The sequence below is a fragment of the Microbacterium arborescens genome, assembly GCF_030369635.1.
Lineage (GTDB): Bacteria > Actinomycetota > Actinomycetes > Actinomycetales > Microbacteriaceae > Microbacterium.
This window is the reverse complement of the sequence record NZ_CP128474.1, coordinates 2,394,554-2,506,369: the sequence shown is the minus strand read 5'-3', so window position 1 is coordinate 2,506,369 and position 111,816 is coordinate 2,394,554. Positions and strand designations below refer to the sequence as shown.

General features: G+C 69.5%; 113 protein-coding genes, 1 tRNA gene and 1 riboswitch (2 of these 115 only partly in view). Of the genes, 59 read left to right on the top strand and 55 right to left on the bottom strand.

From position 1 onward, the window contains the following. The 5 genes in view from QUC20_RS11940 to QUC20_RS11920 are tightly spaced (at most 44 nt apart) and all read right to left on the bottom strand, a layout consistent with a single transcriptional unit that may run on beyond the window. On the bottom strand, window positions 1-1,141 hold the 5' portion of the coding sequence (locus tag QUC20_RS11940; RefSeq protein ID WP_289330005.1) for a DUF58 domain-containing protein. The gene continues 161 nt to the left of window position 1, outside the view; the window shows 1,141 of its 1,302 coding nt (coding positions 1-1,141); the start codon lies at window positions 1,139-1,141; its stop codon lies off the left edge, out of view. Window positions 1,142-1,147: 6 nt separating this feature from the next. Continuing rightward, complete coding sequence (locus tag QUC20_RS11935) at window positions 1,148-2,113, bottom strand: AAA family ATPase (protein ID WP_120264724.1); 966 nt, start codon at window positions 2,111-2,113, stop codon at window positions 1,148-1,150. Further along, the gene (locus tag QUC20_RS11930; RefSeq protein ID WP_289330004.1) at window positions 2,110-3,252 is read right to left on the bottom strand and encodes a DUF4350 domain-containing protein; all 1,143 of its coding nucleotides are present in this window, start codon (window positions 3,250-3,252) and stop codon (window positions 2,110-2,112) included. Before QUC20_RS11930 ends, QUC20_RS11935 begins: the two co-directional genes overlap by 4 nt. Before the next feature lie 44 nt (window positions 3,253-3,296). Further along, the gene (locus QUC20_RS11925) at window positions 3,297-3,929 is read right to left on the bottom strand and encodes a DUF4129 domain-containing protein (protein ID WP_289330003.1); all 633 of its coding nucleotides are present in this window, start codon (window positions 3,927-3,929) and stop codon (window positions 3,297-3,299) included. Then, window positions 3,926-5,224: a DUF7847 domain-containing protein gene (locus tag QUC20_RS11920; RefSeq protein ID WP_289330002.1), complete on the bottom strand. Its 1,299-nt coding sequence runs from the start codon at window positions 5,222-5,224 to the stop codon at window positions 3,926-3,928. The genes QUC20_RS11925 and QUC20_RS11920 overlap by 4 nt, the downstream gene beginning before the upstream one ends. Window positions 5,225-5,366: 142 nt before the next feature. On the opposite strand from QUC20_RS11920, the gene mtrA reads away from it, so the two are divergent. The 5 genes from mtrA (at window position 5,367) to hpf (ending at window position 10,908) form a co-directional block, all read left to right on the top strand. After that, window positions 5,367-6,047 carry an MtrAB system response regulator MtrA gene (gene mtrA, locus QUC20_RS11915; RefSeq protein ID WP_120264728.1) on the top strand — a complete coding sequence of 227 codons (681 nt, stop codon included), beginning with the start codon at window positions 5,367-5,369 and terminating at the stop codon, window positions 6,045-6,047. Between the two features lie 7 nt (window positions 6,048-6,054). Then, window positions 6,055-7,725, top strand: a complete 1,671-nt coding sequence (gene mtrB, locus QUC20_RS11910; RefSeq protein WP_120264729.1) for an MtrAB system histidine kinase MtrB — start codon at window positions 6,055-6,057, stop codon at window positions 7,723-7,725. After that, the gene (locus tag QUC20_RS11905) at window positions 7,722-9,398 is read left to right on the top strand and encodes an LpqB family beta-propeller domain-containing protein (protein ID WP_289330001.1); all 1,677 of its coding nucleotides are present in this window, start codon (window positions 7,722-7,724) and stop codon (window positions 9,396-9,398) included. The genes mtrB and QUC20_RS11905 overlap by 4 nt, the downstream gene beginning before the upstream one ends. Before the next feature lie 88 nt (window positions 9,399-9,486). Next, window positions 9,487-10,152: a ComF family protein gene (locus QUC20_RS11900; protein ID WP_289330000.1), complete on the top strand. Its 666-nt coding sequence runs from the start codon at window positions 9,487-9,489 to the stop codon at window positions 10,150-10,152. Window positions 10,153-10,245: 93 nt separating this feature from the next. Next, window positions 10,246-10,908, top strand: a complete 663-nt coding sequence (gene hpf, locus QUC20_RS11895) for a ribosome hibernation-promoting factor, HPF/YfiA family (RefSeq protein WP_120264732.1) — start codon at window positions 10,246-10,248, stop codon at window positions 10,906-10,908. Window positions 10,909-10,997: 89 nt separating this feature from the next. Here hpf and QUC20_RS11890 read toward each other — a convergent pair whose 3' ends face one another. After that, a complete protein-coding gene (locus QUC20_RS11890; protein WP_120264733.1) occupies window positions 10,998-12,323 on the bottom strand; it encodes a hypothetical protein in 1,326 nt (441 codons plus the stop codon). Between the two features lie 160 nt (window positions 12,324-12,483). On the opposite strand from QUC20_RS11890, the gene secA reads away from it, so the two are divergent. After that, complete coding sequence (gene secA / locus QUC20_RS11885) at window positions 12,484-15,273, top strand: preprotein translocase subunit SecA (RefSeq protein ID WP_120264734.1); 2,790 nt, start codon at window positions 12,484-12,486, stop codon at window positions 15,271-15,273. Window positions 15,274-15,333: 60 nt separating this feature from the next. Further along, window positions 15,334-16,557, top strand: a complete 1,224-nt coding sequence (locus tag QUC20_RS11880) for a pyridoxal phosphate-dependent aminotransferase (protein WP_120264735.1) — start codon at window positions 15,334-15,336, stop codon at window positions 16,555-16,557. Between the two features lie 25 nt (window positions 16,558-16,582). Here the strand turns inward: QUC20_RS11880 and QUC20_RS11875 are convergent, their stop codons facing one another. Further along, window positions 16,583-17,023 (bottom strand): Rv3235 family protein, encoded by a 441-nt coding sequence (locus QUC20_RS11875; RefSeq protein ID WP_120264736.1) that lies wholly within the window; start codon window positions 17,021-17,023, stop codon window positions 16,583-16,585. Window positions 17,024-17,154: 131 nt separating this feature from the next. Between QUC20_RS11875 and QUC20_RS11870 the strand changes: the two genes are divergently transcribed. Then, window positions 17,155-17,736, top strand: coding sequence for a hypothetical protein (locus QUC20_RS11870; RefSeq protein ID WP_289329999.1), 582 nt, complete (start codon window positions 17,155-17,157; stop codon window positions 17,734-17,736). A 4-nt stretch (window positions 17,737-17,740) separates the two neighbouring features. Here the strand turns inward: QUC20_RS11870 and QUC20_RS11865 are convergent, their stop codons facing one another. After that, window positions 17,741-18,013 carry a helix-turn-helix domain-containing protein gene (locus tag QUC20_RS11865; protein ID WP_289329998.1) on the bottom strand — a complete coding sequence of 91 codons (273 nt, stop codon included), beginning with the start codon at window positions 18,011-18,013 and terminating at the stop codon, window positions 17,741-17,743. Window positions 18,014-18,111: 98 nt separating this feature from the next. Here QUC20_RS11865 and QUC20_RS11860 point away from each other — a divergent pair, with 98 nt between their 5' ends. From QUC20_RS11860 to QUC20_RS11850, 3 genes are read left to right on the top strand one after another with little or no spacing between them, the layout of a single operon-like run. Then, window positions 18,112-18,738 carry an SAF domain-containing protein gene (locus QUC20_RS11860; protein WP_289329997.1) on the top strand — a complete coding sequence of 209 codons (627 nt, stop codon included), beginning with the start codon at window positions 18,112-18,114 and terminating at the stop codon, window positions 18,736-18,738. Beyond that, window positions 18,738-19,964, top strand: coding sequence for a CpaE/TadZ family protein (locus tag QUC20_RS11855; RefSeq protein WP_289329996.1), 1,227 nt, complete (start codon window positions 18,738-18,740; stop codon window positions 19,962-19,964). The genes QUC20_RS11860 and QUC20_RS11855 overlap by 1 nt, the downstream gene beginning before the upstream one ends. A 9-nt stretch (window positions 19,965-19,973) precedes the next feature. Then, complete coding sequence (locus tag QUC20_RS11850; protein ID WP_120265160.1) at window positions 19,974-21,467, top strand: sensor histidine kinase; 1,494 nt, start codon at window positions 19,974-19,976, stop codon at window positions 21,465-21,467. Between the two features lie 43 nt (window positions 21,468-21,510). On the opposite strand, the gene QUC20_RS11845 is transcribed toward QUC20_RS11850, so the two are convergent. Then, complete coding sequence (locus QUC20_RS11845; protein ID WP_023955350.1) at window positions 21,511-21,759, bottom strand: WhiB family transcriptional regulator; 249 nt, start codon at window positions 21,757-21,759, stop codon at window positions 21,511-21,513. A gap of 221 nt (window positions 21,760-21,980) precedes the next feature. On the opposite strand from QUC20_RS11845, the gene QUC20_RS11840 reads away from it, so the two are divergent. Continuing rightward, the gene (locus QUC20_RS11840) at window positions 21,981-22,367 is read left to right on the top strand and encodes a histidine kinase (RefSeq protein ID WP_289329995.1); all 387 of its coding nucleotides are present in this window, start codon (window positions 21,981-21,983) and stop codon (window positions 22,365-22,367) included. Window positions 22,368-22,422: 55 nt separating this feature from the next. On the opposite strand, the gene bcp is transcribed toward QUC20_RS11840, so the two are convergent. The 3 genes from bcp to aroA are packed head-to-tail and all read right to left on the bottom strand — an operon-like array spanning window position 22,423 to window position 25,306. Next, window positions 22,423-22,890, bottom strand: coding sequence for a thioredoxin-dependent thiol peroxidase (bcp, locus tag QUC20_RS11835; protein ID WP_120264742.1), 468 nt, complete (start codon window positions 22,888-22,890; stop codon window positions 22,423-22,425). Then, window positions 22,887-23,966, bottom strand: coding sequence for a ribosome small subunit-dependent GTPase A (gene rsgA / locus QUC20_RS11830; RefSeq protein ID WP_120264743.1), 1,080 nt, complete (start codon window positions 23,964-23,966; stop codon window positions 22,887-22,889). The genes bcp and rsgA overlap by 4 nt, the downstream gene beginning before the upstream one ends. Then, window positions 23,963-25,306, bottom strand: a complete 1,344-nt coding sequence (gene aroA, locus QUC20_RS11825; RefSeq protein ID WP_289329994.1) for a 3-phosphoshikimate 1-carboxyvinyltransferase — start codon at window positions 25,304-25,306, stop codon at window positions 23,963-23,965. The genes rsgA and aroA overlap by 4 nt, the downstream gene beginning before the upstream one ends. A 67-nt stretch (window positions 25,307-25,373) precedes the next feature. Between aroA and QUC20_RS11820 the strand changes: the two genes are divergently transcribed. Both QUC20_RS11820 and QUC20_RS11815 read left to right on the top strand, forming a co-directional pair. Then, complete coding sequence (locus tag QUC20_RS11820) at window positions 25,374-26,027, top strand: sigma-70 family RNA polymerase sigma factor (protein WP_120264745.1); 654 nt, start codon at window positions 25,374-25,376, stop codon at window positions 26,025-26,027. Beyond that, window positions 26,024-26,272 carry a zf-HC2 domain-containing protein gene (locus tag QUC20_RS11815; RefSeq protein ID WP_120264746.1) on the top strand — a complete coding sequence of 83 codons (249 nt, stop codon included), beginning with the start codon at window positions 26,024-26,026 and terminating at the stop codon, window positions 26,270-26,272. The genes QUC20_RS11820 and QUC20_RS11815 overlap by 4 nt, the downstream gene beginning before the upstream one ends. Before the next feature lie 112 nt (window positions 26,273-26,384). Here the strand turns inward: QUC20_RS11815 and QUC20_RS11810 are convergent, their stop codons facing one another. After that, a complete protein-coding gene (locus tag QUC20_RS11810) occupies window positions 26,385-30,080 on the bottom strand; it encodes a multifunctional oxoglutarate decarboxylase/oxoglutarate dehydrogenase thiamine pyrophosphate-binding subunit/dihydrolipoyllysine-residue succinyltransferase subunit (protein ID WP_289329993.1) in 3,696 nt (1,231 codons plus the stop codon). Window positions 30,081-30,258: 178 nt separating this feature from the next. On the opposite strand from QUC20_RS11810, the gene guaB1 reads away from it, so the two are divergent. Next, the gene (gene guaB1 / locus QUC20_RS11805; RefSeq protein WP_120264747.1) at window positions 30,259-31,716 is read left to right on the top strand and encodes a GMP reductase; all 1,458 of its coding nucleotides are present in this window, start codon (window positions 30,259-30,261) and stop codon (window positions 31,714-31,716) included. Between the two features lie 99 nt (window positions 31,717-31,815). Here the strand turns inward: guaB1 and QUC20_RS11800 are convergent, their stop codons facing one another. Then, window positions 31,816-32,769 carry a hypothetical protein gene (locus tag QUC20_RS11800; protein ID WP_289329992.1) on the bottom strand — a complete coding sequence of 318 codons (954 nt, stop codon included), beginning with the start codon at window positions 32,767-32,769 and terminating at the stop codon, window positions 31,816-31,818. A 295-nt stretch (window positions 32,770-33,064) separates the two neighbouring features. On the opposite strand from QUC20_RS11800, the gene QUC20_RS11795 reads away from it, so the two are divergent. Both QUC20_RS11795 and QUC20_RS11790 read left to right on the top strand, forming a co-directional pair. After that, window positions 33,065-34,432, top strand: coding sequence for a hemolysin family protein (locus QUC20_RS11795; RefSeq protein WP_120264749.1), 1,368 nt, complete (start codon window positions 33,065-33,067; stop codon window positions 34,430-34,432). Further along, the gene (locus QUC20_RS11790) at window positions 34,429-35,487 is read left to right on the top strand and encodes a hemolysin family protein (RefSeq protein ID WP_289329991.1); all 1,059 of its coding nucleotides are present in this window, start codon (window positions 34,429-34,431) and stop codon (window positions 35,485-35,487) included. The genes QUC20_RS11795 and QUC20_RS11790 overlap by 4 nt, the downstream gene beginning before the upstream one ends. 39 nt (window positions 35,488-35,526) lie before the next feature. Here the strand turns inward: QUC20_RS11790 and QUC20_RS11785 are convergent, their stop codons facing one another. Continuing rightward, the gene (locus QUC20_RS11785; protein ID WP_120264751.1) at window positions 35,527-36,594 is read right to left on the bottom strand and encodes an NADH:flavin oxidoreductase/NADH oxidase; all 1,068 of its coding nucleotides are present in this window, start codon (window positions 36,592-36,594) and stop codon (window positions 35,527-35,529) included. A 35-nt stretch (window positions 36,595-36,629) separates the two neighbouring features. On the opposite strand from QUC20_RS11785, the gene QUC20_RS11780 reads away from it, so the two are divergent. Genes QUC20_RS11780 through QUC20_RS11770 form a run of 3 tightly spaced genes read left to right on the top strand, consistent with a single transcriptional unit; the run spans window position 36,630 to window position 39,053 of the window. Then, window positions 36,630-37,481 (top strand): ADP-dependent NAD(P)H-hydrate dehydratase, encoded by an 852-nt coding sequence (locus QUC20_RS11780; protein WP_289329990.1) that lies wholly within the window; start codon window positions 36,630-36,632, stop codon window positions 37,479-37,481. 41 nt (window positions 37,482-37,522) lie between these two features. Then, window positions 37,523-38,728 (top strand): glycosyltransferase family 87 protein, encoded by a 1,206-nt coding sequence (locus QUC20_RS11775; RefSeq protein WP_259455371.1) that lies wholly within the window; start codon window positions 37,523-37,525, stop codon window positions 38,726-38,728. Between the two features lie 13 nt (window positions 38,729-38,741). Beyond that, the gene (locus QUC20_RS11770) at window positions 38,742-39,053 is read left to right on the top strand and encodes a thiamine-binding protein (protein ID WP_289329989.1); all 312 of its coding nucleotides are present in this window, start codon (window positions 38,742-38,744) and stop codon (window positions 39,051-39,053) included. 141 nt (window positions 39,054-39,194) lie between these two features. On the opposite strand, the gene QUC20_RS11765 is transcribed toward QUC20_RS11770, so the two are convergent. After that, window positions 39,195-40,292 (bottom strand): HigA family addiction module antitoxin, encoded by a 1,098-nt coding sequence (locus QUC20_RS11765; RefSeq protein WP_289329988.1) that lies wholly within the window; start codon window positions 40,290-40,292, stop codon window positions 39,195-39,197. A 13-nt stretch (window positions 40,293-40,305) separates the two neighbouring features. Then, window positions 40,306-40,551, bottom strand: a complete 246-nt coding sequence (locus tag QUC20_RS11760) for a type II toxin-antitoxin system RelE/ParE family toxin (RefSeq protein ID WP_289329987.1) — start codon at window positions 40,549-40,551, stop codon at window positions 40,306-40,308. Window positions 40,552-40,901: 350 nt separating this feature from the next. Here QUC20_RS11760 and QUC20_RS11755 point away from each other — a divergent pair, with 350 nt between their 5' ends. After that, window positions 40,902-42,080: an MFS transporter gene (locus tag QUC20_RS11755; RefSeq protein ID WP_289331518.1), complete on the top strand. Its 1,179-nt coding sequence runs from the start codon at window positions 40,902-40,904 to the stop codon at window positions 42,078-42,080. 4 nt (window positions 42,081-42,084) lie between these two features. On the opposite strand, the gene metX is transcribed toward QUC20_RS11755, so the two are convergent. Both metX and QUC20_RS11745 read right to left on the bottom strand, forming a co-directional pair. Then, window positions 42,085-43,287, bottom strand: a complete 1,203-nt coding sequence (gene metX, locus QUC20_RS11750; protein ID WP_289329986.1) for a homoserine O-acetyltransferase MetX — start codon at window positions 43,285-43,287, stop codon at window positions 42,085-42,087. A 46-nt stretch (window positions 43,288-43,333) separates the two neighbouring features. Further along, window positions 43,334-44,350: a DUF2332 domain-containing protein gene (locus QUC20_RS11745; RefSeq protein WP_289329985.1), complete on the bottom strand. Its 1,017-nt coding sequence runs from the start codon at window positions 44,348-44,350 to the stop codon at window positions 43,334-43,336. Between the two features lie 180 nt (window positions 44,351-44,530). Between QUC20_RS11745 and QUC20_RS11740 the strand changes: the two genes are divergently transcribed. Then, the gene (locus QUC20_RS11740; RefSeq protein WP_289329984.1) at window positions 44,531-45,562 is read left to right on the top strand and encodes a TerC family protein; all 1,032 of its coding nucleotides are present in this window, start codon (window positions 44,531-44,533) and stop codon (window positions 45,560-45,562) included. A 78-nt stretch (window positions 45,563-45,640) separates the two neighbouring features. Here the strand turns inward: QUC20_RS11740 and QUC20_RS11735 are convergent, their stop codons facing one another. Next, a complete protein-coding gene (locus QUC20_RS11735) occupies window positions 45,641-46,963 on the bottom strand; it encodes a bifunctional o-acetylhomoserine/o-acetylserine sulfhydrylase (protein WP_289329983.1) in 1,323 nt (440 codons plus the stop codon). A gap of 120 nt (window positions 46,964-47,083) precedes the next feature. Between QUC20_RS11735 and QUC20_RS11730 the strand changes: the two genes are divergently transcribed. Then, complete coding sequence (locus QUC20_RS11730; RefSeq protein WP_289329982.1) at window positions 47,084-47,869, top strand: SDR family oxidoreductase; 786 nt, start codon at window positions 47,084-47,086, stop codon at window positions 47,867-47,869. A 40-nt stretch (window positions 47,870-47,909) separates the two neighbouring features. Here QUC20_RS11730 and QUC20_RS11725 read toward each other — a convergent pair whose 3' ends face one another. After that, complete coding sequence (locus QUC20_RS11725; protein ID WP_289329981.1) at window positions 47,910-49,406, bottom strand: MFS transporter; 1,497 nt, start codon at window positions 49,404-49,406, stop codon at window positions 47,910-47,912. A gap of 81 nt (window positions 49,407-49,487) precedes the next feature. Here QUC20_RS11725 and QUC20_RS11720 point away from each other — a divergent pair, with 81 nt between their 5' ends. Next, window positions 49,488-50,144, top strand: a complete 657-nt coding sequence (locus QUC20_RS11720; RefSeq protein WP_289331517.1) for a uracil-DNA glycosylase — start codon at window positions 49,488-49,490, stop codon at window positions 50,142-50,144. Between the two features lie 47 nt (window positions 50,145-50,191). After that, the gene (locus QUC20_RS11715; protein WP_289329980.1) at window positions 50,192-50,818 is read left to right on the top strand and encodes a GNAT family N-acetyltransferase; all 627 of its coding nucleotides are present in this window, start codon (window positions 50,192-50,194) and stop codon (window positions 50,816-50,818) included. 4 nt (window positions 50,819-50,822) lie between these two features. Here QUC20_RS11715 and QUC20_RS11710 read toward each other — a convergent pair whose 3' ends face one another. The 8 genes from QUC20_RS11710 to QUC20_RS11675 all read right to left on the bottom strand — a co-directional run bounded on the left by QUC20_RS11710 (window position 50,823) and on the right by QUC20_RS11675 (window position 58,693). Continuing rightward, entirely contained in the window at window positions 50,823-51,167 is a 345-nt protein-coding gene (locus QUC20_RS11710) for a protealysin inhibitor emfourin (RefSeq protein WP_289329979.1), read from the bottom strand. Continuing rightward, window positions 51,160-52,212 (bottom strand): M4 family metallopeptidase, encoded by a 1,053-nt coding sequence (locus QUC20_RS11705; protein ID WP_289329978.1) that lies wholly within the window; start codon window positions 52,210-52,212, stop codon window positions 51,160-51,162. The genes QUC20_RS11710 and QUC20_RS11705 overlap by 8 nt, the downstream gene beginning before the upstream one ends. A 53-nt stretch (window positions 52,213-52,265) precedes the next feature. After that, window positions 52,266-53,075, bottom strand: a complete 810-nt coding sequence (locus tag QUC20_RS11700) for an ABC transporter ATP-binding protein (RefSeq protein ID WP_289329977.1) — start codon at window positions 53,073-53,075, stop codon at window positions 52,266-52,268. Further along, window positions 53,072-53,854 (bottom strand): ATP-binding cassette domain-containing protein, encoded by a 783-nt coding sequence (locus QUC20_RS11695; protein WP_289329976.1) that lies wholly within the window; start codon window positions 53,852-53,854, stop codon window positions 53,072-53,074. The genes QUC20_RS11700 and QUC20_RS11695 overlap by 4 nt, the downstream gene beginning before the upstream one ends. Further along, entirely contained in the window at window positions 53,851-54,720 is an 870-nt protein-coding gene (locus QUC20_RS11690) for an ABC transporter permease (RefSeq protein WP_183045401.1), read from the bottom strand. The genes QUC20_RS11695 and QUC20_RS11690 overlap by 4 nt, the downstream gene beginning before the upstream one ends. 8 nt (window positions 54,721-54,728) lie before the next feature. Next, window positions 54,729-55,679 (bottom strand): ABC transporter permease, encoded by a 951-nt coding sequence (locus tag QUC20_RS11685; protein ID WP_289329975.1) that lies wholly within the window; start codon window positions 55,677-55,679, stop codon window positions 54,729-54,731. Next, window positions 55,676-57,187, bottom strand: a complete 1,512-nt coding sequence (locus QUC20_RS11680) for an ABC transporter substrate-binding protein (protein ID WP_289329974.1) — start codon at window positions 57,185-57,187, stop codon at window positions 55,676-55,678. Before QUC20_RS11680 ends, QUC20_RS11685 begins: the two co-directional genes overlap by 4 nt. A 558-nt stretch (window positions 57,188-57,745) precedes the next feature. Beyond that, window positions 57,746-58,693 (bottom strand): alpha/beta fold hydrolase, encoded by a 948-nt coding sequence (locus QUC20_RS11675; protein ID WP_434543637.1) that lies wholly within the window; start codon window positions 58,691-58,693, stop codon window positions 57,746-57,748. 54 nt (window positions 58,694-58,747) lie between these two features. Here QUC20_RS11675 and QUC20_RS11670 point away from each other — a divergent pair, with 54 nt between their 5' ends. From QUC20_RS11670 to QUC20_RS11660, 3 genes are all read left to right on the top strand, one after another. Further along, on the top strand, window positions 58,748-59,224 hold the full coding sequence (locus QUC20_RS11670; protein WP_289329972.1) for a carboxymuconolactone decarboxylase family protein: 477 nt from the start codon (window positions 58,748-58,750) through the stop codon (window positions 59,222-59,224). Continuing rightward, window positions 59,221-59,943 carry a tyrosine-protein phosphatase gene (locus tag QUC20_RS11665; protein ID WP_289329971.1) on the top strand — a complete coding sequence of 241 codons (723 nt, stop codon included), beginning with the start codon at window positions 59,221-59,223 and terminating at the stop codon, window positions 59,941-59,943. Before QUC20_RS11670 ends, QUC20_RS11665 begins: the two co-directional genes overlap by 4 nt. A 73-nt stretch (window positions 59,944-60,016) precedes the next feature. After that, the gene (locus QUC20_RS11660) at window positions 60,017-60,478 is read left to right on the top strand and encodes an SIP domain-containing protein (RefSeq protein ID WP_289329970.1); all 462 of its coding nucleotides are present in this window, start codon (window positions 60,017-60,019) and stop codon (window positions 60,476-60,478) included. Between the two features lie 6 nt (window positions 60,479-60,484). Here QUC20_RS11660 and QUC20_RS11655 read toward each other — a convergent pair whose 3' ends face one another. The 4 genes from QUC20_RS11655 to QUC20_RS11640 form a co-directional block, all read right to left on the bottom strand. After that, the gene (locus QUC20_RS11655; RefSeq protein WP_289329969.1) at window positions 60,485-60,949 is read right to left on the bottom strand and encodes a Fe-S oxidoreductase; all 465 of its coding nucleotides are present in this window, start codon (window positions 60,947-60,949) and stop codon (window positions 60,485-60,487) included. Next, complete coding sequence (locus QUC20_RS11650; protein WP_289329968.1) at window positions 60,946-61,794, bottom strand: arginase family protein; 849 nt, start codon at window positions 61,792-61,794, stop codon at window positions 60,946-60,948. The genes QUC20_RS11655 and QUC20_RS11650 overlap by 4 nt, the downstream gene beginning before the upstream one ends. Window positions 61,795-61,875: 81 nt before the next feature. Continuing rightward, window positions 61,876-62,610: a PspA/IM30 family protein gene (locus QUC20_RS11645; protein ID WP_120264772.1), complete on the bottom strand. Its 735-nt coding sequence runs from the start codon at window positions 62,608-62,610 to the stop codon at window positions 61,876-61,878. A gap of 41 nt (window positions 62,611-62,651) precedes the next feature. Then, entirely contained in the window at window positions 62,652-64,685 is a 2,034-nt protein-coding gene (locus tag QUC20_RS11640; RefSeq protein ID WP_289329967.1) for a TPM domain-containing protein, read from the bottom strand. A 179-nt stretch (window positions 64,686-64,864) separates the two neighbouring features. On the opposite strand from QUC20_RS11640, the gene QUC20_RS11635 reads away from it, so the two are divergent. From QUC20_RS11635 to QUC20_RS11605, 7 genes are all read left to right on the top strand, one after another. After that, window positions 64,865-65,698 (top strand): DUF3097 domain-containing protein, encoded by an 834-nt coding sequence (locus QUC20_RS11635; RefSeq protein WP_120264774.1) that lies wholly within the window; start codon window positions 64,865-64,867, stop codon window positions 65,696-65,698. Window positions 65,699-65,747: 49 nt separating this feature from the next. Continuing rightward, window positions 65,748-66,497: a tRNA (guanosine(46)-N7)-methyltransferase TrmB gene (gene trmB, locus QUC20_RS11630; protein ID WP_289329966.1), complete on the top strand. Its 750-nt coding sequence runs from the start codon at window positions 65,748-65,750 to the stop codon at window positions 66,495-66,497. Window positions 66,498-66,512: 15 nt separating this feature from the next. Beyond that, a complete protein-coding gene (locus QUC20_RS11625; RefSeq protein WP_289329965.1) occupies window positions 66,513-67,370 on the top strand; it encodes a CPBP family intramembrane glutamic endopeptidase in 858 nt (285 codons plus the stop codon). A gap of 20 nt (window positions 67,371-67,390) precedes the next feature. Then, window positions 67,391-67,456, top strand: a riboswitch (guanidine-III (ykkC-III) riboswitch). A 10-nt stretch (window positions 67,457-67,466) separates the two neighbouring features. Then, window positions 67,467-67,781 carry a DMT family transporter gene (locus QUC20_RS11620; protein WP_289329964.1) on the top strand — a complete coding sequence of 105 codons (315 nt, stop codon included), beginning with the start codon at window positions 67,467-67,469 and terminating at the stop codon, window positions 67,779-67,781. Between the two features lies 1 nt (window position 67,782). Further along, a complete protein-coding gene (locus QUC20_RS11615; protein WP_120264777.1) occupies window positions 67,783-68,190 on the top strand; it encodes a DMT family transporter in 408 nt (135 codons plus the stop codon). Window positions 68,191-68,460: 270 nt separating this feature from the next. Then, a complete protein-coding gene (locus QUC20_RS11610; RefSeq protein ID WP_289329963.1) occupies window positions 68,461-68,646 on the top strand; it encodes a hypothetical protein in 186 nt (61 codons plus the stop codon). Window positions 68,647-68,756: 110 nt separating this feature from the next. Then, window positions 68,757-69,239: a pyridoxamine 5'-phosphate oxidase family protein gene (locus QUC20_RS11605; RefSeq protein ID WP_289329962.1), complete on the top strand. Its 483-nt coding sequence runs from the start codon at window positions 68,757-68,759 to the stop codon at window positions 69,237-69,239. Between the two features lie 80 nt (window positions 69,240-69,319). On the opposite strand, the gene QUC20_RS11600 is transcribed toward QUC20_RS11605, so the two are convergent. Beyond that, window positions 69,320-70,156, bottom strand: a complete 837-nt coding sequence (locus tag QUC20_RS11600) for an alpha/beta fold hydrolase (protein WP_289329961.1) — start codon at window positions 70,154-70,156, stop codon at window positions 69,320-69,322. A 116-nt stretch (window positions 70,157-70,272) separates the two neighbouring features. Between QUC20_RS11600 and QUC20_RS11595 the strand changes: the two genes are divergently transcribed. Then, window positions 70,273-71,073, top strand: coding sequence for a DNA-formamidopyrimidine glycosylase family protein (locus QUC20_RS11595; RefSeq protein WP_289329960.1), 801 nt, complete (start codon window positions 70,273-70,275; stop codon window positions 71,071-71,073). Window positions 71,074-71,077: 4 nt separating this feature from the next. Here QUC20_RS11595 and QUC20_RS11590 read toward each other — a convergent pair whose 3' ends face one another. Further along, the gene (locus QUC20_RS11590; RefSeq protein ID WP_289329959.1) at window positions 71,078-71,590 is read right to left on the bottom strand and encodes a MarR family winged helix-turn-helix transcriptional regulator; all 513 of its coding nucleotides are present in this window, start codon (window positions 71,588-71,590) and stop codon (window positions 71,078-71,080) included. A 119-nt stretch (window positions 71,591-71,709) separates the two neighbouring features. Between QUC20_RS11590 and QUC20_RS11585 the strand changes: the two genes are divergently transcribed. Genes QUC20_RS11585 through QUC20_RS11575 form a run of 3 tightly spaced genes read left to right on the top strand, consistent with a single transcriptional unit; the run spans window position 71,710 to window position 72,695 of the window. Then, on the top strand, window positions 71,710-72,093 hold the full coding sequence (locus QUC20_RS11585) for a DUF7882 family protein (RefSeq protein WP_259455376.1): 384 nt from the start codon (window positions 71,710-71,712) through the stop codon (window positions 72,091-72,093). Then, window positions 72,090-72,440 carry a peptide ABC transporter permease gene (locus tag QUC20_RS11580; RefSeq protein WP_147374417.1) on the top strand — a complete coding sequence of 117 codons (351 nt, stop codon included), beginning with the start codon at window positions 72,090-72,092 and terminating at the stop codon, window positions 72,438-72,440. The genes QUC20_RS11585 and QUC20_RS11580 overlap by 4 nt, the downstream gene beginning before the upstream one ends. 42 nt (window positions 72,441-72,482) lie before the next feature. Beyond that, window positions 72,483-72,695 (top strand): hypothetical protein, encoded by a 213-nt coding sequence (locus QUC20_RS11575; RefSeq protein WP_120264785.1) that lies wholly within the window; start codon window positions 72,483-72,485, stop codon window positions 72,693-72,695. Between the two features lie 91 nt (window positions 72,696-72,786). Here QUC20_RS11575 and QUC20_RS11570 read toward each other — a convergent pair whose 3' ends face one another. After that, on the bottom strand, window positions 72,787-73,311 hold the full coding sequence (locus QUC20_RS11570) for a hypothetical protein (protein ID WP_289329958.1): 525 nt from the start codon (window positions 73,309-73,311) through the stop codon (window positions 72,787-72,789). Between the two features lie 15 nt (window positions 73,312-73,326). Beyond that, window positions 73,327-74,406, bottom strand: a complete 1,080-nt coding sequence (locus QUC20_RS11565; protein WP_289329957.1) for a peptidoglycan DD-metalloendopeptidase family protein — start codon at window positions 74,404-74,406, stop codon at window positions 73,327-73,329. Between the two features lie 107 nt (window positions 74,407-74,513). Between QUC20_RS11565 and QUC20_RS11560 the strand changes: the two genes are divergently transcribed. Beyond that, on the top strand, window positions 74,514-75,668 hold the full coding sequence (locus QUC20_RS11560; protein WP_289329956.1) for a hypothetical protein: 1,155 nt from the start codon (window positions 74,514-74,516) through the stop codon (window positions 75,666-75,668). On the opposite strand, the gene QUC20_RS11555 is transcribed toward QUC20_RS11560, so the two are convergent. Continuing rightward, window positions 75,655-76,284 (bottom strand): TetR/AcrR family transcriptional regulator, encoded by a 630-nt coding sequence (locus tag QUC20_RS11555; RefSeq protein WP_120264790.1) that lies wholly within the window; start codon window positions 76,282-76,284, stop codon window positions 75,655-75,657. The genes QUC20_RS11560 and QUC20_RS11555 overlap by 14 nt on opposite strands. A 244-nt stretch (window positions 76,285-76,528) precedes the next feature. Here QUC20_RS11555 and QUC20_RS11550 point away from each other — a divergent pair, with 244 nt between their 5' ends. The 4 genes from QUC20_RS11550 (at window position 76,529) to QUC20_RS11535 (ending at window position 80,544) form a co-directional block, all read left to right on the top strand. Further along, entirely contained in the window at window positions 76,529-77,959 is a 1,431-nt protein-coding gene (locus QUC20_RS11550) for a hemolysin family protein (RefSeq protein WP_289329955.1), read from the top strand. After that, window positions 77,956-78,984 (top strand): CNNM domain-containing protein, encoded by a 1,029-nt coding sequence (locus QUC20_RS11545; protein ID WP_289329954.1) that lies wholly within the window; start codon window positions 77,956-77,958, stop codon window positions 78,982-78,984. The genes QUC20_RS11550 and QUC20_RS11545 overlap by 4 nt, the downstream gene beginning before the upstream one ends. 136 nt (window positions 78,985-79,120) lie before the next feature. After that, a complete protein-coding gene (locus QUC20_RS11540) occupies window positions 79,121-79,720 on the top strand; it encodes a TetR/AcrR family transcriptional regulator (protein WP_289329953.1) in 600 nt (199 codons plus the stop codon). Next, window positions 79,717-80,544: an NAD(P)H-dependent oxidoreductase gene (locus tag QUC20_RS11535; RefSeq protein ID WP_289329952.1), complete on the top strand. Its 828-nt coding sequence runs from the start codon at window positions 79,717-79,719 to the stop codon at window positions 80,542-80,544. Before QUC20_RS11540 ends, QUC20_RS11535 begins: the two co-directional genes overlap by 4 nt. 8 nt (window positions 80,545-80,552) lie before the next feature. On the opposite strand, the gene QUC20_RS11530 is transcribed toward QUC20_RS11535, so the two are convergent. The 14 genes from QUC20_RS11530 to QUC20_RS11465 form a co-directional block, all read right to left on the bottom strand. After that, window positions 80,553-81,098 carry a hypothetical protein gene (locus QUC20_RS11530; protein ID WP_289329951.1) on the bottom strand — a complete coding sequence of 182 codons (546 nt, stop codon included), beginning with the start codon at window positions 81,096-81,098 and terminating at the stop codon, window positions 80,553-80,555. A gap of 23 nt (window positions 81,099-81,121) precedes the next feature. After that, window positions 81,122-81,628 (bottom strand): hypothetical protein, encoded by a 507-nt coding sequence (locus tag QUC20_RS11525; protein ID WP_289329950.1) that lies wholly within the window; start codon window positions 81,626-81,628, stop codon window positions 81,122-81,124. 398 nt (window positions 81,629-82,026) lie between these two features. Continuing rightward, window positions 82,027-82,611 (bottom strand): hypothetical protein, encoded by a 585-nt coding sequence (locus QUC20_RS11520; protein ID WP_289329949.1) that lies wholly within the window; start codon window positions 82,609-82,611, stop codon window positions 82,027-82,029. Between the two features lie 242 nt (window positions 82,612-82,853). After that, a complete protein-coding gene (locus tag QUC20_RS11515) occupies window positions 82,854-83,270 on the bottom strand; it encodes a hypothetical protein (RefSeq protein WP_289329948.1) in 417 nt (138 codons plus the stop codon). A gap of 68 nt (window positions 83,271-83,338) precedes the next feature. Next, complete coding sequence (locus QUC20_RS11510; RefSeq protein ID WP_289329947.1) at window positions 83,339-85,129, bottom strand: alpha/beta hydrolase; 1,791 nt, start codon at window positions 85,127-85,129, stop codon at window positions 83,339-83,341. Then, on the bottom strand, window positions 85,126-85,404 hold the full coding sequence (locus QUC20_RS11505; protein WP_289329946.1) for a hypothetical protein: 279 nt from the start codon (window positions 85,402-85,404) through the stop codon (window positions 85,126-85,128). The genes QUC20_RS11510 and QUC20_RS11505 overlap by 4 nt, the downstream gene beginning before the upstream one ends. A gap of 23 nt (window positions 85,405-85,427) precedes the next feature. Further along, a complete protein-coding gene (locus tag QUC20_RS11500) occupies window positions 85,428-85,715 on the bottom strand; it encodes a WXG100 family type VII secretion target (protein WP_289329945.1) in 288 nt (95 codons plus the stop codon). A 231-nt stretch (window positions 85,716-85,946) separates the two neighbouring features. Then, window positions 85,947-86,465, bottom strand: coding sequence for a hypothetical protein (locus tag QUC20_RS11495; RefSeq protein WP_289329944.1), 519 nt, complete (start codon window positions 86,463-86,465; stop codon window positions 85,947-85,949). Continuing rightward, a complete protein-coding gene (locus QUC20_RS11490) occupies window positions 86,462-86,947 on the bottom strand; it encodes a hypothetical protein (protein ID WP_289329943.1) in 486 nt (161 codons plus the stop codon). The genes QUC20_RS11495 and QUC20_RS11490 overlap by 4 nt, the downstream gene beginning before the upstream one ends. 248 nt (window positions 86,948-87,195) lie before the next feature. Further along, the gene (locus QUC20_RS11485; RefSeq protein WP_289329942.1) at window positions 87,196-87,594 is read right to left on the bottom strand and encodes a hypothetical protein; all 399 of its coding nucleotides are present in this window, start codon (window positions 87,592-87,594) and stop codon (window positions 87,196-87,198) included. A 91-nt stretch (window positions 87,595-87,685) separates the two neighbouring features. Then, on the bottom strand, window positions 87,686-89,479 hold the full coding sequence (locus tag QUC20_RS11480) for an alpha/beta hydrolase (protein ID WP_289329941.1): 1,794 nt from the start codon (window positions 89,477-89,479) through the stop codon (window positions 87,686-87,688). A gap of 295 nt (window positions 89,480-89,774) precedes the next feature. Beyond that, window positions 89,775-90,062: a WXG100 family type VII secretion target gene (locus tag QUC20_RS11475; RefSeq protein WP_289329940.1), complete on the bottom strand. Its 288-nt coding sequence runs from the start codon at window positions 90,060-90,062 to the stop codon at window positions 89,775-89,777. 115 nt (window positions 90,063-90,177) lie between these two features. Then, the gene (locus tag QUC20_RS11470; protein WP_289329939.1) at window positions 90,178-94,557 is read right to left on the bottom strand and encodes a type VII secretion EssC family protein; all 4,380 of its coding nucleotides are present in this window, start codon (window positions 94,555-94,557) and stop codon (window positions 90,178-90,180) included. Between the two features lie 299 nt (window positions 94,558-94,856). Continuing rightward, a tRNA-Arg gene (locus QUC20_RS11465) sits at window positions 94,857-94,932 on the bottom strand. Window positions 94,933-95,020: 88 nt separating this feature from the next. Between QUC20_RS11465 and QUC20_RS11460 the strand changes: the two genes are divergently transcribed. The 5 genes from QUC20_RS11460 to QUC20_RS11440 all read left to right on the top strand — a co-directional run bounded on the left by QUC20_RS11460 (window position 95,021) and on the right by QUC20_RS11440 (window position 97,863). After that, complete coding sequence (locus tag QUC20_RS11460; protein ID WP_289329938.1) at window positions 95,021-95,446, top strand: hypothetical protein; 426 nt, start codon at window positions 95,021-95,023, stop codon at window positions 95,444-95,446. Then, window positions 95,443-95,799 (top strand): transcriptional regulator, encoded by a 357-nt coding sequence (locus tag QUC20_RS11455; protein WP_289329937.1) that lies wholly within the window; start codon window positions 95,443-95,445, stop codon window positions 95,797-95,799. The genes QUC20_RS11460 and QUC20_RS11455 overlap by 4 nt, the downstream gene beginning before the upstream one ends. Next, window positions 95,796-96,395 (top strand): GNAT family N-acetyltransferase, encoded by a 600-nt coding sequence (locus tag QUC20_RS11450; RefSeq protein ID WP_289329936.1) that lies wholly within the window; start codon window positions 95,796-95,798, stop codon window positions 96,393-96,395. Before QUC20_RS11455 ends, QUC20_RS11450 begins: the two co-directional genes overlap by 4 nt. After that, complete coding sequence (locus QUC20_RS11445; protein WP_289329935.1) at window positions 96,392-96,811, top strand: YybH family protein; 420 nt, start codon at window positions 96,392-96,394, stop codon at window positions 96,809-96,811. The genes QUC20_RS11450 and QUC20_RS11445 overlap by 4 nt, the downstream gene beginning before the upstream one ends. A 92-nt stretch (window positions 96,812-96,903) precedes the next feature. Beyond that, the gene (locus QUC20_RS11440; RefSeq protein ID WP_289329934.1) at window positions 96,904-97,863 is read left to right on the top strand and encodes an alpha/beta fold hydrolase; all 960 of its coding nucleotides are present in this window, start codon (window positions 96,904-96,906) and stop codon (window positions 97,861-97,863) included. Between the two features lie 9 nt (window positions 97,864-97,872). Here QUC20_RS11440 and QUC20_RS11435 read toward each other — a convergent pair whose 3' ends face one another. Then, window positions 97,873-98,679: an SGNH/GDSL hydrolase family protein gene (locus tag QUC20_RS11435; protein WP_289329933.1), complete on the bottom strand. Its 807-nt coding sequence runs from the start codon at window positions 98,677-98,679 to the stop codon at window positions 97,873-97,875. Window positions 98,680-98,754: 75 nt separating this feature from the next. Further along, on the bottom strand, window positions 98,755-99,162 hold the full coding sequence (locus QUC20_RS11430; RefSeq protein ID WP_120264801.1) for a RidA family protein: 408 nt from the start codon (window positions 99,160-99,162) through the stop codon (window positions 98,755-98,757). A 104-nt stretch (window positions 99,163-99,266) separates the two neighbouring features. Here QUC20_RS11430 and QUC20_RS11425 point away from each other — a divergent pair, with 104 nt between their 5' ends. Genes QUC20_RS11425 through QUC20_RS11415 form a run of 3 tightly spaced genes read left to right on the top strand, consistent with a single transcriptional unit; the run spans window position 99,267 to window position 102,640 of the window. Beyond that, the gene (locus QUC20_RS11425) at window positions 99,267-100,094 is read left to right on the top strand and encodes a transglutaminase-like domain-containing protein (protein WP_120264802.1); all 828 of its coding nucleotides are present in this window, start codon (window positions 99,267-99,269) and stop codon (window positions 100,092-100,094) included. 57 nt (window positions 100,095-100,151) lie between these two features. Further along, a complete protein-coding gene (gene argS / locus QUC20_RS11420; RefSeq protein WP_120264803.1) occupies window positions 100,152-101,819 on the top strand; it encodes an arginine--tRNA ligase in 1,668 nt (555 codons plus the stop codon). A 5-nt stretch (window positions 101,820-101,824) separates the two neighbouring features. Then, complete coding sequence (locus QUC20_RS11415; protein ID WP_289329932.1) at window positions 101,825-102,640, top strand: LmeA family phospholipid-binding protein; 816 nt, start codon at window positions 101,825-101,827, stop codon at window positions 102,638-102,640. Between the two features lie 17 nt (window positions 102,641-102,657). Here QUC20_RS11415 and QUC20_RS11410 read toward each other — a convergent pair whose 3' ends face one another. Further along, the gene (locus tag QUC20_RS11410) at window positions 102,658-103,170 is read right to left on the bottom strand and encodes a hypothetical protein (protein ID WP_120264804.1); all 513 of its coding nucleotides are present in this window, start codon (window positions 103,168-103,170) and stop codon (window positions 102,658-102,660) included. A gap of 38 nt (window positions 103,171-103,208) precedes the next feature. Here QUC20_RS11410 and QUC20_RS11405 point away from each other — a divergent pair, with 38 nt between their 5' ends. The 7 genes from QUC20_RS11405 to prfA all read left to right on the top strand — a co-directional run. Beyond that, window positions 103,209-103,802 (top strand): YdeI/OmpD-associated family protein, encoded by a 594-nt coding sequence (locus tag QUC20_RS11405; RefSeq protein ID WP_120265170.1) that lies wholly within the window; start codon window positions 103,209-103,211, stop codon window positions 103,800-103,802. A gap of 129 nt (window positions 103,803-103,931) precedes the next feature. Then, complete coding sequence (gene lysA, locus QUC20_RS11400; RefSeq protein ID WP_289329931.1) at window positions 103,932-105,341, top strand: diaminopimelate decarboxylase; 1,410 nt, start codon at window positions 103,932-103,934, stop codon at window positions 105,339-105,341. After that, a complete protein-coding gene (locus tag QUC20_RS11395) occupies window positions 105,338-106,657 on the top strand; it encodes a homoserine dehydrogenase (protein ID WP_289329930.1) in 1,320 nt (439 codons plus the stop codon). The genes lysA and QUC20_RS11395 overlap by 4 nt, the downstream gene beginning before the upstream one ends. Window position 106,658: 1 nt before the next feature. Further along, window positions 106,659-107,744 carry a threonine synthase gene (thrC, locus tag QUC20_RS11390; protein WP_289329929.1) on the top strand — a complete coding sequence of 362 codons (1,086 nt, stop codon included), beginning with the start codon at window positions 106,659-106,661 and terminating at the stop codon, window positions 107,742-107,744. After that, window positions 107,741-108,670, top strand: a complete 930-nt coding sequence (thrB, locus tag QUC20_RS11385; protein WP_120264808.1) for a homoserine kinase — start codon at window positions 107,741-107,743, stop codon at window positions 108,668-108,670. The genes thrC and thrB overlap by 4 nt, the downstream gene beginning before the upstream one ends. 152 nt (window positions 108,671-108,822) lie before the next feature. Further along, the gene (gene rho / locus QUC20_RS11380) at window positions 108,823-110,910 is read left to right on the top strand and encodes a transcription termination factor Rho (RefSeq protein WP_289329928.1); all 2,088 of its coding nucleotides are present in this window, start codon (window positions 108,823-108,825) and stop codon (window positions 110,908-110,910) included. Window positions 110,911-110,912: 2 nt separating this feature from the next. Further along, a protein-coding gene (gene prfA, locus QUC20_RS11375) for a peptide chain release factor 1 (RefSeq protein ID WP_120264810.1) crosses the window boundary here: on the top strand, window positions 110,913-111,816 show its 5' portion. It continues 173 nt past the right edge of the window; only the first 904 of its 1,077 coding nucleotides appear in the window; its start codon is at window positions 110,913-110,915; the stop codon falls past the right edge of the window.

Here is a 111,816-nt window from a genome sequence, read left to right as displayed (position 1 = left end):
CGTCTTCGGCGAGGCGCTCGGCCGGTGCCGGCTCCGGGGCGTCCTGCGCCGAGCCGACGAGCACGGTCGTGCGCTCGGTCAACGACGGCAGAGCTCCGAGGAAGCCCCGGGCGGCGTCGGGGGCGTCTTGCGCGGTCAGCAGCACCACGAGCGAGGGGCGCGACGTCAGCGCGCGCACCTCCGTGAGTACGGCGTTCCAGTCGGTGTCGATGAGTGTCGGCTCGACCGGCGCCATCGCGTCCACGAGGGCGGGCAGCAGCCGTGGACCGTCGATGCCCGTGACCCGCGCGCGCCGAGCTCGGTCGAACATGAGCAGGTGGACGTGGTCGCCCGCACGTGCGGCGAGAGCGCTCAGCAGCAGCGCCGACTCCATCGCTGCATCCAGACGGACACCGTCGCCCACGCGTGACGCGCTCGTGCGGCCGGTGTCGATGACGATCACGACGTGACGATCGCGTTCCGGGCGCCAGGTGCGCAGCATGGTCGTCCCCGCTCGGGCGGTCGCACGCCAATCGATGGAGCGGACGTCGTCACCCCGCACGTACTCGCGGAGGCTGTCGAATTCGGTTCCGCGCCCGCGTACCTGAACGCTCGTGTTGCCGTCGAGCTCCCGTAGGCGGGCGAGGCGCGACGGCAGGTGCCGGCGCGAGGCGAACGGCGGCAGCACCCGCAACGCCCCCGGCGCGGCGATCACGCGTTGCCGTCCCGCGAGCCCCATCGGACCGCGACTGCGCACCGCGATGAACGCCGAGCGCAGCTCACCGCGACGTCGGGGCAGCAGTGGCATCGCGACGGCTCGACGCTCGCCGGCGGGGATGTCGATGGTCGCACGGGCCTCGCCTGCGCCGGCGGTCGGCTGCCAGCCGTCGCGCAGATCGCCGCGGATGCGGCGGGGTCCGCGGTTGCGCAGCAGGAGGCTCGTCTCGACGCGTTCGCCCGCCCGCGCCCGGGAGGGGATGCGCCGCTCGATCTCGATGTCGCGCAGCGGGCCGGCCAGCACGGTATCGACCACCGCGAGGATGATGCAGAGCCCCGCCCATGCGAGCGCCGTCCACGCCGCGTCAATCCCCGCCGCGGGGGCGAGGACGACGGGCACGACGCCGAGGGCGACGAGCAGCACGAACAGGCCGGAGAGGAACACGGCGACTCAGATCGGGACGCGTGTCTGCTGCAGCACGGAGGTGAGGATCGTGTCGGGGGAGACCCCTTCGATCTCGGCATCCGGCCGAAGCTGCAGCCGATGGCGCCAGGCCGGCACGAGCATGGTCTGGACATGGTCGGGGGTGATCGCCGGGTACCCGCCGAGCCACGCCCACGCCTTGGCGGCGGCGAGCAGCGCGGTCGCGGCGCGCGGGCTCGCCCCGAGCTGCACCGAGGGGGACTGCCGGGTCGCCCGGGCGAGGTCCACGACGTACCCGAGGACGTCGTCGGAAACCTCCACCGCGGCGGCGGCCTGTTGAGCGGCGCGGATCTCGGCTGCCGTGACGACGGCCGAAACGCCCGCGGTCTCGAGCGACCCGGGCCGGAAGCCGTCGGCGTGGCGGCGCAGCACCGAGATCTCGTCGTCGCGCGCGGGGAGGTCGATGACGAGCTTGAGCAGGAAGCGGTCGAGCTGCGCCTCGGGAAGGGTGTAGGTGCCTTCGTGCTCGACGGGGTTCTGCGTCGCGGCGACGAGGAACGGGTCGGGGAGGGGGCGGGAGACGCCGTCGGCCGAGACCTGACGCTCCTCCATCGCCTCCAGGAGGGCGGCCTGCGTCTTCGGCGGCGTCCGGTTGATCTCATCCGCGAGCAGCACGTTGGTGAAGACCGGTCCGGAACGGAACTCGAACTCGCCGGTACGCGCGTCGTAGACCAGTGACCCGGTGACGTCGCCCGGCATGAGGTCGGGAGTGAACTGGATGCGGGTGGTGTCGAGGCCGACGGCTCGGCTGAAGGTACGCACGAGCAGCGTCTTCGCGACGCCGGGCACGCCTTCGAGCAGCACGTGCCCGCGGCCGAGGAGCGCGATGAGGAGGCCGGTGACGGCTCCGTCCTGCCCGACGACGGCCTTGCCGACTTCGAGCCGGACGCGGTTCATCGCTTCGCGGAGGTCGCCGGGTGCGGTCTCGCTCATGGGGTGTTCCTTTCGGGGCGGACGGATCGGAGGACTGCTGCTTCGACGTCGCGCAGACGGTCGGCGGCGTCGACGAGTTCGCGGTCGTTTCGGGGGAGGTCGTCGAGAAGGATGCCGCGGACGCGCGTGCGGTCGTCACCGATGCGGCTCGCGGCGGCATCGGCGATGGCGCTGGCGTCGGCTGAGCCGAGCCCCAGCGACCGGGCGATGCGGCGGAGCGCCTCGCGCCGCAGCTGGTCGAGCGCGTGCACGGGGTCGGCTGATGCCGCGTACAGGCGCGCTCGGCCCTCGGTGGTCTCCGACGCGCGGACGGTCACCGGCAGGTTCTCCGCCACGAGCGGGCCGAAGCGGCGGCCGCGCCAGACGGCTGCGGCGACGACCGAACCGAGCAGGAGCAGGATCGCCGGAGTCACCCACGCGGGCGTGAGCTCGCCCAGCGACGGGGCCGCGGTGATGGAGCCGTCGCCGATCGACGGCAGGTACCAGACGACGGCGCCGGTCGCGCCCAACAGGTTCAGCCCGAGCGCGGCGTTGCCCTCGTCCGCCAGTCGCTGGTTGACCAGCAGAGCCGTGGCGTCCACAGCGACGACGCTCGCCGCGTCATCGACGGAGGCGACGAGCCCGTAGCCCGATGCGGCGGGGTAGCAGGCGTGGTCCACCCCCTCGCCGGTGAACACCTCGCCCGGGCTGACGGGGCCGCTGATGTCGGCGGCGGGCAGGTCGCAGTCGGGCTCGACGGTCGAGCCGTCCGTGAACCCGGCGCTGCGTGCATCTCCCAGCAACAGGCGCAGATCGCGCGTTCGCGGCTCGAGCAGGACGACACCGGCGGCGGCATCGCGCAGCTCCAGGATGTCGTCGTCGTCGAGGGGTGCGGTGTCGGCGATCGCGAGCGTCGCGCCGTTGCCCTCGAGAGCCTGCAGAGCCGCCGCTCGATCGCGTGCGACCGTGACCTCGACGCCGCGGTCGCGCAGCAGCGCGGTCAGGGCGCGCGATCCTTCGGGGCCGGCTGCATCCGGGTCGAGGAGCCCCTGTGCGGGCATCGTGTTGATACCCGCGACGGCTGCGACCGCGATGCCCGCGACGAGGAGGCCGGCTGCCACACCCGCCCAGCCGAGCACGGCCCGGGACCGCCGTCGCACAGACCCAGCCCCAGGCGCAGGCGCCACCGTCGCCGCTGTGACGCTCATACCGGCACCTGCGCTCGTGCCGTCGCGAGACGCTCGTCGAGAGCGCGCACGGAGGCGTATGCCGCGGCGGTTCCGGGCCGCCGCAAGTACCGCACGTCGTCGAAGACCCGGGCTGCCCGGTCGAGATCGTCGCTCTCCGCCGGGAAGATGCGTCCTGCGTCGGCGGCGAAGCGGTGCACCGTCGTACCGGGAGCCGGGTCGACGATCGTGCGCTCCGCGAGCCCGCGCGCGAGGGCCCGCACACGCAGGACGATCGCCTCGTCCCACGCGCCGCGGCTCGCGGCATCCTCTGCGTCGGCACGCAGCTGGGCGGCGCTGCGCGTCTCGTCCTCGCCGAAGAGGAACACGCTCGCGCGCGAACGCACGACCGTCCGTGGCCGCCCCCAGATCAGGATCGCCACGCCGACGAGCAGCAGAAGGACCACGATCGCCCCGACGGCGAGCCACGGCCCGAGCGTCGCGGGGACCTGCCCGCTGAACAGGGCGCCGAGGAACTCGACGACGCCGCGTGCGAAACGGTCGATGGGCGTCGGCTCCGCCTCTTGGTAGGCGGCCTTCGACAGCTCCGCCTCCGCCCACCGACGGGCTTCGTCGGGGTCGGGGGCGACCGGTGTGCCGATGAATCTCATGCGCGGTCAGCGCCCGGAGCGGTCCAGTCGGTCGATGACGGGCGATCAGCGGATGCGGCGGGCGTCTCCGCGCCCGGGCCCGGTTGCGCTGAGGGGGGCGACTCGGGGGATGCGGGCGGCGCGGGCTGAACCGGCTGATATCCGGGCTGCGACGCCGGCGGCGGGGGATAGCCGGGCTGCGGCGCATATCCGGGCACCGGTGCATAGCCGTAGCCCGGCTGCGCACCGGCGTACGTCGGCTGCTGCCAGCGGCCGTCCAGCGTGCGACCGACGTTGCGGCGATAAGGGTCGGGGGCGGCGACGCCGGCATCGCGCTGGTCGACGTACGACGACAGGTCGAGGTCGAGTCCTTCGCGCCGCATACGGCAGTCGATGTACACGAGCGCTCCCGCGGTCGACTGCACGATCACGGCGATGGTCTGGATGAGGGTCACGAAGGCCTGCGCCAGGAGCGTGCCGACCAGCAGCGCGATGATCTGGCCGGGCTCGGGGTCGCCGGTGGGGGTGATGACCGAGGTGAGCCCCATCGTGACGAACGAGAACGGCACGCTGACGACCTGGGCCAGGACCCCGAAACTCATCGAGATGATGACGATGATGCCGAGCGTCGGCCAGAACCGACCCCGGGTGAGTCGCCACGATCGAGCGATGGCGCCGAAGACGGTCGCCTGCTCGAGGACGATGACCGAGGGCACCAGCAGAAGCTTCGTGCTCAGCCAGAGGCTCAGCGGGATCGCCGACAGGCCCAGGACGACGGCCAGGATGATTGCGGCGGGGCCGACGCTCACCGCGAGCCCCACGATCCCGGCGGCGAGGATGCCGACGACGACCGCGACGATGAGGAAGACCAGGGCGGAGTATCCGATCAGCCGCCACGCCACGGGCTTCACGCGACGCCACAGTGCCCCGAGGGTGTGCTTCTCGGCGACGACAGCGTGCGCGACCTCGCTGACCACGACGCCTTGGACGAGGACGCCGAGCGCCCCCGAGGCCAGAGACAGCACGAGCGCCGTCGCCCCGCTGATCGCGATCGAGCCGGCCAGGACGGTCTCGAACTCCTCGGTACCGGGCCGCATCGACGCGAGCCTGCCGAAGGTCGCGAAACCGACCGCGACGATCCCCGCGGTCGCCACCAGGATCGCGACGGTCTGCACGACCAGGGCGAAGCCCAGCAGGACCTTCGGATTCTGGCGCAATGCCGAGAACGAGCGTCCCAGGATCACCCCGAACGAGAGCGGCTGAAGCGGGATGATGCCGGGACGCGGCGCCGGCGTCCACGCGGGGTATGACGTCACGATGCACTCCTGGAACAGTCGGCTCGGTCGAACCCATCGTGTCACACGAGCGCGCAGCATCCGGAGTCGACGGCGCGCGGGTCGGGTACGGTGAGTACGCGCACGTCGCGCGCGAGCCCGAGCCGAAAGACGAACGCCGCCCATGACTTCTCGCATCCTGGTGGTCGATGACGACACCGCCCTGGCGGAGATGATCGGCATCGTGCTGCGCACCGAGGGGTTCGACACCGTGTTCTGCGCCGATGGCGCGGCGGCCGTCGAGACCTGGCGCACCGAGAAGCCCGATCTGATCCTGCTCGACCTCATGCTCCCCGGTGTGGACGGCATAGAGATCTGCACCCAGGTGCGGGCCGAGTCCGGCGTGCCGATCATCATGCTGACCGCGCGCACCGACACCGCGGACGTCGTGCGCGGCCTCGAGTCGGGAGCCGACGACTACATCGTCAAGCCGTTCAACCCCAAAGAACTGGTCGCCCGTATCCGGACGCGGTTGCGTCCCGCGGTAGCGTCGGCGTCGGAATCGCTGCGCATCGGCGACCTCGTCGTCGACGTCGAGGGCCACGAAGTCCGGCGCGGCACCGACGTGATCGCGTTGACGCCCCTCGAGTTCGAGCTGCTCGTCGCGCTCGCCTCGAAGCCGCAGCAGGTGTTCTCGCGCGAGATGCTGCTCGAGCAGGTCTGGGGCTATCACTACAAGGCCGACACGCGTCTGGTGAACGTGCACGTGCAGCGGCTGCGGGCGAAGGTCGAGATCGATCCCGACAACCCGCGCATCGTGACGACCGTCCGCGGCGTCGGCTATCGCGCCGGCGCCGTCATCTGACGATCCGATGCCTATCCGCACCGTCACGACGGCGACGGTGGCGACGCACGGCTGGCGGTCGTGGGGGCGTCGACTCGCCCGCACGTGGCGGCGATCGCTGCGATTCCGCACCGTCGCGATCACGCTCGGCGCCACCGCGCTGACGATCACCGTGGCGCTGGTGTGGATGTCGCTGGCGATCCAGAACGACCTCTTCGAGTCGCGCACCTCGCAGCTGCTCGCCGAGGCTCAGCGCGCGACGCAGTCGGCCCAGGCGACGCTGGATGCCGCTGAGGTCGGGGGCGACGTCGTGGCCGTCGACAACCTCATGGAAAGTGTGCGCACCTCCATCCAGCGGCAGTCGTCGACCGACCGCATCGCGGCGTTCCGGATCTCATCGGAGCCGTCGGCCATCGCGCCCCAGGATTTCGACTCGGCCGGCCTTCCCGCCGACCGCATCAGCGACGAGCTGCGCGCGCAGGTGCAGAGCGACGACGAGCTGCAGTGGTGGCAGCCCGTCGGCTTCGCCGCATCCGGGGGCGGTCAGGTGCCCGGCATCGTGGTGGGGCAGCAGATCGTCCTACCCGAGGTGGGGGCGTACGAGCTGTACCTCGGCTACGACCTGGCGGGCGAGGCGCAGACCCTCGGGTTCGTCCAGATCACCCTGTGGATCGTCGGCGTCGGACTGGTCGTCCTCATCGGCGCGATCTCGTGGATCGTGCTGCGCTCGGTCACCGAGCCGATCGCGCAGGCCGCCGAGAGCAGTTCGCGGCTCGCGGCGGGAGATCTCGCCGTACGACTGCAGGTGCGCGGCGAGGACGAGTTCGCGACCCTCGGACGGTCGTTCAACGCGATGGCCGACAGCATCGAGGCGCAGATCAAGGAGCTCGCCGAGCTGTCGCAGGTGCAGCAGCGATTCGTGTCGGATGTCTCGCACGAGCTGCGAACCCCGCTGACCACGATCCGTCTCGCCTCCGACATGCTCAACGATCGACGCGAGGACTTCGATCCGGTGGCGGCCCGCGCGGCCGAGCTGCTGCACGACCAGGTGCACCGGTTCGAGGTGCTGCTGACCGATCTGCTCGAGATCAGTCGCTACGACGCGGGCTCGGTTCAGCTGGAGAGCGAGCCGACGAGCATGACGCAGCTCGCCGAAGACGTCATCGCCTCGATGGCTCAGCTCGCCGAGCAGCACGGGAGCGATGTGCGCCTCGTCGCCCCGGGCGGATACTCGCCCGTGGAGATGGACCCGCGACGCGTGCGCCGGATCGTCCGCAACCTGCTCGGCAACGCGATCGAGCACGGCGAGGGCAGACCGATCGTGGTGAGCGTGGACAGCGATGCCCGCGCGGTGGCGATCGGGGTGCGCGACTACGGCCTCGGGATGCGGCCGGCCGACACCGAGCGCGTGTTCGATCGCTTCTGGCGCGCCGATCCCTCCCGCAAACGCACCATCGGCGGCACCGGCCTCGGACTGTCGATCGCCCTCGGCGACGCCCGGTTGCACGGCGGCACCCTCGCGGTGTGGTCCGAACTGGGTCGGGGGACGAACTTCGTGCTCACGATTCCGCGACGCAGCGAGCCCCTCGACGGTCACTCGCCGCTCCCGGTCGATCCCGGGGAGGATGGCGTACCCTTCGACGATCTGGGGCTGACCCAGCCGATCTCCCTGCCCCGTCCCGCGAAAGGCTCGTCGTGAAGCGTCTTCGCCCGGTCGTCGCCGTCGTCGGGATGCTGTTCGCCGTCCTGCTGACCGCCTGCACGGGGCTGCCGACCTCGGGCCCCGTCGTCGCGGGGGCTCCGATCGATCAGGAGGCCGGCGCGGTCGACTTCTCCTTCCTTCCCGACGATCCGCCGCCGGGAGCGACGCCGCAGCAGATCGTGGCGGGATTCCTCGCGGCAGGGTCTGGGCCCCGCGACGACTGGGGGACGGCTCGGCAGTTCCTCGCCCCCGAATTCCGGTCATCGTGGCAGCCGACCGCCCGCGCCACGATCGACCTTCCCGGCGAGCGGGTGTTCACCGTCGCCGGTGACGGGACGGTCACCGTCTCGATCACACCCGAGGCCGCCGTCGATGCCACCGGGGCGCTGTCGGTGACCGATGGCGGGTCTATGCCGCTGGACTTCTCCCTCGTCGAGGTGGACGGCGAATGGCGGATCTCGGACGCCCCCGACGGCGTCGTGCTCGACCGGGCACGGTTCCAGGCGGTCTTCCGCGAGTACTCCGTGATGTACTTCGACCGGTCGTGGTCCTACCTCGTGCCCGACCGTCGCTGGTTCCCCGCGACGAACGCGGCGACGCACATCGCGGAGGCACTGATCGACGGCGACCCGAGCCCCTGGCTGTCCGGCGCGGTCTACTCGGCGTTCCCCGAGAGCCTCGAGCTCGCGACGCGCGCGGTTCCGCTCGAGGGGGGAGTGGCCCAGGTGCCGCTGTCGCAGTCGGCGCTGGCGATCGTGCCCGAGACCCGCAACCGGATGCAGGCGCAGCTCGACGCGAGCCTGCAGTCGGCCGGCATCCGCGGTGCCCAGATGTCTGTCGATGGCGAGCCGGTCGCCGCTCAGGCCGTGGACGTCCGGCCCATCCGGGTCGATGTGCGGCCCGCCGTGCTGACCGAGGACGCCTTCGGCTTCCTCTCCGGCTCCGAGATCGAGCCGCTGCCGGGCTTGTCCGACGTCATCCCCGACCTCGATCCGGAATCGATCCAGGTGGGGGCGGATCGCAGCGCGGCCGCCGTCCGCACATCCTCCGGCGCCGTCGTGCGGGTGCGCGATGACGCGACCTTCGAAGTCGTCGACGAACGAGCAGGGCTCATCGATCCCACGATCGATCCGCAGGGCTTCATCTGGAGCGTGCCTGCCGGCGCTCCCTCGGGTCTGACGGCGACGGGTGCGGACGGCACGGTCGTCTCGATCGCGAACGCATGGCCGGGTGCGTCGCAGATCTCGAGCATCGAGGTGTCGCGAGACGGCACCCGCATCGCCGCGCTCGTGCGCGACGGCTCGCGCCCGGCCCTGTGGATCGCCGGCATCCTCCGCGACGACGACGGCGCTCCCGCCGGTCTCGGTGACCGTGAGACGGTGGCGCAGCTCCCGGGCACCGGAATCGACGCGAGCTGGGTCGACGGGTCGACGATCGCGGTCCTCGCCGAGGACGGCGACGCCGACGTCGTCATCTCGCAGTCGGTCGGCGGGTTCGGGGAGGAGCTCACGGCACCGCTCGGCCCCGTCGCGATCGCGGCGACGAACCAGCTGCGAGCCGTGCGTCTCCTCGACGGGGAGGGCGTGCTCTATGCGCAGAAGGGGCAGGCCTGGCCGACGGTGGCGGGCGGCATCCGAGTCCTCGCGTCGCAGCAGGGCTCGCCCCGCTGACTTCTCCCCGGCGACGACGCAGGCGTTCTCCTCCCCCGCTGCGGGACTCGCGGCGGTCTCGGCCGGAGTCCGGCGAGACCATGGGCTCGTGTCGTCCACCGCCCCCCGCCGTGAGCGCTGGCGAGAACACCTCGCCGACGCGCTCGACCTCATCCTTCCCGTCTGGTGCGCCGGATGCGATGCACCCGGCCGCCCCCTCTGCGCGACGTGCGTCTCGGAGTTCCCGCGCCCGCGCCGATGCGACACCGACGGCCTCGAAGTCTGGAGCGTCGCGCGGTACGAGGGCGTGGCCGCCCGCGTCATCCGCGCCCTCAAGGAGGATGGCCGCACCGGCCTCGGCCGCCCGCTCGGCCGGCTGATGGCAGGGCTCGTCCGAGAGGCGGGGTGGGGCGATGCCGTGCTCGTGCCGGTCCCGCCGTCGCGGCCGGCGCTGCGGCGCAGAGGGTACGCAGTGCCGGAGCTGCTCGCTCGGCGGTGCGACGCGCGCGTTGCGCGGTGGCTCCGTGCGCGCGGCAGCGTCGCCGACCAGCGTCTGCTCGGCCGCGCGGAGCGGCAGCGCAACGTCGCCGGAGCGTTCGTCGCGCGGCCGGGTACCGGCCCCGTCGTCATCGTCGACGACGTCATGACCACGGGGGCCACCCTGCGCGCGGCGCAGAACGCGCTCGGCGGTGCCGGTCTGCGGGTCGTCGGTGCCATCGTCCTGGCCGACACGCCGCTTCGGGTGGCCGCTGAAGATATTCCCGGCGGTTCATGAGTGACAACGCGCCCTCGCCGCACTAGCGTGGGGGAGACCAAGGCGAACGAAGGTCCGCCCTTGAACCGGGCGGACCGGAGCAAGGAGGTCAGGATGGAAACCAGCATCGTCGGCGTGGGAGTCGGGATCACGGATCGCTTCCGCACGGTGGCTGAAGAGAAGTCCAGTCGCATCGAGACGCTCGCACCTCGTGCGCAGCGCCTCGACATCAAGGTCACTCATCACGCGTACCGCAACGGGCGCATGGATGACGAAACCGTCGAACTGACCCTCACCGGAAAAGGACCGATCGTCCGGGCTGAGGCCACGGACGGCGACAAGTTCGTCGCGCTCGACCTCGCGGTCGACAAGCTCGTCGAGCAGGTGCGCCGCGCGAAGGACAAGCGCGTCGACGCGCGCAACCACCCGCGGGGAGCCAAGCTCGACAAGGGCACGGGTGCTCTCGAGGGCATCGACGTGGAGCCCGCGTCGGTCGAGGTCCTTCGAGCTGTCGCGACCGGCGAGGTCCCCGTCATCGGAGACTCCGCCGAAGAAGACGACTACACGCCCGTCGTCATCCGCACCAAGGAGTTCGGTGCTGAATGGATGACCGTCGAAGAGGCCGTCGACCGGATGGAGCTGGTCGGGCACGACTTCTTCCTGTTCATCAACGCCCGCACCGACCACCCGAGCGTGGTGTACCGCCGAAAGGGGTGGGATTACGGCGTCATCTCGCTGACCGCCGCAGCTCCGCCCGAGGCCGAGCTGGCGTCCTGACCTGAGGACGACGACGGGGCGGGTGCCATCGCGGCATCCGCCCCCGTCGTATGTCGCCCGAAGCCGCCGGTGCTCGGTCCCGCCGGCGTTCAGTCGAACATGCCGTCGAGCATGCTGCCGATCACGAGACCGCCCAGGATGCCGCCGACCATGTTGCCGCCGTTGCCGCGGCCGCCCCAGCCGCCGCCGTAGCCGCCCGGGCCGCCCCAACCGTCGTTGGGGCGCGAGCCGTCGATGTCGCGCTGGGCCAGGTGGAGGGCTTCACCCGCGAGAGCGGCGCATCGCCGAGCATCGGCGAGGGCTTTCTCGCGGTCGTCCTCGGCGATGGGGCCGACAGGTGCGAGGCCGAGGCGCAGACTCTCGGCCTCGGCGAGCCGGGTGCGCGCGTCCGCGCCGATCCAGCCGCGGTGACCGGCGATGACGCTTCGCGCGACCGAGAGCTGCCGGTCGGCGTCGTCGATGGCATGCCGCACGTGGCTCTCGGGCGGCACCGGTCGGGCGGCGCGCTCTCGAGCGGTGTCCACGGCGACATCGAGGGCGGCGTTCTTCTCGCGGAGCATCGAGAGCTCGGCGAACGGATCGCCCTTCGATCCGGCGGGGCTGATGCGGGTCAACGCCTGCTGGAGCTCTGCCATCGCGGTCGTGACCGCGGGGGTCTGCGGCGCGGTCCGTGCCGTCACGAGGTCGTCACGCGAGTCGGCCACGACATCGGCGAGCGTCGACTGGGCGCGCAGCGCTTCGACCTCGAAGTCGTCGACGGCATCGAGGAGGGTGCGGGCGCGGCGCACGGCCTCGGTCGCCGTCTCGAGCGCGATGTTCGCGGGTCCGCGCTCGCCCGCGGAACGGCGGCGCTCGGCGACATCCGCTCCGTGCTCGGCGAACTCGAGCAGCCCCGCCGCCTCGTCGGCGTTGCCGCTGATGCGGTTGAGCGCGTCGGGGTGGTAGCGCCCCGAGACGCGCTCGATGACGGCGCGTGCGGGCTCGATTCGCTCGCGCAGCGTCGTGACATCGGCCCGGATGCCGGCGAGGATCTCCGGCGCGCGCCGCGCCCGCTCGATCGCCTCCGATAATGTCGACGTGCGGTCGTCGAGCAGATCCTGCGCCCATTCGCACAGCTGCACGATGCGCGCGTTACGCGTGCGCACCTCTTCGGGGGTGTCGGGGATCTCGTCGTGATTGAGCTGCTTGAGGTGGAACGCCTCGCCCAGGTGATGACGCACGGCGGTGATCGCCTCGCGCAAGGGAGCGGTCGCTTCCTCGCCCAGCTCGGCCTCGGCGAAAACCATCTCATCGCTCGTGACGCGCAGACGCTCGTCCGCCCCGACGAGGGCGATGTCGGCCTCGCGCGCGAGGCTCGCATCCGCGTCGGAGACCTTCTGCTGTTCTTGCTTGCGTCTGCCCCAGAATCCGGCCATGTTCTGATCCTAGGTCTCGCCGGTCCGCACGGGAGGGGATGTCGTCGTCTCTCGCAGGCGACGCCAAGGTCACGGCCCGATAACATGGCTCCATATGCCCGTGCGTACGCGCGGGCGCGGCCGACGTGGCGTCGGCGCACCCGACAGATGGAGATCCGCTGTGGCCAACCCTCTCGAGAAACTGCTCCGCGCCGGTGAGGGCCGTGTGCTGCGCCGCCTGCAGCAGATCGTCAAGGCCGTGGGCGCGCTCGAAGAGGACTACGCCCGCCTCACCGACGAGGAGCTGCGGAACGAGACCGCCGAGCTCCGTGCGCGCCACGAAGCCGGCGAGACCCTCGACCGTCTGATGCCCGAGGCGTTCGCAGCCGTGCGCGAAGCTGCCAAGCGCACGCTCGGTCAGCGTCCCTACGACGTTCAGGTCATGGGTGGCGCGGCGCTCCACCTGGGCAACATCGCCGAGATGAAGACCGGTGAGGGAAAGACGCTGACGGCGACCTTCGCGGCTTACCTGAACGCGATCGCTGGCCAGGGCGTGCACGTCATCACGGTCAACGACTACCTCGCCTCGTACCAGTCCGAGCTCATGGGGCGCGTGTACCGGGCGCTGGGCATGACGACCGGCACGATCGTCTCCGGGCAGACCCCCGACGTCCGCCGCGAGCAGTACGCGGCCGACATCACGTACGGCACCAACAACGAGTTCGGCTTCGACTACCTGCGCGACAACATGGCGTGGCGCCGTGAAGACCTGGTTCAGCGCGGTCACTTCTTCGCCGTCGTCGACGAGGTCGACTCGATCCTCATCGACGAGGCACGCACCCCGCTCATCATCTCGGGCCCGTCGTCGGGCGAGGCCAACCGGTGGTTCGTGGAGTTCGCCCGCGTCGCCACGACGCTCGAGCCCGGTGTCGACTACGAGGTCGACGAGAAGAAGCGCACCGTCGGCGTTCTCGAGCCCGGTATCGAGAAGGTCGAGGACTACCTCGGCATCGACAACCTCTACGAATCGGCGAACACCCCGCTCATCTCGTTCCTCAACAACTCGATCAAGGCGCGCGCCCTGTTCAAGCGCGACACCGATTACGTCGTGATGAACGACGAGGTCATGATCGTCGACGAGCACACCGGCCGCATCCTCGTCGGGCGCCGCTACAACGAGGGCATCCACCAGGCCATCGAGGCGAAGGAGGGCGTTCCGGTCAAGGCCGAGAACCAGACCCTCGCCACCGTCACGCTTCAGAACTACTTCCGCTTGTACGACAAGCTGTCGGGTATGACCGGTACCGCCGAGACCGAGGCGGCCGAGTTCATGTCGACCTACAAGCTCGGTGTCGTGCCGATCCCCACGAACAAGCCGATGATCCGCAAGGACCAGCCCGACCTCGTCTACAAGAACGAGACGGCGAAGTTCGCGCAGGTCGTCGAGGACATCGTCGAGCGGCACGCCAGCGGTCAGCCCGTGCTCGTGGGAACGACGAGCGTCGAGAAGAGCGAGTACCTGTCGCGGCTGCTGGCCAAGAAGGGCGTCAAGCACGAGGTCCTCAACGCCAAGAACCACGCGCGTGAGGCCGAGGTCGTCGCCCGGGCCGGTCGTCTGGGGGCGGTGACGGTCGCGACGAACATGGCCGGCCGTGGCACCGACGTCATGCTCGGCGGCAACGCCGAGTTCCTCGCCGTGCAGGAGATGAAGTCGCGCGGTCTCGATCCGGTCGAGACGCCGGAGGAGTACGAGGCGGCGTGGGACGAGGTCTTCACGTCGGTGCGGGCTACCGTCGCCGAGGAGGCCGAGAAGGTCGTCGCGGCCGGCGGCCTGTACGTGCTCGGCACCGAGCGTCACGAGTCGCGCCGCATCGACAATCAGCTGCGCGGTCGTTCGGGCCGCCAGGGCGACCCCGGTGAGAGCCGCTTCTACCTGTCGCTGACCGACGACCTCATGCGCCTGTTCCAGTCGGGCGCGGCCGAGGCGATCCTCGCTCGCACGAACTTCCCCGAAGACGTCGCGATCGAGTCGTCGATGGTCTCGCGCGCGATCAAGAGCGCGCAGGCTCAGGTCGAGGCGCGCAACGCCGAGATCCGCAAGAACGTCCTCAAGTACGACGACGTGCTCAACCGCCAGCGCGAGGCGATCTACACCGACCGCCGCCAGGTGCTCCACGGCGACGACCTCTCCGAGCGTGTGCAGCACTTCATCGAAGACGCCATCAGCGCGGTGATCGACGACCACACCTCGTCCGGTCACACCGAGAGCTGGGACTTCGACGCCCTCTGGACCGAGCTGAAGACGCTCTACCCCGTGGGCGTCACGATCGACGAGGTCGTGGCGGAGGCGGGGAACAAGGGCCGCATCACGCCCGAGGTGCTCAAGCGCGAGCTGCTCTCCGACGCCAAGATCGCGTACCAGAACCGCGAGGAGGCGCTCGGTGAGCCCGCGATGCGCGAGCTCGAGCGTCGCGTGGTGCTGCAGGTGCTCGACCGCCGCTGGCGTGACCACCTCTACGAGATGGACTACCTCAAGGACGGCATCGGCCTGCGTGCGATGGCTCAGCGCGACCCGCTCATCGAGTACCAGCGCGAGGGGTACGAGATGTTCCAGTCGATGATGAGCCAGATCAAGGAGGAGTCGGTCGGCTTCCTCTACAACCTCGAGGTCGAGGTGCGCTCGGCCGAGAGCGGCGATGTCGACGCCAAGGGGCTCGCCCCGACGCCCGTCGAGACGCAGAAGCTCGAGTACTCGGCGCCGAGTGACACCGGATCGGGCGAGGTCGAGGTGCGCAACGACCGCGGCCAGGTGCAGAAGACGGCGACGGCGAAGGCGCGTCAGCACGCGGCCGAGCAGGATGCGCCCGCCGATGGCCCGCGCGGCGCGTTCGGGCAGAAGACGGCCGCGAGCGAGGATGCCGCCGATGCGGGCAACCGCGCGGCGCGCCGCGCCGCAGGCAAGAAGAAGTGATCCGGCGAGCGGGCCACGCTTCGTCGATCGGCCCGCTCGACCCCCGGATATCCTGATCGGATGAACCGCCGTACCCTCGATCAGTCATCGAAGCTCAAGGACGTCCTCTACGAGATCCGTGGCAGCGCCCTGGCCGAGGCCGACCGACTCGAGGCCGACGGGCACCGGGTGCTCAAGCTGAACACCGGCAACCCCGCGATCTTCGGGTTCGAGGCGCCCTTCCAGATCGTGCGAGACATGATCGAGTCGGTGCCCAACGCGCACGGATACAGCGACAGTCGCGGCATCCTGTCCGCGAGGCGCGCCGTCGTGTCGCGCTATGAGGAGGTTCCGGGGTTCCCTCACGTCGACCCCGATGACGTCTACCTCGGCAACGGCGTTTCCGAGTTGATCACGATGACGATGCAGGCGCTGCTCGATGAGGGCGACGAAGTGCTCATCCCCGCGCCGGACTATCCACTGTGGACGGCGATGACGAGCCTCGGGGGAGGTAAGCCCGTTCACTACCTGTGCGATGCGAGCCAGGGCTGGGAGCCCGACCTCGAGGACATCCGCTCGAAGGTGACTCCGCAGACGAAGGCCATCGTCGTCATCAACCCGAACAACCCCACCGGTGCCGTGTACAGCCGGGAGGTGCTCGAGGGCATCGTCCAGATCGCGCGCGAGCACTCGCTGCTGCTGCTCTCGGATGAGATCTACGACCGGATCCTCTACGACGAGGCGAGCCACATCCCGCTGGCGACGCTCGCTCCCGATCTGCTCTGCCTGACCTTCAATGGGCTCTCCAAGACGTACCGCGTGGCCGGATACCGGTCGGGCTGGCTCGTCATCACCGGCCCGAAGGCGCACGCGAAGGGCTTCCTCGAAGGCATCCAGTTGCTCGCCTCGACGCGTCTGTGCCCGAACGTGCCGGCACAGTTCGCGGTGCAGGCGGCGCTGTCGGGTGTGCAGTCGATCGAGGCGCTCATCGCACCGACGGGGAGGTTGCACGAGCAGCGGGATGCCGCGTGGCAGGGCCTGGAGAGCATTCCGGGCGTCACGTGCCACAAGCCCGAGGGAGCGCTGTACGCCTTCCCCCGCCTCGACCCCGAGGTGTATGACATCCACGACGACGGCAAGCTCGTCTACGACTTCCTCGTCGCGGAGCATGTGCTGCTCGTGCAGGGCACCGGCTTCAACTGGCCGGACCCCGATCACCTGCGCATCGTCACGCTGCCCGAGGCGCGGGTCCTGACCGAGGCGATCGAGCGGCTGGGCAACTTCCTCTCGTCCTACAAGCAGTGATGCGGGGAGGGCACGCGGGCGCCGATCACAGCAGGGCGAGCGACGTCGCACGCCACCGGCCGTCGAGCCCCTCGAGTCGGAGTGCGACGGCGCGCGTCCGGTGCGGGGTGGTGACGACCACCGTGCCCTCGACGACCCCGTCCGCCGGCTCGCACGTCCGCACCGAGACGATCGAGTAGACCGGCCGCGCCGGCGTCACCTGCCGTGCGCTGCGCGCCCGCGCCGCGAGGTTCGCGCGCGTCACGAGCACGCGGAAGGCGTCCTCGCTCAGCCACCGCGCGAGCTGCTCGACCTCGCGTACTCCGGCGAGCACCTCGAGCACACCCCGGGTCAGGTTGCGTGCCAACGGCTCGGGATCGGGGAGATCCGACGTCGGCGTCGGCTGCGCCGCGAAGAACTCGGCGATGTCGAGCGACGACCCGATACGCGGGTATCGACGCGGCTCGTCGGCGTTCACGGACGTCATCGTGCGCACCTCCTTCCCTCGGCTCTGCCAACGCCGACGAGTACAACACACTGCCGAATCTGGCCGGATGAGAATCCTCCAACCTGTGGACAACTCACCCCGGCCCGCTATGCCGCCGATAGCCTCGTCGCGTGCGATGGCAGCGCTTCTTCGAGGATCTCGAACACCAGCTGGACTCCGAATGGGAGGCCGAGCGGGCGGCGCTCGACACCGAGGCCGAGCGGTTGCGCCTCTCTCGGCTCACGCTGCGTGAACGCGTCGCCGAACTGGTCGACACCGAGGTCGCGATCGATGTCGTCGCCGCCGATGCTGTGCGCGGACGTGTGACGGGAGCCGGTGCCGACTGGCTCGGCATCGAGAGCGCCGCCGGGCTGCGCGCCGCAGTCGTGCCGCTCGCGGCAGTGGCCTCGGTCGCCGCTGCGGAATCCGACCTGCTCCGCAGCGCCCGTCCGTCCGGACGCCGCCCGGCGCTCGCGGAACGCATGACACTCGGCTTCGTCCTGCGCGACCTCGCGCGTCGTCGCGTCGGCGTCCGCATCGCGGTTGCGGGGAACACGACCTGGACGGGCACCATCGACCGCGCCGGCGCGGACCACCTCGATCTCGCGCTCCACGGCGCGGGGGAGCACCGGCGGACGAGCGCCATCACGGGTCATCGCATGATCGCGTATCCGGCGCTGCAGACCGTGCATCTCGACGGCGGAAACGGGTAAAGGATCAATCGTTTCGGCGCCGCCGACCCCACAGCTCGGGAAAGCTCGCGATCTGCGATTGCTGCCACAGTGCCGCGCGACGAGCATCTTCGACCTGGGCGTCGAGGTAGTCTTCGACGCTCTCCGACTCGATCCGCCACCGAGACGGAGTTCCCACCTTCGCTCCGACCAGCCGGCCCTCGTGGACGAGCGCGATCACCTCGTCGACCTCGATCTGCAGCATCTCTGCGACCTGGGACGGGGTGAGGAAGCGCGCACTGTCGGGCGTGGCGGGCATGCGTCCATTATCGGCACGCTCACGCCGCCGCGTCGTGCCCTTGACACCCCTGTGGAGAACCGAGAACGTCCGCGCGTCGGTTCGCCCACGATGGTGGCATGGTCGTACGCACGTCACTCCGCAGACGCCTCCGCCGCGCCGACGCACGCGTCATCGTCGGCATCGTGCTGGTGCTGATCTCCATCGCCGGCGTGTGGTCGGTCGTGTCGGCTGCCCGCCAGACCTCGACCGTTCTCAGCGCAGCACGCACGATCGTCGTCGGCGAGCCCATCGAGGCGGCCGATCTGCGCGTCGTGGAGGTGGCACTCGGGGCGGCCGACGAGATCTACGCGGCTCCGGGCACGCTCGCGCCCGGAGCCGTCGCCGCCCGGACGATACCCGCGGGCGAGCTGGTGCCGCGCGGCGCTGTGGCGTCGCCCGATCAGCTGGCTGCGACGACGATCGTCGTGCAGACGACGAACGCCGTGCCGGGCTCGGTCTCGGCGGGAACCCGGGTGGAGGTGTGGAGCGCAGCTGAGCGCGAGCGCGGTGTGTTCGCCGACCCCCGCATCCTCGTCGCGGACGCGACGGTGCGAGCCCTGCAGAGCAGTGACGGCCTCGTCGCGCAGCAGCGCTCCGCCGCCGTCGAGTTGGTCGTGCCCCGGGCGGATGTCGGCGCCCTGCTTGCCGCGATCGGCGCGGGAGACGCCCTCTCCGTGATTCCCGCTGCGGGCGGGGACCGCTGATGCGCGTCGTGGTCGCGATCCCGGATGCCGGGCCTTTCGTCGAACGACTGCGTGCCGGCGGCCATACGGAGGTCGCGGTGCTCGCCCCCGACGTGATGGTCGGCGTAGCGCTCGAGGGCTCAGGTGCGACCGAGGCCCTGGCCGAGGCGGATGTCGTGGTGCTCGCTGCATCCCGGGCCTGGCTCACCCGCGAGGTCGTCGAGCTGTGCGATCGCGCGGCGACGCGGATCGTCGCCTGGGCTCGGGATCCTTCCGAGCGCCGGTTCGCGGAGGTCCTCGGTGTCGCGGTCGTCGATGCCGACGTGGATGCCCTGGATGCCGTGACCGCCCTCCCGTCTCCGCGACCGCGCGGCCGATCGCGAGGCCGGGTGATCGTCGTGTGGGGCGCGGCCGGTGCGCCGGGGCGCACGACGCTCGCGATCGAGCTCGCCCGGGAGACGGCTCGGGATGGGCGCCGCGTCGCGCTCGCCGACGCGGACACCCATGCTCCGTCGGTCGCCATCGCACTGGGCATCGCCGATGAGGGGCCAGGGCTCGCGGCGGCCTGCCGGCGGGCATCTCGGGGCGAGCTGACCCCGGCCGAGCTGACCCGTATCGCCGAGCCGGCCGGTGCCGTCGAGGTCCTGACGGGGATCAATCGCACGACACGCTGGCCCGAGCTCGGGGTCGACCGCGTCATGCGCGCCCTCGACACCTGTCGTGAGTGGGTCGACGAGGTGTACGTCGATGTCTCGGCCTCTCTCGAACGCGACGAAGAGATCGTCAGTGATCTCGACGGCCCGCGACGCAACGGGGCGACGCTCGCGGCGCTCGAATCGGCCGATCTGGTCGTCGCCGTCGCGGCTGCCGACCCCGTCGGACTCTCTCGGTTCCTGCGCACGTATCCCGACCTGCGGGCGACGGTCGGGGCCGTACCGGTGCATGTCGTGGTCAACAAACTGCGCGGCGGGCCACTCGGGATCGATCCACGAGGTCAGATCCGCCGCAGCTTCGAGCGATACGCGGGCATCGAGCGATGCTGGTTCGTTCCCTGGGACCCGCGTGCCGCGGACGCCGCACTCCTCGCGGCGCGCCCCATCGGAGAAGGCAACGGGCGGGGGCCGCTCCCCGCGGCAGTTCGCCGGTTCGTCGGCGAGGCGATCGCCCCGCCGACGCCGTCCACCCCCGCCCAGCTCCGGCGGCAGCGTGTGACGGGGCGGGCGGCGCCAGTGAGGTCGGCCCCCTAGTCTGGAATGGTGTCGACCCTCAGCGATCTCGTCCATGCTCAAGGACTCTCCACCGACGCCGACGTCGAGTGGCTCCACCGCCTCGCGGGCGATGGGCAGCTGTTGGCCGACCTCGCGTTCGCCGACATCGTCATCTGGGTGCCCACGGCCGACGACTCGTTCATCGCCGTGGCGCACACGCGGCCCGGGGGAGCGGCGACGTTGTTCTATCGAGACATCGTCGGCGACCGGGTGCGGCCGCAGTGGCGCACGCAGGTGAAGGATGCCTTCACCCAGGCGCGCATCGTCGATTCCGCGTCGCCCGACTGGTTCGAGGAGACCCCCACGCGCGTGCGCGCGGTCCCCATCGTGCGGGAGCGGGCCGCGGAGGGGCGACCGGCGCACGTCGTCGGAGTGCTCACGCGGCACACGAATCTCGGTGAGGCGCGCACACCGTCGCGCCAGCAGATAACGTTCAACGACTGCGCGGACGACCTGTTCGGGATGGTCGCGTCGTCGGACTTCCCCGACCTCAACGCCCCGACCGCCCCGCGGCGCGGCGCGCCGCGCGCATCCGACGGACTCATCCGGCTCGACGTCGATGGCATGACGACCTTCGCTAGCCCGAACGCGCTGTCGGCCTTCAATCGGCTGGGCTTCGAGGATGAGCTCGAGGGTGAGCCACTCATCGAGGTCGCGACCGCGATCCTCCCCAGCAAGCGCGAGTTCGACGAGTCGCTGCCTATCGTGATGGCCGGGCGTGCCCCGTGGCGGGCCGACATCGAGGCACGCGGGGTGACGGTGTCGTTGCGGACCATTCCGCTGCGCGACCACGGTACGCGCATCGGTGCCATCGTGCTGTGCCGCGACGTCAGCGAGATTCGGCACCAGGAGCAGGAGCTCATCACCAAGGATGCGACGATCCGCGAGATCCACCACCGCGTGAAGAACAACCTGCAGACGGTCGCGTCGCTGCTGCGGATCCAGGCGCGTCGCACGCATTCCGAGGAAGCCCGCGATGCTCTCACCCAGGCGATGCGGCGTGTGTCGGCCATCGCCGTCGTCCACGACACCCTCTCGGAGGGGCTCGCGCAGAACGTCGATTTCGACGAGGTCTTCGCGCGCGTCCTCAAGCTCGTCGCCGAGGTGGCGGCGGCGCCCAACACGCGCGCCCGGACGCGATCGACCGGCCGTTTCGGAACGCTGCCGAGCGAGTACGCCACGCCACTCGCGCTCGCTCTCACCGAGCTCGTGACGAACGCGGTCGAGCACGGTCTCGCCGGCACGGAGGGTGACGTCGAGATCGTCGCCGAGCGTTCGGCGGAGCGCCTCGAGGTCAAGGTCCGCGATTCGGGCAGCGGGTTGCCGGAGGGTCAGGTCGGGCGCGGCCTCGGCACGCAGATCGTCCGGACGCTCATCCAGGGCGAACTCAGCGGGACGATCGACTGGCACACGCTCGTCGGGAGCGGCACCGAGGTGACCATCGACATCCCGCTGCGTTACATCGAGCGCGACGCGGGCTGAGTGCGACGAGCGCGTCCGGCGGTCAGGAGGCCTGCGGCGCGGCTCAGGAGGCGCGACGTGCGCGCGCAGCGCGGCGCTTCAGCGCACGGCGCTCATCCTCGGAGAGGCCTCCCCAGACGCCCGAGTCCTGGCCGGTCTCGAGGGCGTACTGCAGGCAGATCTCAGTGACGGTGCAACGGGCGCAGACCGCCTTCGCCTTCTCGATCTGGTCGACGGCGGGGCCGGTGTTGCCCACGGGGAAGAAGAGTTCGGGGTCGACGGTCAGGCAGGCAGACTTGTCGCGCCAATCCATGTGGTGCTCCTTGGGGTGGTGATTCTGTCGGGCCGGACTCGGGTAGTCCGTTACCCTGGATAAGTGTGCGAGCGGATGCTCGCCCCACTTCGCTGTGGGAGCACACGGCTTGATCTATCGTCCCATAGCCCGGACAGATGAATCAAGGGTGAACTGTGGATTTGCTCGCCGCCGGGCCGTGAATACCGGCATTGCGCGGCCTGGATCGAAGGTCGGATGCCATGGCTTCCTCTGCTGTCGAACGCCTCGCGGGAGCCGTGCTCGCGGCCGAGGCCCTGGCGCTCCTCGCGGTCGTCGGGTGGGAGATGGTCGCTCTCGTGAGCGGCGACACGATCGACGTGCCGAGCTCCGTGGCGCTGATCGTGCTGACGGCGGTCGGGGCGGTGGCGCTCGCCGCATTCGCGGTCTCGGTGTGGCGACGGATCTCCTGGGGCCGCTCGGGAGGCATCGTCGCGCAGCTGCTGATCCTGGCCGTCGCGCTCGGTGCGGCCACGGGCCAGTACGCCGACCCGGGAACGGCGGTGCTCATCGCGGTGCCGGGCATCGTCGGTTTCGTGATGCTCGTGGCCGCTACGCGGCGCGCAGCGCGCGATCGCGGCGAATCCTGACACCGCGAGTCCTGCCACCGCGAGTCCTGCCACCGCGACGGGCGACGAGAGCGCTTCAGTCCAGACCGAGCAGGGCGCGCACGCGCGCGACGTGGCCGGTGGCCTTGACGTTGTAGAGCGCGTGCTCGATGCGACCGTCCGCGTCGATGACGAAGGTCGATCGGATGACGCCCTCGACGGTCTTGCCGTAGTTCTTCTTCTCGCCCCACGCGCCGTACGCCTCGTGCACGGCGTGGTCGGGATCGCTCAGCAGCGGGTAGGTCAGCTGCTCCTGCTCACGGAAGCGGCGGAGCTTGGCCTCGTCGTCGCGCGAGATCCCGATCACCTCGATCCCTGCGGCGCGCAAGGAGTCGACGCTGTCGCGGAAGTCGCATGCCTCGCGCGTGCACCCGGGTGTCATGGCGGCGGGATAGAAGAAGACGACCGTGCGCCGTCCGCGCAGGTCCGACAGCGAGAGCGTCGAGCCGTCCTGGTCGTCGAGGGTGAATTCGGGGGCGGGATCGCCCGGTTCCAGACGCGTCATGATTCCAGCCTAGAACGCCGCACGGCCGGGTCGACGCCGGCAGAGAACGTGCCGAGCAGGCGCTGCAGCGAGTCGAGACGTGCCGGTCCGCGTTCGCCGAGTCGGCCCGCCGCGACAGCCTCGATGATCGCGCAGTCGGGTGCGTCGGGAAGATGCGTGCATCCACGCGGGCATTCTTCGGCGACGGCGGCGAGGTCGGTGAAAGCGGCGAGGATGTTGGCGGGATCGACGTGCCCGAGTCCGAACGACCGCACGCCGGGCGTGTCGATGACCCAACCGCGGCCCTCAGGTCCGCGGTAGCGCAGCGAGACGGTGGAGCTCGATGTGTGGCGACCGCGTCCGGTGACCTCGTTGACGTGCCCGGTCGCCCGGGCAGCCGTCGGCACCAGCGCGTTCACGAGGGTGGACTTGCCGACACCCGAGTGGCCGACGAACACCGTCGCATGACCCACGAGCTTCGCGCCGAGTTCGTCGACCGGCATCCGTCCGCGTCCGCTCGTGAGGACTTCGAGGCCGTCGACCCCCTCGAAGTGAGCGAGGAACGTCGAGGGGTCAGCGAGGTCGGTCTTGGTGACGACGAGCATCGGATGGATGCCGGCGTCGAGGGCCGCGATGAGGTAGCGGTCGACCAGCCGCGGGCGCGGCTCGGGGTCGGCCGCCGCCACGACGATGACCATCTGGTCGGCGTTCGCCACGACGATCCGTTCGACCTGATCGGTGTCGTCGGCGCTGCGGCGCAGCAGCGTCGTGCGCGGTTCGATGCCGACGATGCGTCCGAGAGTGCCCTCGTCGCCCGACACGTCTCCGACCACGCGTGCTCGGTCACCGCTGACGATCGGCTGCTTCCGCAGCTCCCGAGCCCGCACCGCCAGGGTCGTGTGCTCGTCGTCGCCGTCCTCGTCGATGAGCACCGTGTACCGACCGCGGTCGACACCCACGACGCGCGCCACCTGCGCATCGCTGTGCGCGGGGCGGCGCTTCGTGCGGGGCCGATTCGCTTTGGGGTTCGGACGCATCCGGATGTCGGACTCGTCGTACTCCTCGTCGAGGTCGTCGTCGCCGCCGAGCCAGCTCACCCGTCGACCCGCGCATTGTCTGCGAGCATCTCGGCCCACAGCTCGGGGAACTCCGGCATCGTCTTGGCGGTGGTGCCGATGTCGTCGACCTCGACCCCCGGCACGCGAAGACCGATGATCGCGCCCGCGGTCGCCATGCGGTGGTCGTGGTGGGCTCGCCAGAGCCCGCCACGCAGCGGCGCGGGTGTGATCCGGATGCCGTCCTCGAGCTCCTCCGCCGAACCTCCGAGTGCTCGCAGGTTGCCGACCAGAGCAGCGATCCGGTCGGTCTCATGCCCACGGATGTGGCCGATCCCGTGCAGCGTGCTCGGCGAGTCAGCGAAGGCCGCGAGCGCGAAGAGCGACGGTGTCAGCTCGCTCGCGGCAGAGAGGTCGAGGTCGACTCCGCGGATCTCACCGGTTCCGGTGACGGCGAGGACGCCGCTGCGGCGCGTCACCCGAGCGCCCATCTCCGTCAGGATGTCGACGAGCAGGGCACCGGGCTGAGTCGAGTGCACGGGCCAGTGGGGCACGGTCACACGGCCGCCGGTGAGGACGGCCGCGGCGAGGAACGGAGCCGCGTTGGAGAGGTCGGGCTCGATCGTGAGCTCTTTGCCGCGCAACGGACCGGCCGGCACGAGCCACTCGCGTTCGTTCGGGCGTTCGACGACGACGCCGCGGTGGCCGAGTGACTCGACCGTCATGTCGATGTGGGGCAGGCTCGGCAGGCGGTGGCCGTCGTGCACGAGTCGGAGGCCCACATCGAAGCGAGGCGCGGCCAGCAGCAGGCCCGAGACGAACTGGCTGGACCCGCTCGCATCGATCGTGACCTCGCCGCCGCGCACGTGCCCATGCCCGTGCACGAGGAACGGCAGGGTCCAACGGCCGCCGTCGTCGATGTCGACACCGAGCTCGCGGAGGCTACGGATCATCTCCGCCATGGGCCGGTGCAGGGCGCTCTCGTGCGCCGTCACGGTGACCTCCCCGCGGGCGAGGCCCGCCAGGGGCGTGACGAAGCGCATCACGGTGCCTGCCTGGCCGCAGTCGACGACGGCGTCGACGGGGCTTTCGCCGAACGGGGTCACGATGAGGTCGGGACCGAACCGTCCGTCGCCGGGGACCGCTTCGATGTGAGCACCGAGCGCGCGCAGCGCATCGATCATGCGCGCGGAGTCGTCGGAGTGCAGCGGCGCAACCAGCCGTGAAGGGGTCTCGGCGAGGGCAGACAGCACCAGCTCACGATTGGTGATCGACTTCGATCCGGGGACGGCGACCTCGGCTCGGACAGGGGCATCGGCGACGGGAGCGCGCCACGGCGCGCCGATGTCGGCGGGACGGGGGGAATACGCGGCTGTGCTCATGGGTTTCCACAGTATCGAACGCCCTCGTTCTGTCGAGGTCGTTGGTCCTACCGAGGGAAGGGAGTCCATGATCGCACTCGCCGATCCCACCGTCGTGCCGTGGGACGCCCACGTAGACTGGCCGCTGATGGAAGAGCAAGCGGTCACCGATCCGAGCGTGCAGTTCGAGGAGCAGGCGCTCCCGTTCATGGACCAGCTTTACGCCGCGGCCATGCGGATGACGCGCAATCCCGCCGACGCGGCGGATCTCGTGCAGGAGACGTTCGTCAAGGCGTTCGCCTCGTGGTCGTCGTTCACGCAGGGCACGAACCTCAAAGCGTGGCTGTACCGGATCCTGACGAACACGTACATCAACACCTACCGCAAGAAGCAGCGGGAGCCCTACCAGGGCACCATCGACGACCTCGAGGACTGGCAGCTGGGCGGAGCGGAATCGACCACCGCATCCAGCAGCCGCTCGGCCGAGGCCGAAGCGATCGACCACATGCCGGCATCCGCGGTGAAGGATGCCCTGCAGTCGATCCCCGAGGATTTCCGGCTGGCGGTGTACCTCGCCGACGTCGAGGGATTCGCCTACCAGGAGATCGCCGACATCATGAAAACCCCCATCGGCACGGTCATGAGTCGTCTGCACCGTGGCAGACGACTGCTGCGTGACCTGCTGGCCGACTACGCGAAAGAGCGGGGCATCGCGACGCCCCCCACGAGGAGCAAGAAATGAGTGACTGCGGCTGCGAGAAGGCGCGACGCGATCTGGAAGAGTACCTGCGCAACGAGGTCTGCAAGACCGAGCATTCCGACATCCGCGAGCACCTGGAATCGTGCCCGGCATGTCGTGACGAGGCCCTGGTCTCGCGCACGCTCACCGAGGTGGTGGCCCGCGCCTGCCGGGAGTCTGCTCCCGAGGAGCTCCGCGACCAGGTGCTGGCGCGGCTGCGGCAGGCCCAGGAGGCCGCGCACGCCTGAGTCCGCCCGTGTGGCTCTACCGCTGACCGGCTGAGACGGCACGAGAGCACGGGGCGAAAAGCTGGAAGGGGCAGACGTTCGTCACGTCTGCCCCTTCTGCGCTGTCACCGTCTCAGAGCGTGAGCGCCTGCTCGATGAGCTTCGCCTGCTCGACCGCATGCACCTTCGGTGAGCCGGTGGCCGTCGATGCGGCGGCGGGTCGGGTGATGCCGCGAACGGCGCGTCCGTCGAGCTTGGCGGAGGCCTCGAGCGCGATGAACGGCCACGCACCCTGGTTCTCGGGCTCGTCCTGAACCCAGACGACCTCGGCGTTCGGGTAGCCCGCGAGGACAGCCTTGAGCTCGTCGACCGGCGCGGGATAGAACTGCTCGAGACGCACGAGCGCGATGGCCGGGTTCGGCTTCTTGTCGAGCTCGGACTTCAGATCCCAGTGGATCTTGCCCGAGTGCAGCAGCACCCGCTTGACGGCGCTCTTGTCGGTGATCGCGATGTCGTCGATGACGGGCTCGAACTTGCCGTTCTGGAAGTCCTCGACCGGGCTCGTCGCGCCGCGCAGGCGCAGCATCGCCTTCGGGGTGAACACGACGAGCGGACGGCGCGGGCGTGCGTACGCCTGGCGACGGAGCAGGTGGAAGTACGACGCGGGCGTCGACGGGCGAGCGACCGTCATGTTGTCCTGGGCGCACATCTGCAGGTAGCGCTCGATGCGGGCCGACGAGTGGTCCGGCCCCTGGCCCTCGTAGCCGTGGGGGAGCAGCAGGACGACACCCGACTGCTGCGCCCACTTCTGCTCGGCCGACGAGATGAACTCGTCGATGACCGACTGTGCGCCGTTGGCGAAGTCGCCGAACTGCGCCTCCCACAGGACGAGCGAATCGGCGCGCTCGACCGAGTATCCGTACTCGAAGGCCATCGCCGCATACTCGCTCAGCAGGGAGTCGTAGACGTAGAAGCGGCCCTGATTCTCGGAGAGGTTCGCGAGCGGCAGCCACTCCTGGCCGTTCGAGCGGTCGTGGAGGACCGCGTGGCGCTGCACGAACGTGCCGCGGCGGGCGTCCTGACCGGCGAGGCGGACGTTCGTGCCCTCCATCAGCAGCGACCCGAAGGCGAAGAGCTCACCCATCGCCCAGTCGATGTTGCCGTTGCGGCTCATGTCGTGGCGCTTGTCGAGCAGCTGCTTGAGCTTGCCGTGCACCGTGAAGCCTTCCGGGGCGTTGACGAACGCGTCGCCGATCTGGCGGATGACGTCTTCGCCGACACCCGTCGTCTCGGGCGCGCCGACGGCCTGATCGATCGGCCCCGACAGACCCACCGGGCCGGAGGCGCCGGTCTCGGCGGCGTGCGTCTCGGCGAACGCGACCTCGAGGCGGTCCTGGAAGTCGCGCTTGGCCTGCTCGTACTCTTCCTCGGTGATGTCGCCGCGTCCGACCAGCGACTCGGTGTAGAGCCGGCGGACCGAGCGCTTCGCCTCGATGAGGTTCGTCATGAGGGGCTGGGTCATCGAGGGGTCATCGCCCTCGTTGTGGCCACGGCGGCGGTAGCAGACGAGGTCGATGACGACGTCGCGCTTGAACTCCTGGCGGTAGCGGAAGGCGAGCTGCGCGACGTGCACGACGGCCTCGGGGTCGTCGCCGTTGACGTGGAAGATCGGCGCCTGGATGGTCTTGGCGACGTCGGTCGCGTACACCGAGCTGCGGGCGTCGAGCGGGAGCGTGGTGAATCCCACCTGGTTGTTCACCACGACGTGGACGGTGCCGCCCGTGCGGTATCCGCGCAACTGCGACATCTGCAGGGTCTCGACCACGACGCCCTGGCCGGCGAAGGCCGCATCGCCGTGCACGAGGATCGGGAGCCACGAGAACGACGCGATCGGGCCGCGGTCCTGCTTGGCGCGGACGATGCCCTCGAGCACGCCGTCGACGGTCTCGAGGTGCGAGGGGTTGGCCGCGAGGTAGACCGGAAGCTCATCGCCCTCGTCACCGACGAAGGTGCCCTCGGTGCCGAGGTGGTACTTCACGTCGCCCGAGCCGCTCTTCGAGCCGATCGCGACGGAACCCTCGAACTCGCGGAAGACCTGGCCGTACGTCTTGCCGGCGATGTTCGTCAGCACGTTGAGGCGGCCGCGGTGAGCCATGCCGATCGCGGCCCCCTCGAGCCCGGTGCGAGCGGCACCCTGGAGGATCTCGTCGAGCAGCGGGATCAGCGACTCGCCGCCCTCGAGGCTGAAGCGCTTCTGACCCACGAACTTCGTCTGCAGGAAGGTCTCGAACGCCTCGGCCTGGTTCAGCTTGCCGAGGATGCGCAGCTGCTCGGCGTGGCCGGGCTTCTGGTACTTCACCTCGACGTTGTCCTGGAACCACTTGCGCTGATCGGGGTCCTGGATGTGCATGTACTCGATGCCGATCGTGCGGCAGTACGAGTCGCGCAGGACGCCGAGGATCTCGCGCAGCTTCATGACGCGCTTGCTGCCGAAACCGCCGGTGACGAACTCACGATCGAGGTCCCAGAACGTCAGGCCGTGCTGCTCGATCTCGAGGTCGGGGTGCGTGCGCTGGCGGTACTCGAGCGGGTCGATGTCGGCCATGAGATGGCCGCGCACCCGGTAGGAGTTGATGAGCTCCTGAACACGGGCGGTCTTGTCGACGCGCTCGGCGAGGTCGACGTTGATGTCGGTCGACCACTGGATGGGCGCGTAGGGGATGCGCAGTGCGGCGAAGATCTCGTCGTAGAAGCCGTTCTTGCCGATCAGCAGCTCGTGCACCGTCTTCAGGAACTCGCCCGAGCCGGCACCCTGGATGACGCGGTGGTCGTACGTGCTCGTCAACGTGATGGTCTTGCCGATGCCGAGGTTGACCAGCGTCTTCTCGCTCGAGCCCTGGAACTCGGCCGGGTAGTCGAGGGCGCCGGCGCCGATGATGCTGCCCTGGCCGCGCATGAGGCGCGGGACGGAGTGCACCGTTCCGATGCCGCCGGGGTTCGTCAGCGAGATCGTCGTGCCCTGGAAGTCCGCTGCCGTCAGCTTGTTCTTGCGAGCGCGGGTGACCAGGTCCTCATAGGCCGAGAGGTACTCGGTGAAACTGAGCGACTCGGCGCGCTTGATGCTCGGCACCATGAGCGCGCGGGTGCCGTCGGGCTTGGGGAGGTCGATCGCGATGCCGAGACCGACGTGCGCGTGCGCGATGACCGAGGGCTTGCCGTCGACCTCGGCGTACGAGACGTTCTGGCTCGGGAAGGCCTTGAGAGCCTGGATGAGCGCCCAGCCGATGAGGTGGGTGAAGCTGATCTTGCCGCCGCGCGTACGCGACATGTGGTTGTTGATGACGATGCGGTTGTCGATCATCAGCTTCGCGGGGATCGTGCGCACGCTCGTCGCGGTGGGCACCGTGAGCGAGTCGTCCATGTTCGCCGCGAGGGTCTTGGGCATCCCGCGAAGCGGGGTCACGACGTCTTCACGTTGCTCGACCTCGGCGGCGGGCGTCGTCGGGGCCTGCGCGGGCACGGGCTGAGCGGCCGCGGGCCGCGCCGTCGTGCGGGCGACCGGCTGCGAGCCGACAGTAGGCACGGGCGCCGTCACCGGGTGGGATGTCGTGGCGGGCTGAGCGGCCGCGGGCTGCGACGGAGCGGATGCGGCGGGCTTCGCGCTGGCGCCGCTCACGTGAGCGGCGTAGGCCTCGAGCGTCGGCCACCACTCCTTGTCCACCGAGTTCTTGTCGTCGCGGAACTGTTCGTACAGTTCCGCGACGAGCCATTCGTTCGCCCCGAACTCGCCGTCGTTCGAGGTTCCGATTCCGGTCGCCTGGCTGGACACGGCAGATCGCCTGCTTTCATCGGTGAAGATCAGTTCTCACGGCGGTGGTCCGCCGCCGCGCACAGTCTCCTAGGGTAGCCCAGATCAACGGACCGGATGCCGCCACAGCATCCGTGGTATCGCATCGTGATCGAGGCGCTCCGGCCGCCTGTCGGGTCGGCGGCGTAGCGTATGGGCCATGCGTTTCTCCGGTGCAGATCCCACGGTCGACTTGACGTACTCCGATGTCTTCCTCGTGCCGCGCCGATCGGCCATCACGAGCCGGCTCGACGTCGATCTCGCCCCCGGCGACGGCACCGCTGCCACACTGCCGATCGTCTCGGCCAACATGAACTCCGTCACCGGTCCGCGCCTCGCCGCCACCCTGGCGCGGCGCGGCGGTCTGGGCGTCCTGCCGCAGGACATGCCTCTCCAGGATCTCGACGCCGCCATCCGATGGGTCAAGGACCAGCCGGTCGCGTGGGACACCCCGATCGTGCTCTCACCGGATGCCACGGTGGCCGAGGCATCCCGCATCCTCCCCGCGCTCGACGGGCACGGCATCGTCGTCGCCGACCCGGCGGCACCGACGCGGCGCATCGAGGACATCGCCGGAATCGTCCCCGCCGCCCGCCTCGCGACCGCGTTGCCCGACGCGCGTCTGGGCGACCTCGTCCGAGACCGAGCGACCGCGATCGACGCCGACGATGTGGCCGATCCTCGGGCCGCCTTCGACCTCATCGACGCGGCCGACGTGCCGGTCGTCGCGATGCTCCACCAGGGGGTGCTCGTCGGCACCCTCTCGCGCCGCAGCGCGCTGCGCACCGCGATCTACCGCCCCGCCGTCGACGGTGATGGCCGGCTCATCGTCGCGGCCGCGATCGGGATCAACGGTGACGCGGCGGCCAAGGCGCAGGCGCTCGCCGCCGCGGGCGTCGACGTGCTCGTCGTCGACACCGCCCACGGGCACCAGGAGGGCATGCTCCGCGCACTGCGCGAGGTCGCCGCGCTCGATCTCGGTCTGCCGATCGTCGCGGGCAACGTCGTCACGGCCGAGGGCGTGACCGACCTCGTCGATGCGGGAGCCACGATCCTCAAGGTCGGCGTCGGCCCCGGCGCGATGTGCACGACCCGCATGATGACAGCCGTCGGGCGCCCGCAGTTCTCCGCGGTGCTCGAGACCGCGCAGGCCGCGGCGGAACGCGGCGCGCACGTGTGGGCTGACGGTGGAGTCCGCTACCCCCGGGATGTCGCCCTCGCGCTGGCCGCGGGCGCGGCATCCGTCATGATCGGCTCGTGGTTCGCCGGCACGATCGAGTCGCCCGGCGAGGTCCAGCTCGACGACGAGGGACGTGCGTTCAAGGAGTCGTGGGGAATGGCCTCGACGAAGGCCGTCGTCGGCCGGTTCGGGCGTCTCGATGCCTATGAACGAGCGCGCAAGGAGCTGTTCGCCGAGGGCATCTCGTCGTCGCGCATCTACCTCGACCCGCTGCGTCCGGGCGTCGAGGATCTGCTCGACATGATCACCTCGGGCGTGCGTTCGTCGTTCACCTACGCGGGCGCGGCCACGGTCGCGGAGTTCCACGACCGCGCGACAGTGGGTCTGCAGTCGGCGGCCGGCTACGAAGAGGGCAAGGCGCTTCCCGTCAGCTGGTAGGTCCGCGCGCCGTGCTTCGCTCGCAGTTCGCGGGATGGGGCGCGCTTCGTACTGCGGCCGACGACCGAAAGTGCGCCCGATGACTGCGCCGCTCTCGGCTCACCGCCCGGGGCGCGGGCGGGCCGAGGGGAGGCCGTCGGCCCGCAGGATGTCGTACAGCAGCCGGGGGCTCCGCAGGTGCGGGGTGCGCCATCGTGAGAGCGCGCGAACCTGACGCCGTAGTGCGTCGCCCCGATCCTTCTCGGCGATGAGCACCTGCTCGGGTGTGCGTCCCTGCCGCATCGCCGGGTCGAGGTACTTGCCGGTGCCGTCGAACTCGCCGATGTGGTCGTGATCGGGCCACCAGAAGTCGGCGAACGCGTCGCGGCCGTCCGGCAGGGTGAAGCGCTGTTGCAGCGTCGGTGCGGGGAAGCCGAGCCGGTCGATCAGGACTCTGCTCTGGGATTCGCGGACGCTGTCGGAGAAGCCGGTGGCGAACGCGGTCGCGGCGGCGACTCGGGCGTGGGCGCGGCCGGTGTAGCGGGATGCCGCTTCTTCGAGCTCCTGCCGCGTGCACAGTGCGCCGCCGGAACGTCGGTGCCACAGGGCCTGGTCGGCGGCGACGACCCCGCTGACGGCGGGCAGGAGCGACACCAGGTCGACGGCCGTACGCGCGGGCACGGTGAGGAGATGCGCGCCCCAGGGCATCACCTCGTCGGCATCCAGCGGCCGGTGATGGCGGCGGATGGCGCCCGATGAGCCCGCGGACGTGGCCGTGGTGACGTCGATCGTTCGCGGCCACGAGCCGAGCAGATCGATGCCGAGCACGGCGGCGGCCGCGTGATGCGAGAAGACGGTTCCCGGGCGCAGGCGGGCCGCAGCCTCCCACACGCGCTGCGCGTGCGCGTCGCGCGGATTCAGCGCCGCCCAGGCCTCGGACGCGGCGTACGACCCGCGCGCGATCGGAGTCGCGGCCCCGGTTCTGCGGGCACGATCGAGGCTTCGCGCGGTGGTCTCGTCGGCCTCGCGCCGCCGGACGACGACGTCCAGCGGCGGTCGGGTCATCCAGTTCATGCCGGAAGCCTGCCCGAGCGCGGGGCTCACCGGGCCCGCGGCATCCGTCACCGCGGAATCCGCCGTCCCACACGCTCCGGGGGAGGAATCGACGTGGCCCGCACTTCGCGGGATGGAGCGCAGTTCGACCTGCGCTCGACGCGCGAAGGTGCGCCCGACCCCAGGGCAACGCAAGCGAACCGGATGCCGCCCTCCGGGCCGCCCTCGACAGGCGTAAGATCGGGCGCACGATGGACGACCCTCCTAGTTGCCGACCCTCGCCCCGCCGACCCCGACCGATCGGGGGTGACGCCTGATGGATTTCGTCATGCTGGGCGTGGGGCTCCTGCTGACCGTCGGCACCGGTCTGTTCGTCGCGAGTGAGTTCGCGCTCGTCAACCTCGACCGCGCAGATCTCGAAGCGCGCCAGGCGGCGGGTGAATCCCGACTGTCGATGACGATCGCGGCGCTGCGGATCACCTCGACGCATCTGTCGAGCGCGCAGCTCGGGATCACCCTGACCACGCTGCTGACCGGTTACACGATGGAGCCGGCGATCTCGAACCTGCTCTCGCCCGTCTTCGAGGCGTGGGGCTGGCCCGAGACCGTGTCGCGCCCGGTCGCCGCCATCGTGGGCGTGTCGATCGCGACGATCTTCTCGATGATCCTGGGCGAGCTCGTCCCGAAGAACTTCGCGCTGGCGATCCCGCGTCAGACGGCGAAGCTCGTCATCCCATTCCAGACCCTGTTCACGACCGTGTTCCGGCCCGCCGTCACGGTGCTCAACGGCAGCGCGAACGGGGTGCTCCGCTCGATGGGCGTCGAGCCCAAGGAGGAGCTCTCGGGCGCCCGCTCCGCGGAGGAGCTGTCGAGCCTCGTGCGCCGGTCCGCGAGTGCGGGCGTGCTCGAGAAGGACACCGCCTCGCTGCTCGACCGATCGCTCACGTTCGCCCGGCTCACCACGGCCGACGTCATGACGCCGAGGCCCAGCCTGCACGCCGTCGCCGCGGGCGACAGCGTCGAGGACGTCATCCAGCTCGCGCGCCGCACCGGCCACAGCCGGTTCCCGGTCTTCGGCGACTCGATGGACGACATCACCGGCATCGTCCACGTCAAGCAGGCGGTCAGCGTTCCGCGCGAGCGCCGCGCCGATGTGCCCGCCGCCGCGATCGCGGAGGAGCCGCTGCGGGTGCCCGAAGCGGTGCACCTCGACGCCGTGCTGGGCGAACTGCGCGCTCGGGGCTATCAGATGGCGATCGTCGTCGACGAGTACGGCGGCACCGCCGGTGTCGTGACCCTCGAGGATCTCGTGGAGGAGATCGTGGGTGAGGTGCTCGACGAGCACGACCGCAACCGGGCCGGGGTGCTTCGGGTCGCGGGCGGCATCGTGTTCCCCGCCGATCTTCGTCCCGACGAGGTGCTCGACCGCACCGGCGTCCGCGTCCCCGAGGGCGACGTCTACGACACCGTCGGCGGATTCGTGATGAGCGTGCTCGAACGTATTCCCGTCGTCGGCGACACGGTCGAGATCGAGGACGGCACGCTCACGGTTCAGCGCATGGACGGCAGGCGCGTCGACCGCGTGCTGTTCGAGCCCACCCCGGTGCCCGATACGGCGACGACCGCATCGGCGGTCGAGCCGATGCGACGCGCGCCGCGTCGCGAGGACGGTGATCGTCGATGAACGATTGGGCAGGACTGGCCTGGCTCGTCGTGCTGCTGGCCTTCAACGCGTTCTTCGTCGCGAGCGAGTTCGCCGTCATCTCCGCGCGCCGATCTCAGATCGAGCCGCTCGCCGACAAGGGATCGCGCTCGGCGAAGACCGCGCTGTGGGCGATGGAGCACGCGACGCTCATGCTCGCTACCTGCCAGCTGGGCATCACGATCTGCTCGCTGGTGATCCTCAACGTCTCCGAGCCGGCGATCCACCATCTGCTGGCCGTGCCGCTCGGGCTCACCGGGTGGGGCGAGGCAGTCGTCGACGTCGTCGCCTTCGCGGTGGCGCTCATCGTCGTGTCGTATCTGCACGTCGTGTTCGGCGAGATGGTTCCGAAGAACCTGGCGTTCTCGCTGCCCGACCGGGCGGTGCTGCTGCTGGCGACACCGCTGCGCTGGGTGTCTCGGCTCTTCTACCCGATCATCGTCGCCCTGAACTGGATCGCCAATCACGCGGTGCGCCTGTTCCGGGTCGAGCCGAAGGACGAGGCGACGTCGACCTACACGCTCGACGAGGTCGCCACCATCGTCGCGACCTCTCGCATCGAGGGCGTGCTCGACGATGCGTCGGGAACGGTCGCCGCGGTCGTGGAGTTCACAGACAAGAAAGCCGCCGACGTCGCCGTGCCGCTGAGCGAACTGGTGACGCTGCCCGAGACGGCCACGCCAGAAGACGTCGAGCGCGCCGTGGCGCGGCACGGCTTCTCGCGCTACGTCATCGTGGACGACGCCGACCAGCCGGTCGGGTACGTGCATCTGAAGGACGTGCTGCGCGAGGCGGAGGATGCCGACGGCGCGGCCTCACGGCCGATCAAGTCGAAGCGCATCCACCTGATGGTGCCCGTCGCCGAGACGACCGATCTCGAGGATGCGCTCGCCCTGATGCGGCGGTCGAGTCGTCACCTCGCTCAGGTGCGGGATGCCGAGGGTCGGACGACCGCGGTGCTCTTCCTCGAGGACATCATCGAGGAGCTCATCGGCGAGGTGCACGACGCCACGCGCCGCGCACCTCGCTGGGCCTGAGCGAGCCCGGCCCGGAAGGGGCGAGGTGGGGACGCCGGTTCAGCGACGCCGCGCGCGGACGTACTGCGGCGGCCAGATCTCGGCGTCCTCGCCCAGCTCGTCGGCCGCGCGGAGCCCGAAATGCGGGTCGCGCAGCCACTCGCGGCCGGCCATGATCGCGTCGGCGGCGCCCGCGACGAGGATGTCCTCGGCCTGGGCACCGGTCGTGATCTCGCCGACGGCGCTGACGGGCAGGCCGGTCGTCGTGCGGATCTCGCGTGCGAAGGGCACCTGGTAGCCGGGACCGGTGGTGATGCGCTGGTGTGCGACGAGCCCGCCGCTCGAGACGTCGATGAGGTCGGCGCCGCGCTCGTGCGCCCATGTCGAGACCGTCGACGTGTCGGCGACATCCCAACCGCCCTCGGCCCAGTCCGTCGCCGAGAAGCGCACGAACAGCGGGGCGTCCGGTGCGGCGGCGCGAACCGCCTCGAGGATGCGCAGCAGGAGCCGCGCGCGGTTCTCGAGCGAGCCGCCGTACTCGTCGGTGCGCTGGTTCGACAACGGCGACAGGAACTCGTGCAGCAGGTAGCCGTGCGCGGCGTGGATCTCGAGCACGTCGAAACCCGCCTCGAGTGAACGGCGCGCCCCGTCGGCGAATGCGGTCACGAGCGCGTCGATCTCGGCGAGATCGAGCTCGTCGGGCCGGGCGTAGCCGTCGAAGGCCACGGCGGAGGGGGCGAGCGTCTGCCAGCCGCCGTCGGTCGCCGGCACGGTCCCGCGCTCGGCGGCGAACGGCGAATAGGTCGATGCCTTGCGGCCCGCATGCGCGAGCTGGATCGCGGCCACCGCGCCGCGGTCGTGGATCGCGGTCACGATCGGACGCCAGGCGTCGCGCTGCGCGTCGTTCCAGATGCCGGTGTCTTCGGGCGTGATGCGACCTTCCGGCACGACCGCGGTCGCCTCGGCCATGACGAGTCCGGCGCCGCCCGAGGCGAACTGCGCGAGGTGGACGTGATGCCAGTCGTTCGGGATGCCGTCCTGGGCCGTGTACTGGCACATGGGGGCGACCCAGAGGCGGTTGCGCACCTCGACGGTTCGGATGGTCAGGGGGCTGAACAGCTGGCTCACGCCGGGCTCCTTCGGGGCGCCGATAGGGTGGCGCCATGGTCGAGATCCACGAATGGGATGCGCGCGACACGGCCGCGCTCCTGCGCAAGCCAACTGCCGACGACCACAAGTATTCCCGTGGGGTCCTCGGTGTGCGAACCGGGTCGCAGGAGTATCCGGGAGCCGCCGTGCTCGGCGTCGAGGCCGCGTGGCGGACCGGCGTCGGCATGGTGCGTTACCTCGGCCCCGAGCGTCCCGCCGATCTCGTGCTGCAGCGCAGGCCCGAGACCGTCACCGCGCCCGGACGCGTGCAGGCGTGGCTGATCGGATCGGGGACGGATGCCGCGACCCGGCCCGCCGCCGAGACCGCCCGGCTGGGGGAGCTGCTGCAGGGCGACCTCCCCGTCGTCGTCGATGCGGGCGCTCTCGATCTGGTCGCCGGCGCCGCAGCACCGCTCGTGGTCACGCCGCACCAGAGCGAGCATGCACGACTGCGAGCCCTGCTCGGCCTCGACGATGCGGTACCGACGTCGCTTGCCGACCGCATCGCCGCGGCCCGCGAGACCGCCGCTGTGGCGGGGATCGCCGTGCTGCTGAAGGGCGCCGAGACCGTCGTCGCCGCGCCCGACGGCTGGAACACCGTCGTCCGTGCCGGAACCGGGTGGCTCGCCACCGCGGGCACGGGCGACGTGCTCGGCGGCATCCTGGGTGCGGTCGTGGCGGCCCGGGGTGCTCAGCACGACCTGGATGCAGCGGCCCTGGCGCCGCTGGCCGCCGCCGCGGCGTTCATCCACGGGCACGCCGGTCGCACCGCAGGGCCTGGTCCGATCACGGCGTTGGATGTCGCCGAGGCCGTGCCCGCCGTGGTCGACATGCTGCTCTCGGGCCGTGACCCGGGCGGCCGCTGACGTCCGGCGGCGCTGGAACGGGCTCACCGTAGGATGTGACGGTGTCGAGACGGGGAACGCTGTGGGTCGCGTTCGCGCTCGTCCATGTCGTCGTCGCGGCGCTCGGATTCGTCTTCCCGAACCAGCCGATGGGTGACGTCTACCTCGTCTACGAACCCTGGTCGCAGCGAGCGCTCGCCGGTGAGGGCATCGTGGGAGTCGACGAGGACTGGGTGTATCCGCAGCTCGCCCTCGTCCCGCTCGTGCTCGCCCACGGATTCGCCTGGATCGCGGGCTACACCGTCGGATGGGCTGTCTTCGTCTCGGCCCTGGATGCCGTGGCATTCGCCGTCCTCGTCGGGCGTGCCCGGTCGCGCGGCCGTGTGACGGCGGCGTGGTTCTGGCTCGCCGCGATCCTGCTCCTCGGGCCCGTGGGGCTCTATCGGCTCGACGCCGTCACCGTCGCGCTCGCCGTGATGGGGTGCCTGTGGCTTCGCGGACGGCCCTGGCTCGCCGGCATCCTGCTGGCGGTCGCGACCTGGATCAAGGTGTGGCCGGCGGCGATCATCGCGGCCGCCGTCATCGCACTCCGGCGCCGATGGGCGCTGGTCGGCGCGGGCCTCGTCGTCTCTGCCGTCACGCTCGCCGTCGTCGTGGGCGCAGGGGGTCTCGATCACGCTCTCGGGTTCATCGGCGATCAGACCGGGCGCGGACTGCAGGTCGAGGCTCCCGTGAGCATGTTCTACCTCTGGGGTCAGATGCTCGGGCTCCCGGGCTTCTTCGTCTACTACTCGACGGAGATCCTCACGTTCCAGGTGACCGGCACCGAGATCGATCCCGTCATCGCGGCGATGACTCCGATCCTCATGCTCGGAGTCGGCGCCGTGGCGGTCGTCGCCGCTCTCAAGGTGCGCCGCGGTGCCGCGGTGCGGGACCTTCTGCCGGTCGCGGCGCTCGCGATCGTCGCCGTGTTCATCGTGCTCAACAAGGTCGGGTCGCCCCAGTATCTGTGCTGGCTCGTTCCGCCGGTCGTGCTCGGGCTGGTCGTCGCACGCCGCGATTGGGCGCGTCCCGCGGTCCTCGTGCTCGTGCTGAGCGCTCTCACCCAGCTCGTCTATCCGGTGTTCTACGGCGAGGTCCTGACGGCGCACCCGCTGGGCGTCGGCATCCTCACCGCTCGCAACGCCCTGCTCGTCGTCCTCGGTGTCTGGATGGTGGTCCGCCTCGTCCGGGTGCCGGTTCGGACGCCGTCATCCATCCCCGTCTGATCCGGAGGTCACCATGCTCATCGCCTTCTCCGTCGCCCCCAGCGGCACCGGCCGCGCCGACGGCTCCGTGCACGACGCCGTCGCTGCAGCGGTCGCCGTCGTGCGGGCATCCGGCCTGCCGCACCGCACCACCTCGATGTTCACCGAGGTCGAGGGGGAGTGGGACGAGGTGATGGATGTCGTCAAGCGGGCGACCGAGGCGGTGCTGCCGTTCGGCTCGCGTGTCTCGCTCGTGCTGAAGGCCGATATCCGCCCGGGATTCAGCGGCGAACTCGAGGGCAAGGTCGAGCGCCTCGAGAGCGCGCTCGGCGAGACGCAGCAGTAGCGCGGCGCAGTCTCGGGAAATAGCCAGCGCTACCTACTTCTAGTAGAGCCGCACTGGACTCGCAGGCGCGAGAGGGTGGCCTCGGGATCATCGGATCCGATGTGCTGCTCGGGCAAGGCCGAGCCAAGCGCGAGGGGAGTTTTACTCCGTGAAGCTGCCGGCTAGGTCTACGCAGAGCCGATTGCCGAAGCTGTAGTCGAGCATCCTGCGGCGGTGCATCTGGTGGACGGCGACGCCCGGGGCGATACCGATCTCGCGGGCCTTGTCGGCGATCTCGCGGTCGTAGGAGAGGCCGCTGAATTGCGAGATGCCGGCCTCGCCGAACAGCAGGTCCATCGCGAACGCGTTGGCACCCTTCTCCGCCGCGGAGTTGCGCTTCTTCTCCGTGCTGTACTCCACGTGCATCTCACCCCGGGGGTCGTTGAGGACGTGGCCGAGCTCGTGGAAGAGGGTCCAGATGACGAACCCATCCTTGCCCCAGCGGCCGGTCTGCTGGATCACCGGCACGCGCTTGTCGATCCACCGCGTCATACCCAGCAGCGGAAGCTTCTTGGGCGGCTCCACGACCATGAAGACGACGCCGAGGTCCGCGAGCATCTTGGTGATGTCGCGAAGCATGGTGGAGTCGGGTGTCGCTGCACGGGCACGAAGATCGGGCAGGGCTGCCCGGAGCCGCTCGGCGTCATAGTCGTAGCCGCGCCCGCGCTCGAACGGCTCCGCCAGCTCGGCGGCACGCAGCCAGGTCGTGAGCAGGCTCCGATCGAGCGTCGTGCCTGAGTCCTTCAGTGCCGCCAGCGCGTAGTCGCCCTGGGCGGCCTCCTCGTGCAGGTGGACGTAGGCCTCCCACGTCCCGCAGCGGTGGAACGCGAGGAAGTCGGAGACGAGCTTGCCGGGGGAGCGCTTGGTGGCCGCCGTCGCGCCGATGCTGCGCAGGTACGTGACCGCCGACGGCGCGATCTCGTCGACGTGACCCGCGAGGCTCTCCTCGTCGGCGATGCGGGCGAGGTCGGCGCGGTACAGTGCCTCGTACTTCATCCAGGTCTTGGCGGGAATGCCCACGACGCGCTCGAGGCGCATCGCGGTGTCGCTGGTAATGGGCGCGCGTCCGTTGATGATCTCGTTGACGTGCTTCCGGCTACTGCCGAGCAGCTCCGCCACTCGCTGCTGGGACAGGCCGTGGTCGTCGATCCACTCCTCCAGGTACTCCCCCGGAGCGACGGCGTAGTTGGTGGCGGTCATGGCCTCTCCTTCCTCAGTGGTAGTCCTCGATGTCCACGACGGTGATATCGACAGCGTTCAGTGCATTGGGTGTGGGCTCGACGACTAGTCGCCAGTTCCCGCTGAGTTCGCCAGCCCATGTTCCGGCGCGATTCCCCTTGAGGTCATGCCAAGCCCCTCCAGGGTCGTCGCTCGGCAGGTCGCCGAGCGTGTCCGAGTTCTCGAGCGCTTTGATCCGCAGCCGAAGCTTCTTTTTCAAATCGGGGCGCTTCTTCTGCATCTCGCGCTCGTCGGTGCACAGCTTCGCGAGCTTGTTGTCTTTGTACTCTACGCGCAATCAGTGTCACCGATCTCGTTACAGTCTAACTCAGTATCGACTCGATTATGCCCGATTTTCCCGACTAGGGGCACCCGACGCTTGCGCTTCTGCCCCGCAAGAGTCCGCGACATCCGCCCGGGATTCAGCGGCGAACTCGACGGCAAGGTCGAGCGCCTCGAGAGCGCGCTCGAATCGATTCGACATGACGGGGAGGCCGGGGCTACGCTCCCGGAGTGACGACGCCCGACCTCTCCCGCCCGACGGCCCGCCGGGCTCTGCTCTCGCTCGCGATCGGCAGCTTCGGCATCGGGATGACGGAGTTCGTCGTCATGGGGCTCCTGCCCGAGATCGCCGGCGAGCTGCTGCCCTCCGTCTACGCGAGCGATCCGGAAGCGGCGATCGCGCAGGCGGGGTGGCTCATCACCCTCTACGCCGCCGGTGTCGTCGTCGGCGCGCCGACGATCGCGGGAATCGTGGCGAAGTATCCCCGGCACCGGGTCATGGTCTTCCTCGCGCTCGCCCTGACCCTCGGCAACGCGCTGACGCTCATCCTGCCGACTTTCGAGCTCGTCGCGGCATCCCGGTTCCTCGCGGCGCTGCCGCACGGGGCCTACTTCGGCATCGGCGCCCTGGTCGCCGCCGACGTCCTGGGTCCGGGCAAGCGCGCGCAAGGTGTGGCGTTCGTGCTCACCGGTCTCACGATCGCCAACGTCGTGGGCGTTCCCCTCGGCACGTTCCTCGGTCAGCAGTTCGGATGGCGAGCGGCGTTCCTCGTCGTCGCGGCGATCTTCGCGCTCGCGACGGTGGCCATCGCCCTGACGGTCCCGCACCACGCGGGGGAACCGTCGCGAACCCTGCGCGCCGAACTGCGCGTCTTCGGCATCGGCCAGGTGTGGTTCGCCCTCGGGATCGGCGCCATCGGCTTCGGGGGATTCTTCGCGGTATACAGCTACGTCGCGACTCTCGTCACCGAGGCGGCCGGCTCGCCGCAGTGGGCGGTGCCGATCGTGCTCGTCGTGGCCGGGGTCGGCATGACGATCGGAAACCTCGTCGGCGGCAGGCTCGCCGATCGTGACCTGCGGCGCAGCCTCCTGGGCGGCCTGCTCGCCCTCGCCGTCGTCCAGGCGCTCCTCGCGCTCACGGCGGGCTGGATCGTGGCCGTAGGCCTCTTCGTCTTCCTCGTCGGGTTCTTCTCCTCGGCGCTGAGCCCGACCATCCAGACGCGGCTGATGGATGTCGCGGGCGACAACCAGTCGATCGCGGCGGCGCTGAACCACTCGGCCCTGAACATGGGCAACGCGCTCGGCGCGGCGCTCGGAGGCGCCGTCATCGCCGCGGGACTCGGATACGTGGCACCCGTGTGGGTGGGTGTCGTCCTGGCGCTCGCCGGGCTCGGAGTCGCGTGCGCGAGCTTCGTCGTCGAGGCCCGTGCCCGGCGCCGCACGTCGCCGCAGGTCGAGCGGTCCGGCACGCCCGCGCCTCCGTGCTGAGGCGTCAGCCCTCGAGCAGCCGTCGCAGGTGAGCGCCGACGGTCGGCGTCTCGATGAGGAAGGCGTCGTGCCCGAAATCACTCGAGATCACCACCGCCGCGTCGTCGATCGTCGATCGGATGCCGCGTGCGATGCGGTGCTGCCCCTCGACCGGGAACAGTCGATCGGAATCGATGCCGAGCACGAGCGTGCGCGCCGTCACGCGTGACAGAGCGTCGTCGACGCCGCCGCGGTCTCGGCCGACGTCGTGTGAGTTCATCGCCTCGACGAGGGTGATGTAGCTGTTGGCGTCGAAGCGTCGCGTGAACTTGTTGCCGTGGAAGTCGAGGTAGCTCTCCACCGCGAAGCGCCCGCCCAGACCCAGGGGGCTCTTGCCCGACTGCCAGGTGCGCTGGAAGCGCAGGTTCAGCTCGGTCGGACTGCGGTAGTTCAGCAGCGCCATCCGGCGCGCGAGCGCGAGGCCGCGGTGCGGGCCGTCGCCGTCGGCCGCGTCGTAGTACTCGCCGTCCTGGAACCGGGGGTCGATGCGGATGGCTTCGAGCTGGACCGAGTTCAGTGCGATCTGGTCGGCGGTGTTGACGGGCGGCGCGGCAAGGATCGCGAGTCGGTCCAGGCGGTCGGGGTGACCGACGCCCCACTCGAGCGCGTGCATTCCGCCCATCGATCCGCCGACGACCGCCGCCCACACCTCGATTCCGAGGGCGTCGGCCAGCCGCACCTGCGCGACGACCTGATCGCGGATCGTGAGGTAGGGGAACCTCGCCGCCCATTCGTAGCCGTCGGACGAGATCGAGGAGGGGCCCGTCGAGCCCTGGCAGCCGCCCAGCATGTTCGGGGCGACGACGAACCAGCGATCGGTGTCGATCGCCAGGCCGGGACCGACGATGTCCTCCCACCAGCCGGCCGTCGGGTGTCCGGGACCCGCGTCGCCGCGCAGATGGCTGTCGCCGGTGAGGGCGTGGAGCACGAGCACGGCGTTGTCGCGCTCGGGAGACAGCTCGCCCCAGGTCTCGTAGGCGAGGCGGAAGCTCGGCAGCTGCTCGCCGCTCTCGGTGACGAGCGGACCGAAGGCGCCGAAGCTCCGGTGTCCGACAGGGTCGCCGTCGCGCCACGCGCCCGTGGCGGGCGGCCGTCCGCGCAACAGGCGCGCATCGGCCTCCGTGATCGGCGCGCTCGGCACCGTGTCTTCGGAGGTCTGCCAGTCCATGTCGGCCATTCTCCCGGGTGAGGGCGCGCGCTGCTCGCGTGTTACGTCACGACCGGAGCGCTGATACCTCGTAGGTCGCGCCGTGCTGGCCCGCGAGCGCGACCGGCATCCCGTCGACGGTCTGGATGAAACTCCCCGTGGCGTCGACGCCCTGCGGCATCCGCCCGTCGATCTCCGGCAGGGTGCCGGCGGTCTCGTTCGAGATCCAGACGACCCGGCGGTTCACCCTCGCCCCGAGAGTGCTCACGAGGTCGGCGAAGCGGCGACGCTCGGCAGCGTCGAGGTACAGGAGCACAGCGCTGTGGAACACCACGAGCGTCGCGTCGGGAGGGCTCTCAGCGGCGACCTCGGGGAGGCGGTCGAGGATGTCGCCGGGGACGATGCGCGGCGGGTCGGACCGAGCCACGTCGACAGCGGCGCGGAGGCGCTCGATGCGTTCGTCGTGCACGGGACCCGGCCAGATGAGGGTCTCGAGCCAGGCGACGGCGTCGGCATCGCCCACGTCGATCGGGGCGAGGTCGATGCCGGCCCGCCAGACGATGTCGGGGATGGTCTCGGGGATGGCACCGGGGTCGTCGACGCGGCAGCGCAGCATGGGGAGCGCGGCGGCATCCGGTCGCTCGGGGACGATCGTCCGAAGCGGACCTTCCTCGGCTGACGAGTACTCGTACGCGTACCGGTCGGGGTAGAGGCAGAGGCCTGCGGCGGTGCCGGTCTCGAGCAGGGCGATCGGACCCTCGATGTGCGAGAGGGGCGGTAGGAGCGTGGCGCAGCGACCGACCTCGTTCGTCTGCGTACGGCGCTCCGCGGTGATGGCCGCCACGCGATCCCACTCCGCGAGCAGCCTGTCTCGCCAGACGGCGAACGGTTCGAGCCCGCACCCGGCCCAGCGCGCCGCGGCGAAGACGAGGTTCGGCTGGCCACGACGTTCGCCGAGTCGCGAGATCCGCTCGGTCAGCTCGTCGTCGCCGGCGATCCCCTCGGCCCATTCGGCATAGGTGGGCGAGCTGCCCCGGGCCCAGTCGGCGAAGGCATGGTAGCGACGAGAGGTCCCTGCGTCCATCGCTTCAGCGTAGATGCGCTGAGCGTCACCATCGTCGCGTAAGATACCGCGAAGCAAGGGGAGTACTTCCACCTGCGGCGCTCTCGTCATTACGGATCCGACGTCGGATCCCGGGACGCCGGTCCCTCCGGGGATGAAGGAGACCTGGCCGTTCGCTACTGTCGACCCCTTGGAGCCTTCGTGGACATCACTCCGCTCGTATGGATCATCACCATCGCGGTGACCATCGCCTTCTTCGTGTACGAGTTCTTCGCGCACGTGCGCACTCCGCACGAGCCGACGATCGCCGAATCGGCGCGCTGGTCGGCGTTCTACATCGGCCTCGCCCTCATCTTCGGCGTGGTCATCGGGTTCGTGCCGGGCTGGGGCTGGGTGTTCGCGGGCGAGTACTTCGCGGGCTACCTGACCGAGAAGGCGCTGTCGATCGACAACCTCTTCGTCTTCCTCATCATCATGACCGGCTTCGCCGTTCCCAAGAAGTACCAGCAGAAGGTGCTGATGATCGGCATCGTGATCGCGCTCATCATGCGCGGCGCGTTCATCGCCATCGGTGCGGCCCTCATCGACAACTTCTCGTGGATCTTTTACATCTTCGGCGCGCTGCTGCTCTTCCTCGCGTACCGTCAGGCGTTCTCCCACGGCGACTCCGACCCGGCGAACGGCAAGTTCATGCGCTTCGTCCGTCGTCACCTCCCCGTGACCGACGAGTACAACGGCGACAAGCTGACCGTCCGCAAGGACGGCAAGCGCTTCGTCACGCCGATGCTCCTGGTCATCATCGCGATCGGCTTCATCGACCTGGTCTTCGCGGTCGACTCGATCCCCGCCATCTACGGCCTGACCAACGAGGCTTACATCGTGTTCACGGCGAACGCCTTCGCTCTGATGGGTCTGCGTCAGCTGTTCTTCCTCATCGGCGGCCTGCTCGAACGTCTGGTCTACCTCGCGCAGGGCCTGGCCGTCATCCTGGCCTTCATCGGTGTGAAGCTCGTCTTCCACGCGCTCCACGTCAACGAGCTGCCCTTCATCAACGGCGGCGAGCCCCTGTTGTGGGTCCCCGAGATCCCCATCTGGTTCTCGCTGCTGTTCATCGCGGCCACCGTCGCCGTCGCCACCATCGCCAGTCTGCGCAAGACCCGCGGCGACAAGGCGAAGAACGACCGCGAGCAGGTTCAGGGCGAGCAGATCACGACGGCGTCCGACGCCGACTGACGACGCCGCAGACGACGGATGCCCCGGCCCCACCCATGACGGTGGGCCGGGGCATCCGGTCGTTCTGAGGAGGAACGATCAGGCGCGCGCTGCCTCGACGACGTCGCGCGCGGCCGCGAGGGCCTGCTCGAGGTCGGCCTTGAGGTCGTCGATGTTCTCGAGACCGACGGACAGACGGACGAGCCCGGGGGTGACACCCGTCGTGAGCTGCTGCTCCGGGGTGAGCTGCGAGTGGGTCGTCGACGCGGGGTGGATGACCAGCGAACGCACGTCGCCGATGTTCGCCAGGTGGCTGAACAGCTGCAGCGAGTCGACGAACGCGCGGCCGGCGGCCACGCCGCCCTTCAGCTCGAAAGACAGCACGGCGCCGACGCCCTTGGGCGCGTAGCGGTTGGCTGCGGCGTACCACGGCGAGGTCGGCAGACCGGAGTAGTTCACCGACGCGATGTCATCGTGGTTCTCGAGCCATTCGGCGATCTCCTGCGCGTTCTGCACGTGACGCTCGATGCGCAGCGAGAGCGTCTCGATGCCCTGAATGAGCAGCCAGGCGCTCTGCGGCGAGATCGCGGCGCCGAGGTCGCGCAGCAGCTGCACGCGGGCCTTGATGACATAGGCGAGGCCGTCGCCGACAGCCTGCGTGTAGACGGCGCCGTGATACGAGGGGTCGGGCGTCGTCAGTCCCGGGAAGCGCTCGGAGTGCTCGGACCAGGGGAAGCTGCCGCCGTCGACGATGACGCCGCCGATGACCGTGCCGTGGCCGCCGAGGAACTTCGTCGCGGAGTGGACCACGATGTCGGCTCCGTGCTCGAAGGGGCGGATGAGGTACGGGGTCGCGATCGTGTTGTCGACGATGAGCGGTACGCCGGCCTCGTGGGCGACGTCGGAGACACCGCGGATGTCGAGGACGTTGATCTGCGGGTTGCCGATCGTCTCGGCGAAGAAGAGCTTCGTGTTGGGCCGTACCGCGCGGCGCCACTCGTCGAGGTCGTCCTGGTTCTCGACGAACGTGACCTCGATGCCGAGCTTGGCGAGCGTGTACTTGAACAGGTTGTAGGTGCCGCCGTAGATCGAGCTCGAGGCGACGAAGTGATCTCCCGCCTCGGCGATGTTGAGGATCGCGAAGGTCTCGGCCGCCTGACCCGATGCGACCAGGAGTGCGGCGGTGCCGCCCTCGAGCGCGGCGAGGCGCTGCTCGACGACATCCTGCGTGGGGTTCTGGATGCGCGTGTAGATGTTGCCGAACTCGGCCAGAGAGAAGAGGTTCGCGGCGTGGTCGGAGTTGTCGAAGACGTACGAGGTCGTCTGGTAGATCGGCGTCGCGCGTGCCTTCGTGACCGGGTCGGGCGCGGCCCCGGTGTGGATCTGCTTCGTCTCGAAGCGCCAGTTCTCGGGTGCGGACATGCGTGGCTCCATCGGGTCGGAAAGCGGCGACGGTCGCCGGCCTGGGTCGAGCGTACGGGCACCGGCTGTGCCCGACAACGCACGGGACACGCTGCGTAATCTGGCGGCTACGGTGGAGGGATGACGCGACGTGCAGTGGTCACCGGTGCCAGCTCGGGAATCGGCGAGGCGGTCGTCCGCGCGCTGCGCACCTCCGGTTGGGATGTGGTGGGGGTCGCGCGCCGAGCCGACCGCCTCGAGGCGCTCGATGCCGAGGTCGGCTCAGCATCGTTCGCCGCCGATCTGACGAGCGAGGCGGATGTCGCGGCGCTCACCGAGCACCTCGCAGCCTCGGGTGACCTCCACGCCCTCGTCCACGTCGCCGGTGGAGCCCGCGGCACCGACCGCGTCGAAGACGGCGCGCCCGAGGACTGGCAGTGGATGTTCGAGGCGAACGTCCTGTCGGCGCAACGGCTGACGGCTGCGCTCCTTCCTCTGCTGCGGCGAGGGGTGGCAGCCGGCGGCGGTCACGCCGACACCGTCTACGTCACCTCGACCGCAGCCCAGACCGCGTACCCCGGCGGTGCCGGTTACAACGCCGCGAAGGCGGGAGAGTCGATGCTCGTCCACGCGCTCCGACTGGAGCTGAACGGCGAGCCCATCCGCGTGGTCGAGATCGCCCCCGGCATGGTGCGTACCGAGGAGTTCACGCTGAATCGTCTCGGCGGCGATCACGAGGCGGCCGACCGCCTGTACGAGGGCGTCGAGCAGCCGCTCGTCGCCGCCGATGTGGCCGATGTCATCGCCTACGCGCTGAACGCCCCCGGGCACGTCAACCTCGACCTCGTGACGATGCGTCCCGTCGCGCAGTCCGCACAGCACCTGCTCGCGCGGGGACCCCTGCGTCCGCGATCGGCCGAGGCGTGATGTCCTGACACATGTCGCGGCGCGTGGCGCGCGGACCGGCTCATCCTCGCGGCTGAGCCACCGCCTCGTCCGACTCGTCCGCCGATGGCGCAGCCGGCGACTCGTCGGCATCGGCGAACGCGACTCTCGGCACCATGAACAACAGAACGGCTGCGACGAAGCCGCCGGCGGCGCAGATGGCCCACACCGTGAGATAGCCGCCGAGCGACGCTGCGGTCTCGCTCGCGACGACGCCTGCCCCGGCGGCGAGCACGACGCCGAAGACCGCCGACGACAACGTCCCGCCGATGGTCTTGGTCGTGTTGGTCATGGCCGAACCCACACCGGTCTGCCCGCGTGGAGCGGCGGCGGCAGCCGCGGCAGGCATGGCACCGACCAGCGCGCCGCAGCCGAGACCTGCGACACCGAGGTTCAGCAGCACCTGCCAGAGCTCGCGGTGGAACGGCAGGAAGAGGGCGTAGCCGACACCGACGAGCAGGGCCGCGACGATGAGCACGATCCGCGGGCTCGCCCGCCGCGACGTCACCGCGAACAGGACGGCACCCACGATGAGTGACACGAGGTAGACACCGATGACGTTCGACCGGTCGGTCGCGTCGAGCCCGAGGCCGTAGCCGAGCGACGGATCGGTGCCGGCGTAGGTCGACAGCGGCCCCTGCGCCCCGAGAAGGCTGATACCGACGAGGAACGCGGTCGCTTGCACCGGCCACATCTCGGGTCGTGCGAGCATCCTGACGTCGACCGCGGGGTCAGGCTGACGCAGTTCGAAGCGCCCGAAGAGCACGAAGCCCACGATCCCCGCCAGCAGGAGCGCCCACACCCACAGCGCCCCGGGACCGTTCAGACGGAGGAAGGTCAGCGCACTGGTGACGAGCAGGAGCGCGAAGGCGAGGAGGACGAACCCGCGCGAGTCCAGACGACGCCTGCCCGGTTCCGGCGTCGACTCCGGCACCCAGAGCCAGATGACGACGGCGACGAGGGTCACGGCCACGGCGGGAACGATGAGGGTGAGCGTCATGTCACCGGCCGTCGCCGCGTAGATCCGTCCGGCAGCCAGCGCGCCCACGATGGCGCCTGCCTGCAGCCCGACCACGAGAAGCCCCGCGGCCCGGCGGGTGAGCGATACGCCGCGGCTCTGCTGTCTGCCGCGCTCGAAGATGAGCGCGATCTCGAGGGGGAGCCACACGACGTAGAACCCCTGCAGAGCCCAGGCGATGAGGAAGGTCCAGAAGGATGCCGCGAACGCCAGCCACCAGGTCGCGCCGGCCGTCAGGACCGCGGCGATCAGCAGGATCCGCTTGTGCCCGTACATGTCGCCGAGCTTGGCGAGCACCGGGACGACGAGGGCCGACAGCAGCAGCTGGGCGGCTTCGAACCAGTTGACGTCGGAGTCGTGGATCCCGAGCTCGGTGACGATATCGCTGAAGAGCGGGACGTAGTAGCCCTGCAGGATGCCGCTGACGATCTCGACCAGGATGAACCACCCGATCAGGCCCGCGGTGACGCCCAGGGCGGAGGTTCGCAGCGTCGTCGACACGGGGCGAGCATACCGCCGCCCCCGGCCTACCCTGGGATAGTGACGCCTCGCTCCCTCACCGACCTGGCCGCCGACGGCTCGATGGCTCGCGACTGGGCTGAGGCGCTGCAGCCGGTCGCCGGCGACATCGCTGCGCTGGGCGACCGGTTACGCGCGGAGACCGCCTCGGGTCGCGGCTACCTGCCGGCGGGCGACCACGTGCTGCGCGCCTTCCGCCGGCCGATGGCTGACGTCCGCGTCCTGATCGTCGGCCAGGATCCTTATCCGACTCCCGGGCATCCGATCGGTCTCTCATTCGCGGTCGACGCGCATGTGCGTCCGCTGCCGCGCAGCCTCGGCAACATCTACCGAGAACTCGAATCCGACCTCGGCATCCCGCCCGCGTCGCACGGCGAACTGTCTGCGTGGAGCGACCAGGGCGTTCTCCTGCTGAACCGGGTGCTGACCGTCGCACCCGGCGCGCCCGCTTCGCACCGCGGCTGGGGGTGGGAACGCGTCACCGAGCACGCGATCCGCGCTCTCGCGGCCCGCGAGCAGCCGCTCGTCGCGATTCTGTGGGGGAAGGATGCCGCGACTCTGCGTCCGCTCCTCGGCGACACCGCGATCGTCGCATCGCCTCATCCCTCACCGCTCTCCGCGAGCCGCGGCTTCTTCGGCTCGCGACCGTTCTCACGCGCGAACGAGTTGCTCGTGGAGCGCGGCGGTGCACCGATCGACTGGCGCATCCCGGAGGCCTGATCCGCCGTCGTCATCGGCGTGAAACGTGCGGCCCGTAGAGTTGCTGCATGCTCGAGGAGGACTCCAATCGCGATCGCCGCCGCCTTCCGCGGCACCTGCGTCGCCCGGCTGAACCGGAACGGCCTTTCTCGTACGAGATCCGTCCGGTGCGGCCCGATGATCTTCCCGATATCCGCGAGATCTACAACTACTACGTGACCAACTCGGTCGTGACCTTCGATGAGAAGCGATGGTCGCTGGCGCAATGGCGCCAGAAGTACGACTACCTGACGAAGCTCACGCTGCCGTTCCTCGTCGCGGTGTCGCCGACCGGGCAGATCCTGGGGTACGCCCTCGCGTCGCCGTGGAATGGGAAGACCGGGTTCCGGTACACCGCCGAGACCTCGATCTATCTCGGCCAAGCCGCGACCGGCAAGGGGCTGGGGCGTGCGCTGCTCGAAGCCCTCATCGAAGCGTGCCGTGAGCTGGGTCTGCGCGAGATCGTCGCCGTCGTGAGCGACAAGGGCGCCGAAGCCTCCGTCGCCCTGCACGAGCGGTTCGGGTTCGTCGAGGTCGGCCGGATGGGGCGCGTGGGTCACAAGTTCGGCCGGTGGCTCGGCACGATCTACCTGCAGAAGTCTCTCGAACAGCCGAGGAAGGGTCTCCGCGGGCTCTTCGCCCCGAAGTCCGGCTGAGCGGTCACGAGGGGCCGGGGGATTGACGGTCTTCGGGCTCGGGCGGTTGCCCCGACCGTACCGCGTCGACCAGCGACCGCCACGGCGACGTGAGGTCGTCGGCGAGGTCCGCCTGGTGCGTGGCCTCGCTGTCGGAGACGACGATGTGCCAGCGGAATCGGTCGGCTCCCGGAGCTGACGCGGACGGTGCCGGCTCGTCCCAGGGGCAGCGCCGGACCAGCTCGAGCCACAGACCGCGTTCCGCGTCGCTCGGCTCGACCCGCCAGGTCCGTGTCAGCCCCGCGAACCCGCCGCTGCGTTCGACCACGATGCGCAGCGGACTCGATGTGCCGCCTTCGGTGTCAGGCATCCTCCCACACGCCGACGCCGCGCCATCCGGCACGAACCGCGGCGACCTCCTCCGATCCCTCACCGTACTCGTCGGTGGCGGTGTCGACGGTGGCGCGCGCGAACGTGACGAAGTCGGCCTCGGGGGAGAGGGTGCGCGACGTCAGCGTGCGGTACCAGATGAGACCTGCTCGCTCCCAGGCATATCCGCCGAGCCGGGTCGCCACGAGGTGGAACGCCCGGTTGGGGATCCCCGAGTTGATGTGGACACCCCCGTTGTCGTTCGTCGTGTCGACGTAGTCGCGCATGTGGCCCGGCTGCGGGTCGCGTCCGAGCACGTCGTCGTCGTAGGCCGACCCCGGTGCGGCCAGTGACCGGAGGGCGCGACCCTGGACGGCATCCGTGAAGATCCCCGCGCCGATCAGCCACGACGCCTGCTCGGCATTCTGTCCGAGCAGGTGCTGTTCGGTGAGTGCGCCGAACACATCGGACAGCGACTCGTTGAGGGCGCCCGATTGCCCCGCATAAGTGAGCCCTCCCGAGAACTCGGTGACGCCGTGAGCCAGCTCATGGGCGATGACGGTCAGTGATCCGGTGAACCCGGTGAACACCTCTCCGTCTCCGTCGCCGAAGACCATGCGCTCGCCGTTCCAGAACGCGTTGTCGTAGGCCTCGCCGTAGTGGACGGTGGCCGCGAGCACGCCGCCGCGCCCGTCGATCGAATCACGGCCGAACGCGTCGCGGAAGAAGGTGAAGGTGGCACCGAGTCCGTCGAAGGCCTCGTCGGCCCCGCGGTCGCCGGTGGGGGGATCGTCTTCGCGGCGGACGAGGATTCCCGGGAGCTCCTCGCGGTTCTGCGCGTCGGACACGGCACGCTCGACCACCGCGATGCGTTCGGCGACGAGGGTGCCGCCCGGCTCGACGGAGAGCCGCAGTTGCGACCGTCCGGCGAGGTCCGACGGGCGTGCCGCGAGGGTCGTCCGTGCGGCGACCGCTGCACGCGCGAGGTGCGGCTCGCGGGCTGAGGCGACGCGGGCGAGGAGATAGGGGGGAATGATCGCGCGCATGGCCTTACGGTAGCGGCGGCCGCCGACATCGGTCACGGCGCGAGCGCGGATCCTCAGTCCTGTGTGCGATGCGGATCGATCACCGGTACCGAGGCGAGCAGGCGGCGCGTGTACGCGGCCTGCGGCTGCAGCAGCACCTTCTCGGTCGGCCCCTCCTCGACGATGCGCCCCTCGGTCATCACGACGACCTCGTCGCAGAGGTTCTGCACGACGCCGATGTCGTGCGAGACCAGCAGCAGCGTCATCCCCTGTTCTGCTCGCAGGCGGCGCAGGACGTCGAGGATCTGCGCGCGGACGGTCACGTCGAGGGCCGACAGCGGTTCGTCGCCGACCAGGATCTCGGGGCGATGCGCGATCGCGCGCGCGAGGGCGATGCGCTGGCGCTGGCCGCCCGAGAACTCGTGCGGGTAGCGGTCCGCTGCGTCCGCATCCAACCCGACGTCCGACAGCACCTCGTGTACGCGGGCGCGTCGGTCGCCCGGGACGTCGAGCGCCCACAGCGGTTCGGCGACGATACGGCCCACGCTCATGCGGGGATCGAGCGAGGCGTACGGGTCCTGGAAGACGATGCCGGTGCGACGGCGGAGCCAGTGCAGGCTGCGTGCCGACGCACGGGCGTCGACGGCGCGGCCGTCGATCGTGACCGTGCCGGACGACGGCGTGTCGAGGCCGAGAAGAAGCCGGACGAGGGTCGACTTGCCGGACCCCGACTCGCCGATGATGCCGAACGCTGAGCCCGCTCGCACGTCGACGTCGACATCATCGAGCGCGACGGTCTCGCGACGCGGCGCCCCCGCACCGCCGTGGCGCACCCGGTAGTGCTTGCTCAGGCCGCGTGCCGAGATGAGCGACTCGCCGGTCATGCGTCTCCCTCCGGACGCCACACCGTGGCCGTGGCGTCGCGCAGCAGGCCGCGGGTGACCTCCGACTGCGGAGCGGTGAGCAGATCGGCGACCGTGCCCGTCTCGACGACGCGCCCGCGTTCGAGCACGACGGCCCCCGTCGCGACCTGCGACAGCACCGCCAGGTCGTGCGTGATGAACAGCAACGACATCCCGTCGTTCTCGACCAGTTCTCCCAGGAGTGACAGGATCTCGGCCTGGATCGTCACGTCGAGCGCCGTCGTCGGCTCGTCGGCGATGAGAAGCTGCGGGCGGGCGGCGAGCGCCATGGCGATCGCGACCCGCTGGCGCTGACCTCCGGAGAGCTGATGCGGGTAGCGGCGCAGTGCGCCCTCGGGGAGCCTCACCCGATCAACGTCTGCCTGAGCCCGTGCGAGGGCCTCACGGCGGCCGGCGCGGCGGTGGATGCGCAGCGGCTCCGCGATCTGCCGCCCCACGGTCCTCAGGGGATTGAGGGCGGTCTGCGGCTCCTGGAAGACGATGCCGATCTCTGCGCCGCGCACCGCGGCGAGCTCGCGGTCCGGCAGCCCGATCAGCTCCCGCCCGTTCCAGCGGATGCTGCCGTCGACCTCGGCGCCGTCGGGCAGCAGCCCGAGGACCGCGAGGGCGGTCAGGGACTTGCCCGAGCCCGACTCGCCGATGAGCCCGACCCGGGCGCCGTCGGCGACGGTGAATGACACATCGTCGACCACGCGGCGGCCGTCGAGCACGATCGACAGGCTGGTGACCTCGAGGCTCATGCGACCACCGCCGGGGTGTGCGAGGCAGCCGGCGATCGGCGTCGGGCGAGCGTCGGGTCGGTCGCCTCACGCAGGCCGTCGCCGAGGAGGTTCAGACCCAGCACGGTGACGGTGATCGCCAGGCCCGGCCACACGACGCTCAGGGGATGTGCCGTCAGATAGTTCTGCAGCTCGCTCAGCAGCAGGCCCCACGACGGCTGCGTCGGGGGAGCGCCGAACCCGAGATAGCTCAGGCCCGCCTCGGCGAGCACCGCGACGGCCATGCCCCACGACAGCTGGACGATGAAGACCGGAGCGACGTTGGGCAGCAGATGACGCACCGCGATCTGCCCGGGCGTCAGACCGTTGGCGCGCGCCGCGAGCACGAAGTCGCTGTGCAGCGTGCGGCGCAGCTCCGGCCGTGTGACGCGCGCGATGTTGACGCCGAAACCGATGCCGACGGAGATCACGACGACCCAGAGCGAGCCACCCCACACCGCCGAGATCATCATCGCGATCAACAGCACGGGGAAGGCGATCAGGATGTCGACGAGTACCGCGACGACCTCGCGGGTCCAGCGGCCCGTGAGCGCGCCGAGACAGGCGAGCGTGATACCGATGAGCGTCGCGACGACACCGGCACCGGCGGCGACGAGGACCGTCGTGCGCGCCCCCACGATCAACAGCGAGAGGATGTCGCGGCCCGAGGCGTCGGTGCCGAGCAGATGCGGCCAGCTCGGCGGGCTCCACCGCGCCGGGATGTCGACGCGCTGCGGGTCGAACGGGGTCCACACGAGCGACACCGCGGCCACGACCCCGATGGTGACGACGACGACGAGTCCGAAGCGGCCGGCGGGAAGCGACCAGAGTCGGCGCAGCCACGGCATCCGGGCGTTCATACGGCCTCCCGCTGTCTCGGATCCAGGCTGCGGTGCACGAGGTCGACGACGAACCCGACGACCAGGACGACCGCCGTGAGGGCCAGGAGCTCGCCCTGAACCTTCGGCAGATCGCGCAGTCCGACATCCGCGACGAGCATGCGCCCGATGCCCGGCAGGGTGAACAGCTGCTCGATCACGACCGCGCCCACGACGATACCCGCGACTTGAAGGCCGAGGACGCTGATGATCGACAGCCCGACCGTCGGAAGTCCATGACGAAGCAGCGCCGCTCGGCGGGTAAGGCCCTTCGCGGCGGCCGTGCGGACGAAGTCCTGACCCATCGCCGACAGGGTCGCACTGCGGACGAACCGCATCAGCATCGCGCCCTCCACGACCCCGATCGTGATCGCGGGCAGGACCAGCGCGGCGAAGGCCCGCGCCGGGTCGCGCCAGCCGTCGCGCGGGAAACCCTGCGCGGGCAGCCACCCGAGCCAGATCGCGAACACCACGACGAGCATCATCCCCGCCCAGACGACCGGCACGGCGGCGAGCGCTTGCGCGCCGAAGGAGAGCGCCGTGCCGTCGACGCGCCCGCGACGGAAGGCCGCGACGACGCCGAACGGAAGCGCGATGATCAGCGCCACCACCATCGACATCAGTCCGAGTGGCACGGTGACCTGAGCTTTCGCCGCGAGCTCCGCCGCGACGGGCGAGCCGGTCACCAGCGAGGCGCCGAGGTCGCCGCGCAGCAGCCCGGACACCCAGTCGAGGTACTGCGTCGGCAGCGGCACGTCGAGGCCGAGCCGCTCACGAAGCGCGGCGACCTGCTCGGGGGTGGAGTTGGTGCCGGCGATCTGCTGGGCGACGTCGCCGGGAAGTACCCGCAATGTCACGAAGATCAGCACGCTGGCGACGACCAGACCCAGCAGCAGCAGGGCCAGTCGCGTCAGCGCGTAGCGGATCACCCGTCGCTCTTGGCGATCTCGGCGAGGTTGATGCGGGCGTTCACGTTGTCGACGGGCATGCCCGAGACGTTCGTGGCGACCGCGACCACCGAAGCCCAGTTGTAGAGCCAATCGGCGGCGTGATCCTCGGACACGATCCGCGCGGCCTTCTTCAGGAGGTCGTCCGCGGACTGCTCGTCCGTTGCCAGCAGCGACTGCGCGTACAGGTCCTGCACCTCGGCGTTGTCGTAGGTGAAGTAGTAGTCGGGGTTCGCCCAGTTCTCGAAGTCGCGCGGCTCTGCGTGGTTGACGACGCTGAGCTCGTAGTCCTTGTTCGTGTAGACGTCGCTGAGCCAGGTGCCGAAGTCGACGGGGTTGACCTTCAGGTCGATCCCGACGTCATTGAAGTTCGAGACCAGGATCTGGGGGAGCGTCGTGCCGTAGGCCGACGGGATGGTCAGAGTCAGAGCGAGGTCGCTGACGCCGGCCTCGCTCAGCAGTGCCCGGGCCGCCTCGGGGTCGTACGACACGACATCCGACAGGTCTTCGTATCCGGGGTCCGCCTCCGGGATCGGACCGTACAGTGTCTGCCCTGCGCCGACGGCCTCGACGATGGCGTCGTGGTCGATCGCGGTTCGGATCGCTTCGCGCACCCGGACATCGGCCAGGGGCCCCGAGGTGGAATTCATCGCGAGCACGCTCTTGTCCGTCGCGCTGCCGGTCTCGACGACGAAGTCGCCGCCGCCCTCGACCTGGTCGGCGAGGTTCGCGTCGAAACCGACCACGACGTCGATCTCGCCGGCCAGAGCCGCGTTGATCGCGGCCTGGTTGTCGGGGATGAAGTCGAACGTCACGTCGGCTACCTGAGCCGCGTCGCCCCAGTAGGCGTCGTTGCGCTCGAGTGTCAGGCTGGCGCCCTGACGCCAGTTCGCGAGACGGAAGGGGCCGGTGCCATTGGCAGCGGTGTTGTAGTCGACGGTGTCGCCCTCTTTGAGGATGATGCCCGCGCGGCCCGTGAGATTCCACAGCAGTGACGAATCGGGCTGCGACAGAGTCAGAATGATCTTCTGCCCGTCAGCCGCGACCGAGGTCACGTTCGCGAGTCGTTCGCTGTCCGCCCACTCGGGAGTGGCCTGCCGCGTGGTCAATGACGAGACGACATCCTGCGGGGTCAGGGCCTGGCCGTCGTGGAAGGTGACTCCCTCGCGCAACGTGAAGGTGTAGGTCAGGCCGTCTGCCGAGATCTCGTGAGCGCTGGCGAGCGCGTCGACGATCTCGCCCTCCGCGGTGCGGGCGACGAGGCCTTGGTAGACGTTGTCGATGAGCGTCTGATCGAGCGAGATGCCCGCCGTCTGCCGGATGTCGAGGTTCGACGGTTCGAGCACGAGGCGGATGTTGACGCTCGCGTCAGGGTTCGGGGCGCCGACGCTGGTGGACGGTGCCGGATCGGTGGATCCGGTGCAGCCGGCGAGGAGAAGCGTGCCTGCGGCCAGCAGCGCGGCGGCGGTCACGGTGGTGCGGCGGAGCATGTGGAGGAGGGTTCCTTTCGCAAGGGCGGCGGCATCGTTGCTGTCCGATGCGGGATCCGCGAACTCAGTGCGGCATACAGCCTAGGGTCCGGCGCGACCGTGAGACGCATTCGCCGACCTCTAGCGTCGCACGGCGCCTTGCTATTCCATCGGGAGCGGGCCGCGCACAGGCTGCGCGGGGTCAGCAGGCAGCGGAGCCCGGGGGTAGAACGACTGAGCCTGCTGGCGGCACGGCCTCACCGGTGGACCTCGCCGCGTTAGAGCGGACCGGCCCTGTCTCCGCAGGCCGAAGGCCCCATCCCGTGACGTCGTCAGGCTGAGCTATCGTCCTGCGGTGCCTGGGCATCTGCGACGTCGACTGAGCCTGTCGGCGGCCCATCGCCCGCTACCAAGCCTTCGCGGGCGGGTCGGTGTGCGGCCCGGCCCCGCAGTGTCCCGTCGACAGGCTGAGCGGCTGTTTTCGCGCGCCGCTGCCCGGCACGCAGCGGCTCAGCCTGTTGGCGGCACGTCGCCCGGCGCGGCCCGGCCCCGGGTGGGCCCGAGCCCGCCCGAGTGGGGTCAGGCGGTGGTGGCGTCGCGGATGATGCGGGCGAGCTCGATCGGAAGCTCCTCCTGCACGTTGTGCCCGGATTCCACCGTCACGATCCGCGCCCCGGGCACACGGTCGCCGAAGGCGGCGACGTCGGCGTCGGTGAGATATCCCCGCGTCCCGCGCACCAGGGTGATGGGTGCCGTCACGGCCGCGAAGTCGTCCCAGCCGGATGCCGCGAGCGCCGGCGCCAGGGCATCCTGCCGCTCGGATGCCGCGGCCGCGGCGCCCGGGTCGGCGGCGAGCCCGTTGGCGATGCGGGCGAAGTGGTGCTTCCACTCCACGCGACCGTCGTCGCGCACGCGCGAGTTGAGGTACACGCCGCGCTCCGCCGCCGCGCGGTCGCCCCCGAGGCCGAACGACAGCGCCCGCTCGACCATCTCCGCTCGTGAGGCCCAGCTCGTCGGTCCGGCGAAGAACCGCCGGATCTGCGACGCCGCACCGGCGGGGTCGAGCCCGGGTGCGATGTCGACGATCACGAGGGAGCGCACCAGCTCAGGATGCGTCGCAGCGAGGGCCGCGGCCGTCAGTCCGCCGAGCGACTGCCCGACGACGACCTGTGGTGAGTGCGTCCACTGCGCGACCGCGGGGGCGATGTCGGCCGCGAGGGTCCGTCCCGTGTAGTCGGCGTCGTCGCGCCAACCCGAGTCGCCGTGCCCGGGCAGGTCGAACGCCAGTGCGGGGCGCCCGAGGCTGAGGATCGTGCGATCCCAGGTGTGCGCATTCAGACCGGCGCCGTGAAGGAGCGTGAACTCGGGGTCGCCCGCGCCGAGTTGCAGCGCACTGATGGGGCGCCCATCGGGTGCGAAAGTGAACAGCCGCTCGGCCGCGGGCGTCGGCACACCCGCTTCGGCGGCTTGAACGGGCAGGAACGAGAACTCGTCGAACGTGTCGTCGTGCACGGTGATCCTTCGCATTGGGGACGGGTCCATTCTCGCGCGGCGCCGGAGGTCGGTGGGTAGGGTTGACGCATGACCCCCGAGCGGCGCATCCACCTCGCCAAGGCGGCTCGTCCGGCTTACGACGCGCTCGACGCTTTCGCGCGCACGGTGGGAACCATCGCCCAGGATGCCGGCATCGGCGAGCGCCTGAAGGAGCTTGCTCTGGTGCACAGCTCGCAGCTCAACGGCTGTGCATACTGCGTCCGTGTGCACGTCGGGCGAGCGGTCGCCGCCGGCGTGACGGCCGACGAGGTCGCCCAGCTCGCCACCTGGCGCGAGTCGGGGGTCTTCGACGAGCGGGAGCGCACGGCGCTCGAGCTCGCCGAGGCCTACGTGAACATCGCCGATGACGGAGTCTCGGACGAGCTCTACGACCGCGTCGGCGGGGTGTTCTCCGAGGCGGAGTACGTCGCGCTGAGCTGGCTGTTCATCTCGATCAACGCGTTCAATCGCCTGACGATCGCGGGGCGGTACCCGGTGCCGCCGCTCCCGCGTTCCGACCGATGAGCGGCGCGGCATCGCTGTCGGTGCCGGGCGCCCTGAACTTCCGCGACACCGGCGGCCTGCGGGCGGGCAGCACCTCGACGCGGTCGGGCGTCCTCTACCGGTCGGGCAACCTGTTCCGCGTCGACGACGACGGTCGGCGTGCTCTCGGCGAGCTCGGGCTGCGGCGCATCATCGACCTGCGCGACGACGACGAGGTGCGCTCCGAGCCCACGGTCCTGGGAGACCTGCCTATTCGGACGCAACGCGTTCCGCTGTTCCTGGGATCGGTCGCCTCGCTGTTCCGCGCCGACATGTCGCTCGAGTCGATGTACCGATCGCTGGTCGACGAGTCGGCGCCGCGGGTGCTCGAGGTGGTGCGCGGTGTCATCGCCGATCAGCCGGTGCTCGTCCACTGCACGATCGGCAAGGACCGCACGGGCGTGACGATCGCGATGATCCTCGCGGCGGCGGGAGTGGACGAGGATGCCGTCGTCGACGACTACGCGCGCACGGAGACACTGCTGCCGGCCGAGCGCAACGCGCCGATCCTCGCGTATCTCCGGGCACACCATCCCGACGCCCCGCAGCTGGTCGATCTGGCCACGCGCTCGCCAGCCCCCGTCATGCGCGCGCTGCTGGCGGATCTGCGCGAGCGATTCGGTTCACCGGCCGAGTACCTTCGGTCGCACGGACTCGGCGACGACGAGCTGGATGAGCTGCGCCGCATCATCCTGCTGTGAGAACTCCGGGGAGTCGTCCGGATTCGGCTAGGTAGGTAAGGCATGCCTACACCGCGGGTATAGTGGACTCATCATGTCCGAGCTCCACAGTGCCGCCGCCTGCCGTGCGTCGAAGCACGTCCGGGTGCAGCACCTGGTCACGGCCGACGAGCACTCGCTCGCCGAGCTCGAGGCACTGCTCGCGACCCTGCCGCTGTGCTCCACCGGACGGGTCTTCATCGAGGTTCCCGACGCCGCATGGATCGGCACCGTCTCGGCGCCGGCCCGCATGGTGGTGACGTGGCTCGATCGTTCCCGCCGCACCGGTGCGCCGGGTTCCGGTCGCGGCTGTGCGCCGGGTGAGGCGCTGTCGCGCGCCGTCACGGCCTGGGCCGACGAGATGCTCTGCACCGATGCCGCGCGGGCGACGCGCGTGCACCTGCTGGGCGGGTTCCTCGGCACCGTCGACATCGTCGATCACCTGACCTCGCGCTGCGGCATGGCCGCCGAGTCGATCCACACGCCCGAGCGCTTCGGCCTCGCGACCGCCCGCTGAGCTAGGTCAGCGGGCCTCGGCGCGACGCGGAATGTAGTTGCCGTCGGCGAGCCCCGCGTCGATCTCGAACCGGTTCCGCAGGGGATCGCGGCCCGCGATCAGGTACAGCAGAGGCATGAGCAGCCCGTAGCGCCGCCACTGCCGAGCGTGTACGGCCTCATGCGCGAGGATCCGCTCGCTCGGCTCGCGGTCGCCGGTCAGGAAGCACGAGCCCACGCAGACGCCGCCGCGGCCGAACGTCCAGGCCGGCATACCGCGGAAGACCCACAGCCCGTGACGGCGCTCGATGCGGCCGGTCGACCATAGCGCGCCCCACACGAATCCGAAGGCGGTGCCGGCGCGGGCTCCGAGCTCGCTGATGGGGGAGTCGAGCAGCACGCGGGGGATGACGCGGTCGAGCGCGGCTCCGCGAGCGACCGCCTCGTCGGCGCGCTGACGCCATCCGGCGGGCGGCGTGCGCACCGCGCTCACGCGAGGGCCCCGACGACCCGCAGCACGGAACCCATGTCTTCTACGACCGCCTCGGGGTGCGGTGGAGCGAAGCCGGAGACGGATGCTCCCGCGAGCGGGAACCGCCCGCGCAGGATGCCGATGGCGTTCGTGAGCGTCGGGAGGTCGAGTCCGAACGGGACGGCTGCGCTCACACCGGTGATCGCTGCGGGGTCGAGGACATCGAGGTCGACGTGGAGGTACACCGAGCCCGCGCCGGTGGCGGCGACCGCATCGGCCAGGCGCGCGGGATCCGCGAGATCGTCGACGCCCAGATGCGTGAGCCCCGAGGCCCGCACCACATCGATCTCGGGATCGTCGAACTCCCGGGCTCCCGCCAAAACGACCCGCTCGGCGGGCACCGCAGCATCCGGTGACAGCGGGCTCGCCTCGAACACGGCGCGCAGTGCCATGCCTGCGAACGCGCCGGACGGTGACGACTCGGGGGAGTGCAGATCGGCGTGGGCGTCGAACCAGACCACGGCCATATCGGGATGCAGCGCGGCCGCGTGTGCGATCGCGGGCACAGCCACTCCGCAGTCGCCGCCCACGACCACCGTGTGCCCGGTCGGTCCGGTGCCGCTCGTGCCGTCCGCAGGGCTGTCGGCGTCGCCGAGTGCCGCCATCACCAGGTCTCGTGTGCGCTGAAGCGAGCTGAACCGCCGGATGCCGCTGCCGAGGGCCTCACCGGCCTCGACGGGGACCTCGACCCGCACCGTCGCGCTGCGCGGCAGGTCGCCGGCGATCGCCTCGGCGCCGTCGATGAGGGTCATCGATCGAGCCGACGGCGAGCCCTGCCACTGCGGGACCACGATGAATCGGGTCATGACGTCATCCTCTGTTCGGGGTGCGGGAATCGATTGTCGACGCCCGGGCGGTGGCGCCGGCCCGGGCGTCGACATCGGGCATCAGCGCTCGATGGCGCCGGCGGCCCCGCCCGTCTTCAGCGCGGCGAGCCGAGCTTCGACCTCGGTGAGCTGGCCCACGTCTTCGAGGCTCTCGAACTGTGCGTCGAGGCTCGACGCGGCGAGCTCCTGCTTGCCGGCGGCGAGTGCCTCCTGGCGGCGGACCTTGTCCTCGAAGCGCCCGAGCTCGCTGGTGGGGTCGAGCACGTCGATCGACTTGACGGCGTCGTGGACGCGGTTCTGCGCCTCCGCCGTCTTGGCGCGCGCGAGCAGCTCGGAGCGCTTCGCGCGGAGCTGGTCGAGCTTGACCTTCATGCCGTTCAGGCCGTCCTTCAGCTTCTCGACCACCTCGGTCTGAGTCGCGATGGTCGGCGCGATCGTGCGGGCCTCGTTCTCCTCGCTGATCTGACGCTGCAGCGCGACCTTGGCGAGGTTGTCGAACTTGTCGGCGTCGGCGGTGTTGCCCACCGCGCGCAGCTCGTCGGCCTTGCGGCTGGCCGCGAGGGCCTTGTTGCCCCACTCGGCGGCCGCCTGGACGTCCTCCTGGTGGTCGCGCTCGAGCAGACGCAGGTTGCCGATCGTCTCGGCGATCGCCGACTCCGCGTCGGCGATCGAGTTGGTGTAATCCCGCACGAGCTGGTCGAGCATCTTCTGCGGGTCCTCGGCCTGGTCGAGAAGGGCGTTGATGTTCGCCTTCATGAGCGTCGAGATGCGACCGAAGATGGACTGCTTTGCCATCGGGGTTCCTTTCGTGGTTGGTACGGAAGAGGGAGAAATCGTCAGAAGCGGCCGCCGCCGCGGCGGGAGCGACCGCCGCCGCCGAATCCACCACCGCCGGTGCGGCCGCGAGATCCGCCGCCGAATCCGCCGCGCGATCCGCCGAGGCCGCCGCCGAAGCCGCTGCCGCCGAATCCCGACGAGCGTCGGCCGGATGAGCCGCCGCCGAGGAGCGAGTTCAGCACCATGCCGCCGATCATGGCACCCATCATGCCGCTGGAGTTCGAGCCGGCGGAGGCCGACGTGAAGCCGCCGACGTCGGTGCGCGCCGCATCGATCGCGAGCCTGCTCAGCTGTGTCGCGCGCGTCGCATCGGCCAGGGCGCGTTCGGGCTCGATCTGCGATGTCGCCTCGGCGCGATCGAGCGACGCCCGCGCTTCCGCGACCCGCGTGCGGGCCGTCGCGCCGACGGCGCCGCGCCGCGTGCCGATGTAGTCCTCCGCGGCAGAGACCTGTGCACGCGCCTGCTGCAACTGCTGGTCGAGCGTCTGCCGTGCGCGGGCCGCGCGCTGTGCGGCGTCGCGCGCGCCGGCGAGGGCGGCATCGATCGCCGAGTTCGCGCCCAGGAGCGTCGACAGCGCAGCCTGCGGGCGGCGGTGCTCGCCCGTCAGCTGAGCGCGGGCGGCGTCGATCTGCTGGCGCGTGGCGGACGCGACCGCGCCGAGCGAGCCGTCGGGATCAGGGACGCCGACGGCGGCGGCGACATCCTGCTCCAGCTCGGTCACGAGGGCGGCGGCGTCGCGTTCGGCGGTCGCGAGGTCGGCGGCCACCTTCTCGACGGAGGCTTCGAGCTGGGCGGCCTGTGCCACGGCCCCCTCCGCTGCGCGCAGGGCGATGGCCGCGCTGGCGCCGTCGCCGGCCGCGATCGCGCGCTGGGCCGCGTCGAGCTGCTCGTCGGCGTAGGTCAGGCGACTGCGCGCCTGATCGGGGTTGTCGCCGATGGTCGCGAGCTCCTCGGGCGCGTACGCCGATCGGAGCCGTTCGAGCGACGCGATCGCGCCGTCGAGCCCGGTTCCGGCCGCCGCGCGGTCCTGCTGGATGCGCACCAGCGCCTCGGGTGCGTTCTGCTCGAGATCGCGCAGGCGGTCGAACTCGTCGGCACGCGCATCGAGCTCGGAGTCGGCGTGCGCGCACAGCTCGAGGATCCGCGTGTGGATGGCGCGGACGTCGGCCTCGGTGTCGGGCTGGTCGTCGTCGAGGCGCTGCTGCAGCGAGAACGCCTCGTCGAGGTCGCGCCGCGCCTGCGCCAGCGTCTGCGCGAAAGCGGCGGCCGCGTCGTCGCCGAACTGCGCCGTCGCGAAGCCGAGCTCCTGCTCGCTCGTCCGGATGGCGTCGTCGGCTGCGACCAGCGCGCTGGCGGAGCGGCGCGCGAGAGACTCGATCGGTTCCGCGGCTGCACCGCGAGCGGATCCGCCGGCGCCGCTTCGGCGACGGCGCACGAGGACGACGACGACCGCGATCACGGCTCCGACCGCGAGGATGCCGAGGACGATCGTCAGAACCGGGATGCCGGAGCCCTGCGCGGCGCCTCCGGAGCCTTCGGTCGTGCCGCCGGAACCGCCGACCGCAGCCGAGAGCCCTCCGGCTGCGGCGAAGGCTGCTCCGCCCCAATCCTCGGAGCGGAGCTCGGGCAGGATGTCGCGCGTCTCGATCGTGCCCAGCGTGTCGCCGTCGACGGGACCGTTGGTGTCGCCCGAGAGGTAGAAGTTGCGCTGCTCGGTGGCGATGGCCAGCACGTACTGGTTGATACCCAGGCCGCCCCGGTCGGCGACCGCGTTGGCCCAGCCTTCGGCGTCGGACGGGCTGCTGAAGGCGTCGACGTAGACCACCCACAGGTCGATACCCGCCTCGGAGCTCAGTGCTGTCAGCCTCTCGTCGACGGCACGCTCTTCACCCGACGACAACGCATCGGCCTGATCCACGACGCGCCCCGCACCGAGGTCGACCGGGTCGGTCGCCCAGGCCGCGGCGGAGCCGCCGACGACGAGCATCAGGCTCGCCACTATCGAGAGCGTCGCTGCTCGGAGCACGCGCATCCGTTCCCCTTCCGAGGTCGGAGGACCGGCCTCGCCTCCACTCTATTGAGGGCCCGGGGTCCGAGCCTATGCCGCGACTGTGAATCAGCGGGCAGCGGAATCGCGGCGCGGATACCGCGGGACGGGAAGGGCCGCGGTTACGCTGACCGGCGGCCGGAGAGGCTCGAGGTGGAGGAAGCATGGACGACAGGTACGGCTCGGATGTTCTCGCAGCGGGCTGGCGGGACGCCGGACGCAAAGTCGTTCCCGACGTCCCCGCCGATCCCGATCTCGTCGTCGAGGTTGCGGCAGACGGCTACTGCGGAGCCGTCGTCGCCGTCCGCGGCGGCAACGTCGAACTCGAGGACCGCCTCGGAAAGGTGCGTCTGTTCCCGCTCGGTGGAGGTTTCCTCGTCGATGGCGAACCGGTCAAGCTCGTGGCGCCGAAGGCCACGCAACCCACGGGACGGATGCGGACCGCCTCCGGTTCTTTCGTGGCGCCTCAGCAGCGGGCGCGCGTTGCGCGGGCATCGCGCATCCTCGTCGAAGGACGTCACGATGCCGAGCTCGTCGAGAAGGTGTGGGGTGCCGACCTCCGCGTCGAGGGCGTCGTGGTCGAGTACCTGCAGGGCATCGACCTGCTCGACGACCTCCTCCGAGACGAGCCTCCGTCCGCCGACCGCCGCTACGGAGTGCTCGTGGACCACCTCGTCGCCGGCTCGAAGGAGACCCGTATCGCGGAGCAGATCCTGCGCGGACCGCACGGCGCGCACCTGAAGATCGTCGGACACCCCCATATCGACGTCTGGCAGTGCGTCCGCCCCGAGGCCGTCGGCATCCGCGCGTGGCCGCAGGTGCCGCGCGGAGTCGATTGGAAGACCGGCGTCTGCCGGGCGCTCGGCTGGCCCGCCGAGGATCAAGCCGACATCGCGCACGCGTGGCAGCGCATCCTGGGATCGGTCCGTACGTATCGCGACCTCGACCCTGCCCTGCTCGGCCGGGTCGAAGAGCTCATCGACTTCGTCACCACCTGACCAGGCACCTCGGCTCGGCGCCGACCCGGCTGCTCGATACCCTGGACTCATGCCGCAGACCGACGCGCCCGACACCGGTGACGAACCCCGCTACCGCGAGCGGCCCGTGTCGTTCGCGCGCCGCAGCGGTCGCATGAGCGACGGCCAGGAGCGCGCCTGGAACCAACTCGGCGACTTCTACAACATCCCCGTCGACCGCGATCAGGCCCTGCTCAGCGTCAGGCCGGGTTCGCACGTGGATCCCGCGTCGCTGTTCGGGCGCGAGGCTCCGCTCGTGGTCGAGATCGGCTCGGGCCAGGGGCACGCGATCGTCGCGGCCGCACAAGCCGCGCCCGAGACCGACTTCCTCGCGGTCGAGGTGTTCCGCGCCGGCCTTGCGCGCACCATGCTCGACGCCGATCGTGCGGGCGTGCGCAACCTGCGCCTCGTCGAGGCGAATGCGCCCGAGGTGCTCGAACACCTGCTGCCCGCGGCATCCGTCGACGAGCTGTGGATCTTCTTCTCCGATCCGTGGCACAAGACACGGCACACCAAGCGGCGCCTCATCTCTCCCGACTTCACGCCGCTGGCCGCGCGGGTGCTGAAACCCGGCGGCGTGCTGCGTCTGGCGACCGATTGGGAGGACTACGCCCGTCAGATGCGAGAGGTGATGGGGGATGCCGCTGGCTTCGCGCCCGACTTCGACGGCGACTGGGCGCCGCGTTTCGAGGGGCGGGTGATGACGGCCTTCGAGCGTAAGGGCATCGCCAAGGGGCGCGACATCCGCGATCTCGCCTACCGCCGCGTCGACGCGGCCTGACGGGATGCGGTCGCTGTGAAGACGCATCCGGGCCTGGCCGCCCGCCCCTACGTCTCGGCGAGCACGCTGCCGGCCCTGCTGGTATGCCTGGCCGCACCGGCGTTCTTCGTGCTCCTGCAGCCCTGGCTCGGCTGGGCGCTCCTCATCGTCGGTCTCGTCGCTGCGCTCGGCGTCGACCGCTGGCGCGTCAGCGAGGCGGGACGGCCCTCGCTGGCCCGCGACCTCTCGCTCATCGCCCTCGGTCTCGTCGTCGTGAGCCTCATCGACCTGAAAGCCGAGCTCGACAACCTCGCGATGGTGCGATTCACCCTTGCGCTCGGCGGCGCTGTGCTTCTGCCCTATCTCGTGTCGCGCTTCGTCTACCGCGACCACGCGATCCGCTTCCCCTGGCGCGGCGGGGGACGCTGGACCACCTTCCAATGGGTGTGGCTCGCCGCCGTCCTCGTGCTCGGATGGCTCATCCTGCCCTTCTACTTCATCACCTCGGGCGTGTACACGAACTGGCCGGTCGTCGATACTCCCGACCTGATCGCGAGGCTCTTCGTCGGAGTCGGCGCCGTGGGCATCTGGGACGAGCTGTTCTTCATCTGCACCTGCTTCGCGCTGCTGCGACGGCACTTCGCCGACGCGTCGGCGAACGTCCTCCAGATGATCGTCTTCGTATCTTTCCTGTGGGAGCTGGGCTATCGAGCCTGGGGGCCGCTGCTGACGATCCCGTTCGCGCTGCTGCAGGGCTACATCTTCCTGCGCACGCGCTCGCTCGCCTACGTCGTGACGGTGCACCTGCTCTTCGACGCCGTCGTCTTCGGCGTGCTCGTCCATGCGCACAATCCGGGGCTCCTCGACGCCCTCTTCCTCGTCCCGGCGCCCTGAGGGCCGGGGTACCCTGGGTCGCGGGGCCCCGACCGCGGGTCCGCGGACGAGGGAGCAGTACCCGCACCAGACAAGACTGACTCGGACAGGTCTGTCATGTCATGGGTGATCCTGATCGCATCCGGCGTCCTCGAGGCGGTATGGGCGGCCGCGCTCGCGGCATCCGAGGGGTTCCGCCGCAAGCGGCCCGCTCTGCTCTTCGCCGTCGCGCTCGTGGGCAGCATTGCGGGTCTCGCCATCGCGATGGCCGAGCTGCCCACCGGCACGGCCTACGCCGTCTGGGTCGGCGTCGGCGCGACCCTCACGGTGGTGTGGGCGATGGTGACTCAGCGCGAGCGCGCCTCGGTGGCGCGTGTCCTCCTGCTCGTGCTGCTGGTGGCCTGCGTCATCGGCCTCAAGGTGGTGAGCTGACATGGCGCGGGCATGGGTCGTCCTCCTCGCCAGTGCCGTCTGCGAGGCCGTCTGGGCCACGGCGCTCGGGCAGTCCGACGGGTTCCGCGAGCCCGTGGCGACCCTCGTGTTCGTCGCCGGACTGCTCGTGAGCATGATCGGACTCGGACAAGCCATGAAGCGGATCCCGATCGGCACGGCGTACGCGGTCTGGGTCGGCGTGGGGGCGGCGCTCACGGTCGCCTGGTCGATGGCAACCGGCGCCGAGGCGTTCTCGCCGGGCAAGATCGTCTTCATCGCGGGCATCGTCATCGCCGTCATCGGGCTGAAGCTCGTGCCTGCCTCGGCCCCGATCAGGCGATCACAGGCGGGCGAGGAGCGCCGGGCCGAAGACGAGGGCCGCCGCGATCGGAACCACGAGCGCCGCTAGAGCGATGATGCCCAGAATGGCGATGTTGCCCAGGATCGACCCCACCAGGGCGCGGCCCCGGCCTGCGGCGAGGTGGATGCGGTCGAGAGGCGAAAGAGGTGCGGCGGTCACATTCCGACGTTACGAAGCGGAGAGGTGTCTGCGCGTCGGTCGATCGGCTGAGAGGCATCCGACTGGGGGATGATCCGGGCCCGACGCGTGTCAATCCCCTCGGACCGCGCGGATGCGGCGCGTACCGTCGCGGGCAGCAATCGACGAAAGGACGATCCGATGAGCGACTCCGATCCGCAGCGCGGCGAGCACGACGGGCCCGAGCAGGGCACGACCACGGGCGGGGCATCGGCCTTCCCCGGCGCCCCCAGCGCGGCACCCGACGAGCCCGCGCCTGATGATGGCGACGTCGACACGACGACCGATGAAGGCGGACAGCCGCTCGAGAACCCGTCGGGCGGTTGACGGCGTCACCGCCGGGCATCTGCACCGCCTGTCAAGAGCACGACGCGCCGCGATGAGCGGTGTCAGCCTGTACCCACCAACGCCGGACCCGCCCCACTGAAGGAGACACGATGAGCGACAACGAAGACCCCCGGACGATTCTCGCCGAGCTGCTGCCGGACTTCCGGTTCGCCATGGTCACCACGATCGACGACGCGGGAAAGCTCACCGCGCGCCCGTTGACCGTTCAGGAAGCGGAATTCGACGGCGACCTGTGGTTCGTCGTCGATCGGGGCTCGTCCGTCGCCTCGCATGTGACCGTCCGTCCCACCGTCGGGGTGGCGCTCAGCAAGGATGACGCGTGGGTCTCCCTCGCCGGTGAAGCTACGATCGTCGATGACCGAGCCCGGCTCGAGCACTACTGGTCGAGCACCCTCGAGGCGTGGTTCCCCGACGGACCGGACGACCCGAGGATCACGCTGCTGCGTGTCGATGCGATCTCGGGCGAGTACTGGAGCAGTGCGGGCGGGCGCATCGCGACGGCCATCGGTCTGATCAAGTCCAAGCTCACGGGCGAGACCTACGAGGGGCGCAACGAGAAGCTCGAGCTCTGAGCTCTGAGCTCTCGGGCTCCCATACGACGAAGGGCCGTCCCGCGATGCGGAACGGCCCTTCGTCGCCGTGCGGGTGGCTCCTACTTCGCGAGGAAGGCGAGGAGCGCGTCGTTGAACGCGCGCGCGTGGCTCACGTTCAAGCCGTGCGGGGCATCGTGGATCAGAGCCAGTTCGCTCCCTGCGAGCTGCTCGTGGGTGCGCTTTCCCGAACCCTCGAAAGGCACGGTGCCGTCGCCGTCGCCGTGGATGATGAGTGCGGGAACGGTCACGGCATCCAGGTCGCGGCGGAAGTCGGTCGTGGCCCACGCCTCCATCGACTTCAGTGCCGCGTGATGGTCCGCCTGGCGTGTGAGCGCGAGCGCCTCCTGCCGCTGCTCCTCGGTGACCTTGAGCTCGCCGTCGACGGAGAAGAAGGCCGTCGTGAAGGTGTCGTAGAACGCCGCCTCATCCGACTTCAGGCCGTTCTCCATCTCGTCTGCGGCTTCCTGCGTCAGCGGACCTTCGGGGTTGTCGGGCGTCTGCGCCAGGTACGGCGGCACCGCGGCGGCGAACACCACGCTGCGGAGCCGCTCCTGACCGTGGTTCGCGACGTAGCGGGCGACTTCGCCGCCGCCCATGGAGAAGCCGACGAGGGTCGCGTCACGCAGGTCGAGGGTGTCGAGCACGGATGCCAGATCCTGCGCGAAGGTGTTGTAGTCGTAGCCCGATCGTGGCTTGTCGCTGTGCCCGAAGCCCCGGCGGTCGTACGACACGACGCGGTATCCGGCCGCAGTGAGCGCGGGGATCTGCTCGGACCATGACTCAGCCGACAGCGGCCACCCGTGGATCAGGACGACGGGGCGGCCCGACCCGCCGGTGTCGTCGACGTGCAGCTCGATGTCGTTGAAGAGGCCCTTGTGCGCGGTGATCTCAGTCATGACGTCATCGTCATCCCCTTCGCGAGGATTTTCGAGCAGTTGACGCATGACCGCCCCGAGGCTAGGTGAGGCGGCAGACTGGAGGGATGAGGTTGACGTGACTCTCAGAGGCGTCTGTGCCGGAGGGTGACAGCGTCTTCCGGCTCGCCGCCCGACTGCGTCCACACGTCTCCGGTCGAAGTATCGTCTCTGGCGAGCTGCGCTCTGGGGCGGCCGCCGGGACGTCTCTCGCCGGCTGGATGATCGCCGGGCTCGAGACCCATGGCAAGCACCTCATCACCTGGCTCGAACCCGGATTCGCACTTCACACTCACCTGCTGATGCAGGGATCGTGGACGGTGACGCGCGCCGGCCGCTCCGTGCCGACGCGAGTGAACCGGGCGGTCCGCGTGCGCGCGGAACTCGACGGCGGTGCCACGCTCTGGGGCATTGACATGCCGGTCGTCGAGATGCTGCGAGCCGGGGACGTCGCTAGGGTGCTCGGACACCTGGGCCCGGACCCGTTGCGGACGGACTGGGAAGCGGCCGAGGCGGTCCGGCGCCTCGATGTGCGGCCCGACCGCTCGTTCGTCGCCGCCCTCCTCGATCAACGCAACATCGCTGGTCTGGGCAACCTGTGGGTGAACGAGCTGGCATTCCTCTCGGGGGTGCATCCGTTCGACCCCGTCGGCACGGCCGACCTCGCGGTCCTCGTCGACCGTGCCGCGCGGGCTCTGCGGCTCTCGGCCTCGGTGCCCGGCATGTACCAGGTCACGACGGGCTCAGCCCGGCGCGGAAGTGCGCACTGGGTGACCGGTCGTGCCGGGAAGCCGTGTCTGAGGTGCGGAACTCCGATCGTCGTGCGCGCCGAGGGTCCGGGTGATCCCGGGCGCAGACGCACCTGGTGGTGTCCGTCCTGTCAGCCCCGGAAGAGCTGATCGTTCAGACGGCGGATGCGCTGCCGCGTTCGCGTCGCAGCGTGGGGGCAGGCTCGACCGAGTCGACGGCGTCCTGCATACGGGAGAGGAAATCGATCACGGCCGCCGTGGCCTCGGGGGAGGTCTCGTCGGCGACCTGGTGCATGCGGTCGTGCATCGCCGAGAGGGTCGCACGCACCTCTTCGTCGGCTCGTTCCGTCGGTGCCAGGTAGACACTGCGTCGGTCGCTGGGGTGCGGCACTCGTCGCAGATACCCCGCCGATTCGAGGCGGTCGAGGAGGCTCGTCGTGCTCGCGGTCGAGATTCCGAGGTACTTGGCGACGTCTCCCGGCTTCACCTGCAGGTTGCGCGATTGTGCCCGGAGCAACTGTCGGATGACCAGCAGCTCGTTCTCGCCCATCGACATCGACTCGCGCGTGCGCCGCCGCATGGCGGCCTCGGCTGCCTGGTAGAGCCGCAGGGCTTCGAGCGCGCTGGTCGCACGCCGACGTTCGTTGTCATAGAAGAAGCCGGTCATCTGCACACCTCCGCGTCATTGGCTTGCGAGCTTTACCTTAGCAGATATCTAACTTGACGAGATACTTGCCCAACTAGTAGCGTTCCCAACAAGTCATCCAGCATCTGTGAGGAGCCACCATGGGTCAGCTGTTCTACGGGAACACGTCCGAATCGATCGAGATCCCGGACCGTCTGCTCGCGCACCTCAAGGTGCTCACGGCGACGAAGCTCCGCCGCTCGGAGAGCTTCACCCTCACCTGGCGGCATGGTGCCGACACAGCGGCAGGGCGGCAGACGATCTGGCTGCAGCCGTCCATCCCGCTCCGCTTCGTCTTCACCGGCATCGAGGCGGAGAAGCTCGACTCGGCGCTGCTCACCGAGATGGCCCGCGCGGCCACGTCGTCGACCGGCCTCGTCGTCGACTTCGCAGACTTCGAGGTTGCTCCCGCGGCCCCGATCGCGTCGGCACTGCCCGGCGGCGACGTCGTCCCTGCTTCGCGTGAGCTGGCGACCGCAGCATGAGCATGCTCGAGCGGCCCGCCGCGACGCCTCGCGTTCTCAGTGCCCGCAACATCACCTGGTCGACGGTCGCACCCGGTTTCTACGTCGCCTCGACCGACGGGGAGTTCGTCGGTTCGATCGACACCTCACCCGACGGTCACTACATCGCCCTCGACGGTCACGCGACCCCGATCGGACGCTACGCCACGCTGAAAGACGCGCAGCGGTCGCTCCTGACGACGGAAGCCCCGGGCAACCGAGCTCGCAGGTCGCGTGCACGTCGCCACCTGCGCATGACCGCCACGGCTTCGGGTGCCGTGGCCGGGGCGCTCGCCTTGACGGCGGGAGCGCTCGCCCCGTTCATCTGAGACCGGACGGCAGCAGCCGTCCACGAAGAGAAGGAGAACGACATGAGCAATGACGACACCCGTCGCGAGACGGACGAGAACGCCTACGAGGGCCCGGACGTCGAGGTCTCGACGGCCCAGACCGACAGCGACGGTACGCAAGAGCCGGGCGGACTCGGAAAGGACGGGACGATCCCGAGCCACCCGGACGGGGTCGCTGCAGGCCACACCGGGACTGCGTCGACCTTCGAACCCGAAGAGGACGAGAAGTCCTGAAGCACTGCCCGAGATGCCCGGAGATTCTTTCGCCGGGCATCTTCGTGTTCTCGCGGGAGAACGGGCGCGGCCGGCGAGGCCGTCTACGGGGTCACATGCCCTCAGGCGGCTCCGTGGCTGTTGACCACTGATCGAAGTCATCCACCTCCGGGGCGATCCGGCCCCAGCTCGCATCGACGCTCAGGTCGGCGGCCAGCAAGCACGCGTACTCGAGTCGCGCGTCGACGGTGGGGTCCACGATGGGCACGACGACGTACCAGAGCGCGTCGGGCCGCAGGGCGGACCGGGCGTTCTCGCGTCGGATGGTCGACCGATCGAGTTGCTCCGATGCTGGCGCGTTATCGTCCCTGACGGAGACGAGGCATGCGTCGACCAGCTCGGATGTCGTCCACATGGTGTCTGACTCGCCGGTGGGAGGCGTTGTCGGCTCAGGCGTCGCGGATGACTCGGGTTGCGCCGTCGGGGAGGACGACGGAGTCTCGTCCGCAGTCGGCGAGAGGGGAAGGGTCGAGCCCGCGGCTCCGCCGACGCCGACGGTCGCGCAGCCTGTGGCCAGCAGCGCGAACAGGGCGAGGGTCGGTAGGCCGATCCGACGCCGAAGATTGATGCTGCTCATGGGCTCTCCTCGGTCTCAGTTTTCGACGCTCGCGCTGGGAACTCGGAAGCTGTCTCCCTCGTACTGCCAGATATCGGGCCACCGCGCGATCACGCCGTCGCGTTCCTGCGCGCTGGCCGTGTAGAAGTGGTGTCGCGCGGACGGACTCCAGAACCGGGCGACGGTGACCGTATCGGGTGCAGACGAGTCGGCGGGGTACACGAAGAATGCGGTGCCCTCGTACGACCAGACGTCTGGCCAGCGAGCCATGACCGAGTCACGTTCGCCGGCGCTCGTCGTGTAGAAGTGGCCGTTGTACTGGGCGCTCCAGAATCGGAAGAGCGGTACGGTGCCGACGACCTCAGTTGTGAAGGCGCGGTACGCGGTTCCCTCGTACGACCAGATGTCGGGCCAGCGGGCCGCGATGCCGTCGCGCTCGGCGGCGCTCGCCGTGTAGAAGTGCCCCTGATAGCGGGCGCTCCAAAAGCGATAGACCGGGGTCGCGGCGGTAGGCGACGTGACCGGAAGCGGAGCTCCTTCGATGAGCCAGGCCGGGTTCCACACCGTTCCGGTGCGGTGCGGGCCCGAGAATATCGCCAAGTGAAGGTGAGCGTTGGCTTCGGTGCGCGGGCGGACATCTCCGGTGTTCCCTGTTCGCCCCAGGGGAGTCCACCGGAAGACGCGCTGGCCCACGCTCACCAGGGGGCTGCCACGTTCCATGTGCAGGTATTCGGACCGTACGCCCGCCGCATGTTGGACGATCACGAACACACCCCTGCTGACGTCGCCGTCGTCGCCGACAGCGGTCACGGTGCCGTCGGCGACCGCGAGGATCGTGGTGCCGACGCGTGGGTTCACGTAGTAGTCGGCGCCGATGTGACCGCTGTACGTCTGCCCGGGATACCCGTCCACGCCCGAACCGCGCGTCGCGCGGCTCGCGAAGGGGTAACCCCAGACGATCGGGAGTGCCGCATGCTCCGCGGGGGTCTTCACCGTGTACGTCAAGGCTCGAGCGGGTGCCGCCGAGGCGAGCACGAGAGAGCCTGCGGCAACGGATCCGAGCAGCACTGTGCGGCGGCTGAGCGCTCGCGGGGTCTTGCTCTCGTCCGTCGACACGAGAAGAACCTAACAGGATGCTGAGATTCCGCCGAGGTTCGCGTGATCCGCGCACCCCGCACCGCGCTGATTCTCCCCGTGACGAGCGCCGTCGATAGGGTCGGAAGGTGCTCCGTCTGATCTTCTTCGCAGCTATCGGCGCGCTCTTGGGTGGCGCGGTCGTCGAGTATGTCGGACCGCCGGATGCCGGCTGGGGGATCATGAGCATCGCGCTTCCGGTCGCCATCATCAGCGGGACGTTCATCCTCATCGGTCGATCGATGGCCGGGGGAGTGGCCGCGTCGAACGACGACATCCGTCGTGCGATCGACTCTCGACGGCTCGGCCTCGCCCGCGTCGACGCGATTCGACAGACCGGAACGCAGATCAACGATCAGCCGTTGTGCGAGATCGATCTGACGGTGCGCCCGCTCCGGGGCGACTCGTATGCGACGACTCTGCGCACGGTCGTCGCGCTGACCGAGCTTCCCGCCTTCCAGCCCGGACTTCTGCGCCAGGTCGTCATCCTCCTCGACGGGGGCCCCGAGGTCGCCTTCGTCGACGGCGAACTCTCGCCCGCCGAGGTCGCCCACCTCGCGGTCCCGGATCGTTCGGCGGTGCGTTTCGTTCCGATGCAGAGCCACACGCGGATCTCTGGCGGGCGACGCAAGGGCCCGCTGATCGGCGTCGGGCGGCGCGGTCGTCCGCTTCGCCTTCTCGTCTTCGCGATCGTCGCCGTCGCGGTGGCGGTGGCCGTCGTCATGCCCTATCGAGAAGCCGTGGCGCAGACCGTCGCGGCGGTTCTCGACGGTCGCGCGCACGTCGACCTGCGCCAGCCCGAGCCGCTGGCGCAGGCCGAGGCCGCGCTCGAACGCGAGATCGGCCACGATCGCGTGATGTCGATCTACGTCACTCCCGATTTCGTCATCGTCGAGGCCCCGGTGACCCCTGGTACCACGCACACCGACCGTTGGATGTACCGCGGCGGACAGGTCTCGCACTCCGGGCCGGTATCGGTGCAGCCCAAGACTCCCGAGGAGGCCTTCTCCTGGGACGACGTGGACCTCAGCGCCGTCCTTCCGGGCATGGACGAGGCGGCGTCTCAGAGCGGGCTCCCGGTCGGTGACGCCGGGGCGACGGTCATGCGTACCTCGGGTGCCCCCGACACCGATTCGTTCGGCCAGATGGTGGGGCCGGTCGCGATCAGGTTCTCGCTCGACGGCGACTACGAGAGCGCATCATTTCGGATGTCGGCCGATGGCAGCGGGCTCACCCGGGACTGAGCCCGGGGCCGTCGCCATGGTCGTCGTTCCTGCCGAATCCCAGGCGGGCCAGCGCGGACCGGAGGCTGCTCGCGGCCAGCGCATCGTCGGGCAGCGCGTGCGGCGGCACGAACATCCGCGTGATGAGGGGTCCCATCAGGAGGTCGTAGATCTGATCGGCATCCGCGTCGGGCCGTTCGATCTCCCCGCGCGCGACAGCGGCGTCAATGGCATGTTTCACGCGCTCACGGCGCGGTCGGATGAAGTCGGCGTCGAGCAGTCCCGCGAGGTCGTCGTCCGTGCGCGCGACTCCGATGAGGTCGACCACGCTGTTGCGGGCGACCGGGGCTGAGAGGACAGCGATCTCCTCGCGTTGCACCGCATGCAGATCACCGTCGAGGGATCCGGTCTCGGGGGCCGGACCGGGTGCGAAGCGTCGCGCGAGAACAGCGACGGCGAGGTGGGCCGCGCTCCGAAACCGCCGATAGAAGGTGGGTCGTGTCGACCCGACGCGACTCACGAGACCGTCGACGGTGAGAGCCGAAAAGCCCTGTTCGGCGATGATCTCTTCGCCCGCGCGAATGAAGTCATCGGTGGTGTCCTGCGCGCGCGGACGACCGGCTCGTCTTCCCGACATGGAGTCACCTTAGTCGTGGCCATCTGGAGAACGTCCCGGATGCTTCGCCGAGCGGACCACTGCCGCGGTTTCCGGTCATTGCAGCCCCGCGGAGCCGCCGGCCCGCGCGGTCCCGTCGCCCGCTATCCTGTGAGAGCCCACCCGTGCCCTATCGAGAAAGAACACCCGTGAGCAATCGCCATTCCTCCACCGACCAGGAGGGTCGATCTCCGTACCCCCTCGCTGAGAGAGGGGGTGAATCCGAATGATCGAAGCAGTTCTGACACTGCTGCTCGGCATCCTGCTGACATTGGCGATCATCGCCGCCTGCGGCTTCTTCGTCGCCCAGGAGTTCGCGTACATGTCTGTCGACCGGTCGCGCATGGCCGCGCGCGCCGAGAAGGGCGATGCGCAGGCTGCACGCGTGCTGGCGATCACCAAGCGCACGTCCTTCATGCTTTCCGGCGCGCAGCTCGGCATCACGGTGACCGGTCTGTTGATCGGTTACGTCGCCGAGCCCCTCATCGGCGAGTCGATCGGCACGCTGCTGGGCGGCGTCGGCATCGACCCGGCTGTCTCGGTGCTGATCGGCACGGTGGGCGCGCTCCTGCTGGCGACCATCGTGACGATGATCTTCGGCGAGCTGTATCCGAAGAACCTCGCCATCGCGAGCCCCGAACCTCTCGCCCGCGCCCTTGCGATGCCGACCCGCATCTACCTGATGCTCTTCGGCTGGCTCATCACCGTGTTCGATGTCGCCGCGAATGCTCTGCTGCGTCTGCTGCGTATCGAGCCCCTGGAGGATGTCGACGAGAGTGCGACCGCCCGCGACCTCGAGGCGATCATCGAGGAGTCCCGCGCGAGCGGCGATCTACCCGACGACCTGTCGATGATCATCGACCGCATCCTCGACTTCCCGCAGCGCGACGTCGAGCACGCGATGGTTCCTCGCTCACGCATCGACTCGATCTCGCCCGACACGACCGTGGGGGAGGTGCGTGCGCTCATGGCGACCGGCCACACCCGCTATCCGGTGATCGGCGCCGAGGACGACCCCGTCGGCGTCGTCGAGCTCATCGACCTGCTGCGCGGGCACTACGCCGACGACGCTCCCGTTTCGACGATGATGCGCGAGGCCGTGGTGCTGCCGACGACGATGCAGCTGCCGGTCGCCCTCGATCGCATGCGGCAGACGCGTAACGAGCTCGCCTGCGTCGTCGACGAGTACGGCAACTTCGACGGCATCCTCACGATCGAGGATCTCACCGAAGAGGTCATCGGCGAGATCTCCGACGAGCACGACCTCGACATCCACGAGATCGTGAACGTCGGTGAGGATCACTGGCGTCTGCCCGGTGACATCCATCTCGACGAGGTCGAGCGCCTCATCGGCTACGACCTGCCGAGGGACGATGCCGAGACCATCGCCGGACTCATCATCAGCGAGCACGGTGACCTGCTGCCCGAGGGTGCGGTCGTGCGCATCGACCTGCCCGAACGGGCGTCCGAGACCGTGCAGGGGCTGCGGATGCAGCGCTGGCTCGACGTCGAGGTCGCCGAGGTCGCCCGACTCGTCCCCTCGGAACTCGTCGTGCGCCTGTACGAGGTGGATCTGGATGCCGCTGAGGCGGGTCCCGTGGGCGGCGGCGATGCCGTCGTCGCTGCTGGCGCGAGCGATGAGGAGGTCATCCGATGAGCTGGTGGGTCGTCACGATCATCACGATCGCACTCATCCTCGCGAGCGCGTTCTTCGTCATCGTCGAGTTCGCGCTCCTCGCTGCCCGTCGCCACCGCCTGGAAGAGGAGGCCGACCGCAGCGCGTCGGCGCGGGCGGCGCTCCGCGGCGTCAATGAGCTGACCGTCATGCTCGCGTTCGCCCAGCTGGGCATCACGGCGTGCACCTTCCTGCTCGGTGCGATCACCAAGCCGGCGATCGACTACGCCCTCGCGCCCGTGTTCGAGCAGTGGGGGCTGCCATACGTCCTCGCCGACATCATCGCGTTCATGCTCGCCCTCATCGTGGTGACGTTCCTGCACCTCGTCATCGGTGAGATGGCGCCGAAGTCGTGGGCGATCGCCCACCCCGAGGTCGCGGCGAAGGCGACGGGTATCACCGCCCGTGCGCTGACCTGGCCGTTGCGCCCGTTCCTGCTGTGGATCAACCACATCGCGAACCGGCTTGTGAAGGCCTCGGGCGTCGAGCCCGTCGAGAAGGCCGCCGCGGGCGGGCAGGACGCCGACACCATCCGCGAGCTCGTGGCGCATTCGCGTGCGGCGGGAACCCTCGAGGAGCAGTACTCCGAGCCGATCGCACGTGCCATCGCGCTCGGATCGCTGACGGTCGGCGACATCGTCCGCACCGACCGGGTGCCCACCGCTGTGCCGGCGACGGCGACCGCCGCCGATGTGCAGGCGGTCGCGGCATCCTCCGCCCATCTGCGCATCCTGGTGGGGGAGGGCGCGTCGAGTCGTGTCGCCCATGTTCGCGACACGCTCGCCGTCGCGCCGGAGACGCCCGCGCTCGACATCGCACGTGAGGCGCTCGTCCTCGCGCCCGACGCATCGGCGTACGACGCGCTCGCGCGCATGCGCCGCGGTCACGTCCAGCTCGCGACGGTCGTCGACGGCGACCGGCTGCTCGGTGTGGTCACGCTCGACGACCTGCTGCGCGAGGTGCTGCCCGGCGCCGCCGAGGCGGAGCTGGCGGCGCCCGCGAGCTGATCCCGGTTCGCGACGCTCGCTCGGTTGTCAGTTCCCGCCGCCTCCCGTTGGTGGTGGCGACGGGAACTGCCAAGTCAACGCCCATCCGGCCACCAACCCCGCTAAGCTACTGTTGGTAACTTAGCGGGGAGGCGTCATGAGCGACGACGGGCGGCGACGGCGGATGCCGCGGGGCGAGCGGCGCGCGCAACTGCTGGCGGTCGCGCGCGAGCTGATCCGAGAGCGAGGGACCGACGAGTTCACGCTCGGCCGCCTCGCGGAGCGCGCGGGGGTGACCAAACCCGTCGTGTACGACCACTTCGGCGATCGTGCGGGCGCACTCGCCGAGCTCTACCGCGAGTTCGAGGAGCAGCAGCGGGCGACGCTGACCGCGGCGCTCGCCGAAGCGTCGCTCACGCTCGATGCGGTATGCCGCGCCGTCGCGGGGGCCTACATCGACTGCTCGCTCGCCGAGGGGCGCGAGCTGGCGGACGTCGTCTCGGCGCTCGATGGATCTGCGACCCTCGTCGAGGTGCGGCGCGAGGCGGAGGGGGCCTACCTCGCGCTGTGCGACGACGTGCTCGTCTCGTGCGGCGTCCGTCTCGATGACGCGGGCGCTCGGGCCCTCATCGGTGCCGGCGACGCCCTCACGCGGGCGGCACTTGACGAACGCGTGAGCCCCGCGGCGGCGCGCTCCACCCTCACGCGCGTCCTGCACGCCATCGTCACCCCAGCCACCCCACCGGAGGAATCATGACCATCTCGCACGAGCCCACGCCGGGCACCGCCCACTGGGTGCTCGCTCATCCGCGACCGACCTCGTTCAATGCCCGGCTCTTCCGCGACGGTGTGGCGGAGCTGTCGCGAACGCGGAGCGTGGCGACATCCGATCTGTACGCACAGGGGTTCGATCCCGTTTTCCCCGACAGCGAGCTCGACGTGACGCTCGGCCGCGCGTCTGGCCCCGCCGGTGGCGAGTACGGCCGCGCCCCCTTCCCGGATGACGTCATCGAGGAGCAGCGCAAGCTCGCCGCCGCCGAACTGCTCGTGCTGCAGTTCCCGCTGTGGTGGTACGGGCCGCCCGCGATCCTCAAGGGGTGGATCGACCGGGTGTTCACGAACGGGTTCGCCTACGGAGACATGGACCCCGAGCTCGGCGTGCCGAGGCGTTACGGCGACGGCGGTCTCACCGGACGCCGGGCACTCGTCGTGGTGACGGTGGGTGAGGACGAGCGCTCGATCGGCGAACGCGGGATCAGCGGCGACCTCGACTCACTGCTGTTCCCGCTCACCCACGGTGCGCTCTGGTACGTGGGCATCGAGACGCTCGACCTGCATGTCGTCTACGACGCCGACGGGCTGGACGCCGCGGGCGTCGACCGCGAGGCCGAACGTCTGCGTGTCCGCATCGCCGGGCTCGACAGCGAGACGCCGCTCCGCTACCGCGCGCTCCGCGACGGCGACTACCGCGGCACCCGGTCGCTGCGGAGCGACATCCATCCGGGGCGGACCGACTTCGGGATCCACTTCGCCGACGGACCGCGATCGCAGGCACATGCGGGCGGTGCGGGAGGTGGCTGACAGCAAGGTCAGAAGTGCATTCCGGGGTCGACATCGGCAGGCAAGCGGAAGCACTCCGAGCGGGACATGATGAAGAACTCCGCTTGCCCGCTGGCTCTCACGCCCGTCGGGGTCGTGCTGGCTCTGTAGAACTCACCGTTTTGATTCAGTATCTCGATCGCGAGCCGGGAAGTTGCTGCGGAAGTGCCGACGACGTAACCGTCCTCAGCTATCGCGCCGAGGTCCCCAGCGATCCGCTTGGTGAGTGCGTCGCCGGCGGCGGCATCGAACTCGCCGACAAGATGTACCCGGGTCACCCCGGTCCAGGCGTAGAGGCGCTCAGTCGTGTCGCAGACGGTCAGCACACCGAACTCGTTCTGCTCGACCCGGTCCACCACCTCTGTTGGGACACCGTCGGCGATCCGCAGCTCCATCGCCTGCGTCCTCGCTTTCACGTCCTCCACCGTCAACGACTCATCCACCGGCCACTCCTCCCCGGACTGACACCCACTCACCGCGACGGCCATGACAACGAGGGCCGTCAGCCCGACCCAACGGGCCCTCAACTTGGTCACAGCACCAACTTCTGCGTACGACGTCAGTATTCGTCGACTCCGGACATGCCTTCCGGCAACGTGAAGCACGGCGAGAACGAGAGAATCTCGATGACATTGTCGTCGACTCCAGGGCTGAGGAGGTAGCCTGCGCCGTACCTACCGATGATGTGAACTCCCGGATCACCAAGCGAAGTGACATCTCGCTTGACCTCGAACCCTTCGCGATCGGAATACTCTTCTACGATTCGATCTACCGTGGCCTCGATATCGAAGTCAGGTGTCACGACCACTTCGGTGTGGCCCGTCCATTGCACGACCTGCTCTTCGCCGCACCGAAAAAAACCGCCCACCTGCAACTGGTCGACGGAAACCACACGGTCGGGATCGAGGTGGCTGACGAGGTCCCGCTCCATCGACATCGCTGTCTGCTTAGCCTCATCTACGGTGAGATCCGATATGGAGTTCTCCACTGTTGCTCCTTGTCCACATGACACCAGCATCGCCCCAAGGGTAAGCACGCTCAAAGAGGTGAAGATGATGCGCTTCATCGCTTCCCTTCTTCCTCGGTCGCGAGATACATGTTCCGTAGCGCGGTTTGTTTGTCATCCTGCTGGGATGAGAGCAAATAGTGATTGCTCATAGGATCCGTCATTGCCGGAATGGACGGAGGAGGATTCGGTGAGAACGCGGCGCCGTGGCCGGATAGGTAAAAGTCCGCCACAAATCACAACGGCAGTCGCTGCGCTGATCACCGGGGTCGCGGGTTAGTGGCCACGCGAGGATTCTGACAGCAGCGCTTCTGGAGGGGAGTGGGGTGCGGCGGCTCATGAGGTGTGAGCTCTGGCCCTTTACCCACGGTCGCGAATGCAACATCACTGAGAGATTCAGTCGCCCTGCCCGAGATAAGGAGCGACGCATAGGCGAAGCTTCCAGGACTGTCGCCGATTCACTGCTGAGCAGCCGAGAGTCGACCACATTGAGAGCGCGCCGTGATGTTGATGAGGGTCTCTCCCTCGAGCGTTGATGCGTTGACAGCGATGTCCACATGATCCGGCAGGTAAGTCATGGTGAAAGACACGAAGGGTAATCCGTCTCGAGGTTCGGTCGCCGTCCAGTCCTCGCCTAGCGCGTCGGGTAGCCCGAGGACGAATGCGTTCGCATCGAAGCCCTCCGGTACCACAGCTTCGCCCCGCTCGGTGAAGAACGCCGTCCCCTCGGGTACGTTCGCCAACGGCGCCTCATCACCGCCGCATCCGAAAGGTTCCAACTCGTCGCGGGAGACGTAATCGACGCCATCCGGGAACAAGGCGGTGACGGTTGACACAGCCGCTCGAGTCTGTGAACGAACCTCGTCGTACGTCGGCGTTGGCTCTGCGGCCACGGTGCATCCCCCCAATGTCGGCATCATGCTCAACACCACCGCCATAGCGGCCACCCGCCCCCGAGGCTTCACCACGAACCCCCCGAGGTGAAGGAGCTTGTCCTGAACTGTATCGAGAACCGGCGCGTTCACCGCTCTGTCAACGCTCATGAGCCAATTGTGGTGTTCCACGCTGCGCGCGACAAGCTCGCCGGCCGCGGGCCAGATGGTGATTCCAGCTGTCGAGGCAGTCAACGTGACGCCAAGACCCCACGGATCTGATTGGTGTTCCTCGCTGCAGCGTCCGCGGAAACCCGGGTGTCGATGATCTGGATTCCGGCGAACTGTTCAGAGCCGATTCCGTAGGCGTACTCATGCGGCGAGGAACTACGTTCGGGGTTCGGTGAAGATCATTACTCAACGCTGCCACACGGTGAAGTTGCAGTGATGCCAATGATCATCTGATCCGGTCCGGCAATTGCATCCACACTCACATTCACCCCTGTAGCGATGTGCGTCAGGGACACCGTGGTGAAGGGAACGCTACCGGCGGGATCTTTCTCGCGCCAGTTCTCCCCGAGGGCGGCCGGCAATCCGGTGACGAAAGAGTCCACGTCCGACCCTTCGGGCATCGTCGCCTCGCCGCGGCGGGTGTAGAAGGCGGTTCCCTTTGGCCCTTCCTGAAGTGGGAGGATATCGTCGCCGCAACTGTACGGCTGTTGTTCGTCACCAGGCGCGTACTGAGCGCCATCAGGAAGCAGGTCGACTATTTGACGAATGGCTTGCTCGGTCTGTGCGCGCACCTCATCGTAGCTGGGACTGTCGTTCACAGCGCACCCTCCTAACAGCGCGACCATTGCAACGGCCCCGATGGCCGCTACGGTCTTCGTCGCTCGCTTCACTGTACGCCCCCGATGCCGGCCAGCTGCTGGCGGACATGATCGAGGACAGGCCCGTTTAGGGACACATTCGCGCTGAAAACGTAGTTATGGTGGGTCACGCTGTCGGAGATGAGATTCGCGGTCGCGAAGGCCGCCGTGGGCCAAGCTCCAGGGAGCGCAAGGCCGAAACTGATGTCCCTCAGGTTGTCGGTGGCACCTTGAGTCGGCACTCCAGTGTCGACGATCTCGACCCCGGCAAACTCCTCAGGACCGACGCCGTAACCGACGTCGCCGACCTGTATTCCGGCGTAATAGCGGTTGATGTCGTCCGGTGCTTGCGCGGCGAAGTACTTCGTGTCGGCGCTGGTCTGGAAGCCATCCGTGGCACCCACTCCTGCAGCTAGGTACCTGATGTCAAAACGAGCGTTGTCCTGCTCGGCGGCGCTACCTACCTGGGACCCTGCGCTGTGCTCGTAGCTCATGGTCGGGAGCGACGGCATGGACGCGTCAATCTCTTTCACGAATCGAGCGTAGTTGGCACCCGCCGCGGTCGCGATGGTGTTGTTCTGTGGTCCCTCGAAGATGTTGGCTGACAGCTGCGGCATCGCACCGGCGAGAACGGTGAATGCAAGCACCGGGGCGTGCTCGTATGCGTTCTCCACTTGCCAGGTCGCGAAATCGGTCACATCACCTGCGCCCATGAAGCTCTGCATTGTGGTGTTGGTACCGGGGACGACAAAGAGGACGCTCTTGGCTGTCGCGGGATCTCCGGTCATCTCGATGAGCGCACCCTGTTCGGGGTCGTAGAGGTAGAGCTGGATATCGCCTCTCACGGCTCGCTCCAGATACTCCCTCTCTTGAGCAAGGGTGGACGCGTTCGCCAAGGCACCCGGCATGGAGTATCTTCCGCCGCGTTCTGCTGCAAGAGCGGCTGTACTCGCTTGTTCAGCGTCGATGGCTTGGATGCGGTGGTATGCGTTCACGAGGTTCGCCGCGACTCTACTCGCGGGGGTGATGCCGCCGAGGGATCCGATGAGTGCGGGCGCTCCGAGTACGAACGCGGCTTGTTGGTCGGTGGTGAGGGTTCTCCACCATGCGGCGACGTCTGCTGGTTGCGATTCGGACTGCAGTTGGCGGGCCAAGCCTGGTTGGAGTGCGAAGAGGATGGCGAGCTCGACCTCGCTGAGTTCCGCGAGCTGTTCCAGGGACGGGGTGTGGCCGCTGGCCGCGGCGGAGCCGGGGAGACCGACGGTGTTGGCGAGGATGCCGGAGATATCCCCTCGAGCTTCGGGGCTGGTGAGCGCCATGATGGCGGTGTTGTCGGCAGCTGCGCGGCGATCCGCGAGGATCCGCAAGCGGGCGTTGAGGCCGGCGATGTCGGCTTCGAGGGTGTCGATTCGGGAGGCGAGTCGGGCCTTCTCATCGACCACGCTGCCTTCGACGAACATCGCTATCGCGTCGTGCTCACGGTGCGCGCGGGCGAAGATGTGGGCGGTTTGTTGGTGGGACGATGCGAGGATGGCGTGTTCGGCCTTGATGGCTTCGACTTCCGCGGCGTATCGCCGCAGGATGCCGGCATGGGTCGCGGCGTGGTCGCTGAGTATGCGAAGTTCGGCGGATAGCTGAGCGGTCCTACCGGTTAGCGCGGATGCGGCCTTACCCTGCCATCCGCTGGTCGGGGCGGCGCTGGTCGTGTTGCCGGCCGCGCTCCGGGCGAGGGTGCTCATGGTGTCTCGGCGGCCGGTTTCTGCGCGGATGTCTGCGGGAACCCCGGCGCCGGGGTTATCGAGCGTCCACTGGACGCTCACGAGGCGGCCTGCGCGGTGGCGGCGTCTGCTGCGATGAGGTCGGTGACCGCTTGCCGCACTCCCTGGGATTGGAGTGCGAGTACTTCGGTGACAGCGTTCACCCGCGCGCGGTGAAGGGCCGTGGTCTGTTCGAGGGCGCTGTGGACGCTCCCCGATCCGAGTGCGCCTGGCGTGTTGAGGAACGCGGCGCCGAGCGTCACCAGGCTCGAGGCGAGCGCGAGCTGTGCGGCGCTGTGTTCGATGGCACCGTAATCGGCGACGAGTTGTTCAGCCACGATGACGACCGAGGCCGGGCTGGTCAGCGCCCGATGCGGGAGGCGATCTGGGTGTCGACGTCCTGCAGGGTCTGTGCGGTGGTGCGGAGGAAAGCGGCGAGGTCGTTCAGGCCGCCGATGGTGTTCGTCGCTCCGGCGTTGAACCGGTTGTACGCCTCTTGGTATGCGCCCGATGAGCGATCCGTCACGAAACCCTGAGAAACCAGTGCGTTGATCTGCGACTGCAGGCGCTGCAGGGTGGTGTTGATCTCGTCGCGACCGGCGATGAGCTGGTCGGCGCGGGAGGTCATTTCGCCATATGTGACATTCATGTTCGCCATATTTAGATCCCCTTCTACGTAGGCTTTTCCACCCTACATTGTTCGCCGATAACCCCCGTGTCCACCTTTCGGGGGACAATCGGTCAATGATGGCGCTTTTTGGTGTCACCGAGGAGGAAGCGCGACGTGAACGCGGCGGACTCTCCCGGAAGTGCCATCGCATCACCGTCCTCGGTCGTGGGGGTGTGCCGGGGTCAAGCGATGTGCTGCGAGTGGTCGTCGTCAGCCGCGGGTTTGTTCCTTACGTAGCTCGCTCACGTTGCCGGGAACACAGAGGGATGTTCCGGCGATGTAATAGTCGCCGGGTGGCGCAGTGACGAATTTCATCCCCTGAACCGGCCCGCCGGTCGAGAAGACGACGGGGTCGCCTTCGGGGTTTAGGACGGTGCGGACGGTCATGCCTAATGAGGTCCAGTAGTCGGCGATCGTTTTAGCGTCGGCGTGGCGGTCTCGAGGAGGGTCTGGTTGGGGTGCGCCGTACCCGTAGCCGTACTTCGCACTCTGACCGTCGGGACCGCAACTTTGGACGCCTGCGGCGTGGTCGCGGTTCCACCCGGACACGTCCAGCAGGGCAGCGCTCTCCTCGATCGTGGAGATGAGGGTGTCGCGTGCTTCGTGCGGGGTCATTGTGTCGTGCTGATTCGTTGTGCAGCCGGTCAGGAGGAGCCCGGCGGCGATGACGGATGCGATTGCCCGGGTATGTCGATGGTTGTGTTGGTCAGCGCGATACGTCATCGTCACCGTCGGGCTTCTTCCCTCCGTAAGTCGTCCGCGTCGCCGGGGACGCACAGCGACGAGCCGGCGATGTAGTAGTCGCCGGGTGCGGCAGTGACGAACCTTAGACCGGAGACCGGACCGCCGGTCGAGAAGACGACAGGATCACCCTCGGGATTGATGATGACGCGCACGGTCATGCCCAGCGTCCTCCAGTGATCCGCGACTTTCTTGGCGTCGGCGTGACGGTCCCGGGGTGGGTCCGGTTGAGGCGCGCCGTATCCGTAGCCGTACTTCGCGCTGGTGCCATCCGGGCCGCACTTTTGGACGCCGGGCGCGCCGTCACTGTTCCACCCCGGCACGTGCAGTAGGGCGGCGCTCTCTTCGATCGTTGCGATCAGCAGGTCACGTGCTTCCTGGGGGGTCATTGGGTCTCCCTGACTCGCGGTGCAGCTCGAAGACATCGACGCCAGCGCCGCTGCCACGGCCGCCGCGACCATCGTTCGCATCCACCGTCGTTTAGCGTCCATGTACGATCCCGGAGATGAGCGCTTTCTCGAACGGTGTTCGGTCTGGCGGAGCATAAGCGCTGACCCGCCCACCCGAGCCCCAGAACGGTCAATGCTGGCGCTTTTCGGTGTCACCGAGGAGGAAGTGTGACGTGAACGCGGCGGACTCTCCCGGAAGTGCCATCGCATCACCGTCCTCGGTCGTGGGGGTGTGCCGGGGTCAAGCGATGTGCTGCGAGTGGTCGTCGTCAGCCGCGGGTTTGTTCTTTGCGTAGTTCGCTGACGTCGCCGGGAACACAGAGTGATGTTCCGGAGATGTAGTAGTCGCCGGGGGCCGGGGAGAAGCTCAGTGCGGCGATCGGGCCACCGTTTGCGAAGACGGCTGGCGTGCCATTGGTCTCCACGGTGCGGACGGTCATGCCTAATGAGGTCCAGTAGTCGGCGATCGTTTTAGCGTCGGCGTGGCGGTCTCGAGGAGGGTCTGGTTGGGGTGCGCCGTACCCGTAGCCGTACTTCGCACTCTGACCGTCGGGGCCGCAACTCTGTACGTTGGCGGCGTGGTCGCGGTTCCACCCGGACACGTCCAGCAGGGCAGCGCTCTCCTCGATCGTGGAGATGAGGGTGTCGCGTGCTTCGTGTGGGGTCATTGACGCTTCCTTAATCGGGGTGCAGCTCGAAGACAGGGCGCCACAGACCACAACGGCAGTCGCTGCGCTGATCACGTGGGTCCAGCGTCGGTTAGTGGCCACGCGCGAGTCCTGACAGCAGCGCTTCTTGGAAGGGGGTGAGGTGGGGCGGCTCATAAGGCGTGACCTCTGACCCTTTGCCCACCGTCGCGAATGCAACATTACGGAGAGATTCCGTTCCTGGGTCGAGGTATCCGTTGCCCTCGGACGTGCTGACGGCGTGGTCGGTGACGGGGCTCATGCCGTTGGTTCCTGCCACGCTGAATCCCTTCACTCCGAAACTGGGGTCGATGGGGTTCACGGGGTGCTCTTCCGACAGCCTGCCCACCCAAGCCCATTGGTCGCCGCCGGCAGGGTCGATGCTCATGACATCTTGGGCTTGTCCGGCGAATATCTGATCGGCATGCAGATCGGAGGCGGAGTCGATGGTGGCGGGCAGACCCGCGGACCCGACTATGGCAAGACTATCCACATGAACCCCGGGTCGGGACAGCGCCGCGGCCGCGGTGGTGCTTCCGTAGGAGTGCGCGACGACATTCAGTTGCGCATCGGTCCGCAGCGCCGCGAACCCCTCGAGCGCGGTGACCAGTTTCGTCGCCCCGGCATGTGCGAGCTCCACCCCGAAAACATCGAGGCTGGCTGGCGGGGTTTCAGGGGCCTTGTATCCGACCCACGCCACCACCGCATGAGACCGGGTCGCATCCGCGCGAGTCTGCGCGTCAGAGATGTTCTGTGCGGATTCCGCCCAGTCATACATTCCGGCGGTGGTGGTCCCCATCCCGGGAACCGCGTAGGTGACATTGTCAGCAGAGTCCAGGTCGCCGATCGATACCGCTGCGAGCGGCGGGCTATCGGCCGTGAGAGAGACGAGAAAGCGTGGCCCGCCCCCGGCAGGCGACTCCAGCGAGTCTCGGATGTTGCGGAGTGCTATGAGGTCTCCGGATACGACCACCACGTCCGGCGCGGTCGGGGTGAATCCTCCCGGCGGTGCGATGAGTCGCTTCTGCCTGGCTTCCTCCTCGGCGATGCGTCGGTCGAGGACGATACGGTTTGCGACGTCTCGGGCACGGTACGTCACGCCTTCGAGGTTGCCGATGAGAGCGGGTGCACCCAGAACGAGGTTCTGTCTCTGAATGGCTGACAGCGCGGCCCACCACGCAGCGACTTCGTGAGCGCTTCCGGCGTTCTGCTGCACCTGAGTCGCGAGTTCGGGGTGAAGATGAAACAGCGTTGCCAGGTCGAGTTCGCTCATGCCCGCGAGGTCCGATAGCCCGATTCCGCTGACGGATCCCGATGTCACTGCGGGGTGCGCAGCCAAGCCTCCCCGTGATGACGAGCTCGTCAGCGCCATGATCGCTGCGCCGTCGGCCGCCGAACGCTGTTGCGCGAGCGCTGCGAACTGGGCGTCGAGCACTGCGATCTGATCGCGCAGCCCGGTCATCTGCCGCTCGAGAATCCGGCGGGCGGGATCATCGGGCAGGACGGGCTGCACCGGATCCTGGTGCTGCGCGGCGCGCAGCTGGCTCTCGAGTCGTCCGCGCCGAGCTGCGAGGGTGTTCTGCTGATGCTTGATGGTCTCCACCTCATCCGCGTAACGACGCAGCGCTCCAGCATCCGATTCGGCTTGGCCCGCGAGCGCGTTCATCTCTGCCGCGAGGGCCGCGGTCCGCGCGCTCAGCGCCCCGGCCGCCGCGCCCTGCCACCCGTCGCCCGCGACAGCGCCGGCAAGTGACACGTTGTGCTGGGCGTCACGGGTGCGAGCGGCTTCGCTCTGCCTACGGCCCGCGCTCGCACGGATGTCGGCCGGGCTTCCCGCCCCCGGATCCGATGTCGTCCATTGCGCCATCAGCCACCCACCGCCTGAGCGGCAGAGGAGTCTGCCGACGTCAGCTGCGCGACGGCGTCCTGGACGCCCGCCGCGGTCACGGAGAGCTGATCGGCCAGCGCTTGCGCCCGAGCCATTCGGAGCCGGGTCGATTCCATGAGGGCCGAACCGACGGCCGAGGAACCGAGCCACGACGAGTCGCCCTCTACGGAGAATGTTCGCAGCCCATTCGGGCCGCTTGCCAGGCGCTCTCCAGCGGTTCGGATCCGACCGTAGTCAGCGAACAGAGCCGAGGTCATGCGAATGTTCGTCTTGCTCAGCGGCCGATGCGGGAGGCGATCTGGGTGTCGACGTCCTGCAGGGTCTGGGCGGTGGTGCGGAGGAACGCGGCGAGGTCGTTCAGGCCGCCGATGGTGTTGGTTGCTCCGGCGTTGAACCGGTTGTATGCCTCTTGGTATGCGCCCGAAGACCGGTCGGTGACGAAGCCCTGGGTGACGAGCGCGTTGATCTGCGATTGCAGGCGCTGCAGGGTGGTGTTGATTTCGTCGCGACCGGCGATGAGCTGGTCGGCGCGGGAGGTCATTTCGCCATATGTGACATTCATGTTCGCCATTGTGAGATCCCCTTCTACGTAGGCTTTTCCACCATACATTGTTCGCCGATAACCCCCGTGTCCACCTTTTGGGGGACAGAACGGTCAATGCTGGCGCTTTTCGGTGTCACCGAGGAGGAAGTGCGACGTGAACGCGGCGGACTCTCCCGGAAGTGACGAGGAACCCGCGGCCGACGGGGAACTCGGCGCGCGTCGATCGGGGAAATGGCACTCGGAAGATTCCCGCGCCGTCGGTCTCCTCGGGCTGCAGCACGATGCCGCCCCGGGCGGTCTTCAGCTCGGTGAAGATCTGCCATGCCGCCCCCGCGGTGACGGTATCCGTTTCGACGACGACGCGGATGCCGGGCGCGCGGCGCGCCGTTTTCAGCAGACGAGCGATCGAGCCTTCCGCCGCGGTCGCCTCGAACTCGGGGCTGCTCTCGATGACGATCAGCGCTTCGGGCACGGCGCCGGATTGCAGATCCATCGCGAGTCGGTTCGCGAGGTCGTCGGCGTCGTCGACATCCGTCCCCGCTGCGGTCCATGCGGTCGCGTGTGCGAGGTCGCCCGGGCGTGCACTGAGGAGGTAGGCGGGCAGTGGCGGGCTCGTCGCGGTGACGGCATGGATGATGGTTCGCATCGCCGTGGTGCGACCCGACTGGAACGGACCCGAGACGACGAACAGGCCGTCGGTGATGCCGACCGGCTCGAGGGTGTCATCCGCGACTCCGAGAGTGGGGCTCCCGTCCACCGTTGCCGGAAGGCTCGCCCAGGGGATGGTCTCATCGAGTCGGCGGACCGGCGTGGCTGTCGTGGTGATCTCTCGCGCCAGGTCGGTCAGCGCCTGCGTGTGCGCGGCGAGGTCGGCCGTTCCGCCGGGTGTGGCGATCTGAACCTCCCGCCCGCGCGCGTATCCGCGCCCCGCCGGGGCGTCGGTGAGAGCGTCGCGGGGCACCCCCATCAGGTCGTATTCGACATCGGCGGCCAGACGGAGCACGATGCGCTCCTGCAGCGAGGCGAGGATCGACTGCGGGATGGCCGCTTGGCGGTCTGCGGTGAGGACGAAATGGATGCCGACCTGCCGTCCGTTCGTGAGGAGTCCGGTGAAGCCGTCGAACAGCCGCCCGGCGTCGCGGAACTCGTACTCCGAACGGAATGCGGCCATTCCGTCGATGAGCACGATGATGCGGGGGAGCGGATTCGCCGCGGTGCGGTTGTACGCCGAGAGGGTGGCCGCATTCGCCGTGGCGAACAGGCGGGACCGCTCGTTCACCCACTCCTGGAGCTGGGTCAACAGTCGGGTGACGCGTTCGGCGTCGGAGAGTGCGATCACCGCACCCACATTGGGCAGCGCCGACAGGCTCGACAGTGCGCCGCCGACGGAGTCGATCGCGTAGACCCACGCCGGGGCGCGTCCCACGCTCGCGGCGATGGTGAGGGTGCGCAGCAACGTCGTCTTGCCGACGCCGCCGGTGCCGAACACCACGAGGTTGCCGACGGCATCCAGGTCGACGACGAACGGCGTCTGGGTCTGATGCTCGGGCTCGTCCTGCATCCCGATGGCGAGCCCGTCGCCCGACGCGCGGAGGTCGGCGAGGTCGACGGCGTCGGGAAGCGCGTCCAGCCAGGGACGGCGTGGAGCCGCGATCGCGAGCTGGGCGGATGCGGCGCCGATCGATGCCGCGAGCCGCTCGATGTCGCGTTCCCCGGATGTCGGTGCCGCGGCTGCCGCCGGTCGTGGCCAGGCGGCCGCGGGGGCGAAGGGAAGATCACGGATCTCCACCTCTGCGGCATCCCGGTGGTCGGCGCGTCCCCCGACGTACGCGGTCTGGAAGTCGATGACCCGTCCGGCGCCGAGCTTCGCCGCGGCGCGTCCGGGGGTGCCGGGGTCGAAGTGCGCGGCGCGGTCGATGCCGAGCACGTCCTGCGAATCGGCTTCGTCCGCCACGCGCAGGGCGACACGGAGATTCGTGTTGGCGCGCAGTGACTCTTTGATGACGCCGGCCGGTCGTTGGGTAGCCATCACGAGGTGAAGACCGAGCGAGCGTCCTCGCTGTGCGATGTCGATCACCCCGTCGACGAATTCCGGCACCTCCGTCACCAGTGCGGCGAATTCGTCGATGACGATCACGAGGGATGGAGGTGCGTCGTGGTCGCCGCGCTCCTCCAGCGTGACGAGGTCTTTCGCTCCCTTGGCCGCCAGGATCTCCTCGCGGCGCTTCAACTCGGAGCGCAGGCTGATCAACGCGCGTTTGACCAGGTGAGGCGTCAGGTCGGTGACCAGTCCGACCGTATGCGGAAGGGTGACGCAGTCGCCGAATGCCGAACCCCCCTTGTAATCGACGAGGAGGAAGGTCAGGCGATCCGGCGAATGCTCGACGGCCATCCCCAGGATCCACGTCTGCAAGAACTCGGACTTTCCCGAGCCGGTCGTGCCACCCACGAGAGCGTGGGGACCATCGCGACGCAGGTCGATACGCAGCGGCGCGGTCGCACCCTGGCCGACGAGCGCTCCCAGCCCGCCGGCTTCCCTCGGGACGCCAGGAATCCAGCGAACCATGAGCGAGTCGTTCTTGTCCCACCGCCCCGCGACGGCGTGGGGATCGCCCGCGATGTCGTCGTCGAAGAGCTCTACGAGCGACACGGCGGAGGGGAGATCGGATTCGTCCAGCACCGGCGCGCCGTCATCCTCGAGCGGTGCGAGAGCGCGAGCCACCCGTTCCGCCTGCGGCGGGTCGACCAGCTCGATATGCGTCAGGGCGACCTCCGCGCCGTGACGCACGAACGACACCGTGGCCTGCGCAGCGCGCGCAGCGATGTAGGTGCGGCACACCACCGGCAGATGGCTCACGTCGCCGGCCAGCCACACCGTATAGACGCCGACATCCGGTCCGTCGTGCGCGACCTGCACGAGCCGCCCCCGGTCGACCGCCGGGTCGCCGGCGATGAAGACCACCACCGCGGGTGTCAGCGGTTCGCGCTCCACCGGCTCCCACAACCCCGGTGCGCCCGGGGTCTCCGCCGAGATGTGCGAGCGCACCTGCGCGGCTCCGCCTCGGGCGAGCGTCCGCTGTTGGATCAGCTCTTCGAGGTCGGAGAGCAGTCGCGTGCTGGCGGGGAGGTCCGCGGCGAGCGGAGTGGGAAGGGGATTGTGCGGGCCATCGGTATGGGGGAGCCACTTCACCCACGACCACTCCGCGGCGGCGTCTCCCGCGGCGAACGCGCACACCGCGACATCCGCGGGGGAGTGAAGGCCGGCGATCTGCAGCAGGAGCGCCCGCGCGGCATCACCGGCGAACTGGTCGGGGCCGGCCACGCCGATGGCTCCCGCATCCCGGAATCGCTCGGCCACCGGCACACCCTCGAGATTCCCGAAGCGGTCGACCATGCGCTTGAGCTCGTGCCACTCGTCGGTCGCGCCGAGGTCGCGCGAGGGCATCGTGACCGACACCCGCGACGGCAGGGTTCCGCGCCCGAATCGCACGGAGAGGAAGGCGCCGTGCTCGGGGACGCGCGTCCAGACGAGCGGCGACCGGGTCGAGACCGCCTCGGCGATGTCACTCACCGACGGCGACTCCGCCAATCGTGCGGCGTGCTCCGCTGCCGCATGCTCGCTCAGATCGGTTTCCAGAGACGCGAGACCGGTACGGAACCGGGCGCTCTGCTCCTTCTTCTGCTTCCGGCGTCGGAACACCTGATCCACCCACATGCCGAGCATGAGGATCGGAGACAGAGCGATGAACAGCAGCATCAGCGGATTCTGAGTGATGGCGAACAAGGCGGCGCCCGCGATGATCGGTGCCGCGATGCCGATCCACGGCAACGGGGGACGCTCGCCGACCGACGGCAGCATGGGAGCTTCGAACTCGGGTGCTCGCCAGGGCTCCACGACACGGGGAGATCGCGAGAACTCTCGCGTCGCTTCGGCGCCGCTCGCCGTGGATACCGGGTCGACGCGGAACCTCGTCGACCCGATGCGCACCTGAGACCGGTGCAGCAGGACGGCGCGGTCGACGCGTTCGCCGTCGACCTCCACGCCGTTGGCGGAGTTCAGATCCGAGACGACGACGGACCTCCCCGACACGGTCACGCTCGCGTGCCGTCGCGACACGAGTGGATCGCGCAGTCGCACGTGAGCGGCGCGATCACGGCCGACGAAGCTCACGCCCGAGCCGAGGCGAACCGTCAGGCCGGCGTCTGGCCCGTCGGTGACGGCGAGCGTGGCCCGCGCGTCGGCTTCGGACGGCGGCGCGGTCCGCGGCTCGACGAGCGCAACGCTCGTTCCGGAACGCAGCCCCGAATCGTGCAGCGACAACAGCGGGTTCAGCGTCTGAGCGTCCGGGGCGCCGGGTGCATGGGCCCAAAGCGTCAGCGGCTGAGACCGACGCTGGCCATCCGCCTGGCCCGCGAGGGCGGCTGCGACATCTCCCACCGTCGCCGTCGCGTCGCACGTGACGACGACGTCACGGTCCCCCTGCTGATCACGGACAATCAACTTCAGTCGCACGGTACCCCTCCGCTTTTGCCCCGAGCGTAATGCCCATCGATAAGACGCGAGGAAGGTCGGTGATTTACCGACTCCCGGCGATGTGATTTTCGATGCGCCGCACTATCGGAACGAATCTCACAGAGGGAGCGCCGTTGTTTTCTCGATCACGAGCTATTTCGTCTGCGCGGACGTGCCGACGGCGCGGAGGTTCGATCCCGCCGAGCGACCCGGCGACGTCATCCCCGGGGCCGGCTCCATCGGGCACCCGTCTGGGTACACGGAAGGGCAGCCGAATCCTCGACTGCCCTTCTGTTCACTGGTGCCCCCGACAGGAATCGAACCTGCGACCTTTGGTACCGGAAACCAACGCTCTATCCCCTGAGCTACGGAGGCGTGCCGATCGAGACTATCACCGCGGAGGCGACCGGAACGACCGTGGGGGAGGTGGCGACGCGCGCTTTAGAAGTGTTAAAGTCGTTGTATGACGCAAAACAACTTCGCATACGATGACGCAGCCCGCATGGTCGCCGTCGGGACGAAGGCTGAGAAGGATGCGCGTCGCGCGACGCGTTGGTTCCGGATCTTCGTCGTGCTGCAGGCGGCCTACGCGCTCGCCTTCACGCTGTCGATCGATGTCGCCGGGGCGGACTATTGGAAGGCCTTCCTGCCGTTCGTCCTCGCGTCGGTCTGCATCTGGATGATCGCGCTCCGATCCGAGCGATCGGCGCCGCGCAACGGGATGCGCAACATGGGTATCGCGGTCGCGACGTGGTTCGCGCTCTACACGCTGATGCTCGATCCGGCCCTGCAGCTGCTGCAGCTCTCGTCGCCGTGGTGGTGGGTGCTCGCGGGAGTCGTGTCGATCTCTCCGATCCTCGCCTGCCTCTTCCCGAGCTCACGCCGATGAGTCATCCCCGGAAGGACATCGATGCGCTCATCCACTCACCCGTGCGCTTCTCTCTGCTCGCGGCCCTCCGCAATCTCGAAGACGTCGACTTCCGCTTCCTCGCCGATCTGCTCGAGGTGAGCGACTCGACTCTGTCGCAGACGCTCACCGTGCTCGCCGACGCGGGTCTGGTCGAGGTGCGGAAGGAAGCGGTCGGCCGGCGCACGCGCACGTGGGTCGGCATCACGGACGCCGGTCGCGAGGCGTTCGCCCGCCACCTGGAGACGCTGCAGGCGATCGTCGAATCCGGCTCCGTGAACCCACCGGCAGCGGCACCCGAACCGGCCCCCGAACACAAGGACACCCCCGCATGACATCTCACCTCCGACTCGCCGCCGAGAACGAACTGGATGCCGCCGCCGACGCGCTCGCGGCGGCGTTCGAGAACTACCCGTGGACGCGTCACGTCATCCCCGACGATGACTACGCGTGGCGGCTCCGTGAGCTGCAGCTCGTCTACCTGCGGCACGCGCACGCCCACGGCTTCGTCGGGATCACGGGCCCGGCCGACGGCGTGATCGCCGTCTTGCCGCCCGATGCGCCCGAGCCGGAGCCCGCCGCCGTCGACCGCATCGTCCAGCTGCACGGCGACCGGCTCGGGCGGCTCGGCGACTCCGAGGGCGCGTCGCCCGAGCCCGGGTCATGGCGCATCGAGACTGTCGGCGTGCTGCCGGCACGCCAGGGGCGCGGTCTCGCGTCCGAGCTCATCCGATTCGCGCTCGCCGAGGGTGCGCGGCGGGGAGCCGGCCGATTCGCCCTCGACACGTCCGACGAGCGCAACGTGCGGCTGTACGAACGACACGGCTTCACGGTCGTCTCACGGGTCGACCCGCCGGACGGGCCGCCGGTGTGGGGGATGAGCGCCGTCGTCGCCGACGCCGCTCCGGCGAACGGGAGGACCCGGGCGTGACAGCATCCGAGACTCTCGCGCGCTACATCGCCGCGACGAACACGCACGACTTCGACGAGGTGCAGCAGCTGCTCGACGCGAGCGCCGTCTACTACTTCGGCGATGCCACCTGCACCGGGCTCGCGGCCGTGCGCGCCTACTTCGAGCGGACTTGGGCACTGATCCCCGACGAGGAGTACGGCGCGGAGGACATCACGTGGGTCGTGGATGCCGCCGACGCAGCGGTGGCCGTCTACACGTACCGCTGGAGCGGACACATCGACGGACAGACCCGCAGCGGTTCCGGTCGGGCGACCAACGTCTTCCACCGGACCGACTCGGGTTGGCGCCTGGTGCACGAGCACCTGAGCGCAGGCCCCGCGGAGGCCGCTGGCGCAGGCAGCGACGGCGATGACATATGTCACTCCGATCGATGACAGTCGCCTCTCCCGTGGAACTCGGCGCCCTGGTCGACTGAGGGGACACGCCGGGCGCACTCGCCCGGCGGTCCCGTCATCGAGGAAGTCCCGTGAAGAGATCGACCAAGCTCGCCATCATCCTCCCGCCCGTGCTGCTCGTCGCCGCTCTCGCCGGGGCCCTCGCGACGACCGCGACGGTCAACGCCGTCGCCACGCGAGACGAGGCCGGCCGGATCGAGCCGTACGGGCAGCGTGTGCCGGTCGGCGGGCGTGAGCTGAACGTCGTCGTGAGCGGCGACCACGGGCAGACGATCGTGCTCCTCCCCGGGCTCGGAACGGCGGCACCCGGCCTCGACTTCGCCCCGCTCATCGATGAGCTCGACGACACCTACCGCGTCGTCGCGGTCGAGCCGTTCGGGACGGGACTGAGCGATCAGACCGACGAGCCGCGCACCGCTGAGAACATCGCCGCCGAGGTGCACGAGGCGCTGCAGCAGCTGGGCATCGAGCGGTACGTGCTGGCGGGGCACTCGATCTCGGGTGTGTACGCCCTGTCGTACGTCGAGGACTACCGCGACGAGGTGGTCGCCTTCGTCGGGATCGACAGCAGCGTTCCCGGCCAGCCAGGCGCCGATGAGCCCATCGCGACCGACGCCGTCGTGCTGCTGCGAGACCTCGGGATCAGCCGACTTCTGCGGGGCCTCGCTGACGATCCCTACGACGTCGAGGCCTACGACGACACGACGCGGGAGCAGATCCGCATGCTCGAAGCTCGGAACACCGCGGCGCCCACGATGATCGACGAGATGGGGCGGGTGACGGACAACTTCGCCGAGGCGACCGGACGCACGTTCCCATCCGACCTCCCGGTGCTCCTGTTCGTCGTGGTCGATGATTCCGACGTCGAGGGCTGGGTTGAGCTGCACGAGGCGCAGGCGGCTTCGGTATCGCGGGGTGTGGTGGTCCGGATGGCCGGGGAGCACTACCTGCACCGGACTCTGTCGGCGGAACTCGCCGACGGCATCCGGGCATTCCTCGCAGGGGAGAGCGTGCCGGGCGCCGCGGAGTGACAGCCGCCGTCAGGGAACGAGTGGCTCGGGGGCGGGCTCGGCGGCGACCGCCGGTGCTTCGGTGATCGCCGCGACATCGGCCGCGAGGCGATCGGCGAGATACGCATGCCCCGCCGTCGAGGGATGGTCGCGGCCCGTGGCGCTGGTGTCGATGACGTCGCCGTAGTTGGCGTCGGTGATCCAGTCCTCCGCAATGGGGGAGAGATACCACCAGCCCCGGGCACCGGCGAGCTCGGCGAGATCCCGGTCGATGCGGGCCGTCTCGGCCTCCACCGGCAGCACCTGCGGCGCGGGCCCGAGCACGACGATGCGCGCGTCGGGATAGATCGCCGCGAGGTCATCCCATGCCGCGTTCACAGCGTCGCGGTATCCGGCCGCGCCTTGCTTGCGATCGTTGATCGATCCTTGGACGATCACGAGGTCGGGGTCGAGCGCGGGGTCGAGAGCGGCGATGCGGTCGCCGAACGAGGGGCCGTCGATACCGGGCTTGAGATACCCGCTGCCCCGAACGCCGTCGACGATCGTCGTCCAGCCGGTTCGCTGTGCGACGACGTACGCGTAGCCGAGCGCCGGATCGGATGCCGCGGAGCCGTAGGTCCACGAGTCGCCGAAGATCAGGACGCGCGCCCCCGACGCAAGCGAGAGGGGCGGCGCCTCGACGCTGGCGACCGGTCCGTCCGCAGCCGCCACCGGAGCGGCTGTCGGAGCCGACCAGGGGCGCAGGACGGCCGTGAGCGCCAGCGCGACGACCGCAGCCGTGATCGCCGAGACAGCCCACACGGTCCTGCGGCGGGGGCGGGCGCTTCGGGTCTGCACACGCTGAGGGTACGTCATCGGATCGGGTGTGCGGGACGTCCGCGTGGTGACGCGATCCGGTCCCGACGCGCCGGCTCAGTCGCGGACGGCGGCGACCGCTTCGATCTCGACGAGCTGGTCGTCGTACCCCAGCACCGTCACGCCCAGCAGCGTGCTCGGCACGTCATGGTCTCCGAAGGCATCGCGCACGACCTCCCAGGCCGTCACGAGGTCGGCCTGCGAGCTCGAGGCGACGAGCACGCGGGTGCTGATGACGTCCTCGATGCTCGCTCCGGCCGCGCTCAGCGCCACCGTCATGTTCTCGATGCAGGATGCCGCCTGCGCGGCGTAGTCGCCGACGCCGACCGTCGATCCGTCCGCGGCGAGCGGGCAGGACCCGGCGAGGAAGATGAGGCGTGCATCCGCGGGGGCGGTGGCGGCGTACGCGTATTCGGCGGCATCCGAGAGGGACGACGCGCGGATGAGGGTGACGGTCTTCGACATGAGGGCTCCTCGTTTCGTGGCCGAGCACCAGCCTGCCATCGCGTCCGATCCGATCACATCCGTGAGCGGCCCGTCGCCGCTTCGCCGCGTGCGAGGATTACCCGGTGCAGCGCATCCTGACGGCCGAACTCGACCTCCAGCTGACCGGTCCCGTCGATGTCATCCTGCAGATCGCCGCGTCGCGGGCGGCATCCTTTCGCGACGAAGAACTGAGCGTCACGCTCGCCGGCCGCGCGCTCTCCGTCTCCGAGATCGTCGACCCTCCGGCGTCTCCCGCGGGCACCCGCATCCACCGCGTCGCGGGCGACGCGGGGACGATCGCGATCCGTTACCGCGCTGTCGTCGAGGGTGTCGCCACCCCGTCGCCGACGAGCGAGCTCGAGACCATCGCCTACCTGCGGCCGAGTCGCTACGCGCAGTCCGACGAGGTGTTCGCGCACGCGCGCCGACAGTTCCGGGGCCTGCAGGGCCGCGAGCTGGTCTCGGCCGTCAGCGACTTCGTCGCCACCAGCACGACGTATGCGCCGGGACTCAGCCTCGGCACCGACTCGGCGGTCACGACCCTCGCGAGCGGTCAGGGTGTGTGCCGCGACTACGCGCACCTCGTCATCGCGCTGCTGCGCGCGATGGACGTCCCCGCGCGCTACGCCGCCTGCTACGCGCCGGGCCTTCGTCCCATGGATTTCCACGCCGTCGCCGAGGCGTACGTCGACGGCGCATGGCACGTCATCGACGCGACCCGGCTGTCGAACCGGCGCGGTCTCGTCCGTATCGCGACCGGTCGGGATGCCGCCGACTGCGCATTCCTGAGCTACTACGGCGGCAACGTCGCGCTCACGCATCTGCGAGTCGACGCGGAGGTCGACGGGGGAGCCCCCGCCGTCGACGACCCCGCCAGCGACGACCACGAGGCCTGGGTCGTCCTCGCCTGACGCCGGCGGGAGGCGTTCAGCATCGGCGCTGCGGCGCCCGCCTAGAATCGGAGGGCTATGAATCCCGATGCTCTCGCCGAAGCCCTCCTGTCCGTCGTCGCCCCGCTCGCCGAGGCGCGACGCCCCGGGTCGAGCGACGGACTCACCGCTGCCGACTTCGTGTTCGAGCGCCCCAAGAACCGTGACCACGGCGACTGGGCGTCCAACGCGGCGATGAAGCTGGCCAAGCGCGTCGGCGCGAACCCGCGTGAGTTCGCCGCCGAGATCGCGGCAGCGCTCGCCGAGACGCCCGGTGTGGCGTCCGTCGAGGTCGCCGGCCCCGGGTTCATCAACATCCGTCTGGATGCCGCGGCCGCCGGCGCCCTCGCCCGCGAGATCGTCGAGGCGGGCGCTGCCTTCGGCCGCAACGACAGCCAGGCGGGCAACTCGATCAACCTCGAGTTCGTCAGCGCGAACCCCACCGGGCCGATGCACATCGGCCACACGCGGTGGGCGGCCCTCGGCGACGCGATCGCCCGGCTGCTGCTCGCGAGCGGCGCAGAGCTCGTCCGCGAGTTCTACATCAACGACGCCGGCGCGCAGATGCAGCGGTTCGGTCGCTCGGTGCTCGCCAGCGCCAAGGGCGAGCCCACGCCCGAAGACGGCTACCCGGGCGCGTACATCGATGACCTCGCCCAGCGCGTGCTGGCGGCGCGCCCCGACCTGCTGGCCCTCGCCCCCGACGAGCAGGAGCAGGTCGCGCTCGACCTCGGCTACGAGCTTCAGATGGCGGATCTGAAGGACTCGCTCGAGAAGTTCAACGTGCACTTCGACGTCTTCTTCAGCGAGCGGCTGCTGCACGCGACCCCCGCCGACGGTGGGCCGAGCCTCGTCGACCAGGCGGTCGACCGGCTGCGCGCGCAGGGGCACGTCTTCGATCAGGACGATGCCGTCTGGGTGCGGACGACGGATTTCGGCGACGACAAAGACCGGGTCATCCGCCGTTCCAACGGCGAGTACACCTACTTCGCCGCCGATGCCGCCTACTACCTGAACAAGGGCGACCGCGGTTTCGCGCACAAGATCTATCTGCTGGGAGCCGATCACCACGGCTACGTCCACCGTCTGAAGGCCCTCGCGGGCGCAGCCGGCGACGATCCCGAGAAGGACATCGAAGTGCTGATCGGACAGCTCGTCTCGATCAACGGCGCTCGCCTGTCCAAGCGCGCGGGCAACATCATCGAGCTCGACGACCTGCGCGACTGGCTCGGCACCGACGCGCTCCGATACTCGCTCGCGCGTTACCCCGCCGACTCGCCGCTGACCCTCGACCCCGAGATCCTGCAGAAGCGCACGAACGACAACCCCGTGTTCTACGTGCAGTACGCGCACGCCCGCACGCACAACGTCGCGCGCAACGCCGCGGACTCGGGCGTCACCCGCGACGCATTCGCCCCCGAGCTGCTCGACCACGAGACCGAATCGGCTCTCCTCGGCGCACTCCAGGAGTTCCCGCGGATCGTGGCGTTCGCCGCCGAACTGCGCGAGCCGCACCGCGTCGCCCGGTACCTCGAAGAGCTCGCGAGCCTCTACCACCGCTGGTACGACACGTGCCGGGTCACGCCGCTCGGCGACGAGGAGGTCACCGACCTTCACCGCACGCGCCTCTGGCTCAACGACGCCACGGGACAGGTGCTGCGCAACGGGCTCGACCTCCTGGGTGTCAGCGCCCCCGAACGGATGTGACCGACGTGAGCGGTGCCACGCAGCCCACCCTCCCGCTCTTCGAGGCGACCGCGGTCCCGCCGAAGCGGCGACGTCGGGCGCTGCCGTGGATCATCGCTCTCGTGGTGGTCGTCGGTCTCGCGGTCGCCGCCTGGTTCGTCGCCGAGAGCATCACGCGCAGCATCCTCACGAACACCGTGCGCGAGCAGGTCATCACCCGGCTCGCGCTGCCCGAGGACCAGCAGATCGACGTCGGGTTAGACGAGCCGGTGCTGCCTCAGGTCATCGGCGGCCGGCTCGATCGTCTCGACGTCTCGGGCGACGGCATCCCGCTCGGCGATGTGTTGGCCGATGTGTCGGTGCGCGCGACCGACGTGCCCATCCGAGCAGACGGGGGTGACATCGGATCGGCGGAGGCGACGGTGGTCTTCGCGGAGGACCAGCTCGAGACCCTGCTCTCGCAGGTTTCGGGCGTCTCGGGCGCCGGCGTGCAGCTGGATCCGCCGAACGTGACGGTCGAGGTCGAGATGCCGCTGTTCGCGCTGTCGGTGCCGCTCGGACTGGATCTGACTCCGAGCGCCGTAGACGGCGACATCGTCCTGACGCCCACGGCCGTGCGGCTCGGGGGTGCGGCGCTGACCGGAGACGACCTCCGGCAGCGGTTCGGCTCCGCCGCCGACGGCGTGCTGCGGGACTACTCGATCTGCATCCGCGACCGGTTGCCTGCCGGGCTGACGCTGCGCGAGGTGCGCGTCGAACGCGGTGCGCTGGTGGCCGAGGTCGACGTCGACGGGGCGATCGTCCGCGATCCGGCGCTTCAGGCCGACGGCACCTGCGCCTGAACCCGCCCGCCCGGGGCTCAGTGGCCGTGGGCGAGGAGCAGCGCAACGGCGACCACGGCGACCAGCCCGAGCAGCAGTGCCGATGCAACGAGACGCTGCAACGCGGTCAAGCCCGTGCGCGCGCTGGCGAGAAGCACGACGCCCACCAGCACGGCGGCGTCGGCGATGATCCCGATGATCAGCGCCGTATCGAGGTCGATGAGGTCGAACAGGGCGACAACGAGCGCGAGCAGGGGGAGAGACGCGGTTCCGAGGGCGACCGTGGCCGTCCGCGCCATCACGGCCAGCTCCCGTCCGCTCGGGAACTGACGATGACCGATCTGATGCGCGATGACCTCGGCGACGAAGCCGGCGGCAGCGATCGCGAAGATGCCGACCGCGAGCGCGAAGATCGACTCACCGACCGTGACGTGCTCGGCGGTGAAGAGCCCCGCGAGGATCGCGAGTCCGGTCACCGTCGCGTAGATGCGTTCTTTCAGCGCTCCGATGCGTTCGTCGAGTCCTGCCGACTCGTGCGTGACATTGCCCATGATCGCCTCCTGCGCCAGGCTACAAGCGTGGAGTGCTCATGACTGCCGGCGATGAAGGTCCGGCTCTTCTCGTGGTCGCCGACGCCGTCGCCTGGCGGGCCTGGCTCGATTCGCACGAATCCGACTCCGACGGTGTGAGGTTGGTGCTCGCGAAGAAGAACGTCACCGAGCCGACATCGCTCACCTACGCCCAAGCACTCGATGAGGCGCTGTGCAGCGGCTGGATCGACGGTCGGCGGAACTCGCGGGACGAGACCACGTTCGTGCAGCTGTTCACGCCACGACGAGCGCGCTCGATCTGGTCACAGCGCAACGTGGGGATCATCGAACGGCTGACGGGCGAAGGCCGCATGCGCGAGAGGGGCTGGATCGAAGTCGAGCGTGCGCGCGCGGACGGGCGCTGGGAACGAGCCTATGCCGGACAAGCGGGAGCTGCGGTCCCGGCCGATCTCGAGGCAGCGTTCTCGGCCTCACCCGCGGCAGCCCGCCGATTCGCAGCTCTGCGTGCCGCCGAGCGGTACTCCGTCCTGCACCCGGTGCTCAGCGCTCCCTCGGAGGCCGCACGGGCAGCGCGTATCCGCCGCGTCGTGGCGCGTCTCGAGGGCGATGACGAGGTCTCGTCGTCTCCGTGAGGAGGGTGACGGTGCGGGCCGTCGCCCGCGGTCACACGGGCGGGGCGCGCGCGGCTGGTGTCCTAGACTGGCGGCACCGTCGCGGCCCCGTCTGCCTGACGGTCAGCGTCTCTCCCGATTGGTGTTCCCGTGTCCCCGTCCGACGTCCGCCCCGCCGTGCCGGAATGGCTGCTCCCTCCCGCTGACGTCAACGCGCTGGTCGAAGCCGTCTGGCCGCCCCGCGCCGAGCGCGACGACGACGGCGCGGTGTCGATCGGCGGCATCGCGGCCACCGACCTGGCCGCGCAGTTCGGCACGCCCCTGTACGTCCTCGACCAGGATGCCGTCGTGGCACAGGCGCGACGGGTTCGCGAGGCGTTCGACGGCGCCGCGGCGCGCCACGGCACGACGGCGCGCGTGTACTACGCCTCGAAAGCGTTCTTGAGCACGGAGATCGTGCGCTGGGTGACGGCGGAAGGTCTCGCGATCGACGTCGCAACCGGCGGCGAGCTCGCGGTCGCCCTGGCTGCGGGGGCGGATCCGGCTCGCATCGGGTTGCACGGCAACAACAAGTCGCCGCTCGAGCTGGCGCGCGCCGTCGAGCTGGGGGTGGGGTCCGTCATCGTCGACAGTCTCATCGAGATCGACCGACTCGCCGAGATCGCGGCTGCGCGCGGGGCCGTTCAGCCCGTGCTCGTGCGGGTGAACAGCGGCGTGCACGCCGAGACCCATGACTTCCTGGCCACCGCCCACGAGGACCAGAAGTTCGGATTCGCGCTGACGGATGCCGAAGCCGTGGTCGCTCGGGTCCGCGAGCTGCCGTCACTGCGTTTCGTCGGGCTGCACTGCCACATCGGCTCCCAGATCTTCGGCACCGCGGGCTTCGCCGAGTCGGCGTCGCGGCTCGTCGCCGTCCACGCGCGCCTGCTCGACGACGGCGACGTGCCGGTGCTCAACCTCGGGGGCGGTTTCGGCATCGCTTACACGAGTGTCGACGACCCGACCCCGATCGAGGAGCTGGCCGACGGCATCGTCGCCGCTGTCGCGCGCGAGTGCGCCGCGCACGGCGTCCCGGTCCCGACCCTGGCCTTCGAGCCCGGTCGGGCCATCGTCGGCCGCGCCGGCGTCACCCTGTACGAGATCGGCACCACCAAGCCCGTCCGCGTCAGCGACGAGCTCGAGCGCCTCTACGTGAGTGTCGACGGGGGTATGAGCGACAACGCCCGCCCAGCCCTCTACGGCGCGGCCTATTCGGCGCGGGTGGCCAACCGTCGCAGCGACGCTCCCGCCGCGCTCGCCCGCGTCGTCGGGCGACACTGCGAATCAGGTGACGTCGTCGTCGACGCCGAGTACCTGCCGGCCGACGTCGCGCCGGGCGACCTGCTGGCCGTTGCCGCGACGGGCGCCTACTGCTTCTCGCTCGCCAGCAACTACAACTACGTCCCGCGTCCGCCCGTCGTCGCCGTCTCGAACGGCCTGGCCCGGGTGATCGTTCGCGGAGAGACGATCGACGACCTGCTCGCCCGTGATGCGGGCATCCCCACAGAAGGAGCCGAATGACGGACTACCGCCGCCTGCGTGTGGCCCTGCTCGGAGCCGGCGCCGTCGGCTCGCAGGTCGCCGCCCTGTTGCTCAAGCACGGAGACGAACTGGCCGATCGGGCCGGCGCCGCCCTCGACCTCGTCGGCATCTCGGTGCGCGACATCGATGCGCCGCGTGACGTCGAGCTTCCGCGCGAGCTGCTGACGACCGACCCCGAGCCGCTCCTCGTCGGCTCCGACATCGTCATCGAGCTCATGGGCGGGATCGAGCCGGCCCGGACGAGCATCCTGAAGGCGATCGGTGCCGGTGCCGACATCGTGACAGCGAACAAGGCGTTGCTGGCGACGCACGGCCCCGAGCTGTTCGAGGCGGCCGACCAGGTCGGTGCCTCGATCTATTACGAGGCCGCCGCTGCTGGCGCCATCCCGATCATCCGCCCGTTGCGCGACTCGCTCGCCGGCGACCGGGTGCAGCGCATCATGGGCATCGTCAACGGCACGACGAACTACATCCTCGACCGCATGGACCGCGAGGGATCCGACTTCGCCGACGTGCTGGCCGACGCGCAGGCGCTCGGGTACGCCGAGGCCGACCCGACAGCCGACATCGAGGGATACGACGCGGCGCAGAAAGCAGCGATCCTCGCCTCTCTCGCGTTCCACACCGCCGTGCCGCTGAACGCCGTCCACCGCGAGGGCATCACGCAGATCGACGCCGACATGATGGATGCCGCCCGCAAGGCCGGCTTCGTCATCAAGCTCCTCGCCGTGTGCGAGCGTCTCGCCGACGCCGAGGTGTCGCCCTCCGGCGAGACGATCTCGGTGCGCGTGTACCCCGCCCTCGTTCCTCGCGAGCATCCGCTCGCGAGCGTGCACGGAGCGAACAACGCCGTCTTCGTCCAGGCGGAGGCTGCGGGCGACCTCATGTTCTACGGTGCGGGCGCGGGCGGTGTGCAGACCGCCTCGGCCGTCCTGGGCGATGTCGTCTCGGCGGCCCGCCGCCACATCGCCGGCGGCGTCGGGGTGGGCGAGTCGACGCGCGCGAATCTGCCGGTCGTCCCGATCGGCCATGTGACGACGCGGTATCAGATCACCCTTGAGGTCGACGACCGCTCCGGCGTCCTCGCCGCGGTGGCGGGGCTGCTCAGCGACGGCAAGGTCTCGGTGGCGACGCTCGAGCAGACGATCGTCGCCGACGGCGACGTCCAGACCGCCCGCCTGGTCATCGGCACCCACACCGCGCGCGAGCAGGACCTCAGCGACGCGGTCGCGTCGCTCGGCGAGAGCGGCGTCGTCAAGCGCGTCGTCTCGGTGCTGCGGGTGGAGGGGGACTGACATGGCACACGTGTGGCAGGGAGTGCTCCGCGAGTTCGCCGACCGCCTCGACGTCACCGACTCCTCGACGGTGGTCACCCTGGGCGAGGGCGGTACGCCGCTCGTCCCCGCTCGCGAGCTCTCGCACCGCACGGGCGCCGACGTCTGGGTGAAGTTCGAAGGAATGAACCCGACGGGTTCGTTCAAGGACCGCGGCATGACGGTCGCTCTCTCGCGTGCCGTCGAGCACGGCGCGAAGGCCGTCATCTGCGCCTCGACGGGCAACACGTCGGCGTCCGCGGCGGCCTACGCCGCGCACGCCGGCATCACCGCCGCCGTTCTCGTCCCCGAAGGCAAGATCGCGATGGGCAAGCTGAGCCAGGCCGTCGCCCACGGCGGTCGCCTCATCCAGATCCGGGGCAACTTCGACGACTGCCTCGAGATCGCGCGGGAACTGGCCGACCACTATCCGGTGCACCTGGTCAACTCGGTCAATCCCGATCGCATCGACGGTCAGAAGACCGCGGCGTACGAGATCGTCTCGCAGCTGGGCGACGCCCCGGACTTCCACTTCGTTCCCGTCGGCAACGCCGGCAACTACACGGCGCATGCGCGCGGGTACCGCGAGGAAGCGGCCCGTGGGGCTGCGACGCGGGTCCCGCGGATGTTCGGCTTCCAGGCCGCCGGGTCGGCGCCGCTGGTCCGCGGTGAGGTCGTGAAGGATCCCGACACGATCGCGACGGCGATCCGCATCGGCAACCCGGCGTCGTGGCACCTCGCTCTCGAGGCGCGCGACGCGACCCGGGGCTGGTTCGGCGCCATCGACGACGACCGTATCCTCGCGGCGCAGAAGCTCCTCGCGAGCACGGCGGGCGTGTTCGTCGAGCCGGCATCCGCGATCACCGTCGCCGGTCTGCTCGATCGCGCCGAGGCGGGCGTCATCCCCGCGGGCTCGAGAGTCGTCCTGACCGTCACCGGTCACGGGCTCAAGGACCCGCAGTGGGCCCTCCGCAACGCGGACGGCACACAGGCAGAACCGGTCGTCGTCGACGCTTCGACCGCCGAGGTGGCATCCGTGCTCGACCTCGCGCCGGAGGCGACGGCATGACCCGCTCGGTCCAGGTGCGCGTCCCCGCGACCAGCGCCAATCTCGGTCCCGGCTTCGACACCCTGGGGCTCGCGCTCAGCGTCTACGACGAGCTGATCGTCACCGAGCTGCCCGGCCCCGGCCTCGAGATCACCGTCTCGGGCGAGGGGGCCGCCGACGTCCCGACCGACGCGTCGCACCTCGTGGTGCGGGCGATGGCCTACGCCTACGAGGCGTTCGGGCGGACCATGCCCGGCGTGCGTCTCGAGGCGGTCAACGCGATTCCGCACGGGCGCGGGATGGGATCGTCGGGCGCCGCGGTCGTGTCCGGATTGCTGGCGGCGAAGGGGCTCCTCGCGGGCGACGTGGAGATCGGCGCCGACGCGCTGCTCCGACTCGCCACCGAGCTCGAGGGCCACCCCGACAACGTCGCGCCCGCTCTGTTCGGCGGCCTCACCATCGCGTGGGTCGACGAGCACGGGCCGCAGCACAAGAAGCTGCTCGTCCACCGCGGTGTCGCGCCGCTGGTGTTCGTACCCGACTTCACGATGTCGACGTCGGTCGCGCGCGGGTTCGACCCGTTGCAGGTCACGCGCGAGGACGCGATCTTCAATCTCTCGCGGTCGGCGCTGCTGGTCGCGGCCCTCACGCAGAGCCCCGACCTGCTGCTGGCCGCCACCGAAGACAAACTCCATCAGTCGTACCGCGCCCAGGCGATGGTCGAGACCGACAAACTCGTCCGTGCCCTGCGCGCCGAAGGCTTCGCGGCGGTCGTGTCGGGCGCCGGCCCCAGCGTGCTCGTGCTCGCAGACGGTCCGGGCCAGCGTCTGGCAGCCGTCGAGGTCGCCGCGCGTACCACAGACACCCCGTGGGATGCACGGATGCTGGCGGTCGATGTACGCGGTGGTATGGTGAGGGACCATACGGAGGGTTCCACACCCTTGTGATCTGAGCCTCCGTCGCAATTCTGCGAATCACCGCGAACACCCCTGATCCATACCCCGTGCCGTCGGCCGGACGCGTGTGGCAGGCGGATGGCGCCCGCCGTGGACGGCGCTGGACGCGGTTCTGTCATATCCACCGTTTAAGAGGAGCACTCGTGGAGTCCAACTCCGAGAACCTGACGATCGACGAGACTGTCGACGCACCGAACGAAGAGACGCCTGCGCAGCCGGATGCCGTCGTCGAGACCCCCGCCGAGGACGTGCCCGCCGAGGAGGCCTCGCCCGAGGTCGCCCCCGCTGCGGAGGAGGCTGCCGCGCCTGCCGTCGTGGCCGAGCCCGAGGAGAAGCCCGCGAAGGCTCCGCGCAAGCGTGCGCCCCGCCGGGCCAAGAGCACGGATGTCGCGCCCGCCGCCGCCGACGAGACCCCGGCTGTCGCCGAGGCTCCTGCCGAGACGCCGGTCACCGATGCGCCGACGAGCACGGATGCGGGCGCCGAGCCTGCTGCTGAGGCGGTTTCGGCCGACGTCGCGGCTGCTGCTGACGAGAGCGCACCCGCTGCCGCTGACGCGGCTGTTGATGAGCCCGCCGATGCCGAGCCCGCCGAGGCACCGAAGAAGCCGGCCCGCGGCCGTGGGCGCGGCCGCAACGCGAAGAAGGATGCCGAGGCCGAGGCCACCCCGAGCCCCGACGCCGCGGCCGAGCCCGGCGACGCTCCGGCGGCCGACAGCGCCGCCGAGACTCCGGCAGAGCAGGCGCCGGAGACGGACGCCTCGTCCGACGAGTCGTCGAAGTCCGACTCCGGTGAGGGCGACGGCGAGTCGTCCGGTCGCTCGCGGAGCCGTTCACGCAACCGCAACCGCAACCGCAACAAGGACAACGCCCAGGGCAACCCGGGCCAGGCCGGCCAGAACCAGGGCGGCAACCAGAACCAGGGCGGCAACCAGAACCAGGCCGGCAACAACGGCCCCGACGACGATGACGCCTCGGGCCAGAACGGCCGTGGCCGCCAGCGCAACAAGCGCCGCGGTCAGGGCGGCGGTGGCGACGAGTTCGAGACCGAGATCAACGAGGACGACATCCTCATCCCGATCGCCGGTGTGCTCGATGTCCTCGACAACTACGCGTTCGTCCGCACGACCGGCTACCTGCCGGGTACTCAGGACGTCTACGTCTCGCTCGGACAGGTCAAGAAGTACAACCTGCGCAAGGGCGACGCCGTCGTCGGCGCGATCAAGCAGCCGCGTGAGGGCGAGCAGTCGAGCCGCCAGAAGTACAACGCGCTCGTCAAGGTCGACTCCATCAACGGCCTGTCGGTCGAGGACGCCGCCGACCGCGTCGAGTTCGGCAAGCTCACGCCGCTGTACCCGCAGGAGCGTCTGCGCCTCGAGACCGGCCCCGAGAAGCTGACCCAGCGGATCATCGATCTCGTGGCTCCGATCGGAAAGGGACAGCGCGGTCTCATCGTCGCGCCGCCCAAGGCCGGCAAGACGATCGTGCTGCAGCAGATCGCGGGCGCGATCGCGCAGAACAACCCCGAGGTCCACCTCATGGTCGTGCTCGTCGACGAGCGGCCCGAAGAGGTCACCGACATGCAGCGCACCGTCAAGGGCGAGGTCATCGCCTCGACCTTCGACCGTCCCGCAGAGGACCACACGACGGTCGCCGAGCTCGCGATCGAGCGTGCCAAGCGTCTGGTCGAGCTCGGCCGCGACGTCGTCGTGCTGCTCGACTCGATCACGCGCCTCGGCCGCGCGTACAACCTGTCGGCCCCGACGTCGGGCCGTGTCCTCACCGGTGGCGTCGACGCGTCGGCGCTGTACCCGCCGAAGCGCTTCTTCGGTGCGGCACGCAACATCGAGAACGGCGGCTCGCTGACGATCCTCGCCACGGCGCTGGTCGAGACCGGTTCCAAGATGGACGAGGTCATCTTCGAGGAGTTCAAGGGCACGGGCAACAGCGAGCTGCGCCTGTCGCGTCAGCTGGCCGACAAGCGCATCTTCCCCGCCGTCGATGTCAACGCTTCCTCGACGCGTCGTGAAGAGATGCTGCTCTCCTCCGACGAGGTCAAGATCACGTGGAAGCTGCGTCGCGCCCTCGCCGGCCTCGACCAGCAGCACGCGCTCGGCGTCATCCTCGACAAGCTCAAGGAGACGCAGTCCAACGTCGAGTTCCTCGTTCAGATGCAGAAGTCGATCCCGGCGCCGACCACGCACTCCGGCGGGCACGACAACAGCATCCGCTGATCGTGTTCGAGTCGGTCCGAGGGCTGCTCGACGAGCACCGCGCGGTTCAGGAGGAGCTCTCCGACCCCGCGGTGCACGCCGACGCCGCGCGCGCCAAGCGCGTGAACCGGCGCTACGCCGAACTGTCGCGGATCGTCGCGGCCCACGATGCGTGGGTCGCGGCATCCGACGACCTCGCTGCGGCGCGTGAACTCGCCCGCGAGGACGACGCGTTCGCGGCGGAGGTCCCGGCTCTCGAGGAGGGGCTGCGTGAGGCGCAGGAGCGGCTCCGGCGCCTGCTCATCCCGCGTGACCCCGACGACGCCCGCGACGTCATCATGGAGATCAAGCAGGGTGAGGGGGGAGCGGAGTCCGCTCTCTTCGCCGCCGATCTGCTGCGGATGTACATGCAGTACGCCGCGTCGCGCGGGTGGAAGACCGAACTGCTCGAACGCAACGAGTCCGACCTCGGCGGCTACAAAGACGTGCAGGTCGCGATCAAGGGATCGTCGACCGACCCTTCACAGGGCGTGTGGGCGCACCTCAAGTACGAGGGCGGGGTGCACCGCGTGCAGCGCGTGCCCGCGACCGAGTCGCAGGGCCGCATCCACACCTCCACGACGGGCGTGCTCGTGTTCCCCGAGGTCGACGAGCCCGAAGAGATCACGATCGATCCGAACGACCTGAAGATCGACGTCTTCCGTTCGTCCGGGCCGGGTGGACAGTCGGTCAACACGACCGACTCCGCCGTGCGGATCACGCATGTGCCGACGGGCATCGTCGTCTCGATGCAGAACGAGAAGAGCCAGCTGCAGAACCGTGAGGCCGGCATGCGCGTGCTTCGGGCCCGCCTGCTCGCGAAGCAGCAGGAGGAGCGGGATGCCGCGGCATCCGACGCCCGCCGTTCGCAGATCCGGGGCATGGACC

Coding starts and splice junctions, on each gene's coding strand:
- QUC20_RS11935 (WP_120264724.1), bottom strand. CDS start 2,113: ATGAGCGAGACCGCACCCGGCGACCTCCGCGAAGCGATGAACCGCGTC.
- QUC20_RS11925 (WP_289330003.1), bottom strand. CDS start 3,929: ATGAGATTCATCGGCACACCGGTCGCCCCCGACCCCGACGAAGCCCGT.
- mtrA (WP_120264728.1), top strand. CDS start 5,367: ATGACTTCTCGCATCCTGGTGGTCGATGACGACACCGCCCTGGCGGAG.
- mtrB (WP_120264729.1), top strand. CDS start 6,055: ATGCCTATCCGCACCGTCACGACGGCGACGGTGGCGACGCACGGCTGG.
- hpf (WP_120264732.1), top strand. CDS start 10,246: ATGGAAACCAGCATCGTCGGCGTGGGAGTCGGGATCACGGATCGCTTC.
- QUC20_RS11890 (WP_120264733.1), bottom strand. CDS start 12,323: ATGGCCGGATTCTGGGGCAGACGCAAGCAAGAACAGCAGAAGGTCTCC.
- QUC20_RS11880 (WP_120264735.1), top strand. CDS start 15,334: ATGAACCGCCGTACCCTCGATCAGTCATCGAAGCTCAAGGACGTCCTC.
- QUC20_RS11875 (WP_120264736.1), bottom strand. CDS start 17,023: ATGACGTCCGTGAACGCCGACGAGCCGCGTCGATACCCGCGTATCGGG.
- QUC20_RS11865 (WP_289329998.1), bottom strand. CDS start 18,013: ATGCCCGCCACGCCCGACAGTGCGCGCTTCCTCACCCCGTCCCAGGTC.
- QUC20_RS11860 (WP_289329997.1), top strand. CDS start 18,112: ATGGTCGTACGCACGTCACTCCGCAGACGCCTCCGCCGCGCCGACGCA.
- QUC20_RS11855 (WP_289329996.1), top strand. CDS start 18,738: ATGCGCGTCGTGGTCGCGATCCCGGATGCCGGGCCTTTCGTCGAACGA.
- QUC20_RS11845 (WP_023955350.1), bottom strand. CDS start 21,759: ATGGATTGGCGCGACAAGTCTGCCTGCCTGACCGTCGACCCCGAACTC.
- QUC20_RS11840 (WP_289329995.1), top strand. CDS start 21,981: ATGGCTTCCTCTGCTGTCGAACGCCTCGCGGGAGCCGTGCTCGCGGCC.
- bcp (WP_120264742.1), bottom strand. CDS start 22,890: ATGACGCGTCTGGAACCGGGCGATCCCGCCCCCGAATTCACCCTCGAC.
- aroA (WP_289329994.1), bottom strand. CDS start 25,306: ATGAGCACAGCCGCGTATTCCCCCCGTCCCGCCGACATCGGCGCGCCG.
- QUC20_RS11820 (WP_120264745.1), top strand. CDS start 25,374: ATGATCGCACTCGCCGATCCCACCGTCGTGCCGTGGGACGCCCACGTA.
- QUC20_RS11815 (WP_120264746.1), top strand. CDS start 26,024: ATGAGTGACTGCGGCTGCGAGAAGGCGCGACGCGATCTGGAAGAGTAC.
- guaB1 (WP_120264747.1), top strand. CDS start 30,259: ATGCGTTTCTCCGGTGCAGATCCCACGGTCGACTTGACGTACTCCGAT.
- QUC20_RS11800 (WP_289329992.1), bottom strand. CDS start 32,769: ATGAACTGGATGACCCGACCGCCGCTGGACGTCGTCGTCCGGCGGCGC.
- QUC20_RS11795 (WP_120264749.1), top strand. CDS start 33,065: ATGGATTTCGTCATGCTGGGCGTGGGGCTCCTGCTGACCGTCGGCACC.
- QUC20_RS11790 (WP_289329991.1), top strand. CDS start 34,429: ATGAACGATTGGGCAGGACTGGCCTGGCTCGTCGTGCTGCTGGCCTTC.
- QUC20_RS11780 (WP_289329990.1), top strand. CDS start 36,630: ATGGTCGAGATCCACGAATGGGATGCGCGCGACACGGCCGCGCTCCTG.
- QUC20_RS11770 (WP_289329989.1), top strand. CDS start 38,742: ATGCTCATCGCCTTCTCCGTCGCCCCCAGCGGCACCGGCCGCGCCGAC.
- QUC20_RS11765 (WP_289329988.1), bottom strand. CDS start 40,292: ATGACCGCCACCAACTACGCCGTCGCTCCGGGGGAGTACCTGGAGGAG.
- QUC20_RS11760 (WP_289329987.1), bottom strand. CDS start 40,551: ATGCAGAAGAAGCGCCCCGATTTGAAAAAGAAGCTTCGGCTGCGGATC.
- QUC20_RS11755 (WP_289331518.1), top strand. CDS start 40,902: ATGACGGAGTTCGTCGTCATGGGGCTCCTGCCCGAGATCGCCGGCGAG.
- metX (WP_289329986.1), bottom strand. CDS start 43,287: ATGGACTGGCAGACCTCCGAAGACACGGTGCCGAGCGCGCCGATCACG.
- QUC20_RS11745 (WP_289329985.1), bottom strand. CDS start 44,350: ATGGACGCAGGGACCTCTCGTCGCTACCATGCCTTCGCCGACTGGGCC.
- QUC20_RS11735 (WP_289329983.1), bottom strand. CDS start 46,963: ATGTCCGCACCCGAGAACTGGCGCTTCGAGACGAAGCAGATCCACACC.
- QUC20_RS11730 (WP_289329982.1), top strand. CDS start 47,084: ATGACGCGACGTGCAGTGGTCACCGGTGCCAGCTCGGGAATCGGCGAG.
- QUC20_RS11720 (WP_289331517.1), top strand. CDS start 49,488: ATGGCTCGCGACTGGGCTGAGGCGCTGCAGCCGGTCGCCGGCGACATC.
- QUC20_RS11715 (WP_289329980.1), top strand. CDS start 50,192: ATGCTCGAGGAGGACTCCAATCGCGATCGCCGCCGCCTTCCGCGGCAC.
- QUC20_RS11710 (WP_289329979.1), bottom strand. CDS start 51,167: ATGCCTGACACCGAAGGCGGCACATCGAGTCCGCTGCGCATCGTGGTC.
- QUC20_RS11705 (WP_289329978.1), bottom strand. CDS start 52,212: ATGCGCGCGATCATTCCCCCCTATCTCCTCGCCCGCGTCGCCTCAGCC.
- QUC20_RS11700 (WP_289329977.1), bottom strand. CDS start 53,075: ATGACCGGCGAGTCGCTCATCTCGGCACGCGGCCTGAGCAAGCACTAC.
- QUC20_RS11695 (WP_289329976.1), bottom strand. CDS start 53,854: ATGAGCCTCGAGGTCACCAGCCTGTCGATCGTGCTCGACGGCCGCCGC.
- QUC20_RS11690 (WP_183045401.1), bottom strand. CDS start 54,720: ATGCCGTGGCTGCGCCGACTCTGGTCGCTTCCCGCCGGCCGCTTCGGA.
- QUC20_RS11680 (WP_289329974.1), bottom strand. CDS start 57,187: ATGCTCCGCCGCACCACCGTGACCGCCGCCGCGCTGCTGGCCGCAGGC.
- QUC20_RS11675 (WP_434543637.1), bottom strand. CDS start 58,693: ATGCGAAGGATCACCGTGCACGACGACACGTTCGACGAGTTCTCGTTC.
- QUC20_RS11670 (WP_289329972.1), top strand. CDS start 58,748: ATGACCCCCGAGCGGCGCATCCACCTCGCCAAGGCGGCTCGTCCGGCT.
- QUC20_RS11665 (WP_289329971.1), top strand. CDS start 59,221: ATGAGCGGCGCGGCATCGCTGTCGGTGCCGGGCGCCCTGAACTTCCGC.
- QUC20_RS11660 (WP_289329970.1), top strand. CDS start 60,017: ATGTCCGAGCTCCACAGTGCCGCCGCCTGCCGTGCGTCGAAGCACGTC.
- QUC20_RS11650 (WP_289329968.1), bottom strand. CDS start 61,794: ATGACCCGATTCATCGTGGTCCCGCAGTGGCAGGGCTCGCCGTCGGCT.
- QUC20_RS11645 (WP_120264772.1), bottom strand. CDS start 62,610: ATGGCAAAGCAGTCCATCTTCGGTCGCATCTCGACGCTCATGAAGGCG.
- QUC20_RS11640 (WP_289329967.1), bottom strand. CDS start 64,685: ATGCGCGTGCTCCGAGCAGCGACGCTCTCGATAGTGGCGAGCCTGATG.
- QUC20_RS11635 (WP_120264774.1), top strand. CDS start 64,865: ATGGACGACAGGTACGGCTCGGATGTTCTCGCAGCGGGCTGGCGGGAC.
- trmB (WP_289329966.1), top strand. CDS start 65,748: ATGCCGCAGACCGACGCGCCCGACACCGGTGACGAACCCCGCTACCGC.
- QUC20_RS11620 (WP_289329964.1), top strand. CDS start 67,467: ATGTCATGGGTGATCCTGATCGCATCCGGCGTCCTCGAGGCGGTATGG.
- QUC20_RS11615 (WP_120264777.1), top strand. CDS start 67,783: ATGGCGCGGGCATGGGTCGTCCTCCTCGCCAGTGCCGTCTGCGAGGCC.
- QUC20_RS11610 (WP_289329963.1), top strand. CDS start 68,461: ATGAGCGACTCCGATCCGCAGCGCGGCGAGCACGACGGGCCCGAGCAG.
- QUC20_RS11605 (WP_289329962.1), top strand. CDS start 68,757: ATGAGCGACAACGAAGACCCCCGGACGATTCTCGCCGAGCTGCTGCCG.
- QUC20_RS11600 (WP_289329961.1), bottom strand. CDS start 70,156: ATGACTGAGATCACCGCGCACAAGGGCCTCTTCAACGACATCGAGCTG.
- QUC20_RS11590 (WP_289329959.1), bottom strand. CDS start 71,590: ATGACCGGCTTCTTCTATGACAACGAACGTCGGCGTGCGACCAGCGCG.
- QUC20_RS11585 (WP_259455376.1), top strand. CDS start 71,710: ATGGGTCAGCTGTTCTACGGGAACACGTCCGAATCGATCGAGATCCCG.
- QUC20_RS11580 (WP_147374417.1), top strand. CDS start 72,090: ATGAGCATGCTCGAGCGGCCCGCCGCGACGCCTCGCGTTCTCAGTGCC.
- QUC20_RS11575 (WP_120264785.1), top strand. CDS start 72,483: ATGAGCAATGACGACACCCGTCGCGAGACGGACGAGAACGCCTACGAG.
- QUC20_RS11570 (WP_289329958.1), bottom strand. CDS start 73,311: ATGAGCAGCATCAATCTTCGGCGTCGGATCGGCCTACCGACCCTCGCC.
- QUC20_RS11555 (WP_120264790.1), bottom strand. CDS start 76,284: ATGTCGGGAAGACGAGCCGGTCGTCCGCGCGCGCAGGACACCACCGAT.
- QUC20_RS11550 (WP_289329955.1), top strand. CDS start 76,529: ATGATCGAAGCAGTTCTGACACTGCTGCTCGGCATCCTGCTGACATTG.
- QUC20_RS11545 (WP_289329954.1), top strand. CDS start 77,956: ATGAGCTGGTGGGTCGTCACGATCATCACGATCGCACTCATCCTCGCG.
- QUC20_RS11540 (WP_289329953.1), top strand. CDS start 79,121: ATGAGCGACGACGGGCGGCGACGGCGGATGCCGCGGGGCGAGCGGCGC.
- QUC20_RS11535 (WP_289329952.1), top strand. CDS start 79,717: ATGACCATCTCGCACGAGCCCACGCCGGGCACCGCCCACTGGGTGCTC.
- QUC20_RS11525 (WP_289329950.1), bottom strand. CDS start 81,628: ATGAAGCGCATCATCTTCACCTCTTTGAGCGTGCTTACCCTTGGGGCG.
- QUC20_RS11520 (WP_289329949.1), bottom strand. CDS start 82,611: ATGAGCGTTGACAGAGCGGTGAACGCGCCGGTTCTCGATACAGTTCAG.
- QUC20_RS11500 (WP_289329945.1), bottom strand. CDS start 85,715: ATGAATGTCACATATGGCGAAATGACCTCCCGCGCCGACCAGCTCATC.
- QUC20_RS11490 (WP_289329943.1), bottom strand. CDS start 86,947: ATGCGAACGATGGTCGCGGCGGCCGTGGCAGCGGCGCTGGCGTCGATG.
- QUC20_RS11485 (WP_289329942.1), bottom strand. CDS start 87,594: ATGACCCCACACGAAGCACGCGACACCCTCATCTCCACGATCGAGGAG.
- QUC20_RS11480 (WP_289329941.1), bottom strand. CDS start 89,479: ATGGCGCAATGGACGACATCGGATCCGGGGGCGGGAAGCCCGGCCGAC.
- QUC20_RS11475 (WP_289329940.1), bottom strand. CDS start 90,062: ATGAATGTCACATATGGCGAAATGACCTCCCGCGCCGACCAGCTCATC.
- QUC20_RS11460 (WP_289329938.1), top strand. CDS start 95,021: ATGACGCAAAACAACTTCGCATACGATGACGCAGCCCGCATGGTCGCC.
- QUC20_RS11455 (WP_289329937.1), top strand. CDS start 95,443: ATGAGTCATCCCCGGAAGGACATCGATGCGCTCATCCACTCACCCGTG.
- QUC20_RS11450 (WP_289329936.1), top strand. CDS start 95,796: ATGACATCTCACCTCCGACTCGCCGCCGAGAACGAACTGGATGCCGCC.
- QUC20_RS11430 (WP_120264801.1), bottom strand. CDS start 99,162: ATGTCGAAGACCGTCACCCTCATCCGCGCGTCGTCCCTCTCGGATGCC.
- argS (WP_120264803.1), top strand. CDS start 100,152: ATGAATCCCGATGCTCTCGCCGAAGCCCTCCTGTCCGTCGTCGCCCCG.
- QUC20_RS11410 (WP_120264804.1), bottom strand. CDS start 103,170: ATGGGCAATGTCACGCACGAGTCGGCAGGACTCGACGAACGCATCGGA.
- QUC20_RS11405 (WP_120265170.1), top strand. CDS start 103,209: ATGACTGCCGGCGATGAAGGTCCGGCTCTTCTCGTGGTCGCCGACGCC.
- QUC20_RS11395 (WP_289329930.1), top strand. CDS start 105,338: ATGACGGACTACCGCCGCCTGCGTGTGGCCCTGCTCGGAGCCGGCGCC.
- thrC (WP_289329929.1), top strand. CDS start 106,659: ATGGCACACGTGTGGCAGGGAGTGCTCCGCGAGTTCGCCGACCGCCTC.
- thrB (WP_120264808.1), top strand. CDS start 107,741: ATGACCCGCTCGGTCCAGGTGCGCGTCCCCGCGACCAGCGCCAATCTC.